The sequence below is a fragment of the Streptomyces sp. NPDC096339 genome (assembly GCF_044762985.1).
Taxonomy (GTDB): domain Bacteria; phylum Actinomycetota; class Actinomycetes; order Streptomycetales; family Streptomycetaceae; genus Streptomyces.
The window spans coordinates 1-110,391 of record NZ_JBIWFI010000030.1; the positions used below are offsets into that span (position 1 = coordinate 1).

Below are 110,391 nucleotides of genomic sequence, written 5' to 3' on the forward strand. Positions count from 1 at the left end.
CCGCACCGGACAGCGGGCACCAGCCAACCTCCAGCCCCGCCGGAGGCGAGAGGCGCGGGGACGCGGGGGCAGAGCCCCGGCAACGGACCCGCACCGGACAGGCGGCGGCACCGCACCGCACCCGGTAGCGCCGACCGCGCCGGAGGCGTTACGCGTCGAGACCGATCGCGAACGCCGCCTCCAGGTCGTGCTGGGAGTACGTGCGGAACGCCACGTGCGTGTCCGTGGCCTCGACGCCCGGGATCTTGCTGATGCGGCCGGGGATGATGTCCGCCAGGTTCTCGTGGCGGGCCACGCGGACCAGCGCGATCAGGTCGTACGTACCGGTGACGGAGTAGACCTCGCTGACGCTTTCCAGCGCGGCGATGGACTCGGCGATCTCGGGGATGCGGTCCACGCTGGTCTTGATGAGCACGATCGCGGTGATCACGGTTGGCTGTCTCCCTCGGTGGCCGTCGCTGGTCGACTCACTCTAGTCGTACGCCGATACCGCGCCCACGCGTAGAGGAAGCCGAGCGAGAAGCCCACCAGATGGGCCAGATACGCGACCCCCGGCCCGCTGCCCGCGCGGTGCGCCGCCACCCCCTGGAGGGCGAACCAGAAGAGCAGCACGATCCACGCCGGGAACCGCAGCGGCAGGAAGAAGAGGAACGGGAACAGGCTCGTCACCCGCGCACTCGGCAGCAGGCACAGGAAGGCCCCCAGGACCGCCGAGATCGCCCCGGACGCACCGACCAGCGTCTGGTCGGAGTCGATGTTGGCCGCCGCGTACGCGGCGAGGGCCAGGTAGCCCGTACAGACGTAGAAGACGAGGAAGGCCGGGCGGCCCATCCGTTCCTCCGCCATCGCGCCGAAGACGTAGAGGAACAGCATGTTCCCGAGCAGGTGCAACCAGCTGCCGTGGACGAACAGCGCCGTCAGGGGCGTCAGCCACGCGCGCGGGCTGCGCGTGAACAGCTCGTCCGGGACCACGCCCCAGCGCCGGAAGTACTCCGTCCCCGACGTCAGCAGTTCGTCGCCGGTGCCGTAGACCGGGTTCAGCCCGGAGGCGGGGCCGAGGACGAACACCAGGGCGCAGCCCGCGATCAGCGCATGGGTGATCCGCCACCTTACGATCATGTGACAGAGCATGACGCAACCGGCCCCACCTGAAGCGGTGGCAGGCCGTAGGGTTACGAGCTGCGGTCCGACGAGACCAGCGCGGACGGCTTTGATTGAATCAGCTACGAAGGAGAGAGCGGCCCGATGACGGTTCCCCTGCCGACCGACACCACCCGGTGGCGCTGCACCCTGTGCGGCAACCTCACGCGTTTCGACGTCACCCGTTCGTCGAAGGTCGTCGAGTACGTCCACCTGGACCTCGCCGGGGAGCCCAAGGTCGAGGAGCGCGAGGTGGTCAATGAGACCATCGAGTCGGTCCGCTGCCGCTGGTGCAACGCGGTGGACCAGATCGAGCTCGTGGACAGGCCGGGCGCGGACTCCTGACGGAGCCCCGCCCACAGGTAGATCAGGGTAGGGGTGACGGATTGTGGAGCCAGCAAGCGGCGCTGAGCCGGCCGATGCGGCCGGCGACGCCGCCGAGGTGCTCGACCGCCCGCTGCCGGAAGGCGTGCGGCGTCGGGTCGTCGCGCTCGTCTCGGACGCCTTCGGCGGACTGACGGTCGCGGACCTCCCGGCGCAGCTGCGCCAGTACGCCCGGTTCACCCCGACCCGGCGGGTCAAGTTCGCCGGCAACGCCATGGCCGCGGCCGTCGAGGCCGACGGGGTCTTCCGCAGCCGGGTCGCCGAGAAGCTGCGCGAGGCGCAGGGCGACCTCGCCGCGGCGCTGGAGTCCGGCGCGCCGCCGGCCGCCGCCGATCCGTTGGACGTGGCGGCCGCCGCGTACGTGCTGCGGCCCGTCGGCTGGGTCAAGCTGGTCGCCGCCGCGGGCGAGGAGGCGCAGCGCGCCGATGCCGAGCGGGTGGGCGAGGAGACCCGGCGCGAGCTGGAGCGGCTGCGCGAGGAGCTGGCCCACGTACGGGAACTGCAGCGCACCGGGGGCGAGGAGGTCCGGGCCGAGCTGGAGGCCGCCCGGAAGGAAGCCGAATCGCTTCAGCGCAAGCTGCGCAGCGCGCTGAGCGACGTGAAGCGCGGTGAGGCGGCCCTGCGCAAGCTGAACGCGGAGATCGACGGGATCCGCGGGGAGGCCGCCGCGCAGGTGGCGGCCGCCGAGAGCGAGAGCCGGCGGCTCAAGTCCCGCCTCGCGGAGGTGGAGACCGCGCTGGAGACCTCCCGCCGGGCCACCCGCGAGGGGCGCAGCATCGAGGACATGCGGCTGCGGCTGCTGCTGGACACCGTGCTGGACGCGGCGGCGGGGCTGCGCCGCGAGCTGGCGCTGCCGCCGGTGAACACCCGCCCGGCGGACACCGTGGACGCGGTGGAGCCCGGTCGGATGACGCCGAAGGACATCGCCGCGCGGGCGCTGTCGGAGACCGATCCGGCGCTGCTGGACCAGCTGTTGGCGCTGCCGCAGGCCCATCTGGTGGTCGACGGCTACAACGTGACGAAGACCGGCTATCCGACGATGCCGCTGGAGAAGCAGCGGCTGCGGCTGCTGGGCGGGCTGTCGATGCTCGCCGCGCAGACGGGCGCGGAGATGACCTGTGTCTTCGACGGGGCGGAGCTGGCGGCCCCGGTGCTGCTGGCGCCGCCGCGCGGAGTGCGGGTGCTGTTCTCCAAGGCCGGGGTGACGGCGGACGAGCTGATCCGTCAGCTGGTGCGCGCGGAGCCGCCCGGCCGTCCGGTGGTCGTGGTCTCCACGGACCGGGAGGTCGCCGACGGCGTGGCCAAGGCAGGGGCGCGGCCGGTGACGTCCGCCTTGTTGCTGAAGCGGCTTTCGCGCGTTTCGTAACTCCTGGTCCCAATGCCCGAATTGGCAGGGAGTCTGGGGGACGTTCGGTCAAGTGCCCTGCACGCAGCGTGCGCTGTAGGTAAAGAACCTGGCGGGGAGCAAGTTTTTTCGCGACGGGATTTGAACTGATCACAGCGGGGTCACTAAGGTCTGCTCAAACCTTCGTGCGGTAGATCACTCATTCGGGGTGGCGGCGGAGGTGCTGCCGAGCTTGCGTTCTTCGGTGGCTCTAGGAAGAAGGAGATCGCCCCCGTGGCGTCCCACCGTCGACCCAAGCAGCCGACCCGCGCTCGTGTGACCGTGCTGACCGCGACAGCGGCAGCGGCCGTCGTCCTCTCCTCCCAGGGCGCATCGGCCGCCCCGGCGAAGCCGAGCAAGGACGAGGTCAAGTCCCAGGTCGACGCGCTCTACGAAGAGGCGGAGCAGGCCACCGAGAAGTTCAACGGGGCCAGGGAACGCCAGGAGACGCTCGAAAAGGAGATAGCGGGCCTCCAGGACCAGGTCGCGCGCGGCCAGGGAGACATCAACGAGCTGCGCAACACGCTCGGTTCGATGGCCACCTCCCAGTACCGCACCGGCGGCATCGACCCCGCCCTCGCCCTCCTGCTCTCCGAAGACCCCGACGGCTACCTCGACAAGGCCTCCTCCCTCGGCCACTTGAGCGGCAAGCAGGTCGAGGCGGTCCAGCGGATCCAGGCCAAGCAGCGCACCCTCGCGCAGCAGCGCCAGGAGGCCGCGAGCAAGCTCGCCGACCTCGACGCCACCCGCAAGGAGCTCGGCGAGAAGAAGAAGGCCGCGCAGGACAAGCTCGCCGAGGCCCAGGCCCTGCTCAACACCCTCACCGCCGAGGAGCGCGCCGGGCTCAAGGAGGAGGAGGCGCGCGCCAGCCGCAGCGCCGGCAGCCGCGTCGACCTCGGGAACGTGAAGGCCTCCGGCCGCGCCGGAGCCGCCCTCGAAGCCGCGAAGACCAAGCTGGGCGGCGCGTACGTCATGGGTGCCACGGGCCCCAGCGCCTATGACTGCTCCGGTCTGACGCAGTGGGCGTACAAGCAGGCGGGCGTCGGCATCTCGCGCACCACCTACACCCAGGCGAACGACGGCACGCGCATCAGCCGCAGCCAGCTCCAGCCCGGTGACCTCGTCTTCTTCTACAGCGACCTGCACCACGTGGGCCTGTACGCGGGCAACAACATGACGCTGCACGCCTCCAACCCGCGCGGCGGCATCAAGTACGAGTCGATGGACAACATGCCGTTCATGTTCGGCGTCCGGGTCAACTGACCCTCCGCACCCGAGAGGCCTCTGGGGCCTCTGGAACCTCCCCCGTCACACAACGCGCCGTACGCCGCCCATCCGGGCGAATTACACGCGCGCGCTTCGACCACACGCCCCGCCGGTGACCTGCGTCTCCGGCGGGGCGTCACTGTGCGTGCCCTCCGGCGGTCGTTGGCCGGTGCCCCGCGGCGCGGCTACTGTCTGCCAGCGCGGAACCCGGCACACGGCCGCCCACGAGGGCGGACCCGGGCCCCGCGCAGCGGAAGGGAGCGGTTTCACGTGGCGTCCCATCGCCGGACCGGGCCGAGCGCCCTCGACCGGAACACGAAGGTCACCGTCCTGACCGCCGCGGCGGCAGGCGCCGCGGTCGTCATGGCGGGCGCACCCGCGGGCGCAGCCCCCGGGCTCCCGCAGGACCCGGCCGCGGGCGCCCGCGCCCAGGTCGACCGGCTCTTCGAGGAGGCCGAGCAGGCCACCGAGCGCTTCAACGAGGCGGGCGAGAAGGCCGACCGGCTCCGCGCCGAGATCAGCCGGGCCCAGGACGCGGTGGCCCGCGGCCAGGAACGCGTCAACACCATGCGCGGCGTCCTCGGCACCTTCGCCGGAGCCCAGTACCGCAGTGGCGGCATCGACCCCTCCCTCGCCCTGATGCTCGCCGACGACCCGGACGCCTACCTCGAACAGTCCGCGGCCCTGGACCGGCTGACCGGCCGCCAGGCCCGGCAGCTCGAAGCGCTGCGCGAGGAACAGCGCCGGCTCGGCCAGGAGCGCCGGGAAGCCTCCGCCAAACTCGCCGAACTCGAAGCCCTGCGCGCCGACGTGGCCACCCAGAAGAGGTCCGTCACCGCCAAGCTCGCCGCCGCCCGGCGGCTGCTGAACGCCATGCCCTCCGAGGAACGGGCCGACTACGAGCGGGCCTCGCGCTCGGGCGACCGCCAGGACGCGCTGCCCGAACTGCCCGACTTCGGCCCCTCCTCCGGCCGCGCCGCGGCCGCGGTGATGGCGGCCCGTTCGGCGGTCGGCCGCCCCTACGTGTGGGGTTCCACCGGCCCCTCCGGCTTCGACTGCTCCGGCCTGATGGTCTGGTCGTACCGGCAGGCGGGCGTCTCGCTGCCGCGCACCTCGCAGGCCCAGCGGCACGCCGGCCGCCAGGTGCCGCTCTCGCAGGCCCGCCCCGGGGACCTGGTGACGTACCGCTCCGACGCCAGCCACGTCGGCATGTACGTCGGCAACGGCCAGGTCGTGCACGCCCCGTACCCGGGGGCCCGGGTGCGCTACGACCCCGTCGGGATGATGCCGGTGTCGTCGGTGACCCGCCCCTGATCGCGCGGAGCGCGCACGTACGATCGGCGGATGCCCCGCGGTCGCCCCGTCCCACGCACCCTGCCGCTGCTGCTCTGCGCGCTGTACGTGCTGCTGACCGGCTGCGGAGCGCCCGCCACCTCACCGGACACCGCCGAGCGGGACGTCCGCCAGGCCGTCGCCGCCTGGTCGCGGACGCCGCCCGAGAGGCTCGCCGGGATCCCGCTGGAGGGCTGGTCGTACGAGGTCACCTCGGTGCGCCGGGACGGAGCGCGGGCCACCGCCCGGGCCGAACTGCGCTACCGGCTCGCCGGTTACGACACGGCCCCGGCCGGCTCGGCGCGGGAGCTCACGCTGGACGCGGAGGGCGGGCGGTGGCGGGTCACGGCCGACGGGCCCGCGCCCGGCGCCCTGCCGCAGCTGTGGGACCAGGGCGCGGTGACTGTGGCCCGCGGAGCGCACTCCCTGGTGCTGGGCGGCGAAGGGCAGTCCCCCGAAACCCTGTCCGGGATCGCCGCCGAGGCCGACCGGGCGGTGCCGGCCGCCGGTGCGGCCTGGCCGAGGCCGTGGGCGGGGCGGGTCGTGGTCCTCGTACCGGGATCCCTGGAGCGGATGGCCGGGTTGCTGGGTCACCCCGCCGAGACCTACCGGGGGCTGGGAGCCGTCACGACCGGCCAGGTCGGTGCCGGGCCGGCCCCCGCCGACCGGGTGGTGGTCAACCCGCAGGCGTACCCGGAGCTCAGCGGGCAGGGCCGGCAGATCGTACTGACCCACGAGGTCACGCACGTGGCCACGCGCGCCGCGACCACCGCCACCACCCCGCAGTGGCTCTCCGAGGGCTTCGCGGACTGGGCCGCGTACCGGGGCACCCCCACCACCCCCGCGCAGGGCGCGCCCGCGCTCGCCCGGGCCGTGCGGCGGGGCGAGGTACCGGGCGAACTGCCCGCGACGGAGGCCTTCGCCTTCGGCGGCGACCCGGAGGCGGCGGCGCGGGCCTACGAGGGCGCGTGGCTGGCCTGCCGGCTGATCGCGGAGAAGTGGGGGGAGGCGGGACTGGTCCGCCTCTACGAGGCGGCGGGCCGCGAGCCGCTGCCGAACGCACTCGCCCACGCCCTGGGAACGGACGCCGACACGCTCACGCGGACCTGGCAGGAGTCCCTGCGCGACGAGCTGGGCTGAGCTAGTACTGTCGGCAGGCGATGCACAAGACGCTGATCGTGACCAATGACTTCCCGCCGCGACCGGGCGGCATCCAGGCCTTCCTCCACAACATGGCGCTGCGGCTGGATCCCGACCGGGTCGTCGTCTACGCCTCCACGTGGAAGCACAGTGCGGAGGGCCGCGAGGCCACGGCGGCCTTCGACGCGGAGCAGCCGTTCCAGGTCGTGCGCGACCGTACGACGATGCTCCTGCCGACCCCGCGCGTGACCCGGCGGGCGGTGGGCCTGCTGCGCGAACACGGCTGCGAGTCCGTGTGGTTCGGCGCGGCGGCCCCGCTCGGGCTGATGGGTCCGGCACTGCGGCGGGCGGGCGCGAAGCGGCTGGTCGCCACCACGCACGGGCACGAGGCGGGCTGGGCGCAGCTGCCGGCCGCGCGGCAGTTGCTGCGGCGGATCGGCGAGGGCACGGACACGCTGACCTACCTCGGGGAGTACACGCGCTCGCGGATCGCCTCGGCGGTGACGGAGCGGGCGGCGGCGCGGATGGTCCAGCTGCCGCCGGGCGTGGACGAGAAGACCTTCCACCCCGGGTCGGGCGGCGCGGAGGTCCGGGCGCGGCTCGGGCTGACCGACCGCCCGGTGGTGGTCTGCGTCTCGCGGCTGGTGCCGCGCAAGGGCCAGGACACCCTCATCGAGGCGATGCCGGCGATCCTGGCGGCGGTGCCGGACGCGGTGCTGCTGATCGTGGGCGGCGGGCCGTACGAATCGGACCTGCGGGCGCTCGCCGTGTCCACGGGGGTCGCGGACTCGGTGGTCTTCACGGGCGCGGTCCCGTGGTCCGAACTCCCCGCCCACTACGGGGCGGGCGACGTCTTCGCGATGCCGTGCCGCACCCGGCGGGGCGGGCTGGACGTGGAGGGGCTCGGCATCGTCTACCTGGAGGCCTCGGCGACGGGCCTGCCGGTGGTCGCGGGCGACTCCGGCGGGGCGCCGGACGCGGTGCTCGACGGGGAGACGGGCTGGGTCGTCCGGGGCGGTGCCCCCGAGGACGCGGCGGACCGCATCGTCACCCTCCTCCAGGACCCGGACCTTCGCTCCCGCATGGGCGAACGCGGCCGGGCGTGGGTCGAGGAGAAGTGGCGCTGGGACCTCCTGGCGGACCGGTTGCGCGAGCTGCTGTAGCGGCCGGGCCGCGGCGCCGTTGCGGGGGCTCCGCCCCCGAGCCCCCGCGCCTCAAACGCCGGCGGGGCTGGTTTGCCTCCGGCGGCGCCTCAAACGCCGGCGGGGCTGGATGTGGCTGCTGTCGTCCGCCAGGTGCGGCTGGATTGCCCGCAGGGCAATTTCAGCCCCTCCGGCGTTTGAGGAGCGGGGTCTGGGGCGGAGCCCCAGCAGCGGAGCCGCGCCCGCGAACGGTTCCCGCGGCCATACCTGACTGTTACTCAGATCTCTGGCAGTACCGGCTATGGGGGGACGGCCGGATTCCGCCCATGATGCGGCCATGACACCCAACCTGACGCGCCGTCACTTCCTGGGGATCGGCGCCCTCCAGACCGCGGCCGCCCTCGGCTTCACCAGGATCGGCCTCGCCTCGGCCGCCGCCGCCGAGCCGGCCGCCGCGCAGTACGCCCCCGCCATCGTCGTCGGCTCCGGCTACGGCTCCGCCGTCGCCGCGCTGCGCCTCGGCCAGGCCGGCGTGCGTACCGTCGTCCTCGAAATGGGCCGGCTCTGGAACACCCCCGGGCCCGACGGCAAGGTCTTCCCCTCCACCTCCGCGCCCGACCAGCGTTCCATGTGGTTCCGCAACCGCACCGAGGCCCCGCTCGCCCAGTTCCTCTGGCTCGACGTGGTCAACCGGGACATCAGCCCCTACCCCGGCGTCCTCGACCGCGTGAACTACGGCGACATGTCCGTGTACGTGGGACGCGGCGTCGGCGGCGGATCGCTCGTGAACGGCGGCATGGCGCCCACCCCCCGGCGCTCGTACTTCCAGGAGGTGCTGCCCCAGGTCGACGCCGACGAGATGTACGGCACGTACTACCCCCGCGCCCGCGCCATGCTCGGCGTCAACGACATCGACCCGGCCTGGTTCGAGTCCACGGAGTGGTACCGCTTCGCCCGGATCTCCCGCAAGCACGCCCAGAACACCGGCCTCAAGACCGTCTTCGTGCCGAACGTCTACGACTTCGAGTACATGAAGCGGGAAGCCGCCGGCACCGCCACCAAGTCGGCCCTCGCCGGCGAGGTCATCTACGGCAACAACCACGGCAAGAAGAGCGTCGACAAGACCTACCTCGCCGCCGCCCTCGGCACCGGCAACGTCACCATCGAGACGATGCAGCGCGTCGTCGGCGTACGCCAGGACCCGGCCGGCGGATACGTCCTCACCGTGCAGACCAGCGACGTCACGGGACGCGTCACCCAGGTCCGCGAACTCGGCTGCAAGCAGCTCTTCCTCGGCGCCGGCAGCCTCGGCACCACCGAGATCCTGCTCCGGGCCCGGGAGACGGGCACCCTGCCCGCGCTCAGTCCCAAGGTCGGGCTCGGCTGGGGCCACAACGGCAACGTCATGACCGCCCGCGCCAACCACCTCTGGGACACCGTCGGCGCGAACCAGGCCACCATGCCCGCCATGGGCATCGACGACTGGGACAACGCCTCGAACCCGGTCTTCGCCGAGATCGCCCCGCTCCCCATGGGACTGGAGCACTGGATCTCGATGTACCTGGCCATCACCAAGAACCCGGAGCGCGGGCACTTCACCTACGACGCGGCCACCGACTCGGCCCGCCTCAACTGGCGCAGGGACCAGAACACGCCCTCGGTCAACGCGGCGAAGTGCCTCTTCGACCGCATCAACCTCAAGAACTTCACGATGTACCGCTACGACCTCTTCGGCGACAACAAGGCCTTCGCCGACAACTTCACCTACCACCCGCTCGGCGGCTGCGTACTCGGCGACGCCACCGACGCGTACGGACGGGCGAAGGGGTACCAGGGGCTGTACGTGGTCGACGGCTCCCTGGTCCCCGGATCGCTCGGCGTGAACCCGTTCGTGACCATCACCGCCCTCGCCGAGCGGAACATGGCCCGGATCCTCGCCGAGGACGCCCGCTAGGTCAGCCCCGGTACAGCGCCTCGATCTCGTCCGCGAAGTCCTTCGCGACCACATTGCGCTTCAGCTTCAGCGAAGGCGTGATGTGACCCGACTCCTCCGTGAACTGGGAGGGCAGAATGCGGAATTTCCGCACCGATTCCGCCTTGGACACCGCCGCGTTGCCGTCGTCGACGGCCTTCTGGACGGCGGCGATCAGCTCCGCGTCCTCGCGCAGCTCCGCCGCCGTCACCCCGGCCGGCTTGCCGTTCTCCGCGGCCCACCGGCCGAGGAACTCCTCGTCGATGGTGACCAGCGCGGCCACGAACGGCCGCCCGTCGCCGACGACCATGCACTCCGCGACCAGCGCGTGCGCCCGGATCCGGTCCTCGATCACGGCGGGTGCGACGTTCTTGCCGCCGGCCGTCACGATCAGTTCCTTCTTGCGGCCGGTGATCGCGAGGTAGCCGTCCTCGTCGAGCGTGCCGACGTCGCCGGTGTGGAACCAGCCGTCGGTCAGCGCGTCGGCGGTGGCCGTCTCGTTCTTCCAGTACTCCTTGAAGATGTGCTCGCCGTGCAGCAGCACCTCGCCGTCGTCCGCGATGCGTACCACGGAACCGGGGAGCGGCTGGCCGACCGTACCGATCTTCGTCTTGTCCCACGGGTTGAAGGCCGTGGCGGCGCAGGACTCGGTCAGGCCGTAGCCCTCCAGCACCGTGAAGCCGATGCCGCGGAAGAAGTGCCCGAGGCGCTCGCCCAGCGGGGCGCCGCCGGAGATCGCGTACTCGCCGCGTCCGCCGAGGACGGTGTGCAGCTTGCTGTAGACGAGCTTCTTGAAGACCTTGTGCTTGAGCTTCAGGCCGAAGGACGGACCGCCCGGGGCGTCCAGCGCCTTGCTGTACGCGATCGCGGTCTCGGCCGCCGCGTCGAAGATCCTGCCCTTGCCGTCGGCCTGGGCCTTGGCGCGCGCCGAGTTGTAGACCTTCTCGAAGACGCGCGGCACGCCGAGGATCAGCGTGGGCCGGAAGGACTGGAGCTCGTCGGTCAGGTTCTTGATGTCCGGTACGCAGCCCAGGCGGATCGGCGCCAGGACGGCGGCGACCTCCACCAGGCGGCCGAAGACGTGCGCGGCCGGCAGGAAGAGCAGGACGGAGCACTCGCCCGTGCGGAAGAGCGGGCTGAGTCGCTCCACCACGTTGCCGCACTCGGCGAAGAAGTTGCGGTGCGTCAGCACACAGCCCTTGGGGCGGCCGGTGGTGCCCGAGGTGTAGACGATGGTGGCCGGGTCGTCCGCGACCGCGAGGCTGCTGCGCTCGTCGACCTCGGCGTCGGTGATCTCGCCGCCCGCGGCCTTCAGGGCCTCGACGGCGCCCTGCTCGATCTCCCAGACCTCGCGCAGCTCCGGCAGCCGGTCCTTCAGGGAGGCGACGGACGCGCTGTGCCCGGGGCTCTCCACGACCACGGCGACGGCGCCGGAGTCCCCGAGGATCCACTGGATCTGCTCGGGGGAGCTGGTCTCGTAGACGGGCACCGTGACACCGCCCGCGGTCCAGATCGCGAAGTCGATCAGCACCCACTCGTAGCGGGTGCGGGAGATCAGGGCGACCCGGTCGCCGGGACGGACGCCCGCCGCGATCAGGCCCTTCGCGGTGGCCCGGACCTCGGCCAGGAACTCGGTCGCGGTCACGTCCTGCCACCGGCCGTCGACCTTGCGGCTCATGACGGCGGTGTCCGGATGCTGCGCGGCATTGCGGCGGATGAGATCCGTCAGGTTCCCGTCCGACGGGACCTCGTACAGGGCCGGAAGGCTGAACTCGCGCAAGACTGCTGCTCCTCTGGGCGCCATCGCCACCATGTGGACCGACCGGACGTTACCCACGAGTAGTGGGTTCCCGATAGAGGGAACCGGCCAGATGTTCCGTGCGTCACAGACACGGCCCTTACGAGCCGACAGTAGTCGACCCCGTTCGCGACTCGGAAGTAACCGCAGGTAGGACGGGCTTGCCCAGTTCCCCTACCTCCGGTTACCCCCCACCTCTAGGGTGGCCGCATGGGTGGCATCACGGGTGGCAGGAAAAGTCGCACACGGATCCACGTCGTCAGCGACGTGCACGGCAACACCGAAGCCCTCGCCAGAGCGGGGGAGGGCGCCGACGCCCTGATCTGCCTCGGCGACCTCGTCCTCTTCCTCGACTACGCCGACCACTCGCGCGGGATCTTCCCCGACCTCTTCGGCGTCGACAACGCCGACCGGATCGTCGAACTGCGCACCGCCCGCCGGTTCGCCGAGGCACACGCCTTCGGCCGGGAGCTGTGGGCCGGCATGGACCGGGACCGGATGATCGAGGGCGCGGTCCGCCGCCAGTACGCCGAGATGTTCGCGGCCTTCCCCACCCCCACGTACGCCACCTACGGCAACGTCGACATCCCCGGACTGTGGCCCGAGTACGCCGACCGCCACGGCATCACCGTCCTGGACGGGCAGCGGGCCGAGATCGGCGGCCGCGTCTTCGGCTTCGTCGGCGGCGGACTGCCCTCGCCGATGCGCACCCCGTACGAGGTGGACGTCGAGGAGTACGCGGCCAAGGTGGAGGCGCTCGGCGAGGTCGACGTACTGTGCTCGCACATCCCGCCGGAGGTGCCGGAACTCTGCTACGACACGGTGGCGCGGCGCTTCGAACGGGGCAGCGAGGCCCTGCTCGCCGCGATCCGGCGGACCCGGCCCCGGTACGCCCTCTTCGGGCACGTCCACCAGCCGCTGGCGCGGCGGATGCGGATCGGGAACACCGAGTGCGTGAACGTCGGGCACTTCGCGGCCACCGGAAGGCCATGGGCCCTGGAGTGGTGACCATCGCACGCACGGTAGCCTTCGAGCGGCGGCCCGAGGCCGCACAATTCCTCGAACACTCCCCGGAGGAGCCACCGCGATGGCGGAACACACCAGCTCAAGCATCACGATCGACGCCGCCCCGGCCGACGTGATGGCCGTGATCGCCGACTTCGCCCGCTACCCCGAGTGGACCGGCGAGGTGAAGGAGGCCGAGGTGCTGGCCGCCGACGCCGAGGGCCGCGCGGAGAAGGTCCGGCTGCTGCTCGACGCGGGCGCGATCAAGGACGACCACGTGCTCGGCTACACCTGGACCGGCGCGGACGAGGTCAGCTGGACCCTCGTCAAGTCCCAGATGCTGCGGCAGCTGGACGGCTCGTACCGGCTGGCGCCGGTGGACGGCGGCAAGCGGACCGAGGTCACGTACCAGCTGACGGTGGACGTCAAGATCCCCATGCTGGGCATGATCAAGCGCAAGGCGGAGAAGGTCATCATCGACCGGGCCCTGGCGGGCCTGAAGAAGCGCGTCGAGTCCTCCTGACGGCCCTGCGGGTTCGCCTGCCGGACCCGTGACGCCTGGCCCCTGCGGGTTCGCCTGCCGGACCCGGGGTGCGCCCGGTCCCCTGCGGAGTTCGCTCGCGGGACCGGGGGTGCCTGGTCCTGCCAGGTTGGTCGCCTGGCCGGGGGAGCCCCGCCGCACTGTGGCTCTGCCCGTGCCGGCTCCGCCGCTGGGGCTCCGCCCCGGACCCCGCTCCTCAAACGCCGGAGGGGCTGGGTTTGCCCGAGGCGGTGCTTCGAACGCCGGAGGGGCGGCTGGACTTGCCTCCGGCGGGCAGTCACGCCGCGTGCCGCCCGGAGGGCGATTCCAGCCCCGCCGGCGTTTGAGGCGCGGGGTCCGGGGCGGAGCCCCGATCCGTGAGGCGCGCAGACAGACGGCAGCGGACCCGTCGGCGCTGAGGCGCGGGGCGGGGGCGGAGTCCCCGGGGCAGCGGCGTGCCGGGCAGGCGGCAAGGGCCGAATCCAGCCCCGCCGGCGCTTGAGGCGCGGGGGACGGGGCGGGCGCCCCGGAACCGCGTAGCGGCACCATCACCAGCGAGTCGGAGCGACATGCAGACCCTCCTGATCACCGGCCCCGGCGGCGCCGGGAAGACCACCGTGGCCGCGGCCACCGCCCTCGCCGCGGCACGCGAGGGACGCCGGGTGCTGCTGCTCACCGACGCCCCGCACGTCCAGGAGGACGACCGGCTCACCGTGGCCCGCGTCGACTCCGGCCAGGAGTTCCGCGACGAACTCGTCGCCCTCCAGGAGCGCGGATCCGCAGTCCTCGGGATGGTCGGGGCCCGCCCCCTCACCGCCGAGGAGCTGACCGAGCTGCCCGGCGCCGAGGAGTTCGCCCTGCTCCGCGCCATCCGCCGGGCCGCCACCGCCCCCGCCCCCGGCACCGACCTCGTCGTCGTCGACCTGCCCCCGCTGCACCGGGCCGTCGCCACCCTCTCCCTCCCCGCCCAGCTGCGCCGCTACCTCGCCCGGCTGCTCCCCGCGGAGCGCCAGGCCGCCCGCGCCCTGCGTCCCGTACTCGCCCAGCTCGCCGGCGTGCCCATGCCCGCGCAGTGGCTGTACGAGACCGCCGCCCGCTGGGACGAGGAGCTCGCCGCCGTACAGGCCGTCGTCGAGGCCGACACCACCGAGATACGGCTCGTCGCCGAGCCGGGGCCGACCGCCGCCGAAGCCCTGCGGCTCGGCCGGCTCGGGCTCGCTCTCCAGGAGCTGCCCGTCTCCTCCGTCGTCGCCAACCGCCTCCTCCCGCAGGGCTCCGCCGACCCCTGGCTCGCCGGCCTCGCCGCCCAGCAGGAGAAGCACACCGCCGAGTGGGCCGCCGAGCTCCCGGTCGTCCCCCTCGCCCACCTCGGCCGGGACCCGCACAGCCCCCAGGACCTGGCCCTCCTCGCCGAGACGGAAGGGCTCGCGCCCCGGCCGCCCGCACCCCGCTCCGGCTGGGTGGTCGAGGACCGCCGCGCCGAGGACGGGGTGCTCGTCTGGGAGGTGCCGCTGCCCGGCGCCCGCAAGAGCGAGCTCGACCTGATCCGGCGCGGTGACGAGCTGCTCCTCACCGCGGGCCCCTACCGCAGGATCGTTCCCCTGCCCTCGGTCCTGCGCCGCTGCTCCGTCTCCGGGGCCGCGCTCGCCGACGGCGTGCTCCGCATCCGTTTCACGCCGGACCCGGGCCTGTGGCCCCGTACGCCCTGAACCGCGTACCCCCATTCGGGTAAGGTCGAAAGAGGCCGCACCGAACGCCCCGCAAGGAGAACCCGCGATGAGCGAGGCCACCGACCGTCCCACCGACGACGACGCATGGGCCAAGGCCTGCGCCGAGGACCTCGCCGCCGAGAGGGAGCGCCTGCGCGGCCAGGGCGGGGCTGGCGCCGGGAACACCGGGACCGCCTCCGAGGAACTCTTCAAGCTCCTCGGAGCCGTCGCGGACAAGGTCTCCTCGCTGAACAACCCGCTGTTCGGGGCCGCGGCCCAGGGCGCGGTACGCCAGTTCGTCGACCAGGCCAAGACCGCGGCCAAGCCCGTCATCGAGCGCAACCCCGAGGTCTTCGACCACCTCGCGGCCGCCGGTTCCGAGCTGCTCGCCGCCTACCGCTCCGCCGTCGAGGGCCACGAGCGCCGCTGGACGCGCGACGAGCCCCCGGCACCCCGCACCGGATCCCACGACCGCGACCCCCGCGACGACGGCCCCGACGCAGGCCCCGGCGAGCGGATCGATCTCGACTGAACCCCATGCGCGCTCGGGTACGGTTGGCCCTGGCGGGGTTTGACCGGAAACCGAGGGACTAATGGGACTCACCATCGGCGTCGACATCGGCGGCACGAAGATCGCGGCCGGCGTGGTCGACGAAGAGGGCACCATCCTTGAGACGTACAAGGTGCCCACCCCGCCGACCGCGAACGGAGTCACGGAGGCCATCTGCGCCGCCGTGTCCGAGGTCAGCAGCAACCACACGATCGAGGCCGTCGGCATCGGCGCCGCCGGATACGTGGACGACAAGCGCGCCACCGTCCTCTTCGCGCCGAACATCAACTGGCGCCACGAGCCGCTCAAGGACAAGGTCGAGCAGCGCATCGGCCTGCCCGTCGTCGTCGAGAACGACGCGAACTGCGCGGCCTGGGGCGAGTACCGCTTCGGCGCCGGCCAGGGCCACGAGGACGTCATCTGCATCACGCTCGGCACCGGCCTGGGCGGCGGCATCATCATCGGCAACAAGCTGCGGCGCGGACGCTTCGGCGTCGCCGCCGAGTTCGGGCACATCCGGGTCGTACCGGACGGCCTGCTGTGCGGCTGCGGCAGCCAGGGCTGCTGGGAGCAGTACGCCTCCGGGCGCGCGCTCGTCCGGTACGCGAAGCAGCGCGCCAACGCCACCCCCGAGAACGCGGCGATCCTCCTCGCGCTCGGCGACGGCACCGCCGAGGGCATCGAGGGCAAGCACATCAGCGCGGCCGCCCGGCAGGGCGACCTGGTGGCCATCGACGCCTTCCGCGAGCTGGCCCGCTGGGCCGGCGCCGGCCTGGCCGACCTGGCGTCCCTGTTCGACCCGTCGGCGTTCATCGTCGGCGGCGGGGTCTCCGACGAGGGGGACCTCGTCCTCGACCCGATCCGCAAGTCCTTCAAGCGCTGGCTGGTCGGCGGCGCCTGGCGTCCGCACGCGCAGGTACTGGCCGCGCAGCTCGGAGGCAAGGCCGGGCTCGTCGGCGCGGCGGACCTGGCCCGCCAGGGCTGACTTTTCGGGCGTTCCGCCCGCCGTGCCCCTTGGGGGAGCGGCGGGCGGCCGCATATCTTGCGGACATGGACCAGTTGCTGCCGTCGCTGCCCTCGTTGCCCTCGCTGCCGAAGTCCCTTACCGAGCCGGACGGTTCTGCCGTGATCCGGGTGCTCAGCTACAACATCCGCTCGCTGCGCGACGACGAGGACGCGCTGGCCAGGGTCATCCGGGCGTGCGAGCCGGATCTGGTCTTCATCCAGGAGGCGCCGCTGTTCTTCCGGTGGCGCAAGCACGCGGCGCGGCTCGCCGCGAAATCCGACCTGGTGGTGCTGAGCGGCGGCGCGACGGCGGCCGGACCGCTGCTGCTGTGCTCGCTGCGGGCCTTCGTGGAGCGCACCGAGGACGTACTGCTGCCGCTGACCCCCGGCCTGCACCGGCGGGGCCTCGCCACGGCGGTGGTCCGCTTCGCGGGGGCGCGGGTGGGCGTGGTCAGCACCCACCTGTCCCTCGACGCGACCGAGCGCGGGGCGCAGGCGGAACTGCTGCTGGAGCGGGTCGCCGCGATGGACACCCCGTACGCGATCGTGGCGGGCGACGTGAACGAAGCGCCGGGGGGTGCGGTCTTCGGGCGGCTCGCCGGTGCCCTTCAGGACTGCTGGACGGTGTCCCCCTGGGGCGGGGAGCCGACCTTCCCGGCGGTCGCGCCGGACCGTCGCATCGACGCGGTGTTCGCCTCGCGGGGGGTGGAGGTGCTGGCCTGCGGTGTCCCTGCGGGGCTGCCGGGTCTCTCCTCCGCGGACCTCCGCGCCGCGACGGACCACCTCCCGGTCCTGGCGGCCCTCCGCCTCCCGGCTGCGCCGTAGCCCCGGGGCCGATCGGGGGCCCGCTGCGCGGGGCTGTCCCCTACCCGCCCTTCCCCCGTTCCCCGGGCTCCGCCCGGACCCGTCCTGGGGCTCCGCCCCAAACCCCGCGCCTCAAACGCCGGCGGGGCTGGAAAATCCAGCCCCGCCGGCGTTTGAGGCGACGGCGCGAAGCGCCGTACGGGTCCGGGGCGCAGCCCCGGGGAACGGGGGAAGGGCGGGTAGGGGAACACACCCCGCGCAGCGGCTCCCTCCCGCAGACGATCCACCGGGCCCGGCCAGGGGCAGCGGCCCCGCCCGACCACCGACGGCCGGAGGCAGTCGCAGCGTCCCGAAGCCGGGGAGGCGCCCCAGGCGCCTACCCGCGCGAGGGGCGCGTCCAATAGGTCAAACCACGGCCCCGCGCCCCGGATCGTCGTCATCGTCGTCGCCCTGCGCCATCCTCCCGACCAGCGTCGCGAAACCGCCCAGGAAGCCGCCGATGCCCAGCGTGGTCAGCCACCAGGTCATCTCCCACTGCAGCAGCACCGCCAGGAGCAGCAGCACCGGCCCGCCGACCACCGCCAGCCAGGCGAACTTCGACGTGGTGTCCGCTTCCGGCAGCTCCGGTTCGGGCTGGACGAAGTGGCCCTCGTCCTCCTCCTTCGGCTCCGCGAGGGAGTGGTCCCGGGGGCCCACCATGCCCACGCCCGGGGCGAAGACCACCGAGCTGCCCAGGGACGTCGCGGCCGGCCCCTCCGGCCCGGCCTCGGCCTCGGTCTCGGCCTCGGGCTCCGCCCCCGACTCCGCCTCCCCGTCAGCGCCCGCCTCCGGCGGGGACGGCTTCACGTCCTCCTCCGGCAGCAGCAGGTTCTCGATCGGCCGGAACGGCCTGGCCCCCGGCGGGTCCGGCGGCTCCTGCCCGTACCCGGCGACGATCGCCGCCCAGGCCGCTTCCTCGTCCAGCGGCGGAACTCCGCCCGACTGCTCCTCGTGCTCAGCCACCCGCCTCCGCCCCCTCCCTGCCCACGCTCTCCGCCAGCCGGCCGACGAACGCAAAACTGTCCGCGAAGATCCGCTCCGCGTCATGGTCCAACGTCGCGACGTGGTAGCTCTGTTCCAGCAGCGTCTCGGTGACGTCCGTCGACGAGATCCGCGCCAGGATCCGCGCCGAGTCGACGGGCGGTACGACGTGGTCCTGCGGGCTGTGCAGCAGCAGTACCGGCTGCGTCACCTGCGGCAGATCGGCGTCGACCCGCTGGAAGAGCTTGCGCAGCGAGTCCGCGGCCCGGGTCGGGACCCGGTCGTAGCCGACCTCCTCCGATCCCGGCTTCGCGATGTCGCTGGCGATGCCCGGCGTCGACCGGATGAAGTGCTTGGCCACCGGAAGGGCGAAGGCCAGCGGGTCGTGCACCTTGTTGGCCGGGTTGACGAGCACGAGGCCGCTGATCGCGTCTCCGTGCTTGGCCGCCAGCCGCAGCGTGAGCGCGCCGCCCATCGAGAGCCCGAAGACGAACACCTGCTCGCACCGGTCCAGCAGCTCCTGCAGCGCCCGGTCGACCTCCGCGTACCAGTCCTCCCAGCCCGTGAGCTGCATGTCCTGCCAGCGCGTCCCGTGCCCGGGCAGCAGCGGCAGCGACACCGTGAGGCCCTTCCCGGCGAGGTACTCGGCCCAGGGGCGCATCGACTGCGGGGAACCGGTGAAGCCGTGGCAGAGAAGGACGCCGACCTCTCCGCCCTCGTGGCGGAACGGCTCGGCTCCAGGGAGGACGGGCACCAGGGTCTCCTTGATCATGATGTACATCAGGTGGGTGCGTTGCTCTGTGTGACTTCACCGTACGCGACCGGACTGGTACCGACCAGGGCCGTCGGGCCGCTGTCGGGGGAGCCAGGGGATAAGGTCTGTTCGACAGACACAGGAAGGCTTTCGAGTTGATCTACGGCGCAATGAAGTTCTCGATCGGCGGGTCCCTGAAGCTCGCTTTCAGGCCGTGGGTGGAGGGCCTTGAGAACATTCCCGCCGAGGGGCCCGCGATCCTCGCGAGCAACCACCTGTCCTTCTCGGACTCCTTCTTCCTGCCGGCCGTTCTGGACCGCAAGGTCACCTTCATCGCGAAGGCCGAGTACTTCACCTCCCCGGGTGTCAAGGGCAAGCTGACGGCCGCCTTCTTCAAGGGCGTCGGACAGCTCCCGGTCGACCGTTCCGGTGCCCGAGGGGCCGGTGAGGCCGCCATCAAGAGCGGCATCGAGGTCATCGAGCGCGGGGAGCTGTTCGGTATTTACCCCGAGGGGACGCGTTCACCCGACGGACGTCTCTACCGGGGCAAGCCCGGCGGGCTGGCCCGGGTGGCGCTGGCCACCGGAGCGCCGGTGATCCCCGTGGCGATGATCGACACGGAGAAGATCCAGCCGCCCGGCAAGGTGGTTCCGAAGCTGATGCGCCCCGGGATCCGAATCGGCAAGCCGCTGGACTTCAGCCGCTACCACGGCATGGACGGGGACCGCTTCATCCTCCGCTCGGTGACCGACGAGGTCATGTACGAGATCATGAAGCTGTCCGGCCAGGAGTACGTGGACATCTACGCGACGGCGGCCAAACGGCAGATCGCCGACGCGGAGAAGGCCGAGAAGGACGCGGAGAAGGCCGCCAAGGGCGAGAAGAACGCCAAGGGCGACGGCGCGCAGTAGGACGGGCGGCGGTACCGCCCGCGGGAGCGGGGGGTGGGGGAAATGGCGAAACGCGAACGTGTCGTGCGCATGTCGGTCGAGCAGCCGCTCTGGCGGGCGCTGACGGCGTACCGGCTGCTGACCATGGTCTACGCGGTGGTGCTGTTCGCCTCCGCCTACAAGAAGTTCGACCGGCCCATGGTCGCGATCGGCTACCTCGCCGTCCTCGCCGTCTGGACGCTGGCCACCTCCTCCAAGGTGGCCACCGCCGCCAGCTGCACCAAGCGCTTCCTCTGCGCCGACCTCACCGTCGCCATCGCGGGGATCCTGCTCACCCCGGTCGCCGACACCCACGCGCGGATCGCCGAGGGCGGCCCGACCCTCCCCAGCATCTGGACGGCCGGCTCGGTCCTCGCCTTCGCCCTCAAGGGCGGCTGGCGCTGGGCCGGTTTCGCCTCCACCTTCGTGGCCGCCGCCAACCTCGTCATCCACGGCGGTGACCCCACCCGCGACACCCTGCACAACGTCCTGCTGGTCTGGGTCGCCTCCATCGCCATCGGCTACGTCGTCGAGGTCGCCCGGGCCAGCGAGGCCACCCTGGCCCGCGCCCTGGAGATCGAGGCCGCCACCCGCGAGCGCGAGCGCCTCGCCCGCGACATCCACGACGGGGTCCTCCAGGTCCTCGCCATGGTCCAGCGGCGCGGCACCGAACTCGGCGGCGAGGCCGCCGAACTCGGCCGGATGGCGGGCGAGCAGGAGGTGGCCCTGCGCACCCTGGTCTCCAGCGGGCTCGTGCACCCCTCCCGGATCTCCCGTGACGAGTCGCTGGGCGCGCTGGTGGACTCGTACGAGGTGGAGGAGCCCGGCGCCGACGAGGGCGAGGTCGATCTGCGGACGCTCCTGGCCCCGCACGCCGGCTCCCGGGTGAGCTTCGCCGAGCCGGGCACCCCGGTGCGGCTGCCGGCGCCCGCCGCGAAGGAACTGGCCGCGGCGGTCGGCGCCGCCCTCGACAACGTGCGCAAGCACGCGGGGGAGGGGGCCAGGGCCTGGATCCTGGTCGAGGACTGGGGCGACGAGGTGATCGTCACCGTACGCGACGACGGCCCCGGCATCCCGGTCGGCCGGCTCGACCAGGCCGAGGGCGAGGGACGGATGGGCGTGGCCCTGTCCATCCGCGGCCGGCTGCGCGACCTCGGCGGCAGCGCCGAGCTGGTGTCCGTCCCCGGACAGGGCACCGAAGTGGAACTGAAGGTACCCAGGGGGAGGACGGACAAGAGATGAGCGAGCCGAGCGAGATCAAGGTGATGGTGGTCGACGACCACCCGATGTGGCGGGACGCGGTCGCCCGCGACCTGGCCGCCGCGGGCTTCGACGTGGTGGCCACGGCCGGCGACGGCCCCGAGGCGGTTCGCCGGGCCCGCGCCGTCACCCCGCACGTCCTGGTCCTCGACCTCAACCTGCCCGGTATGCCCGGGGTCCAGGTCTGCAAGGAACTGGTCGGCGCCAACCCGGCGCTGCGGGTCCTCGTCCTGTCGGCGAGCGGCGAGCACGCGGACGTACTGGAGGCGGTGAAGTCCGGGGCGACCGGATACCTGCTGAAGTCCGCCGGCGCCCAGGAACTGATCGACGCCGTCAGCCGCACGGCCGCGGGCGACCCGGTCTTCACGCCGGGCCTGGCCGGACTGGTGCTCGGCGAGTACCGCCGCCTGGCCACGGATCCGGCGCCGGCCGCCTCCGACGAGCCGAAGGCCCCCCAGCTGACCGACCGCGAGACCGAGGTGCTGCGACTCGTGGCCAAGGGGCTGTCGTACAAGCAGATCGCCGAACGGCTGGTCATCTCCCACCGCACGGTGCAGAACCACGTCCAGAACACCCTGGGCAAGCTCCAGTTGCACAACCGGGTGGAGCTCGTCCGCTACGCCATCGAGCGCGGCCTCGACGACGCGTAGCCCCGGCAGCACCAGGTCGAACATCGCACTTAATTCCTCAAACTCCTCGTACGAGTGAACGGGCGTACGCAACGCCCCGCGATTCCACCGGAATTGACCCCTCCATCCCCCTTGTTGTGACCTGCGTCACCACTAGCGTGGCCGTCATGGCGAAGGGAGATTCCATGAAGGTCGGAGTGCTGACCGGCGGCGGCGACTGCCCCGGACTCAACGCGGTGATCCGGGGCGTCGTCCGCAAGGGCGACCAGGAGTACGGCTACGGGTTCATCGGATTCAAGGACGGCTGGCGGGGTGCGGTCGAGGGGGTCACCGTCCCCCTCGACATCCCCGCCGTCCGCGGGATCCTGCCCCGCGGCGGCACCATCCTCGGCTCCTCGCGCACCAACCCGTTCAAGGTGGAGGACGGGGTGCGGCGGATCAAGGAGAACCTCACCAAGTACGAGGTCGACGCGCTCATCGCGATCGGCGGCGAGGACACCCTCGGCGTCGCCGCCAAGCTGTACGAGGAGTACGGCATCCCCTGCGTCGGCGTGCCGAAGACCATCGACAACGACCTGTCGGCGACGGACTACACCTTCGGCTTCGACACCGCCGTCGGCATCGCGACCGAGGCCATCGACCGGCTGCACACCACGGCCGAGTCGCACATGAGGGTCCTGGTCGTCGAGGTCATGGGCCGGCACGCCGGCTGGATCGCCCTGCACTCGGGCCTCGCGGGCGGCGCCAACGTCATCCTGATCCCCGAGCAGCGCTTCGACATGGACCAGGTGTGCGCCTGGGTGGCCTCCCGCTTCACGGCGAGCTACGCGCCGATCGTCGTCGTCGCCGAGGGCGCCATGCCCAAGGACGGGGACATGGTGCTGAAGGACGCCACCAAGGACTCCTTCGGGCACGTCCGGCTCTCGGGCGTGGGCGAATGGCTCGCGAAGGAGATCGAGGCGCGGACCGGCAAGGAAGCCCGTACGACGGTGCTCGGCCACATCCAGCGCGGCGGCACGCCCAGCGCCTTCGACCGCTGGCTGGCGACCCGCTTCGGGCTGCACGCCATCGACGCCGTGCGCGACCGGGACTTCGGCAAGATGGTCGCGCTCAAGGGGACGGACATCGTCCGGGTCCCGATCGCCGAGGCCACGGCCAAGCTCAAGACGGTCGACCCGGCGCTGTACAAGGAAGTCGGGGTCTTCTTCGGCTGACCCGAGGGTCGGACGGCACCCGGGAGCCATGGGTCGTATGGTGACAAACGACCCATGGCCCTGATGTGTTCGACGTACGGGAGCAAGCGTGGAGATCCTGGCATTCGGTGTGACCGCCGACGAAGAGCCGCTCCTGGAGCGGGCCTTCGAGGGCCTGCACGAGGTCCGCTGCCTCGACGTCTTCCTCAGCGAGGACACCGCGCCGATCGCGGCCGGCTACGAGGTCGTCTCCTCCAGCGTGAACGCCGATCTGGGCGGCCGGGTGCTGCGGATCCTGGCGGCGGGCGGGACGAAGATGATCGCCCAGCGCTCCACCGGCTTCAACAACATCGACCTGGACGAGGCCCGCCGACTGGGCATGTCCGTCAGCCGGGTCTCCTACTACTCGCCCTACTCGGTGGCCGAGTTCGCCTGGACCCTGGCGATGGCCGTCAACCGGCGGATCGTCAGGGCCTCCAACCGCACCCGGGACTTCGACTTCCGCCTGAACGGGCTGATGGGCCGCGACATGCACGGCCGCACGGTGGGCGTCCTCGGAACCGGCAAGATCGGCGAGGCCTTCACCCGGATCGCGCACGGCTTCGGCATGCGCCTGCTGGGCTGGGACGTGGTGCAGAACGCGGCCTGCCTGGAGCTGGGCATGAAGTACGTGGAGAAGGAGGAGCTGCTCGCCTCCTCGGACCTCGTCAGCCTGCACGTCCCGCTGCTGGAGTCCACGCACCACATCATCGACGCGGCCGCGCTGGGGCTGATGAGGGACGACGCGATCCTGGTGAACTCCAGCCGCGGCGGGCTCGTCGACACGGACGCGCTGGTCACCGAACTGCGCGCGGGGCGGTTCACGGGGGTGGGCCTCGACGTGTACGAGGCCGAGGCCGGGGTGTTCTTCACGGACAAGTCCCTGGAGGCCGTGGTGGACGACACCCTGGCCCGGCTCGTGACCTTCCCGAACGTGGTGGTCACCTCGCACCAGGCGTACTACACGGGTGACGCGGTGGGGCAGATCATCGACGCGACGGTCGCCAACGTGACGGACTACCTCGCGGGGCGGCGCTCGGAAAACACCCTGGTCCCCTCCTGACGCGGGTCCGGGGGCGCGGGTGCCGCTGCGCGGGGCCTGTCCCCGCCCCGCCCTTCCACCGTTCCCCGGGCTCCGCCCGGACCCTCCCCCAGCTACCGCTGGGAGGTGCCCCCATCCTCAAACGCCGGACGGGCTGAAGATCCAGCCTCGCCGGCGTTTGAGGCGCGGGGTCTGGGGCGGAGCCCGGGGAACGGTGGAAGGGCGGGTAGGGGACAGGCCCCGCGCAGCGGCCCGGCGGCTAGGCGGACGTCCCCGCCCGGACCCCCACGATCAGCTCGCGCAGCAGCTCCGCGCCCCGCAGGGTGAGCACCGACTCCGGGTGGAACTGGACCCCCGCGAAGCCACCCGCCGCGGAGCGAAGGGCGTGGACCTCGCCCGTCGCCGGGTCACGGGAGACCTCCACACCCACCGGCTCCGCGCCCTCGGCGCAGTACGCGGTGTACGTGTTGTAGAAGCCCACCACCTCCTGCGCCCCGAACAGATCGATCCGCGTCTGCGCACCCTGCGCCGGCTCCGCCTTGCGGATCAGCGGCAGCCCGAGCTCCGCCGCCAGCAGCTCGTGACCCAGGCAGACCCCGAGCAGCCCGCCCCGGTGCGAGGCGAGGAGCTCCGCCGCCAGCGCGCGCAGCATCCGCATCTTGGGGTCGGCCGCGTCCGCCGGGTTGCCCGGGCCCGGGCCGAGCACGATCGGGCCCTCCCAGGCCAGGGCCGCCGCCCGCAGCCCCGGATCGTCGTAGCGGCGTACGGTCACCTCCAGCCCGGCCACCCGCAGCACGTGCGCCAGCATCGCCGTGAACGTGTCCTCGCCGTCGACCACCAGCGCGTGGCCGGACGGCACGGACGGCTCCTGCATCCGCAGCCAGAACGGGGCCAGGTCCGCCCGCCGCGCGGAGAGGGCGGCCTGCACCCGGGGGTCCTCCGCGAGCCGCGCCACCCCCTCGAAGGCCGGGCGGGGCGCCGCCGGCCGGACTCCGAGCGCCGCCAGCACCCCGGCCGCCTTCGCGTGCGTCTCCGCGACCTCGCCCGCCGGATCGGAATGCCGGACGAGGGTGGCGCCGACCGGTACCCGCAGCGCCCCGTCGGGGGCGATGTCGGCGGTGCGGATCAGGATGGGGGAGTCGAGCGTCTGCGCCCCGGCCGCGTCCAGGCCCAGCAGGGCCAGCGCGCCCGCGTAGTAGCCGCGCCCACCGGTCTCGTACCGCTCGATCACCCGGCAGGCGTTCTGCACCGGCGAGCCGGTCACCGTCGCCGCGAACATCGTCTCGCGCAGCACCTCCCGCACGTCCAGGGAGGAGCGCCCGCGCAGCTCGTACTCGGTGTGCGCGAGGTGCGACATCTCCTTCAGGCGCGGTCCGACCACGACCCCGCCGCGGTCGCCGACCGTGCACATCATCTTGAGCTCCTCGTCGACCACCATCGACAGCTCCTCGGTCTCCTTGCGGTCCCCGAGGAAGGAGAGGAGGGAGTCCACGGTCGGCCCGCCCGCCGGATAGCGGTACGTCCCGCTGATCGGGTTCATCACGACGGTTCCCCCGGACATCCGGACGTGGACCTCGGGGCTCGCGCCCACCAGGGTTCGCTCACCCGTATGGACGACGTACGTCCAGTACGCGCCCCGCTCGCCCTCCAGCAGCCGCCGGAACAGGGCGAGGGCGTCGGCCCGGCCGAAGCCCTCGATCCGGCCCTCGAAGGTGCGGCGGATGACGAAGTTCGCGCCCTCCCCGCGGCCGATCTCGTCCTCGATGACCCGCTCGACCGTGGCCGCGTACTCCTCGTCGGGGACGTCGAAGGCGCCTGCGTCGACCCGGACGGCGTGCGCGGGCAGCGCGGACAGCGCCTCGGCGAGCGGGATCTCGTACGCCTCCTCGGCGACGAGCACGCTCAGCGGCGTGCCGTCGTCGCGCACGTCGAAACCGCGCTCCCGGATCTGCCGGAAGGGGACCAGGGCGAGGGTGGGCAGCTCCCGCACGGGCAGGTCGGCGAGGTGCTCGGCCTCGTGGACCGGGCCGAGGAGCACCTCGACGGTGTCGTGGTCACGGCCGGGAGTGCGCCGGCGCAGCAGGGCGAACGGGGGGCAGGAGTCGTCGAGCAGTCGGCTGAGTGCCATGGACATGGGGCGGGTCGTCCTTCCGGTGGGAGGAGCTGGAGGAGCGGCCCGATGTCCCGTGAGAAACACGGAAGGCCGCCCCTCGGGGCGGCCTTCGCGTCGGTAGTGTCGTTTACGTACGCGTGAGGAGTGGGCCGCCCGGAGCGGTCCACCACCAGTTCTGGTTCGAGTGCGCGTACATGCTGCGCACCTTAGCCCAGATCGGCCTCCAGGCGCAGGATCCGTCTCATGACGCGATATGAACCATGGATTCCGTATTTTTGGGCTCCGTCAACCTTCGAGCCACTTCTGTCTCACTACGTGGTCGCAAGGCTGGACGTGGCGGATGACGACGTAATGTTTACGAGGTGACCGTGAACGCTGAAACCCAAGCCCTCGCCGCCAAGGCGACCTGGCGAGACCTTCCCGCGGCGCAGCAGCCTTCGTACCCCGATGTCGAGGCTCTGCGCGCTGTCGTCGCGGACCTCGAGTCGTATCCGCCGCTCGTCTTCGCGGGCGAGTGTGACCAGCTGCGCGCCCGACTGGGAGCCGTCGCCAAGGGCGAGGCGTTCCTGCTCCAGGGCGGCGACTGTGCCGAGGCCTTCGACGCCGTGTCCGCCGACCACATCCGCGCCAAGCTGAAGACGCTGCTCCAGATGAGCGCCGTCCTGACGTACGCGGCCTCCGTGCCCGTCGTGAAGGTCGGCCGTATCGCGGGCCAGTACTCCAAGCCGCGCTCCAAGGACACCGAGACCCGCGACGGCATCACCCTGCCGACCTACCGCGGTGACTCCGTCAACGGCTTCGCCTTCACCGAAGAGGCCCGAATCCCGGACCCCGAGCGGCTGAAGCGCATGTACCACGCGTCCGCTTCGACGCTGAACCTGGTGCGCGCCTTCACCACCGGTGGCTACGCCGACCTGCGCCAGGTGCACGCCTGGAACCAGGACTTCGTGAAGTCCTCCCCGTCCGGGCAGCGCTACGAGCAGCTCGCGCGGGAGATCGACAACGCGCTGAACTTCATGAAGGCCTGTGGCACCGACCCGGCCGAGTTCAAGGCCGTCGAGTTCTACGCCTCCCACGAGGCGCTGCTGCTCGACTACGAGGGCGCGCTGACCCGTACGGACTCCCGTACCGGCAAGCTGTACGACACCTCGGGCCACATGGTCTGGATCGGTGAGCGCACCCGCCAGCTGGACCACGCGCACATCGAGTTCTGCTCGCAGATCGCCAACCCGATCGGCATCAAGCTCGGCCCCACCACCACGGTGGACGAGGCGCTGACGTACATCGACCGCCTGGACCCCGAGCGCGAGCCGGGCCGGCTGACCTTCGTCGTCCGCATGGGCGCCGACAAGGTCCGCGACAAGCTCCCCGAGCTCGTCGAGAAGGTCACCGCGTCCGGTGCCACCGTCGCCTGGGTCACCGACCCGATGCACGGCAACACCTTCGAGGCGGCCTCCGGCCACAAGACGCGCCGTTTCGACGACGTGCTCGACGAGGTCAAGGGCTTCTTCGAGGTCCACAAGGGCCTCGGCACCCACCCGGGCGGCATCCACGTCGAGCTCACCGGTGACGACGTCACCGAGTGCGTGGGCGGCGGCGACGAGATCTTCGTCGACGACCTGCACCAGCGCTACGAGACGGCCTGCGACCCGCGGCTCAACCGCAGCCAGTCCCTGGACCTGGCGTTCCTGGTCGCCGAGATGTACCGCGACCAGTAGGCAGCGGTAGGCAGCAGCCTGTGACGATGGGGCGCGGATCGATGTGATCCGCGCCCCATCCTCGTATCCGGGTCTTTTAGGGAACCCTAACTTTGGGTACGGTTAGGTAAGCCTCACCGATCTAGGGGATGGCTCGTCGAACCATTCCGCTCAGGGAGGTGAACCGCGTGTACGTCTGCTCGTGTTTCGGGATCACCGACAAGCAGGTCAAGGACCACGCGGCTGCCGGGGCCTGCACCCCGCGCCAGATCGCCTCGGCCACCAAGGCCGGCACCGACTGCGGCTCCTGCGTGCGCACCATCCAGGGCATACTCGGCCGCGGTGCCTGCCCGCGCCGGGAGCAGCTGGAGAAGGGCAACACCGCGGCCGTTCTCGCGGCGGACCCGGAGCTGACGACGGTTGCCGCACCCGGCCTCGCACCCGCCGCGAAGCTCGCACCCGCGCCCAAGCCGGCGCCGGCGCTCCAGCCCGCACCCGTGCTCGCGGAAGCGGCCTAGTCCTCCCGGAAGGGCGGGGGTCAGCTCGGCTGCTCGATCAGCTGGGCGATGTACAGCGGCTCTCCCAGGGACTCGATGAGCTCCAGCTGGGTGTCGAGGTAGTCGATGTGGTGCTCCTCGTCCTCCAGGATCTCCTCGAAGAGCCGCGCCGAGGTGATGTCGCCCTTGCCGCGCATGACCTCGATGCCGCGCTTGAGCCGGTCGATGGCCTCGACCTCGACCTGCCGGTCCGCCTGGAACATCTCCGTGATCGTCTGGCCGACGCGCACGTGGAAGAGGCGCTGGTAGTTCGGCAGCCCGTCCAGCATGAGGATGCGTTCGGTGATCTTGTCCGCGTGCTTCATCTCGTCGATGGACTCTTCACGCGTGTACTTGGCGAGCTTGGTCCAGCCCTTGTTGTCCTGGATGCGGTAGTGCAGCCAGTACTGGTTGATGGCCGTCAGCTCGCCGGTCAGCTGCTCGTTCAGAAACTCAAGGACCTCGGGGTCGCCCTGCATCGCAGAGGCTCCTTCCAGGCAATGTCAGCTATGTGACGGGGCAGGTGCGCGCATCCTTGCACCGCCACTGGGGGTCGTCCAGTAAGTGCCTCCTTAGTGGGAGTTGCCGTGACTTGCCCCGAAAGGGGCCCGCATTGGCCCAGACCTGGTCATGACCACCCCGCCAAGTCTGTCACCATGGAGTCATGGGTCAGCCGGAAAGCCGGGAATCTCCGGAAGCAGAGCAGCCGGACCTCCCTCCAGGACAGCGACTCCAGCGGGGCTGGCCCGTCACCCACTACGGGCCTGTACCGAAGTTCAAGCCGGAGCGCTGGGAGTTCCGCGTCTTCGGGGCCACGGCCGACGGTGAGAAGCACTGCTGGAACCACGAGGAGTTCACGGCCCTGCCGTTCGAGTCGGTGGTGGCGGATCTCCACTGCGTGACGAAGTTCAGCATGCAGGGCGCCGAATGGGGCGGTGTGCTCGCCCGTACCGTGCTCGACCTCGCTCCTCCGGCCCCGCAGGTCACGCACGTGATGGTGTGGGCCGAGTACGGCTTCAGCTCCAACTTGCGGCTGGCCGACTTCGCTTCCGACCGGACCGTCTTCGCCACCCACGAGGGCGGTGAACTGCTCACCGCGGAGCACGGGTTCCCGCTGCGGCTCGTCGTCCCGCACCTGTACGCCTGGAAGGGCCCCAAGTGGGTCCGGGGGATCGAGTACATGACCGCGGACCGCCGGGGCTTCTGGGAGGAGCGCGGCTACCACAACATCGGCGACCCCTGGCGCGAACAGCGGTACTCCTACCAGGAGGAGCCGGGGGACGGCCCGGAGCTGTAGCGGACGCCGTCGGGGAAATCGCCCGATGGTGGTACTGCTCAGTGGTGGTACTGGTGGACGACCGCGTGACCCTTGCCGCGGCCGATCATCCACTTGTTGACCGGGGTGGTCAGGACGAAGGCGATCGCGAGCGAGATCGCGAGCACGATCCAGAACAGCGCGTCCGACAGGTGCGCGTCCATCGCGCCGGGCCACAGGGCGATCACCCCGTTGTCGATCAGCTCCATGACGGCGATCGAGAGGGTGTCGGCTGCCAGGGCCACCCGAATGGCCGTACGGAAGTCGACGCCGGCGGCGAGGATCCCGCGCAGGGTGAGCGCGTAACCGAAGAAGAACGCCAGCACGATCGCCAGGATCATGGTCGACACGTTGCCCCACCCGAGCGCGGTGCCGATGATCATGCCGAGCACCTCGCCGATGGCGCAGCCGGTGAGGCAGTGGAGGGTGGCCTTGGCGGCCATGGCCCAGCTGACGGGGCCGTGGCCGTGGTGGCCGTGTGCGGCGTGGTCCTCGTGGCCGGCCGGGCTGCCGTGGCCGCCGTGTCCCGAATGGTCGCCGTGGCCGACGTGGCCGGCGTGCTGGTCGTGACCCTGGTGACCTTCGTGACCTTCGTGACCTTCGTGGCCCTGGTGCCCCTCGTGGCCGCCGTGCTGCTCATGTCCGTGGTGCTGATGGTGCTCGTCGTGCGCGTGTGCCTGCTCCATGACAACAACCCCCTCATGGGAAAGCCGGGTGGCGGTTCCGTCGATATGACAGAACCGTATACCCCCCTGGGGTATTCCTCAAGGGATCAGTGGATCATCGCGTGCCGCGCAGCTCCTTCAGCAGCGCCACGTCCGCCGCGTGTCCTTCCTTGCCGCCGGGCGTCTCGATGATCAGCGGTACGCCCTCCATCGCCGGGTGCGTGAACAGCTCCGCGAAGGCCTCCCGGCCGATGTGGCCCTGCCCGATCTGCGCGTGCCGGTCCTTGTGGGCGCCGACGCCCTCCTTGGAATCGTTCGCGTGGACCAGCTTCAGCCGGCCCTCGCCGACCGTGTCCACGAGCAGGTCGAGGGTCTGCTTGGTGCCGCCCGGCTCCGCCAGGTCGTGACCGGCCGCGAAGACGTGGCAGGTGTCCAGGCAGATCCCGAGCATCGGATGGCGGTCGAGCGCCTCGAAGTACGGGCCGAACTCCTCGGCCGTCGAGCACAGCGAGGAACCCTGCCCGGCCGTGGACTCCAGCAGCAGGAACGGGTCGTCCTCGTGCGTCAGCTCGTCCAGCAGCGGCAGCATGTGCTCCCTGATCTGCGCGTACGCCGCCTCGCGCGGGCGCCCGCCGGTCGCCGAGCCGGTGTGCACGACCACGCCGAGCGCGCCGATCTCCCGGCCTCGGCGCAGCGAGTGGCGCAGCGACTCCACCGACTTCTCGACGGTCGCCTCGGTGTGGGAGCCGAAGTTGATCAGGTAGGGCGCGTGCACGTACGCCGGGATGGACGCCTCCGCGCACTCCGCCCGGAACCGCTCGTCCTGCGCCGGATTGCCGACCGGGGTGGCCCAGCCGCGCGGATTGGCCACGAAGACCTGGACGGCCTCGGCGCCCATCTCGCGGGCGTAGGTCAGCCCGACCGAGGCGAGCCCGCCCGCCACGGGGACGTGCCCGCCCACCGGATTTCGTATCACTGCGGCCTACAGCCCCTTGGTTTTGATGGTGATCGTGCTGCCCTCGGGGGCGGTCTGCCCGGCCGGTACCGACTGGGTGTCCACGGTGTTGCCGAAGGAGAGGAAGGGCTTCTCCACCTTCACCTTGAAGCCCGCGGCCTCCAGCGTCTTGCGGGCCACGTCCACGTCCTGACCGGTCACGCCCGGGACCGGGAGCTGGCGGGGGCCCTTTGACACGGTCAGTGTGATCGTGTCGCCGGCCGCCGCCTGGGCGCCCGCGCTGACCGACTGGTTGGCGACCGTACCGGCCGCAGCCGGGGAGTTGACCTGCTCGGGGGCCGTCTCGACCTTGAAGCCCAGGCCCTCCAGGCTCGCCTTCGCCTGGTCGGCGGGGAGGCCCACCACACTCGGGACCCCGACCGGGCGGCCCTTGCTGACCACGATGTTGACCGCCGTGTCCGGCGCCCGCTTGATGCCGCCCTTCGGATCGGTGCTGATCACCGAGCCCTGGGCGATGTCCTGGCTGAAGGCCTGGGTGACGATGCCGGGCGCCAGCCCGGCGTTCGCCAGCTCCTTCTTGGCCTCCTCCAGCGGGCGCCCCTCCAGATTGGGTACGGCGATGACCTGCGGGCCGCGGGAGATCGTGATCGTCACGGCGCCGTTCCCGCGGATGCGCTTGCCACCCGGAGGGTCGGTGTTCATCACCGTCCCGCGGTCGAAGGCGTCGCTGAACTTGCGCTCCACGCCCTTCACCCCGAGCCCGGCCGCGGACAGCTGGGAGCGGGCCTCGGCCTCCGTCTTGCCGAGCAGGTTCGGGACCTTCGTGAACTGGCCGGAGCTGATGTACCAGACGCCCGTGCCCAGACCGAGGGAGAGCAGGACCCCGGCGATGACCAGCAGCACACGGCGGCGGGGCAGGCGGGGCAGGCGGGAGGAAGCGGAGGCCGGCCGGTGCGTCGCCGGCGGAGGAGTCGGGGGCATCTCCAGACGGGAGGTGTGGTGCACGGGCGGCTGCGCGGACACCGGGCGCGGGATCACGCCGGTGCGGTCCTCGGCGGACGACCGTTCCTCGGCCCGCGCCTGCGGCGGCACGGCGTCCAGCTCGGCGTCGCCGAGCTGCGCACGGGCCTCGAGGACGAGGCCGAGCAGCGCGGCGGCGTCGTGCGGTCGCAGGTCGGGATTGCGCGCGGTGGCCTGGGCGACGAGCTCGTCGAGCCCGACGGCGAGCCCGGGGACGGCGGCCGAGGGAGGCGGCACGTCCTCGTGGAGGTGCTGGTACAGCACCTGGGCGGGGGTACCGCCGGTGTGCGGCTTGGACCCGGTCAGCATCTCGTACAGCACGACGCCGCAGGCGTAGACGTCCACGCGGGTGTCGGCGACACCGCTCTCGATCTGCTCGGGGGCCAGGTAGGAGACGGTGCCGAGGACGGAGCCGGTGGTGTTGGTGACGGAGTCCACGGACCGGACCAGCCCGAAGTCGGCCACCTTGACCCGGCCGTCGTCGCCGATCAGGACGTTCTCGGGCTTCATGTCACGGTGCACGAACCCGGCCCGGTGGGCCGCGCCGAGGGCGGCGAGGACGGGTTCGAGGATGTCGAGGGCGGCCCGAGGCCGCAGCGCACCGCGCTCGCGGAGCACGTCGCGCAGGGTGCAGCCGGACACGTACTCCATGGCCAGGAACACGTACGGCCCGTCCGTGCCCTGGTCGAACACGGCGACCACGTTGGGGTGCGCGAGCCGCGCCACGGACTTGGCCTCCCGGATGAACCGGTCGACGAAGCCCGCGTCGGCGGCGAGGGCAGGGTGCATCACCTTCAGCGCGAGCACGCGGTCGAGCCGGGTGTCGACGGCCCGGTAGACCGTTGCCATGCCACCGGCCGCGATGCGGGCGTCTACGCGGTAGCGGCCGTCGAGCACGCGCCCGACGAGGGGGTCATCCAGGGTCGTATCCACCCGCCGATTCTATTGGCGGGCGGACGCGCCCCGACGGGGGCGGTCGTTCTTGCAGCGCAGCTGTGACGTGGGCGGGGGCCGGGAGCGCGGGCGGGGCGGAGGGGATCGGCTGGTCGGGGCGTGTGTTGGCGGTGCCTCGGCCGGTCGGGAGCGAGTGAGGGTTGGGGGTTTCCCGTCAGTCCCATCGTCCTTCCGCGTCGGGCCGGCCTGTCAAGGGCGCTCCTCCTTCGTCGTCGCGTCGCTGCGCGATCGCCTTCGGCGACCCTTGACAGACCGTCCCGCCACGGAAAGACAAAGGACCGCCGGGAACCCCCCAAAGGAACGGGCCGGGCCAGAGATTCCAACACGGGCCGACAGCAATGCCCGACCCGGTCGAGGTGGGGCAGACCCCTCCTCGGCCCTCCGAGTCCACCGGCCAGGCCGGGCAGACGGCCACCCTCCCCGAAACCCCCACCACAAGAGCCTGAGCGGGAGGAAGGGCGCCCCAAATCGCTACGCGCTCCTCGATGACGGCGTCTGCGACCCGTCAGGGGCTGGTCACGCCCCAGATCGCTACGCGCTCCTCATTCCTCGGCGTCCGGCCGCCGTCCGGGGCTGGTCGCCGAACGAGTTCCTGGAGTGCTTCCCAGGCGCCGAACGAATCGAAGAGCTGGAGGGACGGCCCCTGTTCGGAGGCCAGGACGGCGTAGTGCTCCGGAAGGTAGGAGAGATCGCCCCAGGGCTCTTCGGTGTGCGCACGGATCAGAAGCCGACCGGAGGCCGTGCACCGGATCCAAGGGATCACGAGGAAGGCGGCCAGCTGCGTGTCGATCAACGATGGGCTGCTCAGAGGGGCAGTGTCGGGTCCCTCGACCAGCTCCAGGGCGGCTGGCAGACCATCACCAGGGCAGTCCAGGAGGCGGGAGGCAACGGATTCCCGAATCCCCCACGTCTCCGTCATCACGGAGATCTCTGCCCGGTCGGTCTCGCCGAGGGCCACTTGGTGTTTGAGGAGGGCCCCTATCAGCAGATCCAGCCCTGCCTCTTGTTCGCCGATGTCCCAGCAGACCTGGACTTCGTGGGCATCTGCGGGAGGCAAGAGGAGGGCGAGGCGGTTCCACGCTCCGGCTTTGTCGCTCATCCGAAGAGCCTATCGGATCTTGATCGCCGGACGGTCCGGACCGGATGGATTTACCACCCGGTCCGGACCGTGAATTGAACCGATTGCCTTACCTGTAGTGGTGGTGCTTGTGGTGATGGCCGTTGTGGCAGTAGCCCCAGCCTGAGCCCCAAACCCAGCCCCAGTCCCAATCCCAGCCTTGGTGCCGGTGATGGCGGTAGCAGTAGCCCCAGCCCCAGTCGCGATCGCCGTGACTCGATGCCGTTGCGGTCGTGGTGTTGGCGTGCGCCGGCGCTGCGAATGCGTTGACCGGGAGCAATGCGCCCGCTGCGGCCAGCGCGGTAGAGGCCGTAAGAATGGCGAGACGCTGTTTACGGAATGCGGTCATGAGAATTCACCTCTGGCAGGGTAGGGAAAAGGTTTCCTCGACGATGCGGATGGTCACCTGATCTGCGTGACCCAAGCCTCAATAAAGCCCGAGTAAGGGCATCGCGTCATGCCCCTGCTTTTCGTGACTTGACACATCGCGATGGCCAGTAGGTGGTTCTCTGACCAGGGCATACGTAAGCCCCCGACGGCGGCCGGACGCCGAGGAATGAGGAGCGCGTAGCGATCTGGGGCGTGACCAGCCCCTGACGGGTCGCAGACGCCGTCGTCGAGGAGCGCGTAGCGATTTGACGCGCCCTTCCTCCCGCTCAGGCTCTTGTGGTGGCGGTTTCGGGGGGTGTGGCCGTCTGCCCGGTGGACTAGGTAAGCCCGAGGAGGGGTCTGCCCCACCTCGACCGGGTCGGGCATTCCGGTCGGCCCGTGTTGGAATCTCTGGCCCGGCCCGTTCCTTTGGGGGGTTCCCGGCAGTCCTTGTCTTTCCGTGGCGGGACGGCCTGTCAAGGGTCGCCGAAGGCGATCGCGCAGCGACGCGACGACGAAGGAGGAGCGCCCTTGACAGGCCGGCCCGACGCGGAAGGACGATGGGACTGACGGGAAACCCCCAACCCTTTTCACCTCCGACCGGGCGGGGCACCGCCCCACCCCACCCGCACCCGAATGGGCGGGTGGGCAGCCGCCGCGCCGGCGTGGGGGTCGAGGGGGGTGAAGTCCCGCACGAGCGTGGACCCGTACCCCCCGCCCCCACCCCCTCAGAACGCCGGCCGCTCCGGGTCCAGGGCGGCCCGCCCCTCCGTGGGGGACGAGGCTTCCGCGAAGCGGCGTTGGGGGATGCGGCCCGCGCGGTGGGCGAGGCGGCCCGCCGAGACGGCGTCCCGCATGGCGGCCGCCATCAAGACCGGCTCCTGCGCACGCGTCACCGCCGAGGCGAGCATGACCGCCGCGCAGCCGAGTTCCATCGCGAGGGCCACGTCCGAGGCCGTGCCGGCCCCGGCGTCGAGGATGACCGGGACTCCCGCCCGTTCGGTGATCAGCTCGAAGTTGTGCGGGTTGCGGATGCCCATGCCGGAGCCGATCGGGGAGCCGAGCGGCATGATCGCCGCGCAGCCCACGTCCTCCAGCTTGCGGGCCAGCACCGGGTCGTCGTTGGTGTACGGGAGGACGGTGAAGCCCTCGTCGACCAGGATCTCGGCCGCGTCGAGGAGCTCGATGCCGTCCGGGAGGAGGGTTCGCTCGTCCGCGACGACCTCCAGCTTGATCCAGTCGGTGCCCAGCGCTTCCCGTGCGAGGCGAGCCGTCAGGACGGCCTCGCCCGCCGTGAAGCAGCCCGCGGTGTTGGGGAGGACCGCGATGTCGAGCTTCGAGAGGACGGAGAGGACGGAGCCCTGGACCGTCGGGTCGAGGCGGCGCATCGCGACCGTGGTGAGTTCGGTGCCGGACGCGACCAGGGCGCGCTCCAGGACGTCCAGGCTCGGGGCCCCGCCCGTGCCCATGATCAGGCGGGAGGAGAAGGTCCGGTCGCCGAGGGTGAAGAGGTCGTCTGCCATGGTGCGTCAGCCTCCCTGGACCGCGGTCAGGATCTCGACGCGGTCCCCGTCGCCCAGCGCGGTGGCTGGCCACTGGCCGCGCGGGACGACGGTCTCGTTGAGGGCGGCGGCGACGCCGGAGGGGGCGGTGGTCAGGGTTGCGACCACCGAGTCGAGCGTGGTGCCGGCCGCGATCTCGCGCGGCTCGCCGTTGACGGAGATGGTCATGCGAAGGACTCCTGACGTGCGGCGGAGAACCGGCGGGGGGAGAAGGGGCGGGCGATCGGCGGGAGTTCACCGGTGGTCAGCAGCCCCGCGAGTACGTCGCCGGTGAGGGGGGTGAGCAGGACGCCGTTGCGGTAGTGGCCGGTGGCCAGGTGCAGGCCCGGCAGCTCGGTGGGGCCGAGCAGCGGGGCGTTGTCGGGGGAGCCGGGGCGCAGGCCTGCCTTGATCTCGACCAGGGGGAGTTCGGTGATGCCGGGCACGAGCTCGTGGGCGTCGCGGAGGAGTTCGTAGACCCCTCCGGCGGTGACGGTGGTGTCCCAGCCGAGTTCCTCGCTGGTGGCGCCGAGGACGAGTTCCCCGTTCTCGCGCGGCACCAGGTAGACGTGGCTGCCGCGTACGACGGCCCGAACGGTCCGGGAGAGGAACGGCGCGTACGCCGGCGGTACGGAGAGCCGCAGGACCTGGCCCTTGACCGGCCGGACGGGTACGGCCGCCTCCGGCGGTACGCCGGGCAGCTTGCAGCTGAGCGAGCCCGCGGCCAAGACCACCTGGTCCGCGCGCAGCTCCGTACCGTCGTCGAGCACGGCGCCGGCCGCGCGGTCGGCGGTGACCACGAGCCGTTCCGCGTTCGCCCGGTGGATGATCACCCCGGCCCGCTCGCAGGCTGCCAGCAGGGCGGCCGCGAGCCGGCGCGGGTCGACCTGGTGGTCGCCGTCCACGCGCAGGCCGCCGCGGACCCCGGGGGCCAGCATGGGCTCCAGGCGGCGGCACTCGCGGCCGGTGAGCCACTCGGACTCCAGGCCGCAGCGGCGCTGCAGGGCGTGGAGTTCCCGCAGGTGGAGGCGGTCGTCGGAGTCGAGGGCGACGGCGAGGGTGCCGCAGGCGCGGTAGCCGATGTCCATGCCGCCGGAGGCTTCGGCGAGCTCGGCGGCGAACTGCGGATAGCGCTCGGCGGAGGCGAGGCCGAGGCCCAGCAGGGACTCCTCGCCGTAGTGCAGTTCGGTGACGGGGGCGAGCATGCCGGCCGCGACCTGGGCGGCGCCGCCGCCGGGGGCCGGGTCGGCGAGCACGGTGCGCAGGCCGCGCTCGGCGGCCCGCCAGGCGGTGACCAGGCCGATGATGCCGCCGCCGATGACGAGGACGTCGGATCCCGTTTCGGGTCCTGTTCGGTTCCGAGATGAATGCATGGGCGTCCAGCCCCTCCCTTCGCCGGCATGACCCGGATCAGGTTCGTACGGTCGGAGGCCGTCCAGCCTCCCTCTCAGCCCGGTGCGCCGGACTCCCGCGATAGGTACAGTGGCCAGACTAACCCGGCCGTCGACGGCGGGTAAGGCGGCACCTATTCCTGACGGATCGTCAGATGATTAGGGTGTCCGGGTGAGTGATCAGACGGAGAAGAATCAGAGCGGCGTCGTGATCGTCGGCGCCGGAATGGCCGGTGTGCAGACCGCGGTGGCCCTGCGGGAGCAGGGTTACACCGGCCCCGTGACCCTGCTGGGCGCCGAACCGCACCAGCCCTACGACCGGCCCCCGCTCTCCAAGGCGGTCCTGCTCGGCAAGGCCGAGGACTCCGCCTTCGACGTGGACTTCGAGGGGCTCGGCATCGAGCTCAGGCTCGGCACCGAGGTCACGGGGCTGCGTGCCGCCGAACGGGAACTGGACACCGAGGCGGGACCGGTCCCGTACGAGGTCCTCGTGCTGGCCACCGGAGCCGAGCCGCTGACCCTGCCGGGTACCGACGGCGTCCCGGGCGTGCACCTGCTGCGCACCCTCGACGACGCGGCCCGGCTGCGGCCGGTCCTGGCCGAGGCCTCCTCGGTCGTGGTCGTCGGGGCGGGCTGGATCGGCGCCGAGTTCGCCACCGCGGCCCGGGAGGCGGGCTGCGCGGTGACGGTGGTCGAGGCCGCCGACCGGGTGCTGGCGGGCGCGCTGCCCGAGGAGGTCGCCGCGCCGATGGGGCGCTGGTACGCGGAGGCCGGCGCCGAACTGGTCACCGGGGCGAGGGTCGCCGGGGTCGAGGCGGGCCGGGTGCTGCTGGCCGACGGCCGTGAGCTGCCGGCCGGGGCGGTCGTGGTGGGCATCGGGGCGCGCCCCGCCACCGGGTGGCTGGCCGGGACCGGGGTGGAACTCGGGGCGGACGGGTCGGTCACGGCCGACGAGTACCTGCGTACCTCCCTGCCGGGGGTCTACGCGGTCGGCGATTGCGCGTCGTTCCCCTCGGGGCGCTACGGGGCGCGGCTGCTGGTGCACCACTGGGACAACGCGCTGCAGGGGCCGAGGGCGGTCGCGGCGAACATCCTGGCGGGTGGCGGTGAGACGGGTGAGGTGTACGACCCGGTCCCGTACTTCTGGTCGGAGCAGTTCGGGCGCTTCGTGCAGTACGCCGGGCACCACGGCGGGGCGGACGAGCTGCTGTGGCGCGGTGACCCGGCCGGGGCGGCGTGGTCGGTGTGCTGGCTGCGGGGCGGGGCGCTGGTCGCGGTGCTCGCGGTGGGGAGGCCGCGGGATCTTGCGCAGGGGCGGCGGCTGATCGAGACGGGGGTGCCGGTGGATCCCGCGAAGGTCTCCGACCCCGGGGTTGCGCTGAAGTCGGCCACCGCCTAGCCGTGTGACCGGCCGGGCGGGGGGTGGGGGTCGCAGCGCGGAGCCGCTCCCCGCCCCGCCCTTTCTCCGTTTCCGGGGGCTCCGCCCCGGACCCCGGTCCTCAAACGCCGGACGGGCTGGGAAATCCAGCCCCGCCGGCGTTTGAGGCGCGGGGCCCGGGTCGGGCCCTGGGTACCCGGACGGGGTGGGTCAGGTACCGGCGGCGGAGCCGAGATGGCAGGCTTGGGGTGTGACCGAGATTGACGCAAAGATCGATGCCCTTGTCCCCTCCTGGCTGTACCTCCCCGACATCGCGGAGATGCTCGACATCGAGGTGACCCGGGTCCGCCAGATGGTCAAGGAAGGTCAGCTGGTCGCCGTGCGCCGCGGCGAGAACCGCTCCCTCCAGGTGCCCGCGCCCTTCATCGACGGCGACAAGGTCGTCAAGGGCCTGGTCGGCCTGCTGACGGTGCTCCGCGACGACGGCTTCTCCGACGAGGAGATCCTGGAGTGGATGTTCACCCCGGATCCGACCCTGCCCGGCACCCCCGCGCAGGCGCTGAGCGAGAATCGCGGCACGGAGGTCAAGCGCCGGGCTCAGGCGCTCGCCCTCTGAGCCGATTCAGCCGATCCGGCCCATCCGGCCCATCCGACCGATTCGGCAGATCCATCCGATCCATCTGAACCACCGCGGTGTGCGGGCCCCGCGCCCGTACACCGCGCTCCATCACGGGGGGTACACCCATGCAGCAGCTGTCCGACGCCCGGCTCTACCTGTGCACGGACGCCCGGAAGAAGCAGGGTGACCTCCCCGAGTTCCTGGACGCCGTGCTCGCCGGAGGCGTGGACATCGTCCAGCTCCGGGACAAGGGCATGGAGGCCGGAGAGGAGCTCGAGCACCTCCGGGTGTTCGCCGACGCCGCCCGCCGTCACGGCAAGCTCCTCGCCGTGAACGACCGAGCCGACGTCGCCCACGCCATCGGCTCCGACGTCCTGCACCTCGGCCAGGGCGACATCCCCGTCCCCGCCGCCCGCGCCATCCTCGGCGAAGGCGTGCTGATCGGCCGTTCCTGCCACGCGGAGTCCGAGGTCGACGCGGCCGTCGCCGAGCCCGGCGTGGACTACTTCTGCACCGGCCCCTGCTGGCCCACCCCCACCAAGCCCGGCCGCTACGCCCCGGGCCTCGGGCTCGTCCGGTACGCGGCCTCGCTGGAGCAGGACCGGCCCTGGTTCGCCATCGGCGGCATCGACGCCTCGAACCTGGACGAGGTGCTGGACGCCGGAGCCACCCGCGTGGTGGTCGTCCGCGCCATCACGGAGGCCTCCGACCCGGGCGCGGCCGCCGCCGAGCTGGCCAAGCGCGTACGGGCCCGCCTGGGGTAGCCGTCGCGGGGTGTCCAAAAAGGTGTCCAAAAGACGGACACCACTTCGGGCTGTGCCGAGCCGCGTCTAACCTGCCCGTATGGCCTTTGGTACCGCTTCCACCTGGTCGGACCGTGCACACACGGTCCGCGACCTTCTCGCGTCCGGGCGCTCGTACTCCTTCGAGTTCTGGGCTCCGAAGACCGAGAAGGGCGAACGCAACCTCTGGAACGCGCTGCGCCGGGTCGAGGCGGTGGCCCCCAGCTTCGTCTCCGTGACCTACGGAGCCGGCGGCTCCACCCGCGGCGGCACCGTCCGGGCCACCGAGCAGATCGCCTCGGACACCACCCTGACCCCCGTCGCGCACCTCACGGCGGTCGACCACTCGATCGCCGAGCTGCGCCACGTCATCGGCCAGTTCGCCGACGCCGGCATCCGCAACATGCTCGTCCTGCGCGGAGACCCGCCGGGCGACCCGATGGGCGAGTGGGTGGCGCACCCCGAGGGCGTGCACTACGCCGCGGACCTCGTCCGACTCGTCAAGGAGTCGGGGGACTTCTGCGTCGGCGTCGCGGCCTTCCCCGAGATGCACCCGCGTTCGGTGGACTGGGACACGGACATCCGGCACTTCGTGGACAAGTGCCGCGCCGGCGCCGACTACGCCATCACCCAGATGTTCTTCGACCCGGAGAATTATCTGCGGCTGCGCGACAGCGTCGAAAAGGCGGGCTGCGAGACCCCGATCATCCCCGAGATCATGCCTGTTGTGGGCATCAAGCAGCTCGACCGACTGCCCCAACTCAGCAACGCGGTCTTCCCTGCGGACGTGAAAGAGCGCATGCTCGCGGTCAAGGACGACGCGGCCGCTGTACGCTCCATTGGCATCGAGTTCGCCACGGGGTTCTGCGCGCGGCTGCTGTCCGAGGGTGTACCGGGACTGCACTTCATCACGCTGAACAATTCCACGGCGACTCTCGAAATCTACGAGAACCTGGGCCTGCACCAGCGGGCCTGATCGGCCGTACGCCATGGGCGGCCGTACCGAGAGGGGCCACGCATGGGAATGACGGTCCTCTACATCGCGTTCGGCATCGTCGCGCTGTGGTTGCTCGCCGAGGTCCTGATGCAGTACAAGGCCCGGCTCCGCTGGCGCCTGCTCGCCTTCGCAGGGTTCCTCGGCGTGGTCGCCGGGGTGGTGCTGCCGTCGGTGCTGGTCATCGGCGCGGGCGCGGCCATGTTCGCCTTGGGCCAGACCCTCGTCACGCTCTCCTTCCGCAAGGGGTTCGAGGCCGGCTGGGCGCTGCGCCGCGGCGGGGAACCCGTACGGCAGACCAGGCGGCGCCGCTCCGGCGCTCCGGTGAAGCAGGAACCCTCCCTCGAGGTCACCGGCCTGGAGTACGAGGGTCAGGGCGACGGCCGGGGCGACAGCCAGGACCGGCCCGAGGCCCCGGAGGTCTACAGCCCGGAGCCGGTGCCCGAGGACACCGGGTCCTACGGGATCCAGAGCTTCGCGCCCGCCCACGACGCCGCGCAGACGGCGGCCTTCGCCTCGCCGTTCACCACGGCCGAGCAGGACGCCCACCAGTACGCCGCGTACTACGACCCCTCGCAGTCCCAGGGCGGCCAGGGCGGCTACGACTACTCCAACGGCTATGCGGGGGGCGAGCAGCAGGTGTACGCCGCCTACTCGGACCCGTACATCGGCACCGGCGGGTCGGTGCCGCCCGGCGTGGACCCGTACGCCGCCGGCTACGCCCCGTACGGCGACCAGACGCAGCAGCAGTACTCCATGGACACGCCGCCCGGTGGGGTCTGGGTCCCGCAGCAGCGGACCACCGACGCGTACGGGCAGCCGTACCCGGCGGAGGACCAGCAGCAGGGCTACCCGTACCCCTCCCAGGGCACCGGCGAGTACGAGCAGTACCGCTACTGACGGACAGCGCGGCCCAGTGGCCTACTGGGAGCCGCGGAACTCCGCGCCCTCCACGATCAGCCCGGCCACCAGGGCCCCGGTCATCCCGGCGTGCGGCAGCCCACCGCCCGGGTGCGCCCAGCCGCCCGCCAGGTACAGGCCGGGCACGGCCGTGGCATTGGCCGGGTAGAGCAGCCGGCCCCCGGCCCCCGCGAGGGCGGGCGCCGGCACCGAGCCGCCGGCCGCGCCCGTGGCCGCCTCGATGTCGGCAGGGGTGCGCACCTCCTGCCACAGCAGGCGCTCCCGCAGCCCTGGAACGGCCTTCTCGGCGAGTTCCAGGAGTTCTCCGTCCCCGGGGACCCGGGGGCCGCACACGGCGCTCACGGTGACCGCCTCGTGGTCCGCGTCGGGCCGGGTGGCGGGGTCGTCGGGGCGCATCACGGTGACGTCCGCGCCAAGGGAGTGGACCAGCGTGCGGTGGGCGGCGTCGGCCGGTCGGGCCCCGCGCAGCGCGAGCAGCAGGGTGACCCGGCTCGGCACGCCCTCCCCGCGGGCGGGCACCGCCTCCCGGGGCCAGGGCAGGGACCGGGCCGGCAGCTGCCGCGGGTCGATCCCGCAGACCACGGAATCGGCCTCCACCTCGGTGCCGTCGGCCAGCAGCAGCCCGGACGCCCGGCCGGCGGGCGCGAGCACCTCGCGCACCTCCGCGCCGAAGACGAAGGCGACGTTCCGTTCCAGGCAGCGCTCGTACACGGCGGTGGCCAGCGCCCGCATCCCGCCGCGCACGTACCAGCTGCCGAAGGTCTGCTCCATGTACGGGAGCACGGCCGCGGAGGCGGGCGCGGTGGCGGGGTCGAGCCCGTACGAGCGGACCAGGCCCGTCAGCAGTTCCCCGAGCGCGCCGCCCAGCTCCCGGTCGGCCACCTCGGCGAGGGTCGGGGTGCGGCGGCGCAGCAGGCCGCTCCGGCGCAGGGCGGGGTAGGGGTCGCCGCCCAGGGCCCGCCGGGCCTCGCCCGTGCGCAGCGGCTCCTCCAGGAGCGGGCGGCGCGTGGCGTCCCAGACGTCCCGGGCACGGCCCAGCACGGCGTTCCAGCGTTCGCCCGCACCCGGGCCGAAGGCGGTGTCGAGGGCGGCGGCGACCCCGCCGCGCGAAGCGCCCGGCAGGGTGACGTCGATGCCGTGGTGGGGGAGGACGTGCCGGACGGCGGGGTCCACCTGGACCGTGTCCACGCAGTCCTCCAGGGACCGCTTGCCGGTCTTCACGAACAGGTCGCGGTAGACGGCGGGCAGGTGCAGCAGTCCGGGGCCGGTGTCGAAGGCGAAGCCGTCGCGCTCGTACCTGCCGAGCGCTCCGCCGTAGGTGGTCCCCCGCTCGTACACCGTCACCCGGTGCCCTGCCACGGCCAGCCGGGCCGCCGTCGCCATCGCGCCCATCCCGGCGCCGATCACCGCAATTCGTGCCATGCCGCCGAGCCTATCGAGCCCCGTCAGCGGTACGGCGGGGCCCCGGCGGTCTCACGGGCTCCGGGACCCAGGCGCTTCTCCTCGCGGCGCTGGGCGCGCCTGCGTAGGAAGCGGCGGATCCGGCTCCATAGGAAGATCAGCAGGGCCAGGCCGGCGGCCAGTATCACGGCCGCGATGATCGCGGCGGCCCCCGGGTGGAAGATCGCGAAGGTGACGATGCCGGCCACGCCGAGGTCCTCGGCCGTGCTCACCACGATGTTGCTGAACGGCTCGGGCGAGGTGTTGATCGCCATCCGGGTGCCGGCCTTGATGAAATGGCTGGCCAGCGCGGTGGAGCCGCCGATGACGCCGGCGGTGATGTCGGAGAGCGAACCGCTCTGACCGGCCAGCAGGGCTCCCAACACCGCACCGGTCAGGGGACGGATCACGGTGTGGACCGAGTCCCATATCGAGTCCACGTACGGGATCTTGTCGGCGACCGCCTCGCACAGGAACAGCACGCCGGCGACGATCAGCACGTCGGTGCGTTGCAGGGAGGCGGGGACCTCGTCGGTCATGCCGGTCTTGCCGAAGATGCCGAGCAGGAGGACCACGGCGTATGCGTTGATCCCACTGGCCCAGCCGCTGGTGAAGACCAGAGGGAGCACATTCACGCGATCATCATGCCGCAGTCGGGGGCCGAACGGGTGTGGATCGCGTGCGGAATCGGGGAGCGCGGAGGTGACGGGTGGCACAACGGCGAGGGGACGGCCACCGGGCGGTGGCCGTCCCCTCGTTCACGTTGGTTCCGGGGCCGGTGGTGCTAGTGCCCCTGCTCGTCACGGCGGCGCTGCCACCGTTCCTCGATGCGGGTCATCATCGACCGACGCCGGCGGTTCCGGCCGTGGGCCGAACCGCCTGTACTGCCGGAGACGGGCTGCTCGCCAGGCTTGGGGGCCTTGCGCCAACCGGTGACCACGAGAACCGTGCATCCCAGCATGACGAGGAAACCCACCACGCTGATCCAGAGCACGTTCGGAATGATCACACCGGTCATGAGGAGCGCGATACCCACCACAATGCCTGCGACTGCCTGGTAGACCCGTCGCCGGGTGTACGTACGCAGTCCGCTTCCCTCAAGCGCTGTCGCGAACTTGGGATCTTCGGCGTACAGCGCTCGCTCCATCTGCTCGAGCATTCGCTGCTCGTGCTCCGAGAGCGGCACGGGAGTCCTCCTCATCCGTCGGTCGCGGGGGGTAGCGACCAGGGGTCCCCTTCAGGATAGGCGGGGAACCGCCCCCGTGATACCCGCCCTCTACGCCACGTTCCTAAAAAAGCAGTGCCGGAAAGAACTGCGTATCCGTCCGGCCTTGTGAGCGGCCACTGAGGCGATTGTTCCCCAATGATCCGTCCGCCATGCCGTTCGGTCACTCGATCATACGGGGCCGAGCGTCGTGGCGGAGGGTGTGTGGCCGACTCCATGCGAGGAAGATCGCTGATCAGCCCTGCTTCTCGCCCAGCACGTGCAGCTGAGTGGCGACGGCGTGGAAGGCGGGGAGCTCCGCGGCGGCCTCCTCCAGGCGGAGCAGGGCCTCGACCGCGCCCGGCTCGGTGTCCACCAGGACGCCCGGGACGAGGTCGGCGAAGATCCGTACGCCGTGGACCGCGCCGACCTCCAGACCGGCCCCGCCGACCAGCTCGGAAAGCTGTTCGGCGGTGAAGCGGCGCGGCACCGGGTCGCCTGAGCCCCAGCGGCCGGCCGGGTCGGTGAGGGCGGTGCGGGCCTCCGTGAAGTGGCCGGCCAGCGCGCGGGCGAGCACGGCCCCGCCGAGACCGGCGGCCAGCAGGCTGAGCGTGCCACCGGGGCGCAGGGCGGCCACCGCGTTGGCCACGCCCTCGGCCGGGTCGTCCACGTACTCCAGCACGCCGTGGCAGAGCACCACGTCGTACGCGCCCTGCTCGACGACCTCCAACAGGCCCTGGGCGTCGCCCTGGACGCCGCGGACCAGGTCGGACAGCCCGGCCTCGGAGACCCGGCGCTCCAGCCCGAACAGCGCGTTCGGACTGGGGTCGACCACGGTGACCCGGTGGCCCAGGAGGGCCACCGGCACCGCGAACTTGCCGGTACCGCCACCGGTGTCGAGCACGTCCAGCACATCCCGCCCGGTCGCCTTCACCCGGCGGTCGAGAGCCTCCTTGAGGACCTCCCACACCACGGCGGTGCGAAGGGAGGCGCGGGGGCGGGAATTGTCCGACACGGCTGATGGCTCCTCGGCGCGCTAGGGAATCGGGTGGGCCGTCAGTGCCCCACCCGGTCCCACCCTATTGCCTTGCGCAGCCCGGCAGCTCATCCCGCGTCCGGACGCTCCGGACGAGGTCCCGGCAAGGGCCCGGGGAGGGTCTGCGCCGGCGGCCGCAGGGCCAGCATCCGTTCCACGAGGCGCAGGAACATCGAGGCGGCGCGCACCAGATCGTCCGCCTCCCGGGGGCTCGCCGCGCCCGCTATCCCCGCCTCGGCCCGGGCCCGGCGCGCCGCGCCGGAGGCGAAGAGCGCGCTCCACTCCGCGAGCTCCGGCGCTATCTCCGGGAGCACCTCCCACGCGCTGCGGATCCGGGGCCGCCGCCGCGGGTTGACCGGTTCCGGCCGCCCGCGCGCGGCGAGCACGGCCGCGGCGGTGCGCAGCGCGGCCAGGTGGGCGGTGGCGTACCGCTCGTTGGACCGGGTCAGCCGCGCCGCCTCGGCCAGGCCGGCGCGGGCCTTTTCGAGCAGGTCGAGCGCGGCCGGATCGGCCGTCGACTTGCGCGGGACGGGATGGACAGGGGACGGGGACGGTGTGGCCATGACGAACCTCCTGTCGATGCCTTGCACGTGTGTTGCTGCCTTGTCCCCATCGTGACGGGCGCCACTGACAATCGCGCTGACCTGCGGTTTTGCGACCACCGGCAGGGCAACTACCCCCTCCTGCGCACTTGGTGCGGAAAGAGGTGCTAGTTTTTGAACTGACCGGTCAGTTCAAAAAGAAGGGGGACGGCGTGGACAGCCCGCACGGCGCGGCCGTCAAAGCCGAGAACTTCGGACTCAAGGGCCCGCGCGGCTGGGCCTTCCGGGGAATCGGCATCGACGCGGCGCCCGGCTCGCTCATCGCGGTCGAAGGCCCCTCCGGCAGCGGCCGCACCTGCCTGCTCCTCGCCCTCACCGGACGGATGAAGGCCACCGAGGGCCACGCCGAGATCGGCGGCCACCGGCTGCCGAAGCGGATGACCGCGGTCCGCAAGACCGCCGCCCTCGGCCCGGTCACCGGGGTCAACGAGCTCGACCAGGCCCTCACCGTCGCCGAGCAACTGCGCGAGGGCGCCCTGCTCCAGCGCCGCTACGAGGGATCCGTCCGCGCCCTGCTGCGCCCCCGCGACGAGCGCGGCGCCGCGACCGCCGCCCGCATCGACGCCGCGCTCGCCGCCGCCGGACTCGACCTCGACACGCTGCCGAAGGGCGCGCGCACCTCCGTACGGGACCTGGAACGACTGGAGTCCGTACGGCTGTCGGTGGCCATCGCCCTGCTGGGCGAGCCGCGGCTGCTGGCCCTGGACGACCTCGACCTCAAGCTCTCGGACGCCGAACGCGAAGAGGCCTGGGCCATGCTCCGCCGGATCGCCGCCGCGGGCACCACCGTCCTCGCGGTCTGCAGCGAGGCCCCCGCCGACGCGGTGGTCCTGCGGACCGCCGCGTCGGAACCGCAGGCCGTGCCGAGGGACGGGCGCACCGCCGGCGCCGGAAAGATCACGTGGGGAGCCCCCGCGAAGAGCGCCGCCGCCGGCCCGGACCAGGCCGCCGACACCGATGCCGGGACCGGCACCGACACAGACAACGAAGACACGAAGGGGGCGGACGATGCGCTCGCCGAAGCTGGCCGCGCTTGAGCTGAAGCGGTTCGGGCGGGGGAAGCTGCCCCGGGCCGCTCTCGTCGCGCTGCTCCTGCTGCCGCTGCTCTACGGAGCCCTGTACCTCTGGTCCTTCTGGGACCCGTACAGCCGCCTCGACAAGGTGCCCGTCGCCCTCGTCAACTCCGACCAGGGCGCCACCGTCGACGGCAAGCACATCGACGCCGGCGGCGAGATCACCAAGAAGCTCCACAACAGCAAGACCTTCGACTGGCGCGAGGTCAGCGCCGAGGAGGCCGCCAAGGGCCTGGAGAACGGGACGTACTACCTGTCCCTCACCATGCCCGCGGACTTCAGCCGGAAGATCGCCTCCAGCTCCGGCCAGGACCCCACCACCGGGGCCCTCCAGGTCCGCACCAACGACGCCAACAACTACATCGTCGGCTCGATCTCACGGACCGTCTTCTCCGAGGTCCGCTCGGCGGCGTCCACCAACGCCTCCCGAGGCTTCCTCGACAAGATCTTCGTCTCCTTCTCCGACCTGCACGACAAGACCGCCGAGGCCGCCGACGGCGCCGACAAGCTCAAGGACGGCGCGGGCAAGGCCCAGGAGGGCGCCAAGGAGATCGCGGCCGGCCTCGACACCGTCGAGGAGAAGAACGGCGAACTGACCGGCGGGCTGAAGAAGCTCAACTCGGCGGCGGCCAAGCTGGAGACCGGTACCAAGGACATCGCCGCCGGCACCCAGCAGGTCGCGGACAAGGTGGGCGGCACCGCCTCCCAGGTCCGCCCCTACCTCGACAACCCCAAGCAGCTCGCCGACACGGCCCTGCTCGTGGCGGACACCGCCCAGGTCGTCAACAACCACCTCGAAACCTTCGGCAAGAAGGCCCCGGCCGCCGCCAGGGTCAGCAAGCAGGCCGCGGCCCTGGCCGCCGACACCTACGCCCGCACCTGCACCGGTTCGGCCCCCAAGCCGCTGCCCGCCGCGTGCGCCGACATGAAGAAGCTGAAGGACGCCACCGCGGAGGCCGCCCGGCTCACCGGAGACGTCGACACCCTCGTCAAGGACTCCGGCGGAGACCTGGCCGCCCTGCGCAGGCAGCTCACCGACCTGGAGAAGCAGGCCCGCAAGCTGGCCGCGGGCGCCCCCGGCCTCGCCGGCAAGCTCGACCAGGCCGTCGCCGACGTCAAGGCCCTCAACGACGGCGCCCACAAGGTCGCCACCGGCATGGGCCAGCTCCACGCGGGCCTGGGCAAGGCCACCGACGGCTCCGCGGCCATCGGCGAGGGAGTCGGCAAGATCGGCGACGGCGCGCACAGCCTCAGCGGCGGCATGTACAAGCTCGTCGACGGCACCGGCGAACTCGCCGGCGGCCTCCACGAGGGCGTCGACAAGATCCCCGACTACGACGACCGGCAGCGCGACGCCCGGACCGAGGTCATGGCCGACCCCGTCCGGCTCGCCAACCAGTCCCTGCACAAGGCGCCCAACTACGGCACCGGCTTCGCCCCCTACTTCATCCCGCTCTCCCTCTGGGTCGGCGCGATGGTCGCCTACATGCTGATCGCCCCGCTCAACAAGCGGGCCCTGGCCGCCGGCGCCTCGCCCTGGCGGATCGCCCTGGCCGGCTGGCTGCCCGTGGCGGGCCTCGGCGCGGCGCAGGTGGGCGCGCTGATGTCCGTACTCCACTTCGGACTCGGCCTGGAGATGGCCCACCCGGCGCTCACCATCGGCTTCCTGATGCTGGTCACGGGCTGCTTCGCGGCGATCGTGCAGTGGCTCAACGCCAAGTTCGGCGCGGCCGGGCGGATCCTCGTCCTCGCCGTGCTGATGCTCCAGCTGACCTCGGCGGGCGGCACCTACCCGGTGCAGACCAGCCCCGGCTTCTTCAACGCGATCCACCCGTACCTGCCGATGTCGTACATCGTCGAGAGCCTGCGCCACCTGATCAGCGGCGGGCCGCTCACCGCGGTCTGGCAGGGCTGCGGGGTCCTGCTCGCCTTCACGGTGGGCGCCCTCGCGCTCACCGCGCTGGCCGCGCGCGGCAAGCAGGTGTGGACCATGGACCGGCTGCACCCGGAACTGAGCCTGTAGGGAGCGGTTGACCTGTGAGAATCAGCGCCATGGAAAGCAGCACCGGCAGCACCACCGGTACCAGCGCGGGCGGCCGACGGCAGGCCACGCGGCAGAAGCTCTACGAGGCGGCCGTGACGCTCATCGCGGAGCAGGGGTTCTCGGCGACCACGGTCGAGGAGATCGCCGAGCGGGCGGGCGTGGCGAAGGGCACCGTCTACTACAACTTCGCCAGCAAGAACGACCTCTTCGAGGAGCTGCTGCGGCACGGCGTCGGACTGCTGACCGCGTCCCTGCGGGAGGCCGCCGAGACCACCGAGGCGCGGGGCGGGACCCGGGTCGAGGCGCTCGACGCCATGATCCGGGCCGGTCTCGTCTTCATCGACCGCTACCCGGCCTTCACGCAGCTGTACGTCGCCGAGCTGTGGCGGACCAACCGGACCTGGCAGTCCACGCTGATGGTGGTCCGCCAGGAGGCGGTGGCCGTCGTGGAGAAGGTGCTGGCGGAGGGCGTCGAGCGGGGTGAGCTGAGCGCGGAGATCGACGTGCCGCTGACGGCGGCGGCGCTGGTCGGGATGGTGCTGGTGGCGGCGCTGGACTGGCAGTCCTTCCAGCGCGAGCGGTCCCTGGACGACGTCCACTCCGCGCTGTCGCTGCTGCTGCGGGGGCGGGTGAGCGGCCACTGACCCCCCGGTCGGCGGTGTCCGCGCGGGGCGCGGAGCCCGTACAACTGGTGGGGCCCCGCCGCGGCGACTGAGTATCCGTACCTAGACGCGGATATGAGTAGCCGCGCGGATGGGCCCCCACCTGCGCGGACGCCAGACTGGGGACACCGGACGGGAGACCGGCCCGCACCGCCGACACGGGGCTGCGGAGCGGGTCGGGACTCCCCGTCCGGCAACGGGGGTGAAGCGACGGCGCGGCCGGGCTCGGGGGGATCGAGCCTGGCCGCGCCGTCGCGTTCCCGCGGGTGGCCGGATGCCGCGCAGCCGCCTGTCCGGTGCGGCTCAAAGATCCGGGGCTCCGCCCCGCACCCCGCTCCTCAAACGCCGGAGGGGCTTGATTTCGCTGCCGTCGTCCGCCGGACGGGCTGGACAGGCCGCAGGGGCACTGTCCAGCCCGTCCAGGGGGCACCTCCCAGCGGTAGCTGGGGGAGTTTGAGGACGGGGTCTGGGGCGGAGCCCCGGGGAACGGTGGAAGGGCGGGTAGGGGACATGCAGCGCAGGGCACGCCCCCGGCCCCCTCAGCCGCGGCCCCGGAGCGGGAGGCGTAGCCGCACCGCGGCCAGGCGAGCCGACACCGTCGAGGTCACGGCGGCCCAGCGGCGCGACACCGCCCAGGAGAGACGGGCCGCCGAGCGGGGGAGCAGGAGCGCGCGCAGGCGCGATCGGCGGGTCACCGCCGACAGGAGGCCCGCACGGGCCAGCAGGACGTCGGACGCCAGGCCCGGGTACGAGACCTCCGCGCCCGGCGGCGCGTACAGGGAGCGTTCCACCGCGCCCGCCACCCGGTGCACGGCGGCCGCCGCGTCCGGCCCCAGCCGGCCCAGCTCCATCACGCGCGCCGCGGCCCGGCGCGGGGACAGCGCCTCGTCCGGCGGCACGCCCACGTCCCACGCCGCGTCACCCAACTCCCGCCAGGCCTCCAGTGCGTCACCCGAGCCCAGCCGGCGCGCCCGCAGCCTGGTCCGCCACAGCAGCGGCAGCAGCGGCAGGCCCAGCACCGTCAGCGCGGCCACCGCCCACAGCGCGACCGTCGTCGCCGACGGTCCGCCGCCACCCGACGAGCGCTGCGCCGCCGCGGCCGCACCGCACTCGCCGAGCTTCTTCATGTCCGGCGGGCAGTCGTCCGCCTTCGACGGGGCGGCGGAAGGCGCGGGCGTGCTCGCCGACGGCAGCGGCGCCGGCGCGGACGGCTGGGTCGGCTGCGTCTGCGACCGGGAGTAGTCCGGCGTCGTGATGCCCGACCGGGGCGTCGGCTCGAACCGGGTCCAGCCCACGCCCTCGAAGTACAGCTCGGGCCAGGCGTGCGCGTCCCGCATCGAGACGTTCACGCTGCCGTCCGCCTGCTTCTCGCCGGGAGTGAAGCCCACGGCCACCCGCGCCGGGATCCCCAGCGAGCGGGACATCGCCGCCATCGAGAACGCGAAGTGGACGCAGAAGCCCTCCTTCTCGGCGAGGAACCTCGCCACCGCCTCCGAACCGGTGCCCGAGGCGGTCTTCGTGTTGTAGCGGAAGCCGCCGGTCACCGCGAAGTAGTCCTGGAGCCTGACCGCCCGCGTGTAGTTGTCCTTCGACCCCTGCGTCACCTGGCGGGCCGTCTCGGCGACGACCGGCGGCAGGTTGTCCGGCAGCTTGGTGTACTCGGCCAGGATGGTCTTGTCCGGTTCCGGGGCCTTGGAGAGCTGCTGGGCCGTGGGCTTCAGCAGCAGGCTCCGTACGGTGTACTGCGCGCCCTGGACGCTCTGGAACCTGTCCTTCCCCAGCTGGTCGCCGACCAGGGTCCGACCCTCCGGCTCGAACCGCCACTTCCCGCCGATGTCCACCTGCGTCGCCGGGTACGGCATCGGCAGGTACCGCTGGGTGTAGCTTTCCGCCGCCGAGACGCTGGTACGCACCTCGGTCGCGTTCGCCCGGATCGCCGCGTTCAGCCCGGGAGGCTTCGGCAGTTGCTCGGGGACGTCGGTCAGCGCCCGCCCGGATGCCTCCCACTTGACCCCGTTGAACTCGTCGAGCGCCAGGATCCGCAGGTACTGGTCGCTCTGCTGGGGGCTGTCGGTGCGGTACTTCAGCACGACGCGGTTGTCCTGCGCGTTCAGGCTGCTCTGCAGCGACACCAGCGGGTTGACGGCCGAGATCGTCCCGCCCGCACCGTTGCCGCCGTCCTCGCCCCGCGCGCCCAGCAGCCCGCCGCCGAGTGCGGGCAGCGCCGCCGGCACCGCCAAGGCGACGCCCAGGGCCACCGCGCCGATCCGCCGCCCGGTCCGTACCGGGGCCGTCGCCTGCCCGCCCGCACCGCCGCCCAGGCCGGAGGAGGCCGAGTCCCGGTCGCGGGGAGCCGCGCCGAAGACCCGGCCCCACTGGGCGAGCCGGTCGCGGCCCTCGGCCAGCAGCATCAGCAGGTAGCCGCAGCCCGCCAGCAGGAAGGAGAACCAGGAGGCGTTGCCGCCGCCCGACAGGCCCGCGGCCACCGAGTACAGCGCGAGCAGCGGCAGTCCGGCCGCCGCGGCCGTACGCGCGGTGACCGCCAGAGCGTCCACCAGCAGCCCGATCAGCAGCACTCCGGACAGCAGGAGCAGTCGGATGCCGTCCGTCAGCGGGGCGGGGATCGCGAACTCGCCCACGTCCTGCGCGCCCCGGGCGAACAGCGCCCCGAAGTCCGTGACCAGGTAGGCGAAGGGCCCCTGGCCGGTCGACTCGCCCTTGCCCAGGAACAGGAACATGAGCAGCAGCAGTGACACCAGGGCCTGCGCGGCCACGGTCAGCGACCGGGCCGGCGCCACCCGCCGGGCCCCGGCCCCCACCGCGCTCTGCACGGCCAGCAGCAGCGCCGCCTGGAGCAGCCAGCCCGACGACTGCACCAGCGGGGTCAGGGACCACGAGGTGAGCAGTGTCGCCAGTGCCGCGAACAGCGTCAGTCTCGCCCGCCCGCTCATCCGCGTCCTCCGGAGGTTCCCGTGCCGAGGGGAGCGGCCCCGGCCTGTCGCCACAACTCGCCGAAGGCCGCCCCGGGCGGGACGGCCACCGCTGTCCAGCCCGCGTCGCGCAGCCTGCGCAGCCGCTCCTCGACCGAGGGCAGGTCCTGCGTGAGCGCGGGCTCACCGGCCCAGGTCGCCGAGTCCAGCACGAAGGCCACCGCGCCCCCGGCACGTTGGCGCATCTTGGCCGCCAGCTCGGTCTGTACGTCGTCCAGGTCCCCGAAGAAGGCGATGAGGAGGCCGTCGCCGCCGAAGCCGCCGCCGCCCTGGCCGGCGCCGCGCACCGCGTCGTTGGCGCGGGAGATCCCAGCGCCGTCGGAGTGCCCGATCACCGCGAGGGTGTCCATCATCAGTCCGGCCGCCTCCGCGGACTCGTGGCCGCCGGAGGAGAAGCCGCCGGCTCCCTCGCCGGGCACCGAGGTCCCGGTGTCGGTGAGCAGCCGCACCGAGAAGCCCTGCTCCAGCAGGTGCACCAGGGTGGAGGCGGCCGCGGACACGGCCCACTCGAAGGCGGAGTCGGGTCCGGCGCCCTCGAAGGCGATGGCGCGGGTGTCCAGCAGGACGGTGGCCCGGCTGCGCTGCGGCTGCTCCTCGCGGCGCACCATCAGCTCGCCGTAGCGGGCGGTGGAGCGCCAGTGCACCCGGCGCAGGTCGTCGCCGCGCCGGTAGGTGCGCGGGATCACGTCGTCGTCGCCGGCCAGGGCCAGGGAGCGGCGGCTGCCGTCGCCGTAGCCCGAGGAGTCGCCCGCCAGCCGGACCGGTGGCAGGGGCTCGGTGCGGGGGATGACGGTGAGGGTGTCGTACGTGCTGAAGGAGCGGGTCAGCTCGACCAGTCCGAAGGGGTCGGTCAGGCGCAGCTGGAGCGGGCCCAGCGGGTAGCGGCCGCGCAGGTCGGAGCGGACCCGGTAGGACACCTCCCGGCGCCCGCCGGGCTCCACCCGGTCCAGGACGAACCGCGGGCGCGGGCCCAGTACGTAGGGCACCCGGTCCTGGAGCATCAGCAGGCCGGTGGGCATGCGGGACACGTTGTCCATGCGCAGCTGGACCCGGGCCTCGGCGCCCGCGGGCACCCGTCCCGGGGTCAGCCGGCGGCTGCCGGAGACCCGGTGGCGGGTGCGGTGCAGGGCGATGACGCAGATCAGCGGCAGGGCGGTGAGCAGCAGGCCGACCCGCAGCAGTTCGCCCTGGCCCAGTACGTAGGCACACGCGGCCGCGGCGATCCCGGCGGCCAGGAACGAGCGGCCGCGGGTGGTCAGCCCGGACAGCGACGCGCGCAGCCCGCCTCCGCCGTCCTCGCCACCGGCGCCGCTCGGGGCACCGGTGCTCATCAGAAGCTCCGGATGCCGGCGCCGGGCGGCATCTCGCCGCGGGGGTGCGCGGCCGGTACGGGGGTGCGCTGCAGGATGTCGGCTACGACCTGCTCGGCGGTGCGCCGGTTCAGCTGGGCCTGCGCCGTGGGCAGCAGGCGGTGCGCGAGGACCGGTGCGGCGAGGGCCTGGACGTCGTCGGGCAGGACGTAGTCCCGGCCGGAGAGCGCGGCGGAGGCCTTCACGGCGCGCAGCAGGTGCAGGGTGGCGCGGGGCGAGGCGCCCAGGCGCAGGTCGGGGTGGCTGCGGGTCGCGGAGACCAGGTCGACGACGTACCGCTTGACGGGCTCGGCGACGTACACCTCGCGGACGGCCTCGATGAGCTTGATGATCTCGTGGGCGTGCGCGACGGCCGTCAGGTCGTCGAGCGGGGAGAGCCCGCCGTGCACGTCGAGCATCTGCAGTTCGGCGTCGGGGCCGGGGTAGCCGACGGAGACGCGGGCCATGAAGCGGTCGCGCTGGGCCTCGGGGAGGGGGTAGGTGCCCTCCATCTCCACCGGGTTCTGGGTGGCGACGACCATGAAGGGGCTCGGCAGCGTGTAGGTGGTGCCGTCGATGGTGACCTGGCGCTCCTCCATCGACTCCAGCAGCGCGGACTGGGTCTTGGGGGAGGCGCGGTTGATCTCGTCGCCGATGACGATCTGCGCGAAGATCGCGCCGGGCTTGAACTCGAACTCGCGGCGCTGCTGGTCGTAGATGCTGACGCCGGTGATGTCGGAGGGCAGCAGGTCCGGCGTGAACTGGATGCGCTGCACCGAGCAGTCGATGGACTTGGCGAGCGTCTTGGCGAGCATCGTCTTGCCGACGCCGGGAACGTCCTCGATCAGCAGGTGCCCCTCGGCGAGGAGCACGGTCAGCGCGAGGCGGACGACCTCGGGCTTGCCCTCGATCACGCTCTCGACCGAGTGGCGCACCCGCTCCGCCGTGCTCGTCAGATCCGCGAGGCTCGCTCGGTCGTCATACGTCGTCACCTTGGTACTCCTCGGCCCAAATCCAGGGCCGACGCCCTTGGCGCATGACCGGCCCACCCCAAAACGCGGACACCGGCCCGGGGGGTCCCGGGTGGCGCCTCCCCGCATTGTTGACGGCGTTACGGCCTTGTGTCACTCAAGAGCTGGGATCGATCTCCCGCAGGAGCCCGGTGTGCACGTCGAAGACGAAGCCTCGCACATCGTCGCGGTGGGGCAGGAAGGGGTTCGTGCGGACGCGCTGCATGGACTGGCGAACGTCCTGGTCCACGTCCCGGAACGCCTCGACGGCCCAGGAGGGGCGCTGGCCGACCTCGTCCTCCAGCTCGTGCCGGAAGTCCTCGGTCAGACGTTCGAGGCCGCATCCGGTGTGGTGGATGAGTATCACCGAGCGGGTGCCGAGGGCGCGCTGGCTGATCGTGAGGGAGCGGATGGTGTCGTCGGTGACCACGCCGCCCGCGTTGCGGATCGTGTGACAGTCGCCGAGCTCCAGGCCGAGGGCCTTGTGCAGGTCGAGGCGGGCGTCCATGCAGGCGACGATCGCCACCTGGAGGACGGGGCGCGCGTCCATTCCCGGATCGGTGAAGTCCGAGGAGTAGGCACGGTTCGCCTCGACCAGTCGGTCGGTGACAGTGCCTCCGCCGGAAGCCTTGTGTGCGGACTCGGCGGGCACGGATGCGGAAGTCGTCATGGATACGACGTTAGTGGTCACAGCTGGTGCAGGCATTGGGTGAGGAGGGACAAAGAAGGTCAACCGACTTTGTTGTGAGCTAATCCACAGGGGTGGCAGGAGGGGCCCGTACGGGTGATTCGCGGCTTTCGCGGGTTCCGGTGGAGAGGGGCGCACCGCACGCGGGGCGGTTCGTTGACCGCGGCGACCGTTGCACTAAAGTGACGCGAACCGGCCGGAGCCCGGCCCTCACCGGCCGCCCGGCCCCCTGGTAACACTCCGCGTGCGCGGCGCGGCGTATGCCTGCCGCGCCGTTATCTGAGAGGGCGCTTTGACCAGCGAGTCCCGACATGTCCCGGTGATGCTCCAGCGGTGCCTGGACCTGTTGGCCCCGGCGCTGCAGAAGCCGGGGGCCGTCGTCGTCGACTGCACCCTCGGCCTCGGCGGCCACAGCGAGGCCCTGCTGACCCGATTCCCCGAGGCGCACCTGATCGGCCTCGACCGCGACAAGGAGGCCCTGCGGCTCTCCGGCGAGCGCCTCGCGCCCTTCGGCGACCGGGCCACCCTCGTCCACGCGATCTACGCCGACCTGGCCGAGGTCCTCGACGGACTGGGCATCCCCGCGGTCCAGGGCATCCTCTTCGACCTCGGCGTCTCCTCCATGCAGCTCGACGAGGCCGACCGCGGGTTCGCCTACGCGCAGGACGCCCCGCTCGACATGCGCATGGACCAGACGACGGGCATCAGCGCCGCCGAGGTGCTCAACACCTACGCGCCGGGCGAGCTCGTACGGATCCTGCGCCAGTACGGCGAGGAGAAGCAGGCCAAGCGGATCGTGTCGGCGATCGTCCGGGAGCGGGAGAAGGAGCCGTTCACGAACAGCGCCCGGCTGGTGGAGCTGATCCGCGACTCGCTGCCGCAGGCGGCGAAGCGGACCGGCGGCAACCCCGCCAAGCGGACGTTCCAGGCCCTGCGCATCGAGGTCAACGGGGAACTGTCCGGTCTGGAGAAGGCCATTCCCGCGGCGGTGGACCGGATCGCGGTCGGCGGACGGATCGCCGTGCTCTCGTACCACTCGCTGGAGGACCGCCTGGTGAAGCAGGTCTTCGCGGAGGGAGCCACCTCCACGGCCCCGCCGGGGCTGCCGGTGGTGCCGGAGAAGTACCAGCCGAAGCTGAAGTTGCTGACGCGCGGGGCGGAACTGCCGACGGAGGAGGAGGTCGCCGAGAACCGGCGGGCCGCGCCGGCGAGGTTCCGCGGGGTCGAGCGCATCCGGGAGGCGCGGCTGTGACGAAGGCCGCCGGGGCCGGGGCCGGGGCCGGGCCGGGGAAGTTCGCGACGCTGACGCGCCGGGCGCTCGGCGGGCGGCCGGTCCGCGCTGCCCGGCCCGTCCGGCAGCCCGCCCGGCCCGTCCGGCCCGCCCGGCAGGGAGGGCAGGCCGCGCGGACGCCGTTCGTGCTGTTGGTCGTGGCCCTGCTGGCCGGCGGCCTGATCAGCCTGCTGCTGCTGAACTCGGCGCTGAACGAGGGCTCCTTCCAGCTTTCGAAGCTGAAGAAGGAGACCACCGCCCTCACGGACGAGGAGCAGGCGCTCCAGCGGGACGTGGACGGGTACTCGGCGCCGGACGCCCTGCAGCGGCGGGCGCAGGAGCTGGGCCTGGTCCCGGGCGGCAGCCCGGTCTTCATCGGCGCGGACGGCAAGGTGGCGGGCACCGCCGCCGAAGCGGAGCCCCCGCCGGCTCCGTCGCCCTCGCCGTCCGCCGCCGCCCCGGCCGCCCAGCCGCAGCCCCCGGCCCAGGCCGGCCAGAACCAGCCGGCGGGCCAGCAGCCCGCCCCCTCCGGCGCTCCGGGCGCCTCGCCGCAGCCGAACCAGACTCCTGGAAGGTGACGTCGTGACGCGGATCCCTGCGGGGCCTTTTCCCACCCCGCCCTTCCCCCGTTCCCCGGGCTCCGCCCGGACCCCCCGGGGCCTCCGCTCCCAGACCCCCGCGCCTCACACGCCGGCGGGGCTGAAGTGTCCCCCGGCGGGGCCGGGAAACGGCCCGGCGGTGCTGGAGAGGGCCCGGGTCGGGCCTGGATCCGCCCTGCGGGCGGTCGAGTCGCGGACAACCGGAGGCATGGGGCGAAATCCAGCCCCTCCGGCGTTTGAGGAGCGGGGTCCGGGGCGGAGCCCCGAGGTGCCCGGGCGGAGCCCGGAGTCGCTTGCGCAGCGGCGCCACACCCTCGGGCCCGCGGCGCAGCCGCAGGCGGTGGCCGCGTGAGCCCCGCGCCGCGGGACCCGCGGCGGGTCCCCGGGCCCGGGAGGCCGAGGAGCGGCGCCACGGCCCGGCCCGCCTCGCGGCCCGCGACCCGCCGCCCCACCCCGCAGCGCAAACCGCACACCATCCGGCTCGGCAGCCCCCGCCCCCGGCTGCGCCTCGTCGGCGTCGGCCTGACCCTGGTCATGGTCGCCTTCGTCGTCCGCCTGCTCCAGGTGCAGGCCGTCGACGCCTCCGCCTTCTCCGCCGAGGCCTCCAAGAACCGCTACACCAGCGTCAAACTGGCCGCCGAGCGCGGGGAGATCACCGACCGCAAGGGCGTGGCCCTGGCCACCAGCGTCGACGCGTACGACATCACCGCCGACCCGAAGATGTTCACCCCGCAGGAGAGCAAGGCCCCGGACGCCCCCGAGCAGGCCGCCGCCCTCCTCGCGCCCATCCTCGGCGCGGACGCCAAGGCGCTCACCGGCAAGCTGAAGACCAAGAACTCCCGCTACGTGGTCCTGGCCCACCGGCAGACCCCGCAGGTCTGGAACCAGATCAAGGACCTCAAGCGGGTCTTCGCCGACAAGGCGGCGGCCGACAAGAGGAACAACGGCCCCGGCGCCAACGTCCTGGCGGGCGTGTTCAAGGAGGACAGCAGCAAGCGCGTGTACCCGAACGGCGACCTCGCCGCCGGGATACTGGGTTACGTCAACGCCGACGGCAAGGGTGCCGGCGGGCTGGAGTCCTCCCTCGACAAGAAGCTGTCCGGCAAGGACGGGGAGATCACCTACGCCCAGTCCGGCGGCCGCAAGGTCCCCACGGCCGGTTCCAGCGAGAAGCCCGCCGTGCCCGGCGAGGACATCGAGCTGACCATCGACCGCGACATCCAGTGGGCCGCGCAGAGCGCCATCGCCGAGCAGGTCGAGAAGTCCGGCGCCGACCGCGGCTACGTCGTCGTCCAGGACACCCGCACCGGCGAGGTGCTGGCCATGGCCAACGCCCCCGGCTTCGACCCCAACGACCTGACCCGGGCCCGCTCCGCAGCCATGGGCAACGCCGCACTCCAGGACGTGTACGAGCCCGGCTCCACCGCCAAGGTGATGTCGATGGCCGCCGTACTGGAGGAGAAGAAGGCCACGCCGGAGACCCACGTCGAGGTCCCCAACCGGCTGCACCGCGGCGACCGGCTCTTCAAGGACGACATCGACCACCCGACCTGGTACCTGACCCTCAACGGGGTCCTCGCCAAGTCCTCGAACATCGGCACGATCCTGGCCACCGGCCAGCTCGGCCCCACCCAGCCCGAGGCCAACAGGGTCCTGTACTCCTACCTGACCAAGTTCGGCATCGGCAGGCCCACCGGCCTGAACTACCCCGGCGAGTCCCGGGGCATCCTCGCCAAGCCCGAGGACTGGTCCACCTCCCAGCAGTACACGATTCCTTTCGGCCAGGGCCTGTCCCTCAACGCCATGCAGGCGGCCTCCGTGTACTCGACCATCGCCAACGGCGGCGTCCGCATCGAGCCGACGCTCGTGCGGGGCACCAAGGGCCCCGACGGCCGCTTCACGCCCGCCCCGGCACCCGAGCAGAACCAGGTCATCAGCAAGGAGACCGCCAAGACCCTGGCCGAGATGCTCGAATCGGTGGTAGACGACCAGGAGGGCACCGGGACCAAGGCGAAGATCCCCGGTTACCGGGTCGGCGGCAAGACCGGCACCTCCAACCGGGTGGATCCGGCCACCGGCCGCTACAAGGGCTACACCGCCTCCTTCGCCGGTTTCGCACCGGCCGACAACCCCCGGATCACCGTCTACTGCGCCATCCAGAACCCCACCAAGGGCAGCTACTTCGGCGGCCAGATCTGTGGCCCCATCTACAAGAAGGTCATGGAGTTCGCCCTCAAGACCCTCCAAGTCGCCCCCACCGGAACCGCCCCCGCCGGACTTCCGGTCACCTACGAACCCGGCCCGCAGCCCGCTGCGCAGCCGGGCCGGTGACCGGCCGTCCAGGCCCGAAGAGCGTGAGGCACCACCAGTGACAACGATCACCCCGAAACCAGGGAACCAGTCGGCCGACGGCGCGGAGGCGGGGCCCTCGCTTCGCGGGCGGCCCGCCACGCCCGGTACGCTCACCGCCGTGCCCCACGCTGATCAGCCCAGAACCGCCCAGAAGGACGCCCCGGCAGTGCCGCCGGGAGCGCCGCGGCCCGAGTCCGTCCGCCAGACCGCGCTCGGCGAGCTGGCAGCCCTGCTGGGGCTGCCCGAACCGGCCGCCGCGACGATCACCGGCATCACGCACGATTCCCGTGCGGTCCGCCCGGGCGACCTGTACGCGGCCCTCGCCGGAGAACGGGCGCACGGCGCCGACTACGCCGCCCAGGCCGCCGGCCTCGGCGCCGCCGCCGTGCTGACCGACCCCGCGGGGCAGGAGCGCGCGGCCGCCACCGGACTGCCCGTCCTGACCGTCGACGACCCGCGCGGCCGGATGGGCGAGCTCGCCGCCGCCATCTACGGCAGTCCCGGTGAGGACCTGCTCCAGATCGGGATCACCGGCACCTCCGGCAAGACCACCACGGCGTACCTCGTCGAAGGCGGCCTGCGCGCCGCGGGCCGCCGCACAGGGCTCGTCGGCACCGTCGAGATGCGCATCGGCGACGAGCGCATCAAGTCCGAGCGGACCACCCCCGAGGCCACCGACCTCCAGGCCCTCTTCGCGGTCATGCGCGAACGCGGGGTCGAGGCCGTCGCCATGGAGGTCTCCAGCCACGCCCTGGTGCTCGGCCGGGTCGACGGCTGCGTCTTCGACGTCGCCGTCTTCAACAACCTGAGCCCGGAACACATGGAGTTCCACACCGACATGGACGACTACTTCCAGGCGAAGGCGGGGCTCTTCACCCCCCGCCGCGCCCGCCTGGGCGTGGTCAACCTCGACGACGAGTACGGCCGCCGCCTCACCAAGGAGGCGACCGTCCCGGTCGTCACCTTCTCCGCGGTGGGCGACCCGGCCGCGGACTGGCGTGCCGAGGACGTGGTCTTCGGGCCGGCGAGCTCCACGCTGACCCTGCTGGGCCCCGAAGGACAGCGCGTACGGGCCACCGCCCCGCTGCCCGGCCCGTTCAACGTCGCCAACACCGTCGCCGCGATCGTCACGCTCGCCGCCGCCGGCCTCGACCCGCAGACCGCCGCCGACGGCGTCGCCGCGGTCCCCGGGGTCCCCGGCCGGCTGGAGCGGGTGGACGCGGGACAGCCGTACCTGGCCGTCGTCGACTACGCCCACAAGACGGACGCCGTGGAGTCGGTGCTGCGCGCGCTGCGCGAGGTCACCACCGGCAAGCTGCACATCGTGCTCGGCTGCGGCGGTGACCGCGACACCACAAAGCGCGCCCCGATGGGCGCCGCGGCCGCCCGGTACGCCGACGTGGCCGTCCTGACCTCCGACAACCCGCGCTCCGAGGACCCCCTCAAGATCCTCGCCGCGATGTTCGAGGGCGCGGTGTCCGTACCGCCCGCCGAGCGGGGCACCGTCCTCGTCGACGCCGACCGGGCCGCGGCCATCGCCGCCGCCGTCGCGCGCGCCGAGCCCGGTGACACCGTGCTCGTGGCCGGCAAGGGCCACGAGCAGGGTCAGGACACCGCAGGGGTCGTACGCCCCTTCGACGACCGCGAGGTGCTCCGCGCCGCGATCGAACGCCAGGAACAGGCAGAGGTGGACCAGTGATCGCCCTTTCCCTCGCCGAGATCGCCGACATCACCGGCGGGCGGCCCCACGACATACCGGATCCGTCGGTGCGGATCAGCGGGCCCGTGGTCATCGACTCCCGCCAGGTGGAGGCCGGCAGCCTGTTCGCCGCCTTCGAGGGCGAGCACGTCGACGGCCACGACTACGCCGAGCGCGCGGTCGCCGCCGGAGCCGCGGCCGTCCTCGCGGCCCGGCCGGTCGGCGTGCCCGCCATCGTCGTCCCCGACGTGGAGAAGGCGCTCGGCGCCCTCGCCCGCGCCGTCGTCGGGCGGCTCGGCACCGACGTGGTGGCCCTGACCGGTTCCGCCGGGAAGACCTCCACCAAGGACCTCATCGCCCAGGTGCTGCAGACGCACGCGCCCACGGTGTGGACACCCGGTTCCCTCAACAACGAGATCGGCCTGCCGCTCACCGCGCTCAAGGCCACCCCCGAAACCCGCCACCTGGTACTGGAGATGGGGGCCCGCGGGATCGGCCACATCGCCTACCTCACCGGCCTGACCCCGCCGCGGATCGGCCTCGTCCTCAACGTCGGCACCGCCCACATCGGCGAGTTCGGCGGCCGCGAGCAGATCGCCCAGGCCAAGGGAGAGCTGGTCGAGGCCCTGCCGGCCGAGGCCGACGGCGGCATCGCCGTCCTCAACGCGGACGATCCGCTGGTGCGCGCCATGTCCGCCCGCACCAAGGCCCGTACCGTCCTCTTCGGTGAGGCCGACGACGCCGAAGTCCGGGCCACCGAGGTCCGGATGACACCCTCGGGACAGCCCGCCTTCACACTCCACACACCGACCGGGTGCAGCGATGTGACCTTGCGGCTGTACGGTGAGCACCACGTGTCGAACGCGCTCGCCGCGGCCGCCGTAGCCCATGTACTGGGAATGTCCGTCGAGGAGATCGCCACAGCGCTCTCCGGGGCGGGCACGCTGTCGCGGTGGCGGATGGAAGTCACCGAGCGGGCGGACGGTGTGACGATCGTCAACGACGCCTACAACGCGAATCCCGAGTCCATGCGGGCCGCACTGCGCGCACTTGTCGCGATGGGCGGCCCGGCCAGGGCGAACGGGGGGCGCACGTGGGCGGTGCTCGGTCGCATGGCCGAACTCGGTGACGAATCGCTGGCCGAGCACGACGCGGTGGGACGGCTCGCCGTCCGGCTCAACGTGAGCAAGCTCGTCGCAGTCGGGGGCAGGGAAGCGTCCTGGCTGCAACTGGGCGCATATAACGAGGGTTCGTGGGGTGAGGAGTCGGTGCTCGTGTCCGACGCGCAGGCGGCGGTCGACCTGTTGCGCAGTGAACTGCGCCCGGGGGACGTCGTGCTGGTGAAGGCTTCCAGGTCGGTCGGTCTGGAACGGGTGGCGCTGGCGCTGCTCGAGGGCGAGGTCGCCGGCCGATGAGGCAGATCCTGTTCGCCGGTGTCATCGGCATGTTCCTCACGGTCATCGGCACCCCGCTGCTCATCAAGCTGCTGGCCCGCAAGGGCTACGGCCAGTTCATCCGCGACGACGGCCCCCGCGGCCACGCGGGCAAGAAGGGCACGCCCACCATGGGCGGTATCTCCTTCATCCTGGCCACGATCGTCGCGTACGTCCTGACGAAGGTCATCACGGGCAGTGAGCCGACCTTCTCGGGCCTGCTCGTCCTGTTCCTGATGGCGGGCATGGGCCTGGTCGGCTACCTGGACGACTACATCAAGATCGTCAAGCGCCGCTCTCTGGGTCTGCGCGCCAAGGCCAAGATGTCCGGCCAGCTGATCGTCGGCATCGCCTTCGCGGTGCTCGCCCTCCAGTTCAAGGACTCGCGCGGGCTCACCCCGGCCTCCACCAAGCTGTCGTTCGTCACGGACTTCGGCTGGTCGATCGGCCCGGTGCTGTTCGTGGTCTGGGCGCTGTTCATGATCCTGGCGATGTCCAACGGCGTGAACCTCACCGACGGCCTCGACGGCCTGGCCACCGGCGCCGCGGTGATGGTCTTCGGCGCGTACACCTTCATCGGTGTGTGGCAGTTCCAGGAGTCCTGTGCCAACGCGGCCACGCTGACCAACCCCAACGCGTGCTTCGAGGTGCGCGACCCCCTCGACCTCGCGGTCGTCGCGTCGGCCCTCATGGGCGCCTGCTTCGGCTTCCTGTGGTGGAACACCTCGCCCGCCAAGATCTTCATGGGCGACACCGGTTCGCTGGCGCTCGGCGGCGCGCTCGCCGGCCTCGCGATCTGCTCCCGTACGGAGTTCCTGATCGCCCTGCTCGGCGGCCTCTTCGTCCTCATCACCATGTCGGTCGTCATCCAGGTCGGCTCCTTCAAGCTGACCGGCAAGCGCGTCTTCCGGATGGCACCGCTGCAGCACCACTTCGAACTCAAGGGCTGGTCCGAAGTCCTCGTCGTCGTGCGCTTCTGGATCATCCAGGGCATGTGCGTCATCGTGGGTCTCGGTCTCTTCTACGCGGGATGGGCAGCCGACAAGTGAGCACCACCGATCTGGCCGAGGCGCTCGGCCCCGACGCCTTGGGCCGGTTCGGTCTGCCCGGCCGGATCACCGTGGCGGGCCTGGGCATCAGCGGCATCAGCGCCGCCCGGGCCCTGGCCCGGCTCGGCGCGGCCGTGACCGTCGTCGACAACGGCGACGGCGACGCGCACCGCGCGAAGGCCGCCGAGCTCGCGGAACTGGGCATCGAGGTCCGCCTGGGCCACCTGGAGGGCGGCGCCAAGGCCGGAGAAACCCTCCCCGAGGGCACCGAGCTGGTCGTCACGTCGCCGGGCTGGAAGCCCGACAGCCCGCTCTTCCTGGAGGCCGCCAAGGCCGGCGTGGACGTCGTGGGCGACGTGGAAATCGCCTGGCGGCTGCGCGAGGCGGGCGCGGAACTCCGCGCCGCCCGCTCGGCCGCGGAGACCGCACCGGGCACCGCCGACGCGGCGCAGGCTTCAGCGATGCCCGTGCCCGGCGTAGCCGAGTGGCTCGCCATCACCGGGACGAACGGCAAGACCACCACCACCCAGATGCTGGCGTCGATCCTGAAGGCCGCAGGGCTCCGCACCGCGGCCGTCGGGAACATCGGCACCCCGATCATCGACGTGGTCCTCGGCGAGCAGGCGTACGACGTACTCGCCGTCGAGCTCTCCAGCTACCAGCTGCACTGGGCGCCCTCGCTGCGCGTCCACTCCGCGGCCGTCCTCAACCTGGCCCCGGACCACCTCGACTGGCACGGCTCGATGGAGGCGTACGCCGCCGACAAGGGCCGGATCTACGAGGGCAACACCGTGGCCTGCGTCTACAACGTGGCGGACAAGGCCACCGAGGACCTGGTCGTGGAGGCCGACGTCGAAGAGGGCTGCCGCGCCATCGGCTTCACCCTCGGCGCCCCCGGCCCCTCCATGCTCGGCGTCGTCGACGGCATCCTCGTCGACCGCGCCTTCGCCCCGAACCGGCAGAAGAACGCCCAGGAACTCGCGCACGTCGAGGACGTCAACCCGCCCGCCCCGCACAACATCGCCAACGCGCTCGCCGCCGCGGCCCTGGCCCGCGCCTTCGGCGTGGAGCCGCGTGCGGTCCGCGACGGGCTGCGCGACTTCCGCCCCGACGCCCACCGCGTCGCGTACGTGGACGAGGTCGACGGGGTCACCTACATCGACGACTCCAAGGCCACCAACACGCACGCCACCGAGGCCTCCCTCGCCTCCTTCGAGCCGGTCGTCTGGATCGCCGGCGGCCTCGCCAAGGGCGCCACCTTCGACGAGCTCGTCCAGAAGGCGGCGAAGCGGCTGCGCGCCGCCGTGCTGATGGGCGCCGACCGGGCGCTGATCGCCGAGGCGTTGGCGCGACACGCGCCCGAGGTCCCGGTCGTCGACCTCGACCGGACCGACACTGGGGCGATGCTCGCAGCCGTCCGGGAAGCGGCCCGGCTCGCCGAGCGCGGCGACACGGTCCTGCTGGCGCCCGGCTGTGCCTCGATGGACATGTTCGCGAACTACAAGGAGCGTGGGGACGCGTTCGCCGACGCGGTGCGCGAACTGGCCGCCGAGAGCGCCGCGAACACGGCCTAGGCCGGGGGCTCCGGGAGAGGTTCCCTCCGGCCGGCGGCTCGCTTCGTACGAGTGGAGGGGAAGATCACAGATGCCGGCCAAACAGATGCTGCCGGGACGGCGGCCTTCCGTCCTGAGGGCGCAGGGCCGCAAGCGCCCGGCGGCGAGCCCGAAGCGGCCCGCCGGGCGCGGGCCGCTGGCCGGGATCCGGCGTACGCAGCGGAAGTTGCGCAAGGCCTGGGACCGGCCACTCACGGCGTATTACCTGATTTTCGGCAGTTCGCTGCTCATCACCGTGCTCGGCCTGGTGATGGTCTACTCGGCCTCCATGATCAAGGCGCTCCAGCTCGGCCTGGGCGACGCCTACTTCTTCAAGAAGCAGTTCCTCGCGGCCCTCATCGGCACCGGACTGATGCTCGTAGCCTCCCGGATGCCCGTCAAACTCCACCGGGCGCTGTCCTATCCGGTGCTCGCCGGCACGCTCTTCCTGATGGTCCTGGTCCAGATCCCCGGGATAGGGGTGTCCATCAACGGCAACCAGAATTGGATCTCCCTTGGTGGTCCGTTCATGTTGCAGCCCAGTGAGTTCGGCAAGCTCGCACTGATCCTGTGGGGCGCCGACCTGTTGGCGCGCAAGGGCGACAAGGGGCTGCTCAGCCAGTGGAAGCACCTGCTGGTGCCACTGGTCCCGGTGGCCTTCCTGCTGCTCGGGCTGATCATGCTGGGCGGGGACATGGGAACCGCGATGATCCTCGGCGCGATCCTCTTCGGCCTGCTGTGGCTGGCGGGGGCTCCGACGCGGATGTTCGTGGGCGTACTGGTCTTCGCTGGTGCGATCGTCGCACTGCTCATCAAGACGAGCCCCCACCGGATGGACCGGTTGGAGTGCATCGGCGCGACGGACCCGGGCAAGAACGACCTCTGCTGGCAGGCCGTCCACGGAATCTACGCCCTCGCATCCGGCGGGTGGTTTGGTTCCGGTCTGGGTGCCAGTGTGGAAAAATGGGGCCAACTACCCGAAGCCCACACCGACTTCATCTTCGCCATCACCGGGGAGGAACTGGGTCTGGCGGGGACGCTGTCGGTGCTCGCCCTGTTCGCGGCTCTAGGCTATGCGGGTATCCGCGTGGCCGGACGCACGGAGGACTCCTTCGTACGGTTTGCCGCGGGTGGCGTGACCACCTGGATCACGGCCCAGGCCGTGATCAACATCGGTGCGGTGCTCGGCCTGCTGCCGATCGCCGGTGTCCCGCTCCCGCTGTTCTCCTACGGAGGGTCGGCCCTGCTGCCGACCATGTTCGCGGTCGGACTGCTCATCGCCTTCGCGCGGGAGGAGCCGGCGGCGCGCGCGGCCCTGGCGATGCGACAGCCGAAGACGGGCTGGTGGCGGACCGGGGTGAGATGGAAGTCGATGAGACGGCGCGTCAAGAGGCGTCCGTCCGGAGAGCGGTGAATTTCGGTGCATGTCGTACTCGCCGGTGGGGGGACCGCCGGCCACATCGAGCCGGCGCTCGCCCTCGCGGACGCCCTGCGCAGGCAGGACCCTTCAGTGGGCATCACCGCCCTCGGCACCGAGCGCGGACTTGAGACCCGCCTGGTGCCGGAACGCGGCTACGAGCTGGGGCTGATCCCCGCCGTCCCGCTGCCCCGCAAGCCCACGCCCGAACTCATCACCGTCCCCGGGCGGCTGCGCGGCACCATCAAGGCCGCCGAGGAGATCCTGATCCGCACCAAGGCCGACTGCGTCGTCGGTTTCGGCGGTTACGTGGCCCTGCCCGGCTATCTCGCGGCCAAGCGGCTCGGGGTGCCGATCATCGTCCACGAGGCCAACGCGCGCCCCGGACTGGCCAACAAGATCGGCTCCCGCTACGCGCACGCCGTCGCGGTCTCCACCCCCGACAGCAAGCTGCGCGGCGCCCGCTACGTGGGCATCCCGCTGCGCCGCTCCATCTCCACCCTCGACCGGGCCGCGGCACGCCCCGAGGCGCGCGCCGCCTTCGGCCTGGACCCCAACCTGCCGACGCTGCTGGTCTCCGGCGGCTCGCAGGGCGCCCGCCGCCTCAACGAGACGATCCAGCAGGTCGCCCCGAACCTCCAGCGCTCCGGGATCCAGATCCTGCACGCCGTCGGCCCGAAGAACGAACTGCCGCGTGTCGACAACATGCCCGGGATGCCGCCCTACGTGCCGGTACCGTACGTGGACCGGATGGACCTCGCGTACGCCGCCGCCGACATGATGCTGTGCCGCGCGGGCGCGATGACCGTCGCCGAACTCTCCGCCGTCGGGCTGCCCGCCGCCTACGTCCCGCTGCCGATCGGCAACGGCGAACAGCGGCTCAACGCCCAGCCGGTGGTCAAGGCCGGCGGCGGCCTGCTCGTGGACGACGCGGAACTGACGCCCGAGTGGGTGCTCGGCCAGGTCCTCCCGGTGCTGTCCGATCCGCACCGCCTGTACGAGATGTCCCGCGCCGCAGGCGAGTTCGGCCGCAGGGACGCCGACGAGCTGCTGGTCGGGATGGTGTACGAGGCGATCGCGGCGCACAGCAGCCGCTGAGGCAGGAGGCACAGGAGTGGCCGGAGCGACGACCGCACAGCGCGGCAACCCGGGCTCTGACCGGCCCGCCCGCAAGGGCAGCACCGGCTCTCCGAAGCCGCCCAGGACACCCAAGCCACCCAAGCCGGAGAAGCACGCCAAGTCGACGAAGAGCGGTGGCCCGCGGGGCCCCGGCGCGCGCATGCGCCGAGGCCCCGTGCTGCTGGCCGCCCTCGCCTGCGCGCTGCTCCTCGCGGGGGGCGGCACCTGGGTGCTCTACGGGTCCTCCTGGCTGCGGGTCGAGAAGGTCACCGCAGGCGGCACCGAGGTGCTGACCCCCGAACAGGTCGTCGCCGCGGCGGCGGTGCCGGTCGGCGCACCCCTCGTCGGCGTGGACACCGACGAGATCGCCGACCGCGTCCGCGGCCGTCTGCCCCGCATCGATTCGGTCGACGTGGTGCGGGCCTGGCCGCACGGAATCGGGCTGAAAGTGACGGAACGCAAACCGGTCCTGCTCATCAAAAAGGACGCCAACTTCGTGGAAGTGGACGCATCGGGTGTGCGTTTCGACACGGTTCCGAAAGCACCGGCCGGTGTCCCGGTCCTCGAATTGAACGCGGGGGGCTCTCCGAGCGCCCGCCGTTTCGACGAGGAACGGCTGCTGCACGAGGCCGTGCTCATCGCGGGAGCCCTCCCGGAGCCGGTCTCGAAGCAGACGGTGCAGGTCAAGGTGGGTTCGTACGATTCGGTGGTCCTGGAGCTCACCGGGGGGCGGTCCGTGACGTGGGGGAGCGGTGAACAGAGCGAAGCGAAGGGGCGTGCGCTGACCGCTTTGCTCAAGGCCGCGCCCAAGGCCGGTCACTTCGACGTGAGCGTTCCCACCGCCCCGGCGGTGTCCGGGAGTTGACTCCCGGTCGAACAGCGGAGCACCCTGGTTGGCCAGCGATACGGGTGATCACATAGGGTGAAAAGAAAAACGGGAGGTTCGGCGTGTTCGTTGAACACGCGCTACTTGTCGACTTAGTGTCCTGTTCGGAAGAGTCCAAGGAACAGACACACCCCTAACCCTAAACTTCAGGGTGAGGGTTCGGGTCGGCGCGTTCGGACCGTCCCCATTTCGGCATCAGTCGTCGCAACGCAGACCGCGAGGCGGCGACACGTAATCGAGGCGAGAGGCCTTCGACGTGGCAGCACCGCAGAACTACCTCGCAGTCATCAAGGTCATCGGTGTCGGCGGCGGTGGTGTCAATGCCATCAACCGAATGATCGAGGTCGGTCTCAAGGGCGTCGAGTTCATCGCCATCAACACGGACGCCCAGGCGCTGTTGATGAGCGACGCCGACGTCAAGCTCGACGTCGGCCGTGAACTCACCCGGGGCCTCGGCGCCGGAGCAAATCCGGCCGTCGGTCGCAAGGCGGCAGAGGACCACCGCGAGGAGATCGAGGAGGTCCTCAAGGGGGCCGACATGGTCTTCGTGACCGCCGGTGAGGGCGGCGGCACCGGCACCGGCGGCGCACCCGTCGTCGCCAACATCGCGCGCTCGCTGGGCGCCCTGACGATCGGTGTGGTCACCCGGCCGTTCACCTTCGAGGGCCGGCGCCGCGCGAACCAGGCGGAGGACGGCATCGCCGAGCTCCGCGAAGAGGTCGACACCCTCATCGTCATCCCCAACGACCGCCTGCTGTCCATCTCGGACCGCCAGGTCAGCGTCCTCGACGCCTTCAAGTCGGCCGACCAGGTCCTGCTGTCGGGCGTCCAGGGCATCACCGACCTCATCACCACCCCGGGCCTGATCAACCTCGACTTCGCCGACGTCAAGTCCGTGATGTCGGAGGCCGGCTCGGCGCTGATGGGCATCGGCTCGGCCCGCGGCGACGACCGCGCCGTGGCCGCCGCCGAGATGGCGATCTCCTCGCCGCTGCTGGAGGCGTCCATCGACGGCGCCCGCGGCGTGCTGCTCTCCATCTCCGGTGGATCGGACCTCGGTCTCTTCGAGATCAACGAGGCCGCTCAGCTGGTGAGCGAGGCCGCGCACCCCGAGGCGAACATCATCTTCGGTGCCGTCATCGACGACGCGCTCGGCGACGAGGTACGGGTCACCGTCATCGCGGCCGGGTTCGACGGCGGACAGCCCCCGGCCCGCCGGGACAACGTCATCGGCGCCGCTTCCACGAAGCGCGAGGAGCCGGCCCCGGCCCCCGTCCGTGCGCCGGAGCCGGTCCGTCCGGCCTTCGGTGGACTCGGCACGGTCCCGCAGCGCGAGGAGCCCCCGGTTCCGGTCGAGCCGGCCCCGGCCATGGTCGAGCCCCCCGCGCCGCAGGTCCCGACGGCCCGTCCGTACCAGGACAGCCCGGCCGAGGAACTGGACGTACCGGACTTCTTGAAGTGACACCGGAGCAGCACCACGTGGGCGGCGCCCACTTCGCCTTCACCGACAGGTGGGGCGGAGTGAGCGCCGTTCCGTACGAAGAGCTCAACCTCGGCGGCGCGGTCGGAGACGACCCGGCCGCCGTTCTGGCGAACCGGGCACTCGCCGCGAACTCCCTGGGCCTGGACCCGGACCACGTGGTCTGGATGAACCAGGTCCACGGCCGGGACGTCGCGGTGGTCCCCGGACCCTGGGGTGCGGACGCGGTGGCCCCCGCCGTGGACGCGGTGGTGACCGCCCGTCGGGGGGTGGCCCTCGCCGTGCTCACCGCGGACTGCACGCCCGTCCTGCTCGCCGACCCCGTCGCCGGGGTCGCGGGCGCCGCCCACGCCGGGCGGCCCGGACTGGTCGCCGGAGTGGTGCCCGCAGTACTGGAGGCCATGGTCGCCCTCGGCGCCGAGCCCGGCCGGATCACCGCCCGTACCGGACCGGCGATCTGCGGACGCTGCTACGAAGTGCCCGCCGAGATGCGGGAGGCCGTCGCCGAGGCGGTGCCGGCCGCCCGGGCCGAGACCAGCTGGGGGACACCGGCCGTCGACGTGGTCGCCGGGGTGCACGCGCAGCTCGCGGAGGCGGGGGTGGTGGACGTCCACCGTTCCCCGGTCTGCACACTGGAGTCACGGGACCACTTCTCGTACCGCCGTGACCGGGTGACCGGGCGGCTTGCCGGATATGTCTGGTTGGACTGATGACGGATCGTAAGTCGGAACTCGCCGAGAACCTGGAGCGGGTGGAGGAGCGCATCTCGTCCGCCTGCGCGGCGGCGGGGCGCGAGCGGGACGAGGTGACCCTCATCGTGGTCACCAAGACCTACCCCGCGAGCGACGTACGACTGCTGGCGGAGCTGGGCATCCGCCATGTTGCGGAGAATCGGGACCAGGATGCCGCCCCCAAGGCGGCGGCCTGCGCGGATCTGCCGCTCAACTGGCACTTCGTCGGACAGTTGCAGACGAACAAAGTCCGTTCCGTGGCGGGATACGCGCACGTGGTGCAGTCGGTCGACCGTCCGAAGCTCGTGACCGCCCTCTCGGCGGCCGCGGAGGGAGCGGGGCGCGAGCTCGGCTGCCTCGTACAGATCGCCCTCGACGCGGAGTCGGGGGAGCGCGGGTCCCGCGGCGGCGCGGCGCCGGAGCAGCTCGCGGAGCTGGCGGACCTCGTCGCGAAGGCGCCGGGGCTGCGGATCGACGGGCTGATGACGGTCGCTCCGCTGTCCGGCGAGTACGCGGGACGCGAACAGGCCGCTTTCGAGCGGTTGATGGAATTGTCATCCCGCCTGCGCGCGGACCATCCTGCTGCCACGATGGTGTCGGCCGGGATGAGCGCAGACCTGGAACAGGCCGTTGCGGCCGGTGCGACACATGTACGCGTCGGCACTGCGGTACTCGGCGCGAGACCCCGGCTCGGGTAACGTCGCGAAGAAAGTCGAACCACAGCAGAAAATATGGTCATTCCCGCAAATGGGCGGGCAGGCCGCGTGGATCGCGGGCAGTTGGTGACATTCGTGACACGGCGGCACCTGCGACAGGGCGATCCACCACAGAGCGGAGGACTCAGAGAATGGCCGGCGCGATGCGCAAGATGGCGGTCTACCTCGGCCTCGTGGAGGACGACCGGTACGACAACCCGGGGTACGACCCCGACGACGAGTTCGAGCCCGAGCCGGAACCGGAGCGCGTGGCCCGGGACCGGGATCGCCGACAGCAGCCCGTGCATCAAACGCCCGTATCGGACGAACCGGTACGAGCCGTACAGCCCCCGCCGCAGCGCGAACCCGTCTCAATTCCTGTTGAAAATGGACGTCCTGCGCGAATCGCCCCCGTGGCGTCTATCACACCCGATCGCTCGAACCTGGAGAAGAACGCCCCCGTGATCATGCCCAAGGTCGTCTCCGAGCGGGAGCCGTACCGCATCACGACGCTGCACCCCCGGACCTACAACGAGGCCCGTACCATCGGGGAACACTTCCGTGAGGGCACTCCGGTGATCATGAATCTCACGGAGATGGACGACACGGATGCGAAGCGTCTCGTGGACTTCGCCGCCGGACTCGTCTTCGGTCTGCACGGCAGCATTGAACGCGTGACACAGAAGGTGTTCCTGCTGTCGCCTGCTAACGTCGATGTCACGGCGGAGGACAAGGCCCGCATCGCGGAGGGCGGGTTCTTCAACCAAAGCTAGACCGATCCGTCAGATACGGGACCGGGAACAGAGCGGGAAACGGGGAGAGGGAAGCGCGGGATGGGCGTCGCACTACAGGTGGTCTACATCGCGCTGATGTGCTTCCTCATCGTGCTGATCTTCCGACTGGTCATGGACTACGTGTTCCAGTTCGCACGTTCATGGACACCCGGCAAGGCGATGGTGGTCGTCCTGGAGGCCACCTACACTCTTACCGATCCACCGCTCAAGCTTCTTCGGCGGCTCATCCCGCCGTTGCGTCTCGGGGGCGTGGCACTCGACCTGTCCTTCTTCGTTCTGATGATCATCGTTTACATCCTCATCAGTTTCGTGAGCACCGCTGCGAGAAGCGTGTGAACGATGAGCTTCTCCGCGCGCGCGGGGACAGTCCCGATACGGTCTTGCCGACTGCCGACGACTACGTAGAGGTGAAGAAGACATGCCGCTGACTCCCGAGGACGTGCGGAACAAGCAGTTCACGACCGTCCGCCTCCGAGAAGGCTATGACGAGGACGAGGTCGATGCCTTCCTCGACGAGGTCGAGTCCGAGCTGACGCGCCTGCTGCGCGAGAACGAGGACCTGCGCGCCAAGCTGGCTGCCGCCACGCGTGCCGCCGCGCAGAACCAGCAGCAGCAGGGCATGCGCAAGCCGGAACCCCAGGACCAGCGTGGCCCCGGCGGCCCCGGCGCCCCCGTGCCCGCGGCCATATCCGGCCCGCCGCAGCAGCCCCAGATGGGCCCGCCGCAGCTGCCGGGCGGCCCGCCGCAGCTCCCGGCCGGCCCCGGCGGACACGGACCCCAGGGTCCGGGCCCGATGGGCGGCCCCATGCAGCAGCACCCCATGGGCGGACCGCAGGGCATGGGTCAGCAGGGCATGGGCCAGCCCTCCATGGGCGGCCAGAACCCGCTCGGCCAGCAGATGCAGCCCATGGGCCAGCAGATGCAGCCGATGGGCCAGCAGATGCAGCCCATGGGTCAGCCGATGCAGCCGATGGGTCAGCCGCAGCAGCAGCTCCCGCAGCAGGGCCCCGGTGGCGACAGCGCCGCCCGCGTCCTGTCGCTGGCGCAGCAGACCGCCGACCAGGCGATCGCAGAGGCCCGCTCCGAGGCCAACAAGATCGTCGGCGAGGCCCGCAGCCGCGCCGAGGGCCTGGAGCGGGACGCCCGCGCCAAGGCCGACGCGCTGGAGCGGGACGCGCAGGAGAAGCACCGCGTCGCGATGGGCTCCCTGGAGTCCGCCCGCGCCACGCTGGAGCGCAAGGTCGAGGACCTGCGGGGCTTCGAGCGTGAGTACCGTACGCGTCTGAAGTCCTACCTGGAGTCGCAGCTGCGCCAGCTGGAGACCCAGGCCGACGACTCGCTGGCCCCGCCGCGCGGTCCGGCCGGTCCCGCGCTGCCGCCGTCGCCGTCCCCGTCGATGGCTCCGGCCGGCGCCATGGGCCACTCCATGGGCGGCCCGTCGATGGGCAGCGGCCCGTCCCCCATGGGTGGTCCCTCCCCGATGGGTGGCCCCTCCTACGGCGGTCAGCAGCAGATGTCCCCGGCGATGACCCAGCCGATGGCTCCGGTCCGGCCGGCGGCTCCGCAGCCGATGCAGGCGCCGTCTCCCATGCGGGGCTTCCTGATCGACGAGGACGACAACTAGGCGCCGCCGCGCAGTCGGCAGCCACGGGCCGGGCCCGGTACCCCTTCGGGGGCACCGGGCCCGGCCCGTTTCGCGTGCCCGTGCGCGTCCGCGGGTGCTGGTGGGTGCCGCTGCGCGGGGCCTGTCCCCTACCCGCCCTTCCACCGTTCCCTGGGGCTCCGCCCCAGACCCCGCGCCTCAAACGCCGGCGAGGCTGGATATCCGCCGCTGCGGGCATTTTCAGCCCGTCCGGCGTTTGAGGACCGGGGTCCGGGGCGGAGCCCCGGGGAACGGAGGAAGGGTGGGGCGGGGAGAGGACATGGCTGTGGCCCGGACCCCACGGCGGGGGCCGGGCCACAGGCAGGGGAGCCGTTACGCCTTGCGGAGGCGGAACGTCAGGCCGAGGGGTTCGTCCGTGAAGGCGTCGCCGTACGTGGCGTCCGCGTCGCCCGACGCGAAGTCCGTCGCCAGGACCTCGTCCGCGATGAGCGCCGCGTGGTCCGTCAGGGCCGTCACGACCTCCGGGTCCGCGGAGGACCACCGCAGGGCGATGCGGTCCGCCACGTCGAGGCCGGAGTTCTTCCGGGCCTCCTGGATCAGGCGGATCGCGTCACGCGCGAGACCGGCCAGTCGCAGCTCCGGGGTGATCTCCAGGTCCAGGGCGACCGTCGCGCCCGAGTCGGACGCCACGGACCAGCCCTCGCGCGGGGTCTCCGTGATGATGACCTCCTCCGGGGTGAGGGTCACCGTCTCGCCGTTCACTTCCACCGTGGCCTCGCCCGCGCGCAGGGCCAGGGAGAGGGCCGCCGCGTCGGCCGCGGCCACGGCCTTCGCCACGTCCTGGACGCCCTTGCCGAAGCGCTTGCCCAGTGCCCTGAAGTTCGCCTTCGCCGTCGTGTCGACGAGGGAGCCGCCGACCTCGGAGAGGGACGCCAGCGAGGAGACGTTCAGCTCCTCCGTGATCTGCGCCTGGAGCTCGGGGGAGAGGGCCTCGAAGCCCACCGCGCCGACCAGCGCCCGCGAGAGGGGCTGGCGGGTCTTGACGCCCGACTCGGCGCGCGTCGCACGGCCCAGCTCGACCAGGCGGCGCACCAGCAGCATCTGCTGGGACAGGTTCCGGTCCACCTGGGAGGCGTCCGCCTCGGGCCACGTGGACAGGTGCACCGACTCCGGGGCCTCCGGGGTGACCGGCGCGATCATGTCCTGCCAGACCCGCTCCGTGATGAAGGGGGTCAGCGGGGCCATCAGGCGGGTCACCGTCTCGACCACGTCGTGCAGCGTGCGCAGCGCCGCCGCGTCGCCCTGCCAGAAGCGGCGGCGCGAGCGGCGGACGTACCAGTTGGACAGGTCGTCCACGAAGGCGGAGAGGAGCTTGCCCGCGCGCTGGGTGTCGTAGGCCTCCATGGCGTCCGTGACCTCGGAGACGAGGGTGTGGAGCTCGGAGAGCAGCCAGCGGTCGAGGACCGTGCGGTCGGCCGGGGCCGGGTCGGCCGCGGAGGGCGCCCAGTTCGACGTACGGGCGTACAGGGCCTGGAAGGCGACCGTGTTCCAGTACGTGAGGAGGGTCTTGCGGACGACCTCCTGGATCGTGCCGTGGCCGACGCGGCGCGCCGCCCACGGGGAGCCGCCGGCCGCCATGAACCAGCGCACCGCGTCCGCGCCGTGCTGGTCCATGAGCGGGATCGGCTGGAGGATGTTGCCCAGGTGCTTGGACATCTTGCGGCCGTCCTCGGCGAGGATGTGGCCCAGGCAGACCACGTTCTCGTAGGACGACTTGTCGAAGACGAGGGTGCCGACCGCCATCAGGGTGTAGAACCACCCGCGGGTCTGGTCGATGGCCTCCGAGATGAACTGCGCCGGGTAGCGCTTCTCGAAGATCTCCTTGTTCTTGTACGGGTAGCCCCACTGCGCGAACGGCATCGAGCCCGAGTCGTACCAGGCGTCGATGACCTCCGGCACGCGCACGGCGGTCAGGGAGCAGCCCTCGGCCGTGCAGGTGAAGGTCACGTCGTCGATGTACGGGCGGTGCGGGTCCAGGGCCGAGAGGTCCGATCCCGTCAGCTCGCTCAGCTCGGCGCGGGAGCCGACGCAGGTGAGGTGGTTCTCCTCGCAGCGCCAGATCGGCAGCGGGGTGCCCCAGTAGCGGTTGCGGGACAGCGCCCAGTCGATGTTGTTGTTCAGCCAGTCGCCGAAGCGGCCCTGCTTGACCGAGTCGGGGAACCAGTTCGTCTTCTCGTTCTCCCGCAGCATCGCGTCCTTGACGGCGGTGGTGCGGATGTACCAGGACGGCTGCGCGTAGTAGAGCAGGGCCGTGTGGCAGCGCCAGCAGTGCGGGTAGCTGTGCTCGTAGGCGATGTGCTTGAAGAGCAGGCCGCGCGCGTCGAGGTCGGCGGTCAGCTTCTCGTCGGCCTTCTTGAAGAAGACGCCGCCGACCAGCGGGACCTCCTCCTCGAAGGTGCCGTCGGGGCGGACCGGGTTCACGACGGGCAGGCCGTAGGCGCGGCAGACCGCGAGGTCGTCGGCGCCGAAGGCGGGGGACTGGTGGACCAGACCCGTACCGTCCTCGGTCGTCACGTACTCGGCGTTGACGACGTAGTGGGCCGGCTCCGGGAACTCGACCAGGGAGAACGGACGCTCGTACGTCCAGCGCTCCATCTCCTTGCCCGTGAAGGACTCGCCGGTGGCCTCCCAGCCCTCGCCGAGGGCCTTCTCCAGCAGCGGCTGGGCGACGACCAGCTTCTCGGCGCCGTTCGTGGCGACGACGTAGGTGACCTCGGGGTGCGCGGCGACCGCCGTGTTGGACACCAGGGTCCACGGGGTGGTCGTCCAGACGAGCAGCGCGGCCTCGCCCGCGAGGGGGCCGGAGGTCAGCGGGAACCGGACGAAGACCGAGGGGTCGACGACGGTCTCGTAGCCCTGCGCCAGCTCGTGGTCGGAGAGGCCGGTGCCGCAGCGCGGGCACCAGGGGGCGACGCGGTGGTCCTGGACCAGCAGGCCCTTGCCGAAGATCTCCTTCAGCGACCACCACACGGACTCGATGTACTCGGGGTCCATCGTCCGGTAGGCGTCGTCCAGGTCGACCCAGTAGCCCATCCGGGTCGTGAGCTCGGTGAACGCGTCGGTGTGGCGGGTCACGGACTCGCGGCACTTGGCGTTGAACTCGGCGATGCCGTACGCCTCGATGTCCTGCTTGCCGTTGAAGCCCAGCTCCTTCTCGACGGCGAGCTCGACGGGCAGGCCGTGACAGTCCCAGCCGGCCTTGCGGGCCACGTGGTAGCCGCGCATGGTGCGGAAGCGGGGGAAGACGTCCTTGAAGACGCGGGCCTCGATGTGGTGGGCACCGGGCATGCCGTTCGCGGTGGGCGGGCCCTCGTAGAAGACCCACTCGGGGCGGCCCTCGGACTGCTCCAGGGTCTTGGCGAAGATCTTGCTCTCGCGCCAGAAGTCGAGGACCCCGTGCTCAAGGGCAGACAGGTCGACCTGGGCGGGTACCGGGCGGTATTGCGGCGGTGTGGTCATGAGGCTGAACTCTTCCTCCGGCGGTGTGTCACTTCCGTCCGGAGGGACGAGAACAAGGACTGCTCCCGCGGTACCACCCTCCTTGGCCCCCGAACGCGCCGGTGACCCCCTCATTGGGGTGCGAAGCCGGTTCTAGCGGCCCTGCGGCTCCCTGCGGGATCCGTTCGGGCTTTCTTCCGGCGGCTCCGGGGTGATCCTTCGCATCGCGCTCGCCCCCGGGCTCTCACCGTCCCCGGGTCGCTCCTGGCTGCGTCCGACGCTACTCGTCCCCATCCATGCCTCTCGCTGGGCCCAGTGTACGGGCCCGGGCGGCGGTCGGCAGACCGGTTTACCAGGGTGCGCACGGGGGCTGGAACGGGGGCCGGCGCGGGCTCTCGTGCGGGCTCCGGTGCGCGGCCTGCGGAGGCCGCGGCGATGACCCGAACGGGCTGACGGACCCGAAGGGATCCAGGTGGGGCGGGTGGGGCGGATTACGGGGCCCCCTGCTGGGCACAACGGATGCAGGTTGGCCTCGACGGAAGCGTGCCCCGTTGCCGCGGGACTGGAGTCGATTTATCGTTCCGGCACGATTCGCGAGCAAAGATCACAGTATGTGAAGGGGCCGCGGCCATGGTGGCGAAAAAGACCGCCGGGAGTACCGCCGGGAGTACTGCCAGGACGGCTGCCGGAACGGCTGCCGCCGGGCAGGAGCCGGCCAGGAAGGCCTCGACGAAGAGCGCTGCGGCCGGGAAGGCGTCGGCCGAGCCGGTCAAGAAGGCCGTCGCCGGGAAGGCCGCGAAGAAGGCCGTGGCCGCGAAGACGGCTTCCGCCGGCAAGGCGGCGGCTGCCACCGCCACGAACACGACCGCCAAGAACACGACCGCCGTGAAGACGACGCGGAAGGCCCCGGCCAAGAAGGCCGGAGCCGAGGGGGCGGCGCAGGCCGCGAAGAAGACGGGAGTCCCGAAAGTGGTTGCCAAGAAGAGCACCGGCGCGGCCAGGAAGACGGCCGCGGCCGCCACGAGCGGACTGCCCAAGGCGAGGGTCACCGCGGTCACCGAACCGGGCGAGCTCGCCGTACGGCCGGGCGAGGACCCCTGGACCCCCCAGGAGGTCGCGGAGGCCCGCAGCGAGCTGATGACCGAGGTCCTGAGGCTGCGCGCGGAACTCGACGCCTCGGAGGTGGCCATCTCGGGCCTCATGCGCGACTCGGGCGACGGCGCGGGCGACGACCAGGCCGACACGGGCACCAAGAACATCACCCGGGAGTCCGAGCTGGCCCTCGCGGCCAACGCGACCTCGATGCTGGAGCAGACCGAGCGGGCCCTGGAGCGCATGGACGCCGGAACCTACGGGCTCTGCGAGAACTGCGGCAAGCCCATCGGCAAGGCGCGGATGCAGGCCTTCCCGCGGGCCACGCTGTGCGTGGACTGCAAGCAGAAGCAGGAACGGAGGCACTGACTCCGCGGGGGCCGGCGGGCGGCGGGAAATCGGGCGGGCGGTGGGAGGCCGCCCCGACGGCGGCCTGACGTACCCTCGTGTCTGGTCAGCAAGCCGGTTCGAGCTAGTTCGAGGGACTCACGTGGCAGAGGCGGAGAGCATCATCGGTACGCCGGAGGTCGGAGACGATGCCCAGCCGGAGACCGCGCAGCCCAAGGGGCGCCGGCGGATCGTCGCGCTCCTCGTCGTCGCGCTCCTCGCGTACCTGCTGGACCTCGGCAGCAAGATGGTGGTCGTGGCCAAGCTGGAGCACCAGCCGCCGATCGAGATCATCGGTGACCTGCTGAAGTTCGAGGGAGTCCGCAACCCGGGGGCCGCCTTCGGCTTCGGCGAGGCCTTCACGATCATCTTCACCTGCATCGCGGCCACCGTGATCGTGGTGATCGCGCGCCTGGCGCGCAAGCTCTACAGCCTGCCGTGGGCGATCGCGCTGGGCCTGCTGCTCGGTGGCGCGCTGGGCAACCTGACCGACCGGATCTTCCGTTCGCCGGGTGTCTTCCGGGGGGCCGTCGTCGACTTCATCGCCCCGGCCCACTTCGCCGTGTTCAACCTCGCCGACACGGCGATCGTGTGCGGCGGCATCCTGATCGTGCTGCTGTCCTTCAAGGGCCTGGACCCGGACGGCACCGTCCACAAGGACTGACAAGGCATACTCGACGGGTGAGTACCAATCCCGAGATCCGCACCCTGCCCGTTCCCGATGGCCTCGAAGGCGAGCGCGTCGACGCCGCCATCGCCCGTATGTTCGGTTTTTCCCGGACGAAGGCGGCCGAACTCGCGGCCGAGGGGAAGGTGGCGGTCGACGGAAGCGTCGTCGGGAAGTCCGAACGCGTGCACGGCGGTGCCTGGCTCGAGGTCGAGATGCCCGCGCCGCCGCGCCCCGTCGAGGTCGTCGCCGAGCCGGTTCCGGGCATGGAGATCGTCCATGACGACGACGACATCGTCGTCATCATGAAGCCGGTGGGCGTCGCCGCCCACCCGAGCCCCGGCTGGACCGGCACCACCGTCATCGGCGGGCTCGCCGCGGCCGGCTACCGGATCTCGACCTCCGGCGCGTCCGAGCGCCAGGGCATCGTGCACCGCCTCGACGTCGGCACGTCCGGCCTGATGACCGTCGCCAAGTCGGAGCGGGCGTACACCTCGCTGAAGAACCAGTTCCGCGAGCGGATCGTGGACAAGCGCTACCACGCGCTGGTGCAGGGCCACCCGGACCCGATGAGCGGCACCATCGACGCGCCGATCGGCCGGCACCCCAGCGCGGACTACAAGTGGGCCGTGACCCAGGACGGCAAGGCCTCGGTCACCCACTACGACCTGATCGAGGCGTTCCGCGCGGCCTCGCTGCTCGACATCAAGCTGGAGACCGGGCGCACGCACCAGATCCGCGTGCACATGTCCGCGCACCGGCACCCCTGCGTCGGCGACCTGACGTACGGCGCGGACCCGACGGTGGCGAAGCGGCTGGGTCTGACCCGGCAGTGGCTGCACGCGGTGCGGCTCGGCTTCGAGCACCCGGCGGACGGGCAGTGGGTGGAGTTCGAGAGCAACTACCCGGCGGACCTGCAGCACGCGCTGGACGTGATCCGGGCGGAGAGCGAGTGACCTCGCCGGTCGAGGTGCGGGTCGCCGTCTCGGAGGAGGACCTGAAGTCCTGCTTCGCGGTGCGGACCGAGGTGTTCGTGGTCGAGCAGTCCGTACCGGAGTCGATCGAGTACGACGCGTACGACGCGGGTGCGGTGCACGTGCTGGCCGTCGGCGCGGACGGGGAGCCGCTGGGTACGGGCCGTCTGCTGCACGGGCCCGAGGTGCTGGCCAAGACCGGTTCCCCGGACGTCGGCTCGCTGGGCCGGCTGGCCGTGACCAAGTCCGCGCGCGGGCTGGGCGTGGGAGTGGCACTGGTGCGGGCGATCGAGGCGGAGGCCGTTCGTCTCGGCCTCGCGGCCGTGGACCTGGGCGCGCAGACGCATGCGCTCGGCTTCTACGAGCGGCTGGGGTACGTGGCGTACGGGCCGGAGTTCCAGGACGCGGGCATCCCGCACCGGGCGATGCGGCGCGCCCTGACGAAGCCGTAGCGGCGCCGCTGCGCGGCCCCCTGGGGCTCCGCCCCAGACCCCGCGCCTCAAACGCCGGCGAGGCTGGAATTGCCCTGCGGGCAACCCGGCCGCGCCTGGCGGACGGGCGCGGCCCCCTGGGGCACCGCCCCAGACCCTCGCCTCGAACGCCGGCGGGGCTGGAATTGCCCTGCGGGCAACCCGGCCGCGCCTGGCGGACGGCAGCAGCAGCCCACATCAAGCCCCGCCGGCGTTTGAGGCGCCGCCGGAGGCAAACAAGCCTCGCCGGCGTTTGAGGCGCGGGGTCTGGGGCGGAGCCGCGGGAAGCTCGGGCGCGGCCCGGGGCGGCGGGCACGGCCAAGCGCAGCGGACTGGCAGGGTGTGGGGGATGGATCAGCTTGCTCTGCTGTTCGTCCTGCTGCTCGGGGCCGTCGTCAGCGTGCCGTTCGGGGACCGGCTCGGGCTGCCCGCGCCCGTCCTGATGACCATCGGCGGAGCCGTCCTCGCGCTGGTGCCCGCCGTACCCAACGTGGACATCCCGCCCGAGTACATCCTGCCGCTCCTGCTGCCGCCGCTGCTGTACGCGTCCGCGCAGCGCACCTCCTGGCGGCAGTTCGCCGCCAACGTGCGGCCCATCCTCCTGCTGGCCGTGGCCCTGGTGTTCGTGACCACCGCGGCCGTCGGCTTCGTCGCGCACGCCATCGTGCCCGGGCTGCCGATCGCCGCCGCCATCGCGCTCGGCGCGCTCGTCGCGCCGCCCGACCCGGTCGCGGCGACCGCCGTGGCCGGATCGCTCGGGCTGCCCCGTCGGATGGTGTCGATCCTGGAGGGCGAGGGGCTCTTCAACGACGTGACCGCCATCGTGCTGTACCACGTGGCCATCGCCGCCGCCGTCAGCGGGAGCTTCTCCTGGTCCGACGCGCTCGGGGAGTTCGTGCTGTCGGCCGTCGTCGCCGTGGCCGTGGGGCTGGCGCTGGGGTGGGTGACCAACCGGCTCATGGGGCGGCTCGGCGACGCCACGCTGCAGATCGGTCTGACGCTGCTCGTGCCGTTCGTCTCGTACGTGGTGGCCGAGGAACTGTGGGGTTCGGGGGTGCTGGCCGTGCTGACGACGGCCCTGTTCCTCGCGGAGTACGCGTCCGACGCCGACGACGTGCTGGGGCGGCTGGCCGGGCACACCTTCTGGGAAGTCGTCGACATGCTGGTCACCGGGGTGGCGTTCGGGCTGATCGGGCTGGAGCTGCACAACGTCTTCGCCGCGGCGACGGGCCGTCCGTGGGAGTTGGCCGGATGGGCCGCCGCCATCGTCGGCGTGGTGGTCGGCGTGCGGCTGGTGTGGCTGCTGCCGGCGGGCTGGCTCGCCAAGCGGCTCCACTCGCGGCGCGACCTCGACGAGGAGATCCCGCTGAGCTGGCGGGAGAGCGTGGTGATGTGGTGGGCCGGGATGCGCGGGGTGGCCTCGGTGGCGCTCGCACTGGCGATCCCGTTCAAGACCGATGCGGGCGAGCCCTTTCCGGCGCGGGACGAGATCGTCTTCATCGCCTTCGCCGTGATCATGACGACCCTGGTGTGCCAGGGGCTCACCCTGCCGTGGCTGGTGCGGCGACTGGGGGTGGAGGCCGACGCGGACGCGGAGGCGGAGACCCAGAGGCGGCTCGCGATCCGCGCCGCGAAGGCCGCGAAGCGGCGGCTGAAGGAGATCGAGGAGGTCGAGGAACTGCCGGAGGACCTGGTCGAGCTGCTGCAGCGGCGTGCGTACGACGTCGGGGCCAGGATCAGCCCCGACATGGTCGACGAGGAGCGGCGGGAGGCGTACGCGAAGCGGGTGGAGCGGCTCCGGGACATCCAGCGGATCCAGCGCGAGATGATGTCGGCCGCCCGGCACGAAGTGCTTTCCGCGCGCAGCGAGCCCGGCGCCGATCCGGAGATCGTCGACCGGGTGCTGCGGCACTTGGACGTGCGGAGTCTGCGGAGTCCCTAGGGAGCTGGGCGTTCCGCTCAGCTCCGGCGCGGCAGGGCGCGCAGGAGGCGGACGTACGGGGGTCGGTGTGCGCGGCGGGCGAGGGTGCCGGTGCAGGCGAGTTCCGCGCGGTCCAGGCAGTCCTCCAGCAGGGCGTCGTGCAGCGGGCGGTAGACGAGCGGCCAGGTCGCGCGGGCCGGGCCGGTGGCACGCATCGCGAGGGTGTGGCGCAGCACGGTGCGGTCCTCGTCGACGGGCAGCACGGCGAACTCGTGGAAGCCGTGGAAGCCGCGAGGCCCGGTGAAGGCGAAGCGGACCCAGGTGCCGGGCACGTACGCGGTGACCGCGTAGCGGACCGGGCCGTGGCCGCCGGAAGAGCCGACCGTCAGACCGCGCTCCAAACGCACCGCGGGCCAGTCCGCGTGCGGCCAGAGCCGGTCCGCCGGACCTGCGGAGATCGTGTCGATCAGCGCCCCCACCTCGCTCCCCTTGGCCGTGAGCAGGCGTTCGTGCACGTTGTAGACGGCCATGAGGCTTCCCTCCCGTGGGTATTGGAGGTACCCCTCCAATAAATTGGAGAGTACTCTCTGATTCATGGCCAGACCACCCCGCTTCGACAGCGACCAGATGCTCGACGCCGCCGTCCGCCTCGCCGCCGCCTCCGGACCGGGCGGCGTGACCATGTCCGCCGTGGCCCAGGCGATCGGCGCGCCCAGCGGATCCGTGTACCACCGCTTCTCCGGACGCCCCGCCCTGCTCGCCGAGGTGTGGCTGCGGACCGTCGAGCGGTTCCAGGAGGGCTACTTCGACGCGCTCCACGGCGATCCCGACCCGCGCCTGGCCGCCCGCGCGGCCGCCCGGCACGTGATCTCCTGGAGCCGCGAGCATCCGCAGGAGGCCTCGCTCCTCCTCTACGGGGCCGAGGAGTTCGGCCGGTCCGAGTGGTCCGAGGAGCACCGGGACCGGGCGGACGCCGGCAACGCCCGGGCCTTCGCCTCCCTCCGCGAACTCGGCACGGCCCTCGGCGCGGCCGGGGCCCTGGGCTGGGAGCGGATCGCCCTGGCCGTCATCGAACTGCCGCTCTCCGTGGTCCGCCGGCACCTGCGGGCCGGCGACGCGTTGCCGCCGTACGCCGAGGAGCTGGCGGAGGAGTGCGCCGCCGCGCTGATCGAGGTCGGTACGGCTTAGTCGGTGTCCGGGTGTCCGGGTGTCCGGGTGTCCGGGTGTCAGGCGCTCGGGCCGGGGGTCGGGTCGGGCGGGGCCAGGCGGGGGAGGGCGTCGGGGTGGTGGGTGGCCAGCCAGGAGATCAGCTGTTCGCGGATCGTGCAGCGCAGCGTCCAGACGTCGGCCGCGTCCTTCGCGGTGGCCGTCGCCCGGATCTGGATGGTGTGCGGTGTGGTGTCCGTCACCACCAGCGCCCAGGCGCGGCCGTCCCACTCCGGGACGCCGGGCAGCAGTTGCTCCAGGTGCTCCCGCAGCAGCGGCACCGGCGCGCCGTGGTCCAGGTGCAGGTAGACCGTCCCGGTCATCTCGGCGCCGCCGCGCGACCAGTTCTCGTACGGCTTGCTCGTGAAGTACGACACAGGCATCGTGATGCGGCGTTCGTCCCAGGTGCGGACGGTGAGGAAGGTCAGGGTGATCTCCTCGACCGTGCCCCACTCCTTGTCGACCACCACCGTGTCGCCGATGCGGACGGTGTCGCCGAAGGCGATCTGGAGGCCGGCGAAGAGGTTGCCCAGCGCGGCCTGCGCCGCGATGCCCGCCACGATGCCGAGGACGCCCGCCGAGGCCAGCATCGAGGCGCCGACCGCCCGCATCTGGGGGAAGGTCAGCAGCATGCTCGCCACGGCGACCACGATGACCACCGCGCTGACCACCCGGTGGATCAGCGTGACCTGGGTGCGGACCCGGCGGACCCGGGCCTCGTCCGCGGCCGTCGCGGCGTAGCGCGCGTACACCGAGTCGACGGCGGCCGTCGCGATGCGGACCGCCAGCCAGGCCACCGACGCGATCAGCACCAGGTTGAGGACACTGCCGACGACGAAGGCGTGGTCGGGAAGGATCCCGGCCTGCCGGTAGGCGCCTCTGAGCAGCGAGGCGCACAGCACCACCTGGAAGGGCAGCCGACAGTGGCGCAGCAGACCCCAGAGCGGGGTCTCCGGGTGGCGGGCGGCCGCCCTGCGGAGCACCAGGTCGGCGGCCCACCCCGCGATCAGGGTGACCGCCAGCGAACCGCCGATGACCGCCACGGGACGCAGAACGCTCTCGATCTCCATGGGGGAGAACGTATCGGGAAGGCGCCCCGGCGAACTGGCACGATGGGGGCATGAACATCATGCTTTTCCACTCGACGTACGGGCTGCGGCCCGCGGTGCTCGCGGCGGCCGACCGGCTGCGCGCGGCCGGGCACCAGGTCCAGGTGCCGGACCTCTTCGAGGGGCGCACCTTCGAGACCGTCGAGGAGGGCATGGCCCACCGGGACGAGATCGGCCGTGACGAGCTGCTCAAGCGCGCGGTGCTGGCCTCCGCGCCCCACTCCGACCAGGGTCTGGTCTACGCGGGCTTCTCCTTCGGCGGTTCCGTCGCCCAGCACCTGGCGATGGCCGACGAGAAGGCGCGCGGCCTGCTGCTCCTGCACGGGACGGCGGACCTGGAGGAGGACGCCTCGGTGGACGAGCTGCCCGTACAGCTGCACATCGCGGACCCGGACCCCTTCGAGCCGCACGACTGGCTGACGGCCTGGTACCTGCGGATGCAGCGGGCCGGGGCCGACGTGGAGGTCCACAGCTACCCGGGCGCCGGGCACCTGTTCACCGACCCGGGGCTGGACGACTACGACGCCGAGGCCGCCGAGCAGACCTGGAAGGTCGCCCTGGCGTTCCTCGACTCCCTGTAGGAGCGGAAAGGTGCGGGGCACGGGCCGGTGTTCGCCGGTCCGTGCCCCGCACCCGTTTCACGCGGCCGGGGTTCAGCCCGCGCGGTAGGCGGTCCAGCTGCTCTTCATGCGGGCCACCTGGCCCGTGGTGAACTGGTACATGCAGGAGTCGTACGTGTAGTCCATGAAGTTGTGGATCGGGTCCACGCCGGACTTGCTGGCGCAGCTGTCACGGCCGGTCGGGCACTCGAAGGCCGCGGACTTCTCGGCCGGGGTGTCGGAGACGTAGTCGCCGTTGCCGTTACAGCCGCCCTGGAAGGTGTGGTACAGCCCCATCCAGTGGCCGACCTCGTGGGTCGCGGTGTCGCCCTCGTTGTAGTTGGTGGCGGAGCCGCCCGGCAGCGAGCTGTCGAGCACGACCACGCCGTCCATCTTGGGGGCGGAGGCGTAGGACGTCGGGAAGGTCGCCCAGCCGAGCAGGCCGCCGCCGAGGTTGGCGGTGTAGAAGTTCAGCGCGCCGGCGCCGCCCTTGCGCAGGGTGTTCTTCATGTCCTTCTCGGCCTGCGAGCCGTCGGTCAGGTTGTACCAGGTGGCGTTGTCCGTGTAGTCGGTGCCCGCCAGCGTGAACTGGAAGTTCGTGTTCACGTTCCCGGTGCCCTGGCCGCCGTAGGCGGCGTTGAGGACCGAGATCTGGTTGTTGATCTGGGTGGACGTCAGCTTTCCGGTGGTGCCGGAGTGCACCACGTGGAAGTAGACCGGGATGCTGACGACGGCGTCGGCGGCGGCCAGGCCGGCCTGCGGCTGGTTCTTCAGGGCCTTGTCGAGCTTCGCCTTCAGGTCGGCGTCCATGGCCTTGGCCTGCGCGTCGGTGAGCTCGTTGGGCTCGGCGGCGTGCTGCTCCTTGGGGCGGGCGGCACGGGCGTTGGCGGCGACGCCGGTGTCCTGGGCGCACGCCTCGGCGGGGGTCTTGGCGGCGGCCACGGTGGTGGGGGCGGCGAGCGGGGCGAACGCCAGGGTTCCGGCCAGCACCGCCGTGCCCATCAGGCGGCGGCGGAGAAGGGGGGATATGCGGGCGACAGCGCGCACGTGTGCTCCTCGCGAGTGGGGGGTTTGGCGTGAAGGATCTCTCCACGTTGGCGGGAAGCTTATGTGTTCATGACATGCAGGGGTCAAGACCCTTACGTAAAAGATTTGTTGCTTCTGATGGCAGAGGGGCGCCTGGTATGCACCAGGCGCCCCTCTGTGGCGTAAAATTGACGGTCAGTCAGTTATTTTGTCCGGAAAGTCTGTGGAGTCGGCCGGGTCAGCGGGCCGGCTGCCACACCCGCTCCACCTTCTGGGTCCCGTTCAGCGTCCGGTACGAGCGCTCCCAGGCGGACGTCGCGTCCTGCCGCCGCTTGTCCGAAACGACGTAGTAGTCCATCTGCGAGTGCTCGGCCGTCACGTTCAGCACGCCGTAGCCGTGGGAGTCCATGTCCAGCCATTTCACGTGCCAGTTGGCGGCCTTGATGGCCCCCTCCGCGACCAGCGAGGCGGTGTCCGCCGGCACGTGCAGGATGTCGTCGATGTTGTCGGAGGTCACCGAGGTGACGACGAACTCCGTGGCGGCCGTGCCCGAACCCGGGTACGTGGCCATGTTCACCGGTACCTCGTTCGCCCACGCCATGTGGATGTCGCCGGTCAGGAACACCGTGTTCTTGATGTTCCGGTCCTTCAGGTGGCCGAGCAGTTCCTTGCGGTCGTCCGTGTACCCGTCCCACTGGTCCACGTTGACCGCAATGCCGCCCTCGGGCAGGCCCAGCAGCTTGGTCAGGGGGCCCAGCAGGTGCGCGGGCAGCGAGCCGAAGGCCACCGGCGAGATCATCACCGAGGTGCCGACCAGCTTCCAGGTCGCGTTCGAGCCCGCGAGGCCCGCCTTGAGCCAGTCCAGCTGGGCGCGCCCGGTGATGGTGCGCTCCGGGTCGTCCACCGAACCGCTGCCGACCTTGACCTGCTGCGAGCGGAACGAGCGCAGGTCGAGGAGGTGCAGGTCGGCCAGGGTGCCGAAGCGCAGCCGCCGGTAGACCGTGCCCGAGATGGAGGCGCGGACCGGCATCCACTCGAAGTAGGCCTGCTTGGCGGCGGCCGCGCGGGCCGCCCATTCGCCCTCGGCGCCGGGCGTGTGGTTCTCGGCGCCGCCCGCCCAGGCGTCGTTCGCGAACTCGTGGTCGTCCCAGATGGCGACGATCGGGTGCGCGTGGTGCAGGCCCTGGAGGTCGGCGTCCGTCTTGTACTTGCCGTGCCGGGTGCGGTAGTCGGCGAGGGTGAGGATCTCGTGCTTCGGCTCGTGCGGGCGCACGACGTACTTCGCCTCGGGGTATCCCCCGGAGGCGTACTCGTAGATGTAGTCGCCCAGGTGCAGGATCGCGTCCAGGTCGGTACGGGCGGCCAGGTGGCGGTACGCGGAGAAGTAGCCGGACTCCCAGTTGGCGCAGGAGACCACGCCGAAGCGGACCCCGGCCGTGGTGACGTCGTGCCCCGGCGTGGTCCGGGTGCGGCCGACGGGGGAGACGGTGCCACCCGCGGTGAACCGGTACCAGTACCCGGTCTGCGGCTGGAGCCCGCGCACGTCCACCTTGACCGTGTGGTCGGTGTCGGCGCTGGTGGAGGCGGTGCCACTGGCGACGACCCGGGAGAAGGCCTTGTCCGCGGCCACCTCCCAGCTCACGGAGGTGGCCGGGCCCAGCCCGGAGCCGGGCACGGCCTCGGGGGTCGGGGTGACGCGGGTCCACAGCAGGACCCCGTCGGGCAGCGGGTCGCCGGAGGCGACGCCGTGCAGGAACGCGGGCGCGCTCGCGGCGGCGTGGGCGGCGGGGGCGCCCAGTGCGGCGGCCACCGGGGCGAGGGCGGCCGTGGCGGCCGCGGCGAGAACGACCGTACGGCGGCGGGGGTTCGCCGCGCCGGCGGAGCGCTCGGAGGAGGGATCGAGAAGACTGGTCACGGATGATCACATTACTGACGGGTAGGCCTTTTGGGCCATCCCCCGAAAGGCAACGGGCGGGCGAACTCTGGGAGTTCACCCGCCCGTGTTGCCGGAAATCATCCGGAAATCGGTGGGAAAGAAGCCGGGAAGCGGCTTGGATCAGCCGGCGACGGCCTTGTCGATCGCCGCCGTGAACTGCTCCGCGGTCTGCGGGGTCTCGATCTTCTTGCCGTCCATCTTCAGCGTCGGCGTGCCCTGGACACCGCTCTTGTCGAAGACCTTGGACATCTCGATCGCCCAGCGGTTGTAGGTGCCGTCCTCGACCGCCTTCTTGAACTCGGCGTTGCCCTTGAGCGCCGGAACCTGGTCCGCGACCTTCAGCAGGTACTCGTCCTTGGAGAACTTGTCGTCCCTCTCCTCCGGGTGGTTCTCCGCGGAGTAAAGGGCCGACTTGTACTCCAGGAACGCCTCGGGACTGACGTTCAGGGCCGCGCCCAGCGCGCTCAGGGCGTTCTTCGCGCCGGAGCCGCCGAAGCCCTTGTCCAGGAAGGTGGCGCCGATGAACTGGATCTTGTACTTGCCCGCGTCGACGTCCTTCTTGATCTGCGCGCCGGAGGTCTGCTCGAACTGCGCGCAGACGGGGCAGCGCGCGTCCTCGTAGAGCTCCAGGGTCTTCTTGGCGTCGGCCTTGCCGATGACGACGGTCGTGCCGTTGTCCCCGGTGGTGTTCTTCGGCGCGACCAGCGCCGCGTCCGCGGCCTTGTCCCACTCCGAGGGCTGGTTCGCCTTGACGACCATGTAGCCGATGCCGCCGGCCAGGGCGAGGGCGGCGACGACGGCGCCGGCCACGATCACCTGGCGGCGCGCCTTGTCCTTCTTGGCCTGCTTCTCGCGCTCGATGCGCAGCTTCTCGCGGGCCGCCGCCTTGTTCGCCTGGCTGTTGCGTGCACTCATCGTGATCTCCGTGGGGTGTGGCATGGGCAGGGGGCTGTCGTACGTGCGTCAGGCGCGCGCGAGCGCGCCGGGCACGGGAGGCCCCCGCCGTCCCACGGAGTGCGCGGGGAACCGCGTACGGGCCCCCGCGCCCGGGAGCGCCGGCCACGCCGGCCGCGGCTCCGGCCGGGCGGTCGCCGCCCCGGCCGCGGCCGGCAGCAGCGGCCGGAACGCGAAGGCGGCCACCGCCCGCAGCAGCCGGCCCAGCGCCCGCTCCCCGCGGTGCAGCCACGCGGCGGCCAGCAGCCCGATCGAGACGTGCGCGCCGAGCAGCAGCCAGGGGGCCCACGGCCCGGGCGACGCGAGGAGCGCGGCCGGATCGGCGGCGGGCCCGGTCACCCCGGTCAGCGGCCCGCCCACCGGGGTGCCGCCGCACAGCGCGTCCAGGCCGAGCGCGCGCAGCGGGCCCGAGACCGGGCCGCCCGCGGGGCCGTAGCAGACGTGCTGCCCCGAGGTGAAGACGGTGTCGGCGGCCAGCTCCAGCGGCACGAGCAGCCCGGCGATGGAGCCGAAGCCCCGCTCGCGCCCGGCGAGCGCGTAGGCGATGGTGAACACGGCGGCGAAGGCCCCGCCCACCAGCGCGGGCGGCAGCGGGACCCGGGACATCAGGACGTGCGAGCCGGCCGAGAGCAGCACGACGAGCGCGCTGAACAGCGCGGCCCTCAGCCCCCGGAGTCTCACCCCTGATACGTCCATCGCCGCGAGTGTGCCACGTGAGCCTGTGAGAGCGGGCCGCAGGTCGGCACTACGGCGTGATGCGGCCGTTGCGGAAGAGGTCCACGAAGATCTGGTGGTCCGAACGCGCCCGGGCCCCGTAGGCGTGGGCGAAGTCGACGAGCAGCTCCGCGAAGCCCTCCTCGTCGGCGGCGATCGCCGCGTCGATGGCCCGCTCCGTGGAGAAGGGCACCAGGGACTGGCCGCTCTCGGCCTCGTCGGCCGAGGCGTGCATGGTGGCGGTGGCCCGGCCGAGGTCCGCGACCACCGCCGCGATCTCCTCCGGGTCGTCCAGGTCGGACCAGTCCAGGTCCACCGCGTACGGGGAGACCTCGGCCACCAGCTGCCCGGCGCCGTCCAGCTCGGTCCAGCCCAGCCACGGGTCGGCGTGCGCCTGGAGGGCGCGCTGCGAGATCACCGTGCGGTGGCCCTCGTGGCGGAAGTACTCCCGCACCGCCCGGTCCGTGATGTGCCGCGACACCGCCGGGGTCTGCGCCTGCTTGAGGTAGATCACGACGTCGTTCTCCAGGGCGTCGCTGTGCCCTTCCAGCAGGATGTTGTAGGAGGGCAGGCCGGCCGAGCCGATGCCCACGCCCCGGCGGCCCACCACGTCCTTGACCCGGTAGGAGTCCGGGCGCACGAGGGACTCCTCCGGCAGGGTCTCCAGGTAGCCGTCGAAGGCGGCCAGCACCTTGTAGCGGGTGGCCGCGTCCAGCTCGATGGCCCCGCCGCCCTCGCTGAAGCGGCGCTCGTGGTCGCGGATCTCGGTCATCGAGTCGAGCAGGGAGAAGCGGGTGCGGGAGCGGGCGTCGCGCAGGGCGCCCAGCAGGGGGCCGTCGGCGGTGTCCAGGGTGAAGGAGGGCACTTCCTCGTTCTTGGCGCCCGCGGCCAGCTGGTGGATGCGCTCCCGGTAGGCGACCGCGTAGGTCCGCACCAGGGCGCTGATCTGCTCGTCGCTGAGCGCCTTGGTGTAGCCGATCAGGGCGACGGAGGCGGCGAAGCGCTTGAGGTCCCAGGTGAAGGGGCCGACGTAGGCCTCGTCGAAGTCGTTGACGTTGAAGACCAGGCGCCCGTTGGCGTCCATGTACGTGCCGAAGTTCTCGGCGTGCAGGTCGCCGTGGATCCACACCCGGCCCGTACGGTCGTCCAGGTAGGGGCCGCCGTGCCGCTCCCGCTCCAGGTCGGCGTAGAAGAGGCAGGCCGTGCCCCGGTAGAAGGCGAAGGCCGAGGCCGCCATCTTGCGGAATTTGACCTGGAAGGCGGCGGGGTCGGCGGCGAGGAGCTCACCGAAAGCGGTGTCGAACACATCGAGTATCTGCTCGGCGCGCTGCTCGTCGGTCGTCTCGGGAACCGCCATGGCGGATGCCTCCTGGTGCACGGGTGGTACGGGTTCTGACCGACTGGACGTCGGACACGTGTTCCTGGTTCTGCAACGCCCGACCGTATCGCTCCGTGCCCCGGAAGTGTCACCCGTGGGACGTAGGATTCATAGCTGCCGCCCCTCTCGCCCCCGGAGGCCCCCACCGTGTCAAAGACGCCGTTCACGCACCTGCACGTCCACACCCAGTACTCGCTGCTGGACGGTGCCGCACGGCTGAAGGACATGTTCGCGGCCTGCAACGAGATGGGCATGACGCACATCGCCATGTCCGACCACGGCAACCTGCACGGGGCCTATGACTTCTTCCACACCGCCCAGAAGTCCGGCATCACCCCGATCATCGGCATCGAGGCGTACGTCGCGCCCGAGTCCCGGCGCAACAAGCGGCGCATCCAGTGGGGCCAGCCGCACCAGAAGCGGGACGACGTCTCCGGTTCCGGCGGTTACACGCACAAGACGATCTGGGCGGCGAACGCCACCGGCCTGCACAACCTCTTCCGGCTGTCCTCCGACGCGTACGCCGAGGGCTGGCTCACCAAGTGGCCGCGCATGGACAAGGAGACCATCTCCAAGTGGTCGGAGGGCCTGATCGCCTCCACCGGCTGCCCCTCCGGCGAGCTCCAGACCCGACTGCGCCTCGGCCAGTTCGACGAGGCCCTGAAGTCGGCCTCCGAGTACCAGGACATCTTCGGCAAGGACCGGTACTTCCTGGAGCTGATGGACCACGGCATCGAGATCGAGCGCCGGGTCCGCGACGGCCTGCTGGAGATCGGCAAGAAGCTCGGCATCCCGCCGCTGGTGACGAACGACTCGCACTACACCTACGCGAGCGAGGCCGGCGCCCACGACGCCCTGCTCTGCATCCAGACCGGCAAGAACCTCTCGGACCCCGACCGCTTCCGCTTCGACGGCTCCGGCTACTACCTGAAGTCCACGGACGAGATGTACGCCATCGACTCCTCGGACGCCTGGCAGGAGGGCTGCGCCAACACGAAGCTGGTCGCGGACCAGATCGACACCGAGGGCATGTTCAAGTTCCGGAACCTGATGCCGAAGTTCGACATCCCGGACGGCTACACCGAGGTCACCTGGTTCCGCGAGGAGACCATGAAGGGGATGCACCGCCGCTTCCCCGGCGGGATCCCGGACGACCGCATGAAGCAGGTCGAGTACGAGATGGACACGATCATCTCGATGGGCTTCCCGGGCTACTTCCTCGTGGTCGCCGACTTCATCATGTGGGCCAAGAACCAGGGCATCGCGGTCGGCCCCGGTCGAGGCTCCGCGGCCGGCTCGATCGTCGCCTACGCCATGGGAATCACCGACCTCGACCCGATCCCGCACGGCCTGATCTTCGAGCGCTTCCTCAACCCCGAGCGCGTCTCCATGCCCGATGTCGACATCGACTTCGACGAGCGTCGGCGCGTCGAGGTGATCAGGTACGTCACCGAGAAGTACGGCGCCGACAAGGTCGCCATGATCGGCACCTACGGCACCATCAAGGCCAAGAACGCGATCAAGGACTCCGCGCGCGTCCTCGGCTACCCGTACGCCATGGGCGACCGGCTCACCAAGGCCATGCCCGCCGACGTCCTCGGCAAGGGCATCCCGCTCTCCGGCATCCTCGACCCGCAGCACCCCCGCTACGGCGAGGCCGGCGAGATCCGCGGGATGTACGAGAACGAGCCGGACGTGAAGAAGGTCATCGACACCGCCCGCGGCGTCGAGGGCCTGGTCCGCCAGATGGGCGTGCACGCCGCCGGCGTGATCATGTCCAGCGAGACGATCACCGACCACGTGCCCGTCTGGGTGCGGCACACCGACGGCGTCACCATCACCCAGTGGGACTACCCGAGCTGCGAGTCGCTCGGCCTGCTGAAGATGGACTTCCTCGGCCTGCGCAACCTCACGATCATGGACGACGCCGTCAAGATGGTGAAGGCCAACAAGGGGATCGACATCGACCTCCTGGCCCTGCCGCTCGACGACCCCAAGACCTTCGAACTGCTCGGCCGCGGTGACACCCTCGGCGTGTTCCAGTTCGACGGCGGCCCCATGCGCTCCCTGCTGCGCCTGATGAAGCCCGACAACTTCGAAGACATCTCCGCCGTGTCGGCCCTCTACCGGCCGGGCCCGATGGGCATGAACTCGCACACGAACTACGCCCTGCGCAAGAACAAGCAGCAGGAGATCACCCCGATCCACCCCGAGCTGGAGAAGCCGCTCGAAGAGGTGCTCGCGGTCACCTACGGCCTGATCGTCTACCAGGAGCAGGTGCAGAAGGCCGCTCAGATCATCGCCGGCTACTCGCTCGGCGAGGCCGACATCCTGCGCCGCGTCATGGGCAAGAAGAAGCCCGAGGAGCTGGCGAAGAACTTCGTCATCTTCGAGGAGGGCGCCCGCAAGAACGGCTTCACCGACGCGGCGATCAAGGCCCTCTGGGACGTGCTGGTCCCCTTCGCCGGCTACGCCTTCAACAAGGCCCACTCGGCCGCGTACGGCCTGGTCTCCTACTGGACCGCCTACCTCAAGGCCAATTTCCCGGCCGAGTACATGGCCGGTCTGCTCACCTCGGTCAAGGACGACAAGGACAAGTCCGCGATCTACCTGAACGAGTGCCGCCGCATGGGCATCAAGGTGCTCCCGCCGAACGTGAACGAGTCGGAGCCGAACTTCGCCGCCCAGGGCGACGACGTGATCCTCTTCGGCCTCACCGCCGTCCGCAACGTCGGCCAGAACGTCGTCGAGTCGATCATCAAGACCAGGAAGGCCAAGGGGAAGTACTCCTCCTTCCCCGACTTCCTCGACAAGGTCGAGGCCGTCGTCTGCAACAAGCGGACCGTCGAGTCGCTGATCAAGGCCGGCGCCTACGACGAGATGGGCCACACCCGCAAGGGCCTGGTCGCCCACCACGAATCCATGATCGACAACGTGGTCGCGGTCAAGCGCAAGGAGGCCGAGGGCCAGTTCGACCTGTTCGGCGGAATGGGTGACGAGGACGGCAGCGACGAACCCGGCTTCGGGCTCGACGTGGAGTTCTCCGACGTCGAGTGGGAGAAGTCCTACCTGCTCGCCCAGGAGCGCGAGATGCTCGGCCTCTACGTCTCCGACCACCCGCTCTTCGGCCTGGAGCACGTCCTCTCCGACAAGACGGACGCCGGCATCTCCCAGCTCACCGGCGGCGAGCACTCCGACGGCGCCGTCGTCACCATCGGCGGCATCATCTCCGGCCTCCAGCGCAAGATGACCAAGCAGGGCAACGCCTGGGCCATCGCCACCGTCGAGGACCTGGCCGGCTCCATCGAGTGCATGTTCTTCCCCGCGACCTACCAGCTCGTCTCCACCCAGCTGGTCGAGGACACCGTCGTCTTCGTCAAGGGCCGCCTCGACAAGCGCGAGGACGTCCCCCGCCTGGTAGCCATGGAGATGATGGTCCCCGACCTCTCCTCCGCCGGCACCAACGCCCCCGTGGTCCTCACCATCCCCACCGTCAAGGTCACCCCGCCGATGGTGACCCGTCTGGGGGAGATCCTGCGCCACCACAAGGGCAACACCGAGGTACGGATCAAGCTCCAGGGGCCGCGCACCACCACCGTGCTGCGCCTCGACCGGCACCGCGTCCAGCCCGACCCGGCCCTCTTCGGCGACCTCAAGGTGCTGCTCGGACCGTCCTGCCTGGCCGGATGACGCCGTAGCCGCACACACGCGAGGGCCTGCCCGGTCGACCCGGGCAGGCCCTTTTTCGTCACTGAGCGCGCAGTACGCGCGTCAGTCGCGCGTCCGCCGTCGTCAGTTGTGGCCGAACTTCTTTTCCTTGCGCTTGTGGGCCATGTCCATCGGACTCGGCGACGGATTCAGCGACTCGCCGGACGATTCCATGGAGCTCTTCGACGGGTCCTGCGAAGAGCGGGCCTGCTGCTTCGCGGGCTGCTTCTGGTTCTTGTTCTTGGCCATGGGGGGAGCCTCCGAGAGGGTCTAGGGGCCAGGACCGCCTTCACACTCACACAGCGCCAGAAACCGCGCATTTTGGATCATTACTGCGCGTAGCCGGTAGAACCAAAACTTCCGCCACGCCGATGATCGAGTTCCGGCCGTCAACACCCTTGCGGTCGGGCAGACTCGGGGGACCCGCCGAAGAACACAGAGGATTCCCCAGGGAAGAGGTGGAACGCGTGGACCGCTGCGTCGTCCTGGTGGACGCCGGCTATCTGCTGGGCGCCGCCGCGAGCCTTCTCGCAGGGGAGCCCTCGCGCTCCCGGATCACCGTCGACCACGCCGCCCTCATCCAGGGGCTGCGCGAACGCGCCGAGGCCGACACCGAGCAGCCCCTGCTGCGCATCTACTGGTTCGACGGCGCACCCGACCGGGTGCCGCAGCCCGAGCACCGGCGGCTGCGCGTCATGCCCCGGGTGACCGTCCGGCTCGGCGCCCTGACCCGCAGCGACGGCCGCTGGGCGCAGAAGGGCGTCGACGCGGCCATGCACGCCGAACTCACCGAACTCGCCCGCAACCGGGCCTGCTCCGACGTGGTCCTGGTCACCGGCGACGGAGACCTGCTGCCCGGCCTGATGTCCGCCAAGGAACACGGCGTCGCCGTCCACCTGTGGGCCGTACAGGCCGCCGACGGGGACTACAACCAGTCCGAGGACCTCGTGGCCGAGGCCGACGAACGCCGCGTCCTCGACCGGGCGTGGATCACCCGCGCCGTCCGAGCCAAGGACCTCGCCGGACTCTGCGCCCCGCCGACCGTACCGCGCCCCGACATCGCCGCGATCCTCTCCGCCCCGCTGCCCGAGGCCGCCCTCGCCGAAGCCGCCCGCAACGGCGCCGCCGCCGGGGACGAGGAGCCCGAAGGAGTTCCCGTACCGGCTCCGGCCAACGGCGGCGGCAAGACCGTACCCACCCCCAAGGACCTCGCCGGCGCCCTGCGGGCACCCGGCCAGCAGGCCGGACCGCCGCCGGCGGCCGCCGGGCACCCCGGGGTCGCACAGCCCGCCGGAAGCGCCCTGCGCTGGTCCTCCGACAAGGGCTGGATCGACCGGTCCGGACCGCTCGGCGAACCCGCCGAGACCGCCTCGCTGCCCACCCTCGCCCAACTCACCAGCGCCGAACAGCGATGGGCGGACCGCGAGGAGGACATCACCACCGTCGGCGGTGACCCGTTCGAAGTCGGACAGGTCTTCGCCCGGCGCTGGATGGAACGGCTCCCCGAGACCGTGCACCTGCAGAAGCTCGCCACCATGTACCCGCGCATCCCGCACCGCATCGACGGCGAGCTGCTGCGCTACGCCGCCCGGTTCGGGCTGCTCGCGCACAAGGACGACCAGATCGACGAGCACGACCGTTACGCCATCCGGGCCGGCTTCTGGCGGGAGATCGACGTGCGCGCCGCCGCCGAACACGTGGTCGCCGTACCCGCGGCGGGCCCGGTGGGCCTCTCCCTGGGACCCGCGGGCGCGGCGACCCCGGCGGCCGAGTAGGGCCGGAAGCCGCGTAGGCTGCTCCCTCGTGAGTACGGGCACGGCGCAACACCAGAGCAGTACGGCGGCAGCCGCGGGAGGACCCGCCGACGTCGTCTGCGCGGTACGTGACCTGGTCAAGACGTATCCCGCGGTACGCGGCCGGCGCGGGGCCCCCGCCCTGCCCGAGACCCGCGCCAACGACGGGATCACCCTGGACGTGCGGCGCGGCGAGATCTTCGGCCTGCTCGGCCCCAACGGCGCCGGCAAGTCCACCCTGGTCCGCCAGCTCACCGGGCTGATGCGCCCCGACGCGGGCAGCGTCACCCTCCTCGGCCACGACCTCGTACGCCACCCCGAGCGGGCGGCCCGGCTGCTCGCCTACCTGGGGCAGGAGTCCACCGCCCTCGACGAGCTCACGGTGGCCCTGGCCGCCGAGACCACCGGACGGCTGCGCGGACTGCCGCTGCGCGCGGCGCGGGCCGCCCGCGACGAGGTCCTGGAGGAGCTCGGGCTGACCGGGATCGCCGGCCGGCCCCTGAAGAAGCTCTCCGGCGGGCAGCGGCGCCTCGCCTGCTTCGCCGCCGCACTGGTGGGGGAGCGGCCGGTGCTCATCCTCGACGAACCCACCACCGGGATGGACCCCGTGGCCCGGCGGGCCGTCTGGACGGCCGTCGACCGGCGGCGCGCGCAGCACGGCGCGACGGTCCTGCTGGTCACCCACAACGTCATCGAGGCCGAGACCGTCCTCGACCGGGTCGCCGTCATCGACCAGGGCAAGGTCATCGCCTGCGACTCCCCGGCCGGACTGAAGGCCACCGTCTCGGGCGAGGTCCGGCTCGAACTGGTGTGGCGCGAATCCGCTCCGCTGGGGGTGCCGGAGGTCGAAGCGTTGCGCGAGCTCGCCACCGAGTCCGGGCGGCGATGGGTGCTGCGGCTCGGGCCCGACGAGGCGCGGGCGGCGGTCGCCGCCGTGACCGGCGGGCCCGCCTTCGCCTCGCTGGACGACTTCACGCTGGCCACGCCGAGCCTGGAGGACGTGTACCTCGCGCTCGGCGGGAAGACGAAAGGGCTGGTGAAGCAGTGAGCGACAGTCCGGCAGGCACTGCCTCCCCGATCACCGCCCCTGCGGCCGACGCCGCCGTGGCCGACGCCCTCCCGTCCGAGGCGGGCTCCCTCCGGCAGCCCGCCTCCGCGCCGCTGGCCGCGCGGGCCGGGCTCCTGCCGGCGCTGGCCGCCGTGTACCGGGCGCAGCTGTCCCGGGCCCGGGTGGCGCGCATTCCGCTGCTCTTCGTCGCCACCTTCCAGTCCGTCGGCATCATGATCCTGATGCGGGGGGTGGTGGACGGCGGCTCGGAGGCCCGGGCCGTCGTGGCCGGCTCCTCCGTGCTCGTCGTCGCCTTCGTCGCGCTCAACCTGCTCGCGCAGTACTTCGGGCAGCTGCGGGCGGGCGGCGGGCTCGACCACTACGCCACCCTGCCGGTGCCGCCCGCGTCGGTCGTGCTGGGCGCGGCCGCCGCGTACGCCTCCTTCACGCTGCCGGGGACGCTGGTCACGGCGGTCTTCGGGTGCGTGCTGTTCGGGCTGCCGATGGGCGGGCTGTGGATCCTGCTGGCGGTGGTACCGCTGGCCGGGGCCGCGCTCGCCGGACTCGGCGCGGCGCTGGGGCTGCTGGCGCCGCGGCAGGAGCTGGCCACGCTGGCCGGGCAGCTCGGCATGTCGGCGGCGCTGCTGCTGGGGGTGCTGCCGCCCGAACGGATGCCGGACGTGATCGTGTGGGCGCGGGACCTGCTGCCGTCCACGTACGGGGTGGAGGCCTTCGCCCGTACCTTCACGCCCGAGCCGGACTGGGCCGCCGTCGCCGTCGACCTGGGGGTGTGCGGGGCCGTGGGCGTCCTCTCACTCGCCGTCGCCACCTGGGCGTACCGGCGGGCCGCGGTCCGCTGACGCCGGTGGCGCCCGCGCCGGGCACACCTGGCACGATGTGGGGGTGACCGAAGCCGTGACCCCCCCGTCCCCCGCCGACCCGCCGTCGCTCCCGCCCGAGAAGCCGGGCGCCGGTGTGGGCATCACCCCGGCCGACGTCCGCGACGGGGCCGCCGTGGCCCTGGCGGTCGGCGTGGCCGGTGTGCTCCTCGCCGTGCTGTGGGCGTGGCTGGCGCCGCGGGTGCAGTACGTCTCCAACGGGGAGGCCGTGTTCCTGCGCAACGGCGAGGGCGAGGGACGCATGGGGACCGACGGGACGTTCTTCCTGCTGGCGGCCGGACTGGGCGCGCTGAGCGGCGCCGGTGTGTTCCTGTGGCGGCGTGCCGGCGGCGTGCCGCTGGTCATCGGGCTCGCGGTGGGATCCCTCTTCGCGGGGCTCGTGGGATGGCGGCTGGGCCTCGTCCTCGGGCCGACGTCGAACCTGGTCGCCGCGGCGCGGCAGGCCGGCAAGGGCGTCCCCTTCGACGCGCCGCTGCAGTTGCTGGCGCATGGGGTGCTGTTGGCGTGGCCGATGGCCGCGGTCCTGGTCCACCTGGCCCTCACGGCCCTGTGGACCCCCCGGGACGACCCGGACCCGTCCCCCGAGTGGTCCGTCTACCCGCCGCCGCACGTCCACGCGGACCCGTCCGCCGCCCCGGAGCCTCCGCGCCCCTGACCGGGCCGGCCGCCGCGGTTGCCTGCGGCTCGACGCCCCGGGGCTCCGCCCCGCACCCCGCGCCTCAAACGCCGGCGGGGCTGGCTCTTGCTGCTGCCGTCCGCCTGGTGCGGCTCAAAGATCGGGGCTCCGCCCCGTACCCCGCTCCTCAATCGCCGGAGGAGCTGGATTTGCCTGGCGTCAGCCGCTGCCTGCGGGTAGGGGGCACAACCGGCCTCGCCGGCGATTGAGGCGCGGGTCTGGGCGGAGCCCAGGGTGCCGCGCAGCGGCACGTCGGCCCCGGCGCGCCGCAGGCTACGGGCGGGCCACCGGGGCCAGGACCGCGTCCGTGAGGGTGCTCAGGTCCGACGGGGAGAGTTCGACCTCCAGACCGCGGCGGCCCGCCGAGACGCAGATCGTGGCGTGCCGCGAGGCCGAGGCGTCCAGGACCGTCGGAAGGCGGCGCCGCTGCCCCAGCGGGGAGATGCCGCCCCGCACGTAGCCCGTGGTCCGTTCCGCCAGCGCGGGATCCGCCATCGCCGCCCGCTTGCCGCCGACCGCCGAGGCCAGCGCCTTGAGGTCGAGGGAACCCGAGACGGGGACCACCGCCACGGTCAGGGCCCCGTCCACGTCCGCGACCAGCGTCTTGAAGACCTGCTCCGGCGAGACGCCGAGCGCCTGCGCCGCCTCCTCGCCGTACGAGGGGTGCGACGGGTCGTGGTCGTAGGAGTGCGTGGTGAAGGGGACCCCCGCCGCCGTGAGGGCGACGATCGCGGGGGTGCCGGACGTCTGCTTCGGCTTCTTCGCCATCAGGTCGCGATCAGTTCGGGCTCGTCGGCGAGCGGGTCAGGTCCACCGCCGGCAGCGACGGGAGGTGGCGGATCACCGCGGTCTCGGTGCGCAGGAGTTTCAGCTCCTCCGCCAGCCGGGTCGCCGTGTCGGGGGCCTGGAGCAGGCGCTGCTTCGCCGGGATGTCCAGCACCGCCGCCGCTGCCACCAGGTAGGACACCACCGACGGCTCGTCGGGGAGTTCCGCGCCCGTCAGGGACCGCTCGCGCGCTCCGGCCAGCCGCTTCTGGTAGTTGCGGAAGGCCCGCAGCACCCCCTCGGCCAGCGCGCCCGCGCCGTCCCCGGCGTCCTCGGGGAGCTCCTCCAGCTCCGCCGTCAGGAACGGGCCCGACGCGTCCACCGAGAGCAGGCGCACGCGGGTCGTGCCCGTCGCCAGTACCTCGAAGCTGCCGTCCTCCCGCTCCCGGATCGTCGCCGCGTCCGCGATGCAGCCCACCCGGTGGAAGGCCTGGATCGGGTCCGCGCCGAAGCCCGCCGCGGGTCCCCGTTCCGGGACGGCGGTCTGGTCCGGCAGGCCGGGCGCGGTGGGGGCCACCTCCCGGCCGTCGCGGATCGCCACGACGGCGAACCGGCGAGGCTCGTCCGAGCTCCCCTTCAGCAATTCGCGCATCATGGCGCGATAACGCTCCTCGAAGACGTTCAGCGGGAGGACGAGTCCCGGGAACAGCACCGAGTTCAGCGGGAAGAGAGGCAGGCGAACGGTGGTCACGAGGCACAGGGTAATGGCCGGGGGACCGCCCGTGTCACCCCCGCCTCAGGAGGCGCGAGGCGCCCGTGGCCACCGTCGTGGCCAGGATCCATCCCAGGAGGATGAGGGCCGTGGCCCCCCACTGCCAGCCGTCCGACACCTTCCACTGGTCCTGCTGGCCCAGATCGATCACCGGGAGCAGCAGGTCCAGGGCGTACAGGGCGGCGTTCCACTGCGGGTGCTCGTCCTCCTTGATCGGCGGCGGGTCCAGCTGCGAGAACAGCAGGGTGCCCGCCGCCCACAGCACCGCCATCCACAGCGCCGCCCGGCCCGGGCGGTAGCCGTAGACCACGGTCCAGTCCTGGAGGTACCCCCACGCCTTCTGCCCGGCCGGCAGCGTGGCCCGGCGCCGCCGCTGCTTGGCCAGCAGCACCTCGCGCGCGTCCGCGTCCTCGCCACTGGCCCGCAGGACCGCCGCCAGCCGCTCGTACGGCTCCGGCGAGTACTCGGGCGTCGCCGCCTCCAGCCACTCCAGCCGGCGCGACAGCGGGAAATGGCCCCGGGGCGCGAGGTTCTCGTAGACGAAGCCCTCGATCGACACGCCGCCCGGGCCCGGCCAGCTCGTGGAGGTGTCCACCAGCTTGACCACCTTGGCCCCGGACACCACGACCCGCCCGCGCTCCGGCCGCTCGCCCACGAAGCGGAACTCGGGCGTCTGGATCCTGCGCAGCGACAGCTCCTGATCGGCGGCGAGGACGAATCGCGCGCCGTAGAAGTCGATGGCGTCGCCGAAACGGCCGTCGTCCAGCCGCAGCCCGCCCCGGCACTCGAAGCGCTGCGCCCGCCGGCCGCGCACCGGCGTCGGCCCCAGCCCGTACGGGGGAGTGGAGGAGGTCGAACCGGTGGCGTAGTCCAGGGCGATCGACGTCAGGTAGAGGGTGCGCTCGACGGTCAGCTGCGGCGCGTTCAGCGCGTACCGGCCGTTCGGGTTGTGCAGCCGGGCGCCGCGCATGTTCATCGACACGCCGACCTTCGCGCCGCGCAGGCTCACCTCCCCGTACGTCTCCAGCAGCTCGCCCTGGAAGTCCTGCGCGACCGACATCCCGTCGGCGGCGATCGCCCGCCCCTTGGAGTCGCGCTGCACCACGGCCTGGCTGATCAGCAGGTCCGTGCCGATCTGCGCGTCGGTCAGCCGGATCCCGCGCGCCACCCGGCAGCGCGGCAGGTGCAGATCGCCCTCCGTGTGCAGGCGGGACGCCTCCAGCCGCGGTATCGCGCAGTTGACCAGGCGCAGCGTGCCGAACCGGGCCTCGGAGAGCTGGACCTCGCTGTCGAAGCGGCAGGACTGGAGCTCCACGTACGGACCGACCACGCCGCCGGACAGATCGAGTCGCCCCACGATCCGCACGCCGCGCAGCTTCAGCGACGCCACCCGGCCCGGCACCGGCGGCGGCCCGTGGAGCAGCAGCAGCGCCACCACCCGGGCGCGGACGCTGCGCTCCGGGCCCCACACGTGGTCGGCGTGCGGGTCGTCCCGGTCGGCGGAGCGCACGCTCAGATCGCAGACACTGCCCGTGCGGAACGCCTCCCACATGCGGTGCTCGGCGGCGGAAAGATCCGCCGGTTCCCCGCCCGCGCCCGCCTCGGTCATGGCGGCCCCCCTCCGCTTTCCTGATGTGGATCAACGCTATCGGGGGGCTGTGACGTCCGGGACGTGTATCAGCCAGTGATACGGGCGAACGGTGGATCGAGGCGGTCTGAGAGAATTGGGGGGTGATCTCTCGTATCGACCTGCGCGGTGACGCCCTCCCCGAGGGTGGCGCCCTGCGCGATCTGCTGCCCCGTGCCGAGTTCGACGTAGAAGCTGCCCTGGAGAAGGTGCGGCCCATCTGCGAGGACGTCCATCATCGTGGCACGGCGGCGCTGATCGAGTACGCGCAGAAGTTCGACGGGGTGACGCTGGAGCAGGTCAGGGTGCCTGCCGAGGCCCTCAAGACCGCCCTCGACGAGCTCGACCCGGCCGTCCGCGCCGCCCTCGAGGAGTCGATCCGGCGCGCCCGGATCGTGCACCGGGGCCAGCGCCGCACCGAGCACACCACCCAGGTGGTCCCCGGCGGCACCGTGACCGAGAAGTGGGTTCCGGTGGAGCGCGTGGGGCTGTACGCCCCGGGCGGCCGCTCGGTGTACCCGTCCTCCGTCGTCATGAACGTCGTACCGGCCCAGGAGGCGGGTGTCGGCTCGATCGCGCTCGCGTCCCCGCCGCAGAAGGAGTTCGGCGGCCTGCCGCACCCGACGATCCTCGCCGCCTGCGCACTGCTCGGCGTGGACGAGGTCTACGCCGCCGGCGGGGCCCAGGCCATCGCGATGTTCGCGTACGGCACCGAGGAGTGCGCGCCCGCCAACATGGTGACCGGCCCCGGCAACATCTGGGTCGCCGCCGCCAAGCGCTACTTCACCGGGAAGATCGGCATCGACACCGAGGCCGGCCCGACCGAGATCGCGGTCCTCGCGGACTCCACGGCCGACCCGGTCCACGTCGCCGCCGACCTGATCAGCCAGGCCGAGCACGACCCGCTGGCCGCCGCCGTCCTCGTCACCGACTCCGAGGAACTCGCGGCCGCCGTCGAGCGCGAGCTGGAGCCGCAGGTCGCCGCCACCAAGCACGTCGAGGACCGGATCAAGCCCGCCCTCGCCGGCAGGCAGTCCGCCATCGTGCTGGTGCGCGACCTGGAGGACGGCCTCAAGGTCGTCGACGCCTACGGCGCCGAGCACCTGGAGATCCAGACCGCCGACGCGGCCGGCTGGGCCGCCCGCGTCCGCAACGCCGGCGCGATCTTCGTCGGTCCCTGGGCCCCGGTCTCCCTCGGCGACTACTGCGCCGGCTCGAACCACGTGCTGCCCACCGGCGGATGCGCCTGCCACTCCTCCGGCCTGTCCGTGCAGTCCTTCCTGCGCGGCATCCACATCGTCGACTACACGCGCGACGCCCTCGCCGAGGTCACCCACCACGTGGTGACCCTCGCCGAGGCCGAGGACCTGCCCGCGCACGGCGCGGCCCTCAAGGCGCGCTTCGGATGGAAGGTTCCCCAGGCGTGACCGGCATCGACGACCTCCCCATCCGCGAAGAGCTCCGCGGCAAGACCCCCTACGGCGCCCCGCAGCTCGACGTGCCCGTCCAGCTCAACACCAACGAGAACCCGTACCAGCTCCCCGAGGAGCTCGTCCGGCGCATCGCCGAGCGCGTGGCCGACGCCGCCCGCAACCTCAACCGCTACCCCGACCGGGACGCGGTGGAGCTGCGCACCGAGCTGGCCGCCTACCTCACCCGTACGGCCAAGCACCAGGTCGCACGGGAGAACGTATGGGCCGCCAACGGCTCCAACGAGGTCCTCCAGCAGCTGCTCCAGACCTTCGGCGGGCCCGGCCGCACCGCGATCGGCTTCGAGCCCTCGTACTCGATGCACGCCCTGATCGCCCGGGGCACCGGCACGGGCTGGATCTCCGGCCCGCGCCGCGAGGACTTCACGATCGACCTGGAGGCGGCGGAGCAGGCGATCGCCGAGAACGCCCCCGACGTGGTCTTCATCGCCTCGCCGAACAACCCCACGGGCACCGCCGTCGAGGCGGAGACCGTCCTCGCGATCTACGAGGCCGCGCAGGCCGCCAAGCCCTCCCTGGTGATCGTCGACGAGGCCTACGTCGAGTTCAGCCACCGGGACTCGCTGCTGCCCCTCATCGAGGGCCGCCCGAACCTGGTGATCTCCCGGACCATGTCCAAGGCCTTCGGCGCCGCCGGACTGCGCCTGGGCTACCTGGCCGCGCACTCCGCCGTGGTCGACGCCGTCCAGCTGGTGCGCCTGCCGTACCACCTGTCGGCCGTCACCCAGGCCACCGCGCTGGCCGCGCTGGAGCACACCGACACCCTGCTCGGTTACGTCGAGCAGCTCAAGGCCGAGCGCGACCGCCTCGTCATCGAGCTGCGGGCCATCGGCTACGAGGTCACCGAGTCCGACGCGAACTTCATCCAGTTCGGCAGGTTCGAGGACTCCCACACCGCTTGGCAGAAGATCCTCGACCAGGGCGTCCTGGTCCGGGACAACGGAGTGCCGGGCTGGCTGCGGGTCACCGCGGGCACCCCGGCCGAGAACGACGCGTTCCTGGAAGCGGTTCGCGCACTGAAGAAGGAGCAGCAGGCATGAGCCGCATCGGACGGGTCGAGCGCACCACCAAGGAGACCTCGGTCCTCGTCGAGATAAACCTCGACGGCACGGGCAAGGTCGACGTCTCGACGGGTGTCGGCTTCTACGACCACATGCTCGACCAGCTGGGCCGCCACGGCCTCTTCGACCTCACGGTCAAGACGGACGGCGACCTGCACATCGACAGCCACCACACCATCGAGGACACCGCGCTCGCGCTCGGCGCCGCCTTCAAGCAGGCCCTCGGCGACAAGGTCGGCATCTACCGCTTCGGCAACTGCACCGTGCCCCTGGACGAGTCCCTCGCCCAGGTCACCGTCGACCTGTCGGGCCGCCCCTACCTCGTGCACACCGAGCCCGAGAACATGGCGCCGATGATCGGCGAGTACGACACGACGATGACCCGGCACATCCTGGAGTCCTTCGTCGCGCAGGCCCAGATCGCCCTGCACGTCCACGTCCCGTACGGCCGCAACGCCCACCACATCGTGGAGTGCCAGTTCAAGGCGCTGGCGCGCGCCCTGCGCTACGCCGCCGAGTTCGACCCGCGCGCCGCCGGCATCCTTCCGTCCACGAAGGGTGCCCTCTAGCGTGAACGGGCTCAACACCATCCTGATCGTCGTCGGCCTCTTCCTGGCCGGCGGCGTCTACTCCTTCCAGAAGCAGCAGATGCCCAAGTCGGTCGTCGTCCTGCTCGCCATCGGCTCCGCGATGTGCCTGGCCGCCGGAGTCCTGCGAATCCAAGGGATCTGGGAATGAGCGCAGCCACCAAGAACGTCGTCGTCTTCGACTACGGCTTCGGCAACGTCCGCTCCGCCGAGCGGGCCCTCGCCCGCGTCGGCGCGAACGTGGAGATCACCCGCGACTACGACAAGGCCATGGACGCCGACGGACTCCTCGTCCCCGGCGTCGGCGCGTTCTCCGCCTGCATGCAGGGCCTGAAGGACGTACGCGGCGACTGGATCATCGGCCGCCGGCTCTCCGGCGGCCGCCCCGTCATGGGCATCTGCGTCGGCATGCAGATCCTCTTCGAGCGCGGCATCGAGCACGGCATCGAGACCGAGGGCCTGGACGAGTGGCCCGGCACGGTCGGCCCGCTCAAGGCCCCCGTCGTCCCCCACATGGGCTGGAACACCGTCGAGGCCCCGCAGGACAGCCAACTGTTCGCCGGCCTGGACGCCGACGCCCGGTTCTACTTCGTGCACTCCTACGCGGCGCACGACTGGACCCTCGAAGTCACCAACCCGCTGATCCGCGCCCCCAAGGTCACCTGGGCCACCCACGGCGAGCGGTTCGTCGCGGCGGTGGAGAACGGGGCCCTGTGGGCCACCCAGTTCCACCCCGAGAAGTCCGGAGACGCCGGCGCCCAGCTCCTCACCAACTGGATCGAGACCCTGTGATGACCGCTACGCCGAAGACCCTGGAACTCCTGCCCGCGGTCGACGTCCGCGACGGCCAGGCCGTTCGCCTCGTACACGGCGTGTCCGGCAGCGAGACCTCCTACGGCTCCCCGCTGGAGGCGGCCCTCGCCTGGCAGCGCTCCGGCGCCGAATGGCTGCACCTGGTCGACCTGGACGCCGCCTTCGGCACCGGCGACAACCGCGCCCTGGTCGCGGAGATCACCCGCGCCATGGACATCAAGGTCGAGCTGTCCGGCGGCATCCGCGACGACGCCTCGCTCGCCGCGGCCCTCGCCACCGGCTGCACCCGCGTCAACCTCGGCACCGCCGCCCTGGAAACCCCCGAGTGGGCCGCCAAGGCCATCGCCGAGCACGGCGACAGGATCGCGATCGGCCTGGACGTCCGCGGCACCACCCTCAAGGGCCGCGGCTGGACCAGCGAGGGCGGCGACCTCTACGAGACCCTCGCCCGCCTGGACTCCGAGGGCTGCGCCCGCTACGTGGTCACCGACATCGGCAAGGACGGCACCCTCACCGGCCCCAACCTGGAGCTGCTGAAGAACGTCTGCGCCGCCACCGACCGGCCCGTGGTCGCCTCCGGAGGCATCTCCTCCCTCGACGACCTGCGGGACCTGTCCGCGCTGGTGCCGCTGGGCGTCGAAGGCGCCATCGTCGGCAAGGCCCTGTACGCCAAGGCCTTCACCCTGGAAGAAGCACTGGAGGTGGTCTCCGCATGAGCGCCTCGAACGAGGTACGGCGGATCTCCTCGGGCGGTCCCTACGAGGACGCCATCGCGTACTCCCGCGCGGTCCAGCTCCCCAACGGCCTGGTCCTCGTCTCCGGCTGCACCGCGGCCGGGGTGGACGGCCCGTACGACCAGACCGTCACCGCCTTCGGCGTCGCCTTCAAGGCCCTCGCCGAGGCCGGTCTCGGCCCCGAGCACGTGGTGCGCACCCGGATGTACCTCACGCACGCCCGGGACGTCGAGGAAGTGGGCCGCGCCCACAAGAAGCTCTTCGACGAGGTCCGCCCCGCGGCCTCGATGATCATCGTCTCCGGCTTCGTCGACCCCAGCATGGTCGTCGAGGTCGAGGTCGAGGCCTACAAGGGGGAGGCGGCATGACCCTCGCCGTACGAGTCATCCCCTGCCTGGACGTCGACAACGGCCGGGTCGTCAAGGGCGTCAACTTCCAGAACCTGCGCGACGCGGGCGACCCGGTGGAGATGGCCAAGCTCTACGACGCCGAGGGCGCCGACGAGCTCACCTTCCTCGACATCACCGCGTCTTCCGGCAACCGCGAGACCACCTACGACGTGGTGCGCCGCACCGCCGAGCAGGTCTTCATCCCGCTGACCGTGGGCGGCGGCGTCCGCACCGCGGACGACGTGGACAAGCTGCTGCGCGCCGGAGCGGACAAGGTCGGCGTCAACACCGCCGCCATCGCCCGCCCCGAGCTCATCCAGGAGATCGCGGAGCGCTTCGGCCGGCAGGTCCTCGTCCTGTCCGTGGACGCGCGCCGCACCGCCGGCGGCTCCTTCGAGGTCACCACCCACGGCGGCCGCAAGGGCACCGGCATCGACGCCGTCGAGTGGGCGCACCGGGCGGCCGAACTGGGCGCCGGGGAGATCCTGCTGAACTCCATGGACGCGGACGGCACCAAGGACGGCTACGACACGGAGATGATCGAGGCCGTGCGCAAGCACGTCACGGTCCCCGTGATCGCCTCGGGCGGCGCCGGCAAGCTGTCGGACTTCGCGCCGGCGGTGGCGGCCGGGGCGGATGCCGTGCTGGCGGCGTCGGTGTTCCACTTCGGTGATCTGCGGATCTCCGAGGTCAAGGGCGCCCTGCGTGAGGCGGGGCACCCGGTCCGCTGATCCTCCGGGTGCGGGTGCGGGTTCCGCTGCGCGGAGCCGGTCCCCGCCCCGCCCTTTCTCCGTTTCCCGGGGCTCCGCCCCAGACCCCGGACGGGCGCTTCGCGCCCGCGCCTCAAACGCCGGCGGGGCTGGATCTTCCAGCCCCGCCGGCGTTTGAGGCGCGGGG

General features: G+C 71.8%; 102 protein-coding genes and 1 riboswitch. Of the genes, 65 read left to right on the plus strand and 37 right to left on the minus strand.

Translation table 11 applies throughout. The features are described 5' to 3' along the window. Positions 1–148: 148 nt before the first annotated feature. Entirely contained in the window at positions 149–430 is a 282-nt protein-coding gene (locus ACIQ5Y_RS29375) for an Lrp/AsnC family transcriptional regulator (protein ID WP_214940875.1), read from the minus strand. Continuing rightward, positions 427–1,131: a rhomboid family intramembrane serine protease gene (locus ACIQ5Y_RS29380; RefSeq protein ID WP_403886929.1), complete on the minus strand. Its 705-nt coding sequence runs from the start codon at positions 1,129–1,131 to the stop codon at positions 427–429. Before ACIQ5Y_RS29380 ends, ACIQ5Y_RS29375 begins: the two co-directional genes overlap by 4 nt. Positions 1,132–1,245: 114 nt before the next feature. Between ACIQ5Y_RS29380 and ACIQ5Y_RS29385 the strand changes: the two genes are divergently transcribed. From ACIQ5Y_RS29385 to ACIQ5Y_RS29415, 7 genes are all read left to right on the plus strand, one after another. Then, complete coding sequence (locus ACIQ5Y_RS29385) at positions 1,246–1,485, plus strand: hypothetical protein (RefSeq protein WP_008738811.1); 240 nt, start codon at positions 1,246–1,248, stop codon at positions 1,483–1,485. Between the two features lie 40 nt (positions 1,486–1,525). After that, complete coding sequence (locus tag ACIQ5Y_RS29390; RefSeq protein ID WP_403887160.1) at positions 1,526–2,890, plus strand: NYN domain-containing protein; 1,365 nt, start codon at positions 1,526–1,528, stop codon at positions 2,888–2,890. 252 nt (positions 2,891–3,142) lie between these two features. Next, positions 3,143–4,171 (plus strand): NlpC/P60 family protein, encoded by a 1,029-nt coding sequence (locus ACIQ5Y_RS29395; RefSeq protein WP_403886932.1) that lies wholly within the window; start codon positions 3,143–3,145, stop codon positions 4,169–4,171. 273 nt (positions 4,172–4,444) lie between these two features. Further along, positions 4,445–5,488 carry an NlpC/P60 family protein gene (locus ACIQ5Y_RS29400; RefSeq protein ID WP_403886935.1) on the plus strand — a complete coding sequence of 348 codons (1,044 nt, stop codon included), beginning with the start codon at positions 4,445–4,447 and terminating at the stop codon, positions 5,486–5,488. Positions 5,489–5,518: 30 nt separating this feature from the next. Further along, a complete protein-coding gene (locus ACIQ5Y_RS29405; protein ID WP_403886938.1) occupies positions 5,519–6,646 on the plus strand; it encodes a hypothetical protein in 1,128 nt (375 codons plus the stop codon). 20 nt (positions 6,647–6,666) lie between these two features. Further along, positions 6,667–7,809: a glycosyltransferase family 4 protein gene (locus tag ACIQ5Y_RS29410; RefSeq protein ID WP_403886941.1), complete on the plus strand. Its 1,143-nt coding sequence runs from the start codon at positions 6,667–6,669 to the stop codon at positions 7,807–7,809. A gap of 316 nt (positions 7,810–8,125) precedes the next feature. Beyond that, positions 8,126–9,742 carry a GMC oxidoreductase gene (locus tag ACIQ5Y_RS29415; protein WP_403886944.1) on the plus strand — a complete coding sequence of 539 codons (1,617 nt, stop codon included), beginning with the start codon at positions 8,126–8,128 and terminating at the stop codon, positions 9,740–9,742. A 1-nt stretch (position 9,743) separates the two neighbouring features. Here the strand turns inward: ACIQ5Y_RS29415 and ACIQ5Y_RS29420 are convergent, their stop codons facing one another. Continuing rightward, positions 9,744–11,540 carry an AMP-dependent synthetase/ligase gene (locus tag ACIQ5Y_RS29420; protein WP_403886946.1) on the minus strand — a complete coding sequence of 599 codons (1,797 nt, stop codon included), beginning with the start codon at positions 11,538–11,540 and terminating at the stop codon, positions 9,744–9,746. A 228-nt stretch (positions 11,541–11,768) separates the two neighbouring features. Between ACIQ5Y_RS29420 and ACIQ5Y_RS29425 the strand changes: the two genes are divergently transcribed. The 6 genes from ACIQ5Y_RS29425 (at position 11,769) to ACIQ5Y_RS29450 (ending at position 17,172) form a co-directional block, all read left to right on the plus strand. Then, on the plus strand, positions 11,769–12,566 hold the full coding sequence (locus ACIQ5Y_RS29425; RefSeq protein WP_403886949.1) for a metallophosphoesterase: 798 nt from the start codon (positions 11,769–11,771) through the stop codon (positions 12,564–12,566). A gap of 79 nt (positions 12,567–12,645) precedes the next feature. Then, positions 12,646–13,086 carry an SRPBCC family protein gene (locus tag ACIQ5Y_RS29430; protein WP_376658795.1) on the plus strand — a complete coding sequence of 147 codons (441 nt, stop codon included), beginning with the start codon at positions 12,646–12,648 and terminating at the stop codon, positions 13,084–13,086. A gap of 566 nt (positions 13,087–13,652) precedes the next feature. Then, complete coding sequence (locus ACIQ5Y_RS29435; RefSeq protein WP_403886952.1) at positions 13,653–14,792, plus strand: ArsA family ATPase; 1,140 nt, start codon at positions 13,653–13,655, stop codon at positions 14,790–14,792. Between the two features lie 67 nt (positions 14,793–14,859). Beyond that, the gene (locus tag ACIQ5Y_RS29440) at positions 14,860–15,324 is read left to right on the plus strand and encodes a DUF5304 domain-containing protein (protein ID WP_403886955.1); all 465 of its coding nucleotides are present in this window, start codon (positions 14,860–14,862) and stop codon (positions 15,322–15,324) included. A 61-nt stretch (positions 15,325–15,385) separates the two neighbouring features. Beyond that, entirely contained in the window at positions 15,386–16,327 is a 942-nt protein-coding gene (locus ACIQ5Y_RS29445; protein ID WP_403886958.1) for an ROK family glucokinase, read from the plus strand. Positions 16,328–16,392: 65 nt separating this feature from the next. Beyond that, entirely contained in the window at positions 16,393–17,172 is a 780-nt protein-coding gene (locus tag ACIQ5Y_RS29450) for an endonuclease/exonuclease/phosphatase family protein (RefSeq protein WP_403886961.1), read from the plus strand. A gap of 384 nt (positions 17,173–17,556) precedes the next feature. Here the strand turns inward: ACIQ5Y_RS29450 and ACIQ5Y_RS29455 are convergent, their stop codons facing one another. Then, the gene (locus ACIQ5Y_RS29455; RefSeq protein ID WP_403886964.1) at positions 17,557–18,153 is read right to left on the minus strand and encodes a hypothetical protein; all 597 of its coding nucleotides are present in this window, start codon (positions 18,151–18,153) and stop codon (positions 17,557–17,559) included. Further along, on the minus strand, positions 18,146–18,925 hold the full coding sequence (locus ACIQ5Y_RS29460) for an alpha/beta hydrolase (protein WP_403887163.1): 780 nt from the start codon (positions 18,923–18,925) through the stop codon (positions 18,146–18,148). The genes ACIQ5Y_RS29455 and ACIQ5Y_RS29460 overlap by 8 nt, the downstream gene beginning before the upstream one ends. Before the next feature lie 170 nt (positions 18,926–19,095). On the opposite strand from ACIQ5Y_RS29460, the gene ACIQ5Y_RS29465 reads away from it, so the two are divergent. From ACIQ5Y_RS29465 to ACIQ5Y_RS29485, 5 genes are all read left to right on the plus strand, one after another. After that, positions 19,096–19,836, plus strand: coding sequence for a lysophospholipid acyltransferase family protein (locus ACIQ5Y_RS29465; RefSeq protein WP_403887166.1), 741 nt, complete (start codon positions 19,096–19,098; stop codon positions 19,834–19,836). Between the two features lie 42 nt (positions 19,837–19,878). Beyond that, the gene (macS, locus tag ACIQ5Y_RS29470; protein ID WP_403886967.1) at positions 19,879–21,096 is read left to right on the plus strand and encodes a MacS family sensor histidine kinase; all 1,218 of its coding nucleotides are present in this window, start codon (positions 19,879–19,881) and stop codon (positions 21,094–21,096) included. Continuing rightward, entirely contained in the window at positions 21,093–21,764 is a 672-nt protein-coding gene (locus tag ACIQ5Y_RS29475) for a response regulator (protein ID WP_403886970.1), read from the plus strand. The genes macS and ACIQ5Y_RS29475 overlap by 4 nt, the downstream gene beginning before the upstream one ends. A gap of 164 nt (positions 21,765–21,928) precedes the next feature. Further along, positions 21,929–22,957 carry a 6-phosphofructokinase gene (locus ACIQ5Y_RS29480; RefSeq protein ID WP_403887169.1) on the plus strand — a complete coding sequence of 343 codons (1,029 nt, stop codon included), beginning with the start codon at positions 21,929–21,931 and terminating at the stop codon, positions 22,955–22,957. Between the two features lie 88 nt (positions 22,958–23,045). After that, the gene (locus tag ACIQ5Y_RS29485; protein WP_403886973.1) at positions 23,046–24,038 is read left to right on the plus strand and encodes a 2-hydroxyacid dehydrogenase; all 993 of its coding nucleotides are present in this window, start codon (positions 23,046–23,048) and stop codon (positions 24,036–24,038) included. Positions 24,039–24,276: 238 nt separating this feature from the next. Here the strand turns inward: ACIQ5Y_RS29485 and ACIQ5Y_RS29490 are convergent, their stop codons facing one another. Together ACIQ5Y_RS29490 and ACIQ5Y_RS29495 are read right to left on the minus strand one after the other, a co-directional pair. After that, on the minus strand, positions 24,277–26,145 hold the full coding sequence (locus tag ACIQ5Y_RS29490; protein ID WP_403887171.1) for an anthranilate synthase family protein: 1,869 nt from the start codon (positions 26,143–26,145) through the stop codon (positions 24,277–24,279). Positions 26,146–26,257: 112 nt separating this feature from the next. Beyond that, the gene (locus tag ACIQ5Y_RS29495; RefSeq protein WP_403887173.1) at positions 26,258–26,326 is read right to left on the minus strand and encodes a trp operon leader peptide; all 69 of its coding nucleotides are present in this window, start codon (positions 26,324–26,326) and stop codon (positions 26,258–26,260) included. Between the two features lie 166 nt (positions 26,327–26,492). Between ACIQ5Y_RS29495 and ACIQ5Y_RS29500 the strand changes: the two genes are divergently transcribed. Further along, positions 26,493–27,848, plus strand: a complete 1,356-nt coding sequence (locus ACIQ5Y_RS29500) for a class II 3-deoxy-7-phosphoheptulonate synthase (RefSeq protein ID WP_403886975.1) — start codon at positions 26,493–26,495, stop codon at positions 27,846–27,848. 158 nt (positions 27,849–28,006) lie between these two features. Next, positions 28,007–28,345 (plus strand): bacterioferritin-associated ferredoxin, encoded by a 339-nt coding sequence (locus ACIQ5Y_RS29505; RefSeq protein WP_403886978.1) that lies wholly within the window; start codon positions 28,007–28,009, stop codon positions 28,343–28,345. A gap of 20 nt (positions 28,346–28,365) precedes the next feature. Here the strand turns inward: ACIQ5Y_RS29505 and bfr are convergent, their stop codons facing one another. Next, a complete protein-coding gene (gene bfr, locus ACIQ5Y_RS29510) occupies positions 28,366–28,842 on the minus strand; it encodes a bacterioferritin (RefSeq protein ID WP_030707395.1) in 477 nt (158 codons plus the stop codon). A 185-nt stretch (positions 28,843–29,027) separates the two neighbouring features. Between bfr and ACIQ5Y_RS29515 the strand changes: the two genes are divergently transcribed. Next, positions 29,028–29,660, plus strand: coding sequence for a sulfite oxidase-like oxidoreductase (locus ACIQ5Y_RS29515; RefSeq protein WP_403886981.1), 633 nt, complete (start codon positions 29,028–29,030; stop codon positions 29,658–29,660). Between the two features lie 38 nt (positions 29,661–29,698). Here the strand turns inward: ACIQ5Y_RS29515 and ACIQ5Y_RS29520 are convergent, their stop codons facing one another. The 8 genes from ACIQ5Y_RS29520 to thiO form a co-directional block, all read right to left on the minus strand. After that, positions 29,699–30,121 (minus strand): DUF4396 domain-containing protein, encoded by a 423-nt coding sequence (locus tag ACIQ5Y_RS29520; protein ID WP_403887176.1) that lies wholly within the window; start codon positions 30,119–30,121, stop codon positions 29,699–29,701. Between the two features lie 337 nt (positions 30,122–30,458). After that, entirely contained in the window at positions 30,459–31,316 is an 858-nt protein-coding gene (locus ACIQ5Y_RS29525) for a deoxyribonuclease IV (RefSeq protein ID WP_403887179.1), read from the minus strand. Positions 31,317–31,325: 9 nt separating this feature from the next. Beyond that, positions 31,326–33,251: a Stk1 family PASTA domain-containing Ser/Thr kinase gene (gene pknB, locus ACIQ5Y_RS29530; protein WP_403886984.1), complete on the minus strand. Its 1,926-nt coding sequence runs from the start codon at positions 33,249–33,251 to the stop codon at positions 31,326–31,328. A gap of 526 nt (positions 33,252–33,777) precedes the next feature. Then, complete coding sequence (locus tag ACIQ5Y_RS29535; protein ID WP_403886987.1) at positions 33,778–34,371, minus strand: hypothetical protein; 594 nt, start codon at positions 34,369–34,371, stop codon at positions 33,778–33,780. 88 nt (positions 34,372–34,459) lie between these two features. Then, positions 34,460–34,738, minus strand: coding sequence for a hypothetical protein (locus ACIQ5Y_RS29540; protein WP_403886990.1), 279 nt, complete (start codon positions 34,736–34,738; stop codon positions 34,460–34,462). A gap of 748 nt (positions 34,739–35,486) precedes the next feature. Next, positions 35,487–36,281 carry a thiazole synthase gene (locus ACIQ5Y_RS29545; RefSeq protein ID WP_403886993.1) on the minus strand — a complete coding sequence of 265 codons (795 nt, stop codon included), beginning with the start codon at positions 36,279–36,281 and terminating at the stop codon, positions 35,487–35,489. Positions 36,282–36,287: 6 nt separating this feature from the next. After that, on the minus strand, positions 36,288–36,488 hold the full coding sequence (thiS, locus tag ACIQ5Y_RS29550) for a sulfur carrier protein ThiS (RefSeq protein WP_376659461.1): 201 nt from the start codon (positions 36,486–36,488) through the stop codon (positions 36,288–36,290). After that, complete coding sequence (thiO, locus tag ACIQ5Y_RS29555) at positions 36,485–37,672, minus strand: glycine oxidase ThiO (protein ID WP_403886996.1); 1,188 nt, start codon at positions 37,670–37,672, stop codon at positions 36,485–36,487. The genes thiS and thiO overlap by 4 nt, the downstream gene beginning before the upstream one ends. Next, positions 37,670–37,781, minus strand: a riboswitch (TPP riboswitch). Its footprint overlaps the gene before it by 3 nt. A gap of 81 nt (positions 37,782–37,862) precedes the next feature. On the opposite strand from thiO, the gene ACIQ5Y_RS29560 reads away from it, so the two are divergent. From ACIQ5Y_RS29560 to ACIQ5Y_RS29580, 5 genes are all read left to right on the plus strand, one after another. Next, positions 37,863–39,089 carry an NAD(P)/FAD-dependent oxidoreductase gene (locus tag ACIQ5Y_RS29560; protein ID WP_403886999.1) on the plus strand — a complete coding sequence of 409 codons (1,227 nt, stop codon included), beginning with the start codon at positions 37,863–37,865 and terminating at the stop codon, positions 39,087–39,089. A 229-nt stretch (positions 39,090–39,318) separates the two neighbouring features. After that, a complete protein-coding gene (locus ACIQ5Y_RS29565; RefSeq protein ID WP_384593954.1) occupies positions 39,319–39,684 on the plus strand; it encodes an Rv2175c family DNA-binding protein in 366 nt (121 codons plus the stop codon). Between the two features lie 128 nt (positions 39,685–39,812). Continuing rightward, a complete protein-coding gene (gene thiE / locus ACIQ5Y_RS29570; RefSeq protein WP_403887003.1) occupies positions 39,813–40,451 on the plus strand; it encodes a thiamine phosphate synthase in 639 nt (212 codons plus the stop codon). Between the two features lie 79 nt (positions 40,452–40,530). After that, entirely contained in the window at positions 40,531–41,445 is a 915-nt protein-coding gene (gene metF, locus ACIQ5Y_RS29575; protein ID WP_403887006.1) for a methylenetetrahydrofolate reductase [NAD(P)H], read from the plus strand. Between the two features lie 42 nt (positions 41,446–41,487). Further along, positions 41,488–42,363, plus strand: a complete 876-nt coding sequence (locus ACIQ5Y_RS29580) for a hypothetical protein (protein ID WP_403887008.1) — start codon at positions 41,488–41,490, stop codon at positions 42,361–42,363. A 21-nt stretch (positions 42,364–42,384) separates the two neighbouring features. Here the strand turns inward: ACIQ5Y_RS29580 and ACIQ5Y_RS29585 are convergent, their stop codons facing one another. From ACIQ5Y_RS29585 to ACIQ5Y_RS29605, 5 genes are all read right to left on the minus strand, one after another. Continuing rightward, entirely contained in the window at positions 42,385–43,806 is a 1,422-nt protein-coding gene (locus ACIQ5Y_RS29585) for a phytoene desaturase family protein (protein ID WP_403887011.1), read from the minus strand. Positions 43,807–43,829: 23 nt separating this feature from the next. Beyond that, the gene (locus ACIQ5Y_RS29590; protein ID WP_403887014.1) at positions 43,830–44,459 is read right to left on the minus strand and encodes a DUF4126 domain-containing protein; all 630 of its coding nucleotides are present in this window, start codon (positions 44,457–44,459) and stop codon (positions 43,830–43,832) included. A gap of 149 nt (positions 44,460–44,608) precedes the next feature. Beyond that, complete coding sequence (locus ACIQ5Y_RS29595; protein WP_403887017.1) at positions 44,609–45,010, minus strand: DUF3040 domain-containing protein; 402 nt, start codon at positions 45,008–45,010, stop codon at positions 44,609–44,611. Positions 45,011–45,284: 274 nt separating this feature from the next. Continuing rightward, positions 45,285–46,043, minus strand: a complete 759-nt coding sequence (locus ACIQ5Y_RS29600) for a methyltransferase (protein WP_403887020.1) — start codon at positions 46,041–46,043, stop codon at positions 45,285–45,287. Positions 46,044–46,132: 89 nt separating this feature from the next. Further along, positions 46,133–46,627 (minus strand): SAV_6107 family HEPN domain-containing protein, encoded by a 495-nt coding sequence (locus tag ACIQ5Y_RS29605; RefSeq protein WP_403887023.1) that lies wholly within the window; start codon positions 46,625–46,627, stop codon positions 46,133–46,135. Between the two features lie 191 nt (positions 46,628–46,818). On the opposite strand from ACIQ5Y_RS29605, the gene ACIQ5Y_RS29610 reads away from it, so the two are divergent. The 3 genes from ACIQ5Y_RS29610 to ACIQ5Y_RS29620 are packed head-to-tail and all read left to right on the plus strand — an operon-like array spanning position 46,819 to position 50,427. Next, positions 46,819–47,703, plus strand: a complete 885-nt coding sequence (locus ACIQ5Y_RS29610; protein WP_403887026.1) for an ATP-binding cassette domain-containing protein — start codon at positions 46,819–46,821, stop codon at positions 47,701–47,703. Continuing rightward, on the plus strand, positions 47,675–49,762 hold the full coding sequence (locus ACIQ5Y_RS29615) for a YhgE/Pip family protein (RefSeq protein ID WP_403887029.1): 2,088 nt from the start codon (positions 47,675–47,677) through the stop codon (positions 49,760–49,762). The genes ACIQ5Y_RS29610 and ACIQ5Y_RS29615 overlap by 29 nt, the downstream gene beginning before the upstream one ends. 14 nt (positions 49,763–49,776) lie before the next feature. Continuing rightward, entirely contained in the window at positions 49,777–50,427 is a 651-nt protein-coding gene (locus ACIQ5Y_RS29620) for a TetR/AcrR family transcriptional regulator (RefSeq protein ID WP_403887032.1), read from the plus strand. 557 nt (positions 50,428–50,984) lie between these two features. Here the strand turns inward: ACIQ5Y_RS29620 and ACIQ5Y_RS29625 are convergent. From ACIQ5Y_RS29625 to ACIQ5Y_RS29640, 4 genes are all read right to left on the minus strand, one after another. Further along, a complete protein-coding gene (locus ACIQ5Y_RS29625; RefSeq protein WP_403887035.1) occupies positions 50,985–53,396 on the minus strand; it encodes a transglutaminaseTgpA domain-containing protein in 2,412 nt (803 codons plus the stop codon). Next, a complete protein-coding gene (locus ACIQ5Y_RS29630; protein ID WP_403887038.1) occupies positions 53,393–54,766 on the minus strand; it encodes a DUF58 domain-containing protein in 1,374 nt (457 codons plus the stop codon). The genes ACIQ5Y_RS29625 and ACIQ5Y_RS29630 overlap by 4 nt, the downstream gene beginning before the upstream one ends. Continuing rightward, entirely contained in the window at positions 54,766–55,776 is a 1,011-nt protein-coding gene (locus ACIQ5Y_RS29635) for an AAA family ATPase (RefSeq protein ID WP_403887041.1), read from the minus strand. Before ACIQ5Y_RS29635 ends, ACIQ5Y_RS29630 begins: the two co-directional genes overlap by 1 nt. A 136-nt stretch (positions 55,777–55,912) precedes the next feature. Beyond that, a complete protein-coding gene (locus tag ACIQ5Y_RS29640; RefSeq protein WP_403887043.1) occupies positions 55,913–56,500 on the minus strand; it encodes a beta-class carbonic anhydrase in 588 nt (195 codons plus the stop codon). Between the two features lie 274 nt (positions 56,501–56,774). On the opposite strand from ACIQ5Y_RS29640, the gene rsmH reads away from it, so the two are divergent. From rsmH to ACIQ5Y_RS29720, 16 genes are all read left to right on the plus strand, one after another. Next, the gene (gene rsmH / locus ACIQ5Y_RS29645) at positions 56,775–57,734 is read left to right on the plus strand and encodes a 16S rRNA (cytosine(1402)-N(4))-methyltransferase RsmH (protein WP_403887046.1); all 960 of its coding nucleotides are present in this window, start codon (positions 56,775–56,777) and stop codon (positions 57,732–57,734) included. A 50-nt stretch (positions 57,735–57,784) separates the two neighbouring features. Further along, positions 57,785–58,330, plus strand: coding sequence for a hypothetical protein (locus tag ACIQ5Y_RS29650; protein ID WP_403887183.1), 546 nt, complete (start codon positions 57,785–57,787; stop codon positions 58,328–58,330). Between the two features lie 369 nt (positions 58,331–58,699). After that, positions 58,700–60,682 carry a peptidoglycan D,D-transpeptidase FtsI family protein gene (locus ACIQ5Y_RS29655; protein ID WP_403887049.1) on the plus strand — a complete coding sequence of 661 codons (1,983 nt, stop codon included), beginning with the start codon at positions 58,700–58,702 and terminating at the stop codon, positions 60,680–60,682. A gap of 37 nt (positions 60,683–60,719) precedes the next feature. Continuing rightward, positions 60,720–62,402 (plus strand): UDP-N-acetylmuramoyl-L-alanyl-D-glutamate--2,6-diaminopimelate ligase, encoded by a 1,683-nt coding sequence (locus ACIQ5Y_RS29660; RefSeq protein ID WP_403887052.1) that lies wholly within the window; start codon positions 60,720–60,722, stop codon positions 62,400–62,402. Then, positions 62,399–63,817, plus strand: a complete 1,419-nt coding sequence (murF, locus tag ACIQ5Y_RS29665) for a UDP-N-acetylmuramoyl-tripeptide--D-alanyl-D-alanine ligase (protein WP_403887055.1) — start codon at positions 62,399–62,401, stop codon at positions 63,815–63,817. The genes ACIQ5Y_RS29660 and murF overlap by 4 nt, the downstream gene beginning before the upstream one ends. Then, entirely contained in the window at positions 63,814–64,884 is a 1,071-nt protein-coding gene (gene mraY, locus ACIQ5Y_RS29670; RefSeq protein ID WP_376660688.1) for a phospho-N-acetylmuramoyl-pentapeptide-transferase, read from the plus strand. The genes murF and mraY overlap by 4 nt, the downstream gene beginning before the upstream one ends. Beyond that, a complete protein-coding gene (gene murD, locus ACIQ5Y_RS29675; protein ID WP_403887059.1) occupies positions 64,866–66,458 on the plus strand; it encodes a UDP-N-acetylmuramoyl-L-alanine--D-glutamate ligase in 1,593 nt (530 codons plus the stop codon). Before mraY ends, murD begins: the two co-directional genes overlap by 19 nt. Positions 66,459–66,528: 70 nt before the next feature. Next, on the plus strand, positions 66,529–67,890 hold the full coding sequence (ftsW, locus tag ACIQ5Y_RS29680) for a putative lipid II flippase FtsW (protein WP_403887062.1): 1,362 nt from the start codon (positions 66,529–66,531) through the stop codon (positions 67,888–67,890). 6 nt (positions 67,891–67,896) lie between these two features. Next, a complete protein-coding gene (gene murG, locus ACIQ5Y_RS29685) occupies positions 67,897–68,991 on the plus strand; it encodes an undecaprenyldiphospho-muramoylpentapeptide beta-N-acetylglucosaminyltransferase (RefSeq protein WP_403887065.1) in 1,095 nt (364 codons plus the stop codon). A gap of 16 nt (positions 68,992–69,007) precedes the next feature. Continuing rightward, positions 69,008–69,877 carry a cell division protein FtsQ/DivIB gene (locus ACIQ5Y_RS29690; protein ID WP_403887068.1) on the plus strand — a complete coding sequence of 290 codons (870 nt, stop codon included), beginning with the start codon at positions 69,008–69,010 and terminating at the stop codon, positions 69,875–69,877. 277 nt (positions 69,878–70,154) lie between these two features. After that, a complete protein-coding gene (gene ftsZ / locus ACIQ5Y_RS29695; protein WP_403887071.1) occupies positions 70,155–71,360 on the plus strand; it encodes a cell division protein FtsZ in 1,206 nt (401 codons plus the stop codon). Further along, complete coding sequence (gene pgeF / locus ACIQ5Y_RS29700; RefSeq protein ID WP_403887074.1) at positions 71,357–72,088, plus strand: peptidoglycan editing factor PgeF; 732 nt, start codon at positions 71,357–71,359, stop codon at positions 72,086–72,088. The genes ftsZ and pgeF overlap by 4 nt, the downstream gene beginning before the upstream one ends. Then, positions 72,088–72,807, plus strand: coding sequence for a YggS family pyridoxal phosphate-dependent enzyme (locus ACIQ5Y_RS29705; RefSeq protein ID WP_403887077.1), 720 nt, complete (start codon positions 72,088–72,090; stop codon positions 72,805–72,807). The genes pgeF and ACIQ5Y_RS29705 overlap by 1 nt, the downstream gene beginning before the upstream one ends. 149 nt (positions 72,808–72,956) lie before the next feature. Next, positions 72,957–73,577, plus strand: coding sequence for a cell division protein SepF (locus tag ACIQ5Y_RS29710; RefSeq protein WP_384593326.1), 621 nt, complete (start codon positions 72,957–72,959; stop codon positions 73,575–73,577). Positions 73,578–73,637: 60 nt separating this feature from the next. Further along, complete coding sequence (locus ACIQ5Y_RS29715) at positions 73,638–73,934, plus strand: YggT family protein (protein WP_384593323.1); 297 nt, start codon at positions 73,638–73,640, stop codon at positions 73,932–73,934. Between the two features lie 82 nt (positions 73,935–74,016). Next, complete coding sequence (locus ACIQ5Y_RS29720; protein ID WP_403887082.1) at positions 74,017–75,222, plus strand: DivIVA domain-containing protein; 1,206 nt, start codon at positions 74,017–74,019, stop codon at positions 75,220–75,222. A 351-nt stretch (positions 75,223–75,573) separates the two neighbouring features. On the opposite strand, the gene ileS is transcribed toward ACIQ5Y_RS29720, so the two are convergent. Continuing rightward, positions 75,574–78,720 (minus strand): isoleucine--tRNA ligase, encoded by a 3,147-nt coding sequence (gene ileS / locus ACIQ5Y_RS29725; protein ID WP_403887085.1) that lies wholly within the window; start codon positions 78,718–78,720, stop codon positions 75,574–75,576. Positions 78,721–79,329: 609 nt separating this feature from the next. On the opposite strand from ileS, the gene ACIQ5Y_RS29730 reads away from it, so the two are divergent. The 5 genes from ACIQ5Y_RS29730 (at position 79,330) to ACIQ5Y_RS29750 (ending at position 84,231) form a co-directional block, all read left to right on the plus strand. Continuing rightward, positions 79,330–80,160: a TraR/DksA family transcriptional regulator gene (locus ACIQ5Y_RS29730; protein WP_403887087.1), complete on the plus strand. Its 831-nt coding sequence runs from the start codon at positions 79,330–79,332 to the stop codon at positions 80,158–80,160. Positions 80,161–80,281: 121 nt separating this feature from the next. Continuing rightward, complete coding sequence (gene lspA / locus ACIQ5Y_RS29735) at positions 80,282–80,842, plus strand: signal peptidase II (protein ID WP_403887090.1); 561 nt, start codon at positions 80,282–80,284, stop codon at positions 80,840–80,842. A 17-nt stretch (positions 80,843–80,859) separates the two neighbouring features. Continuing rightward, positions 80,860–81,801, plus strand: a complete 942-nt coding sequence (locus tag ACIQ5Y_RS29740; protein ID WP_403887093.1) for an RluA family pseudouridine synthase — start codon at positions 80,860–80,862, stop codon at positions 81,799–81,801. Further along, positions 81,798–82,271, plus strand: coding sequence for a GNAT family N-acetyltransferase (locus ACIQ5Y_RS29745; RefSeq protein WP_403887095.1), 474 nt, complete (start codon positions 81,798–81,800; stop codon positions 82,269–82,271). Before ACIQ5Y_RS29740 ends, ACIQ5Y_RS29745 begins: the two co-directional genes overlap by 4 nt. Positions 82,272–82,638: 367 nt before the next feature. Next, positions 82,639–84,231: a Na+/H+ antiporter gene (locus tag ACIQ5Y_RS29750; protein ID WP_403887098.1), complete on the plus strand. Its 1,593-nt coding sequence runs from the start codon at positions 82,639–82,641 to the stop codon at positions 84,229–84,231. A 17-nt stretch (positions 84,232–84,248) separates the two neighbouring features. Here the strand turns inward: ACIQ5Y_RS29750 and ACIQ5Y_RS29755 are convergent, their stop codons facing one another. Further along, positions 84,249–84,740: an SRPBCC family protein gene (locus ACIQ5Y_RS29755; RefSeq protein ID WP_403887101.1), complete on the minus strand. Its 492-nt coding sequence runs from the start codon at positions 84,738–84,740 to the stop codon at positions 84,249–84,251. A gap of 64 nt (positions 84,741–84,804) precedes the next feature. Here ACIQ5Y_RS29755 and ACIQ5Y_RS29760 point away from each other — a divergent pair, with 64 nt between their 5' ends. Then, positions 84,805–85,398 carry a TetR/AcrR family transcriptional regulator gene (locus tag ACIQ5Y_RS29760; RefSeq protein WP_403887104.1) on the plus strand — a complete coding sequence of 198 codons (594 nt, stop codon included), beginning with the start codon at positions 84,805–84,807 and terminating at the stop codon, positions 85,396–85,398. A 38-nt stretch (positions 85,399–85,436) separates the two neighbouring features. Here the strand turns inward: ACIQ5Y_RS29760 and ACIQ5Y_RS29765 are convergent, their stop codons facing one another. After that, on the minus strand, positions 85,437–86,480 hold the full coding sequence (locus ACIQ5Y_RS29765) for a mechanosensitive ion channel family protein (RefSeq protein WP_403887185.1): 1,044 nt from the start codon (positions 86,478–86,480) through the stop codon (positions 85,437–85,439). Between the two features lie 56 nt (positions 86,481–86,536). Here ACIQ5Y_RS29765 and ACIQ5Y_RS29770 point away from each other — a divergent pair, with 56 nt between their 5' ends. Beyond that, positions 86,537–87,106 (plus strand): dienelactone hydrolase family protein, encoded by a 570-nt coding sequence (locus tag ACIQ5Y_RS29770; protein WP_403887107.1) that lies wholly within the window; start codon positions 86,537–86,539, stop codon positions 87,104–87,106. Positions 87,107–87,178: 72 nt separating this feature from the next. On the opposite strand, the gene ACIQ5Y_RS29775 is transcribed toward ACIQ5Y_RS29770, so the two are convergent. The 5 genes from ACIQ5Y_RS29775 to ACIQ5Y_RS29795 form a co-directional block, all read right to left on the minus strand. Next, positions 87,179–88,126 carry a M43 family zinc metalloprotease gene (locus ACIQ5Y_RS29775; protein WP_403887187.1) on the minus strand — a complete coding sequence of 316 codons (948 nt, stop codon included), beginning with the start codon at positions 88,124–88,126 and terminating at the stop codon, positions 87,179–87,181. 262 nt (positions 88,127–88,388) lie between these two features. Then, entirely contained in the window at positions 88,389–90,065 is a 1,677-nt protein-coding gene (locus ACIQ5Y_RS29780; RefSeq protein ID WP_403887109.1) for an alkaline phosphatase D family protein, read from the minus strand. Positions 90,066–90,206: 141 nt separating this feature from the next. Then, positions 90,207–91,001, minus strand: coding sequence for a DsbA family protein (locus ACIQ5Y_RS29785; RefSeq protein ID WP_403887111.1), 795 nt, complete (start codon positions 90,999–91,001; stop codon positions 90,207–90,209). 48 nt (positions 91,002–91,049) lie between these two features. Further along, entirely contained in the window at positions 91,050–91,736 is a 687-nt protein-coding gene (locus tag ACIQ5Y_RS29790) for a hypothetical protein (protein WP_403887114.1), read from the minus strand. Between the two features lie 49 nt (positions 91,737–91,785). After that, positions 91,786–93,111, minus strand: a complete 1,326-nt coding sequence (locus ACIQ5Y_RS29795) for a DUF2252 domain-containing protein (RefSeq protein WP_403887116.1) — start codon at positions 93,109–93,111, stop codon at positions 91,786–91,788. A gap of 168 nt (positions 93,112–93,279) precedes the next feature. Here ACIQ5Y_RS29795 and dnaE point away from each other — a divergent pair, with 168 nt between their 5' ends. Continuing rightward, positions 93,280–96,822: a DNA polymerase III subunit alpha gene (dnaE, locus tag ACIQ5Y_RS29800; protein ID WP_403887119.1), complete on the plus strand. Its 3,543-nt coding sequence runs from the start codon at positions 93,280–93,282 to the stop codon at positions 96,820–96,822. 102 nt (positions 96,823–96,924) lie between these two features. Here dnaE and ACIQ5Y_RS29805 read toward each other — a convergent pair whose 3' ends face one another. Beyond that, on the minus strand, positions 96,925–97,089 hold the full coding sequence (locus ACIQ5Y_RS29805; RefSeq protein WP_403887121.1) for a hypothetical protein: 165 nt from the start codon (positions 97,087–97,089) through the stop codon (positions 96,925–96,927). A 209-nt stretch (positions 97,090–97,298) separates the two neighbouring features. Here ACIQ5Y_RS29805 and ACIQ5Y_RS29810 point away from each other — a divergent pair, with 209 nt between their 5' ends. Genes ACIQ5Y_RS29810 through ACIQ5Y_RS29825 form a run of 4 tightly spaced genes read left to right on the plus strand, consistent with a single transcriptional unit; the run spans position 97,299 to position 101,235 of the window. Beyond that, entirely contained in the window at positions 97,299–98,615 is a 1,317-nt protein-coding gene (locus tag ACIQ5Y_RS29810) for an NYN domain-containing protein (protein ID WP_403887124.1), read from the plus strand. Positions 98,616–98,643: 28 nt separating this feature from the next. Beyond that, positions 98,644–99,681 (plus strand): ABC transporter ATP-binding protein, encoded by a 1,038-nt coding sequence (locus ACIQ5Y_RS29815; RefSeq protein ID WP_403887127.1) that lies wholly within the window; start codon positions 98,644–98,646, stop codon positions 99,679–99,681. 56 nt (positions 99,682–99,737) lie between these two features. After that, positions 99,738–100,541, plus strand: a complete 804-nt coding sequence (locus ACIQ5Y_RS29820; protein WP_403887189.1) for an ABC transporter permease — start codon at positions 99,738–99,740, stop codon at positions 100,539–100,541. 43 nt (positions 100,542–100,584) lie between these two features. Beyond that, positions 100,585–101,235: a hypothetical protein gene (locus tag ACIQ5Y_RS29825; protein ID WP_403887130.1), complete on the plus strand. Its 651-nt coding sequence runs from the start codon at positions 100,585–100,587 to the stop codon at positions 101,233–101,235. Between the two features lie 294 nt (positions 101,236–101,529). On the opposite strand, the gene ybaK is transcribed toward ACIQ5Y_RS29825, so the two are convergent. The 3 genes from ybaK to ACIQ5Y_RS29840 are packed head-to-tail and all read right to left on the minus strand — an operon-like array spanning position 101,530 to position 104,402. Continuing rightward, positions 101,530–102,024 carry a Cys-tRNA(Pro) deacylase gene (gene ybaK, locus ACIQ5Y_RS29830; RefSeq protein WP_403887133.1) on the minus strand — a complete coding sequence of 165 codons (495 nt, stop codon included), beginning with the start codon at positions 102,022–102,024 and terminating at the stop codon, positions 101,530–101,532. A gap of 10 nt (positions 102,025–102,034) precedes the next feature. Continuing rightward, a complete protein-coding gene (locus ACIQ5Y_RS29835; protein ID WP_403887136.1) occupies positions 102,035–102,772 on the minus strand; it encodes an LON peptidase substrate-binding domain-containing protein in 738 nt (245 codons plus the stop codon). Between the two features lie 34 nt (positions 102,773–102,806). Next, positions 102,807–104,402, minus strand: a complete 1,596-nt coding sequence (locus tag ACIQ5Y_RS29840) for an oxidoreductase (RefSeq protein ID WP_403887139.1) — start codon at positions 104,400–104,402, stop codon at positions 102,807–102,809. A 122-nt stretch (positions 104,403–104,524) separates the two neighbouring features. Between ACIQ5Y_RS29840 and hisD the strand changes: the two genes are divergently transcribed. From hisD to hisF, 8 genes are read left to right on the plus strand one after another with little or no spacing between them, the layout of a single operon-like run. Then, the gene (hisD, locus tag ACIQ5Y_RS29845; protein ID WP_403887142.1) at positions 104,525–105,847 is read left to right on the plus strand and encodes a histidinol dehydrogenase; all 1,323 of its coding nucleotides are present in this window, start codon (positions 104,525–104,527) and stop codon (positions 105,845–105,847) included. Continuing rightward, the gene (locus ACIQ5Y_RS29850; protein WP_403887145.1) at positions 105,844–106,950 is read left to right on the plus strand and encodes a histidinol-phosphate transaminase; all 1,107 of its coding nucleotides are present in this window, start codon (positions 105,844–105,846) and stop codon (positions 106,948–106,950) included. Before hisD ends, ACIQ5Y_RS29850 begins: the two co-directional genes overlap by 4 nt. Next, positions 106,947–107,540: an imidazoleglycerol-phosphate dehydratase HisB gene (hisB, locus tag ACIQ5Y_RS29855; RefSeq protein WP_030707279.1), complete on the plus strand. Its 594-nt coding sequence runs from the start codon at positions 106,947–106,949 to the stop codon at positions 107,538–107,540. The genes ACIQ5Y_RS29850 and hisB overlap by 4 nt, the downstream gene beginning before the upstream one ends. Before the next feature lies 1 nt (position 107,541). Then, the gene (locus ACIQ5Y_RS29860; RefSeq protein ID WP_362590272.1) at positions 107,542–107,709 is read left to right on the plus strand and encodes a hypothetical protein; all 168 of its coding nucleotides are present in this window, start codon (positions 107,542–107,544) and stop codon (positions 107,707–107,709) included. Further along, the gene (gene hisH, locus ACIQ5Y_RS29865; RefSeq protein ID WP_403887150.1) at positions 107,706–108,350 is read left to right on the plus strand and encodes an imidazole glycerol phosphate synthase subunit HisH; all 645 of its coding nucleotides are present in this window, start codon (positions 107,706–107,708) and stop codon (positions 108,348–108,350) included. The genes ACIQ5Y_RS29860 and hisH overlap by 4 nt, the downstream gene beginning before the upstream one ends. Beyond that, the gene (gene priA / locus ACIQ5Y_RS29870; RefSeq protein ID WP_403887153.1) at positions 108,350–109,087 is read left to right on the plus strand and encodes a bifunctional 1-(5-phosphoribosyl)-5-((5-phosphoribosylamino)methylideneamino)imidazole-4-carboxamide isomerase/phosphoribosylanthranilate isomerase PriA; all 738 of its coding nucleotides are present in this window, start codon (positions 108,350–108,352) and stop codon (positions 109,085–109,087) included. Before hisH ends, priA begins: the two co-directional genes overlap by 1 nt. Then, on the plus strand, positions 109,084–109,473 hold the full coding sequence (locus ACIQ5Y_RS29875; protein ID WP_403887156.1) for a RidA family protein: 390 nt from the start codon (positions 109,084–109,086) through the stop codon (positions 109,471–109,473). Before priA ends, ACIQ5Y_RS29875 begins: the two co-directional genes overlap by 4 nt. Beyond that, positions 109,470–110,225 (plus strand): imidazole glycerol phosphate synthase subunit HisF, encoded by a 756-nt coding sequence (gene hisF, locus ACIQ5Y_RS29880; RefSeq protein ID WP_385130518.1) that lies wholly within the window; start codon positions 109,470–109,472, stop codon positions 110,223–110,225. The genes ACIQ5Y_RS29875 and hisF overlap by 4 nt, the downstream gene beginning before the upstream one ends. Positions 110,226–110,391: the final 166 nt, after the last annotated feature.

Coding starts and splice junctions, on each gene's coding strand:
- ACIQ5Y_RS29785 (WP_403887111.1), bottom strand. CDS start 91,001: ATGAGTGCACGCAACAGCCAGGCGAACAAGGCGGCGGCCCGCGAGAAG.
- ACIQ5Y_RS29805 (WP_403887121.1), bottom strand. CDS start 97,089: ATGGCCAAGAACAAGAACCAGAAGCAGCCCGCGAAGCAGCAGGCCCGC.
- bfr (WP_030707395.1), bottom strand. CDS start 28,842: ATGCAGGGCGACCCCGAGGTCCTTGAGTTTCTGAACGAGCAGCTGACC.
- ACIQ5Y_RS29715 (WP_384593323.1), top strand. CDS start 73,638: ATGGGCGTCGCACTACAGGTGGTCTACATCGCGCTGATGTGCTTCCTC.
- ACIQ5Y_RS29435 (WP_403886952.1), top strand. CDS start 13,653: ATGCAGACCCTCCTGATCACCGGCCCCGGCGGCGCCGGGAAGACCACC.
- priA (WP_403887153.1), top strand. CDS start 108,350: ATGACCGCTACGCCGAAGACCCTGGAACTCCTGCCCGCGGTCGACGTC.
- ACIQ5Y_RS29445 (WP_403886958.1), top strand. CDS start 15,386: ATGGGACTCACCATCGGCGTCGACATCGGCGGCACGAAGATCGCGGCC.
- ACIQ5Y_RS29720 (WP_403887082.1), top strand. CDS start 74,017: ATGCCGCTGACTCCCGAGGACGTGCGGAACAAGCAGTTCACGACCGTC.
- ACIQ5Y_RS29615 (WP_403887029.1), top strand. CDS start 47,675: ATGCGCTCGCCGAAGCTGGCCGCGCTTGAGCTGAAGCGGTTCGGGCGG.
- thiE (WP_403887003.1), top strand. CDS start 39,813: ATGCAGCAGCTGTCCGACGCCCGGCTCTACCTGTGCACGGACGCCCGG.
- ACIQ5Y_RS29840 (WP_403887139.1), bottom strand. CDS start 104,402: ATGACCGAGGCGGGCGCGGGCGGGGAACCGGCGGATCTTTCCGCCGCC.
- ACIQ5Y_RS29515 (WP_403886981.1), top strand. CDS start 29,028: ATGGGTCAGCCGGAAAGCCGGGAATCTCCGGAAGCAGAGCAGCCGGAC.
- ACIQ5Y_RS29380 (WP_403886929.1), bottom strand. CDS start 1,131: ATGCTCTGTCACATGATCGTAAGGTGGCGGATCACCCATGCGCTGATC.
- ACIQ5Y_RS29405 (WP_403886938.1), top strand. CDS start 5,519: ATGCCCCGCGGTCGCCCCGTCCCACGCACCCTGCCGCTGCTGCTCTGC.
- thiS (WP_376659461.1), bottom strand. CDS start 36,488: ATGACCATCTCCGTCAACGGCGAGCCGCGCGAGATCGCGGCCGGCACC.
- ACIQ5Y_RS29760 (WP_403887104.1), top strand. CDS start 84,805: ATGGCCAGACCACCCCGCTTCGACAGCGACCAGATGCTCGACGCCGCC.
- ACIQ5Y_RS29750 (WP_403887098.1), top strand. CDS start 82,639: ATGGATCAGCTTGCTCTGCTGTTCGTCCTGCTGCTCGGGGCCGTCGTC.
- hisB (WP_030707279.1), top strand. CDS start 106,947: ATGAGCCGCATCGGACGGGTCGAGCGCACCACCAAGGAGACCTCGGTC.
- ACIQ5Y_RS29545 (WP_403886993.1), bottom strand. CDS start 36,281: ATGGCAGACGACCTCTTCACCCTCGGCGACCGGACCTTCTCCTCCCGC.
- ACIQ5Y_RS29790 (WP_403887114.1), bottom strand. CDS start 91,736: ATGGACGTATCAGGGGTGAGACTCCGGGGGCTGAGGGCCGCGCTGTTC.
- ACIQ5Y_RS29490 (WP_403887171.1), bottom strand. CDS start 26,145: ATGGCACTCAGCCGACTGCTCGACGACTCCTGCCCCCCGTTCGCCCTG.
- hisH (WP_403887150.1), top strand. CDS start 107,706: ATGAGCGCAGCCACCAAGAACGTCGTCGTCTTCGACTACGGCTTCGGC.
- ACIQ5Y_RS29520 (WP_403887176.1), bottom strand. CDS start 30,121: ATGGCCGCCAAGGCCACCCTCCACTGCCTCACCGGCTGCGCCATCGGC.
- ACIQ5Y_RS29440 (WP_403886955.1), top strand. CDS start 14,860: ATGAGCGAGGCCACCGACCGTCCCACCGACGACGACGCATGGGCCAAG.
- ftsW (WP_403887062.1), top strand. CDS start 66,529: ATGCCGGCCAAACAGATGCTGCCGGGACGGCGGCCTTCCGTCCTGAGG.
- ACIQ5Y_RS29755 (WP_403887101.1), bottom strand. CDS start 84,740: ATGGCCGTCTACAACGTGCACGAACGCCTGCTCACGGCCAAGGGGAGC.
- ACIQ5Y_RS29625 (WP_403887035.1), bottom strand. CDS start 53,396: ATGAGCGGGCGGGCGAGACTGACGCTGTTCGCGGCACTGGCGACACTG.
- ACIQ5Y_RS29535 (WP_403886987.1), bottom strand. CDS start 34,371: ATGAGCGACAAAGCCGGAGCGTGGAACCGCCTCGCCCTCCTCTTGCCT.
- murD (WP_403887059.1), top strand. CDS start 64,866: ATGGGCAGCCGACAAGTGAGCACCACCGATCTGGCCGAGGCGCTCGGC.
- ACIQ5Y_RS29710 (WP_384593326.1), top strand. CDS start 72,957: ATGGCCGGCGCGATGCGCAAGATGGCGGTCTACCTCGGCCTCGTGGAG.
- metF (WP_403887006.1), top strand. CDS start 40,531: ATGGCCTTTGGTACCGCTTCCACCTGGTCGGACCGTGCACACACGGTC.
- ACIQ5Y_RS29585 (WP_403887011.1), bottom strand. CDS start 43,806: ATGGCACGAATTGCGGTGATCGGCGCCGGGATGGGCGCGATGGCGACG.
- ACIQ5Y_RS29465 (WP_403887166.1), top strand. CDS start 19,096: ATGAAGTTCTCGATCGGCGGGTCCCTGAAGCTCGCTTTCAGGCCGTGG.
- ACIQ5Y_RS29430 (WP_376658795.1), top strand. CDS start 12,646: ATGGCGGAACACACCAGCTCAAGCATCACGATCGACGCCGCCCCGGCC.
- ACIQ5Y_RS29385 (WP_008738811.1), top strand. CDS start 1,246: ATGACGGTTCCCCTGCCGACCGACACCACCCGGTGGCGCTGCACCCTG.
- ACIQ5Y_RS29730 (WP_403887087.1), top strand. CDS start 79,330: ATGGTGGCGAAAAAGACCGCCGGGAGTACCGCCGGGAGTACTGCCAGG.
- ACIQ5Y_RS29605 (WP_403887023.1), bottom strand. CDS start 46,627: ATGGCCACACCGTCCCCGTCCCCTGTCCATCCCGTCCCGCGCAAGTCG.
- ACIQ5Y_RS29640 (WP_403887043.1), bottom strand. CDS start 56,500: ATGCCTGCACCAGCTGTGACCACTAACGTCGTATCCATGACGACTTCC.
- ACIQ5Y_RS29540 (WP_403886990.1), bottom strand. CDS start 34,738: ATGACCGCATTCCGTAAACAGCGTCTCGCCATTCTTACGGCCTCTACC.
- ACIQ5Y_RS29580 (WP_403887008.1), top strand. CDS start 41,488: ATGGGAATGACGGTCCTCTACATCGCGTTCGGCATCGTCGCGCTGTGG.
- ACIQ5Y_RS29475 (WP_403886970.1), top strand. CDS start 21,093: ATGAGCGAGCCGAGCGAGATCAAGGTGATGGTGGTCGACGACCACCCG.
- thiO (WP_403886996.1), bottom strand. CDS start 37,672: ATGCATTCATCTCGGAACCGAACAGGACCCGAAACGGGATCCGACGTC.
- ACIQ5Y_RS29705 (WP_403887077.1), top strand. CDS start 72,088: ATGACGGATCGTAAGTCGGAACTCGCCGAGAACCTGGAGCGGGTGGAG.
- ybaK (WP_403887133.1), bottom strand. CDS start 102,024: ATGGCGAAGAAGCCGAAGCAGACGTCCGGCACCCCCGCGATCGTCGCC.
- ACIQ5Y_RS29410 (WP_403886941.1), top strand. CDS start 6,667: ATGCACAAGACGCTGATCGTGACCAATGACTTCCCGCCGCGACCGGGC.
- ACIQ5Y_RS29875 (WP_403887156.1), top strand. CDS start 109,084: ATGAGCGCCTCGAACGAGGTACGGCGGATCTCCTCGGGCGGTCCCTAC.
- ACIQ5Y_RS29775 (WP_403887187.1), bottom strand. CDS start 88,126: ATGGGCACGGCGGTGCTGGCCGGAACCCTGGCGTTCGCCCCGCTCGCC.
- ACIQ5Y_RS29795 (WP_403887116.1), bottom strand. CDS start 93,111: ATGGCGGTTCCCGAGACGACCGACGAGCAGCGCGCCGAGCAGATACTC.
- ACIQ5Y_RS29450 (WP_403886961.1), top strand. CDS start 16,393: ATGGACCAGTTGCTGCCGTCGCTGCCCTCGTTGCCCTCGCTGCCGAAG.
- hisF (WP_385130518.1), top strand. CDS start 109,470: ATGACCCTCGCCGTACGAGTCATCCCCTGCCTGGACGTCGACAACGGC.
- ACIQ5Y_RS29480 (WP_403887169.1), top strand. CDS start 21,929: ATGAAGGTCGGAGTGCTGACCGGCGGCGGCGACTGCCCCGGACTCAAC.
- mraY (WP_376660688.1), top strand. CDS start 63,814: ATGAGGCAGATCCTGTTCGCCGGTGTCATCGGCATGTTCCTCACGGTC.
- ACIQ5Y_RS29425 (WP_403886949.1), top strand. CDS start 11,769: ATGGGTGGCATCACGGGTGGCAGGAAAAGTCGCACACGGATCCACGTC.
- ileS (WP_403887085.1), bottom strand. CDS start 78,720: ATGACCACACCGCCGCAATACCGCCCGGTACCCGCCCAGGTCGACCTG.
- ACIQ5Y_RS29415 (WP_403886944.1), top strand. CDS start 8,126: ATGACACCCAACCTGACGCGCCGTCACTTCCTGGGGATCGGCGCCCTC.
- ACIQ5Y_RS29770 (WP_403887107.1), top strand. CDS start 86,537: ATGAACATCATGCTTTTCCACTCGACGTACGGGCTGCGGCCCGCGGTG.
- ACIQ5Y_RS29630 (WP_403887038.1), bottom strand. CDS start 54,766: ATGAGCACCGGTGCCCCGAGCGGCGCCGGTGGCGAGGACGGCGGAGGC.
- macS (WP_403886967.1), top strand. CDS start 19,879: ATGGCGAAACGCGAACGTGTCGTGCGCATGTCGGTCGAGCAGCCGCTC.